Origin of the sequence: Thalassospira sp. MBR-102 (assembly GCF_040549275.1) — a bacterium.
Classification (GTDB): Bacteria; Pseudomonadota; Alphaproteobacteria; order Rhodospirillales; family Thalassospiraceae; genus Thalassospira; species Thalassospira xiamenensis.
The window spans coordinates 1-115,343 of record NZ_JBEPTC010000001.1 but is presented as its reverse complement, the minus strand read 5'-3'; the positions used below and the strand labels follow the sequence as shown (position 1 = coordinate 115,343).

Below are 115,343 nucleotides of genomic sequence, written 5' to 3'. Positions count from 1 at the left end.
CGACATTTCGCTTACAATCAAAAGTGGCTGGTCAAGCGAGCTGTTGCCGCTGATGCGGCGGGGCGAAATTGATGCCATGCTGTCGCTGGATGGTCCGCATGGCACAATTGGCGGCATTGATGTCCGCGATATTCCGCCAAGTCTGCGTGCCCAAAAACTTCTTGATGATCAAATCGTTGCCATCGGCCCCCGGTCAGCCAAACATCACCCGAAAAACATTGCCGAGCTGGCAGAACATCCCATGGTCCTGATGCCGGATGGCTGTACTTTCCGGGCACTTGGCAATGCATGGGCGCGCCAGAACGGGGTGCAGTTCAAATCCGTCCTTGAAGTTTCCGCTCTTGAATTGCAGATCGAAATGGTCGCCGCCGGGGCAGGATACGGCATCATGGCACGGCGGTTCTGCATGCACAGTCCGGCGGCAAACCGCATTCGCATCCTTGATATTCCCGGCATGAACTGGGATATGGGGATCATGCTGATCCGTCGTCAGTCCAACACCGATCTTGATGATATCATTGATACCGTTGGCAAAATTGTCGTCGAAGCCGGGGCTATGTCCGATCCGCTGCCAGATAATAATGCGCAAATGTTATCAGCATAATAATCCGAATGAATTGGACGCATTACACCATCGCGTTCAAAATCGGAACAATTATTGAAATCCGCTCCGGAGTAAACCGATGAGCCCCACTCTTCGCACCGCCAAGTGGTTTCCTTGGCTTGTTCTTGTCGCTGGCTGTCTTGTCCTGGCAGTCAATCTTGGCATTCGCCCGTCGCTTGGCCTGTTCATCCCCGATATGCTGACCGCCACGGGCTGGAGTGCCTCGACCTTTGGTCTGGCCTTTGCCATTCAGAACCTGATGTGGGGTGTTGCCGCTCCGATTGCCGGCGCCCTTGCTGATCGCTATGGCACCACGCGCACACTGATTGGCGGGGCGCTGTTTTATGCGCTGGGTCTGTATCTCATGGGGACTTCGACCTCGCCAATGGAACTGCATCTGACATCGGGATTCCTGATCGGAGCGGGGGTCGGCGCGACCAGCTTCCCGGTCATTCTGGCCGCTATCAGCCGCGCCTTTCCGCCGAACAAACGCAGCTTCGCACTTGGTTTGGCATCCGCCGGGGGATCGGTCGGCCAGTTTGTCATGGCCCCGACAACCCAGTTTCTTAATGACGGTTATGGCTATGTCACCGCCCTTGCAATTCTTGCCGTCATGTCGATGATCATCGTGCCCTTTGCCTTTGCGCTTACCGGCAAGGCCGAGGCCTATGGCCCCAATTCAGGTGGTGCCGATCTTGGACCGACCGGGCTGGTCGCGGCCTTTCACGAAGCCCGCAAGCATCGCGGTTTTCTGCTGCTCAATGCCGGGTTCTTTGTCTGCGGCTTCCATATCGCGGTGATCGCAACCCACCTGCCAACCTTTACCCAGCTTTGCGGCCTGCCCGGTTCGGTCGCGGCACAGGGCCTTGCCATTGTTGGCCTGTTTAACATCATCGGCACCCTGACCGCCGGTTGGGCTGGTGGGAAATGGCGTAAAAAATGGGGCCTGTCGTTTATTTACGGTATGCGAGCACTGGTCATTCTGCTGTTCATGCTTGCCCCCAAAACCGCCGAAACCATCTGGCTGTTTTCTGCCCTGATGGGAGCGCTTTGGCTGTCGACCGTGCCGCTAACCAGTGGCATCATCGTACAGGTTTTCGGCCCGCGCTATATGGCGACCCTGTTTGGCATTGTGATGCTGTCCCATCAGATCGGCGCATTCTTTGGCGCATGGATGGGCGGGATCATCTTTGATATGACCGGCAGTTTCGATGGCGTCTGGATCACGTCGATTGCGCTGGGCATCTTTGCAGCCCTTGTCCATATGCCGATTGACGACAAGGCCCTGCGCGTCGAAGCCAACGCCTGACCGTTGATCATCCAAACAAAACCGTGACACATATTTTCTGTGTCACGGCTTTCTCCTATCAGACCATCGTAGCAATGATCTTGCCGCGTGCCCGGCCCGATGATTGTCGGGCAAAGGCATCGGCAAACTGATCAAGCGGCACGGTCCGGTCGATCAGAACACGCACATTGTTCTCGGTCATCGCCGAAACGACCCGTGCCAGCCGATTCCCGTCAGACATGTGAAACACAAACTGCGCATTGACATTGTGGGCATGTGCCAAGGCCTCATCCGGCGGGGCAACAAGCGATAGCAGCCTGCCGCCGCTTCGCAGAACACCAAACGATTTTTGCTGTGTTTCACCGCCGATGGTGTCAATCACCAGATCGATATCCGAAAGCATTTCTGCAAAATCAGCGTGGCGATAATCGATCATCTGATCTGCACCCAATGTCCGCGCAATGTCGATCCCGTCCCCGGATGCGGTTGCAATCACGCGTGCACCTGCCGCGCGGGCGAACTGGATGGCAAAGCTACCCACCCCTCCTGCCCCGGCATGGATCAGAACCGTCTGCCCGACACCAAGACCACCCAGCTCAAACAACGCCTGCCACGCCGTTCCCGCAGCCGTCGGAATGCCTGCGGCGACTTCAAGCGGCATGTCTTCGGGCACCTTCACCAGATAATTCGCCGGAACACAGGCAAACCCGGCTAACGCCCCGCCCGCAACCGGATCAAGCCGGGCAATAACCTTGTCACCCTTGTGCCAGCCGATCACATTTGCCCCGACATCCTCGATCATCCCGGCAAGGTCGGATCCGACCGTGTATCGGAATTCCAGCGGGAAGTAGCCCTGCAACACGCCGCTTTGCAATTTAATATCAAGCGGATTAAGAGCTGCTGCTCCCACCCGGACCAGCACGTCCTCCGGGCCGATTTCCGGTGTGGCAATATCGCGGATGACAGGTGCGGTATTGTAATCATCAAGTCTAACGGCTTTCATTGCGCGGCCTCCTGATCAGTGATTGGCCATGCGCCCACCTGATACAACCAGCCAAGCCAGTCTTCCAGATGCCATGTATGGGTCACCTTGCCGTTTTCGACATAATGAAATTCGTGAATCGGCATGTGAAAAGCCCTGCCTGTCGGCGCAATCCCGAACCATTCGCCTGAATGCGTGCCGGTGATTTCGGCCCGCACGGCAACCCGGCCCGGTCCGCCAATCATTTCGTGGACGATGATTTTCACGTCTGGAAAGGCAGCCTGAAACGCCCTGATCAGGGGCTTCATGCCATCGCGTCCCGGTGCCTGCCCGGGGGCAAGCGGGATATCCTGCCAGTCGCTGCAAACCGCCTCATTCAAAAGGTCGGCACCTTCGCTAAAAGCCCGATAGAGTACCTCGATGGCCTTGCGATCCGGGTCTGATACCCCGGTAATCACAGGCTTATTGATTTGCTCCGTCATTTTCATTTCCCATTCAGGATTGTTGGATATGGGAAATGCTATCGATCCTCTCGACATACTTGAAATCGATATAAAATATATGACAACATCCATTTTATGGATTTACATGGTATCGACCTTAACCTTCTGGTGGCCTTCGACGCGCTGATGAAAGAACGCAGCGTCACGCGCGCGGGTATCCGCGTTGGCCGCACCCAACCGGCCATGAGTGCCGCACTATCGCGGCTGCGCGGATTGCTTAATGATGAACTTTTCATCCGAAGCCCTGCGGGCTTGCAGCCAACCCCGCGTGCCCTTGATCTTGCCGAACCAATTGGCCATGCGCTGGCCGAAATTCAGCGCACGCTTGAATTCACCCAGACGTTTGATCCGACGACGTCAACCGCGACTTTTTCCATAGCACTTTCGGATCATCCGACCTTCAAAGTCCTACCAGTGTTGCTTGATGCGCTGCGTCAGAAGGCACCGGGCATCACGCTGCGGATCGGGAACTTCACCGCGCGGGATGACGCCATTACCCTGCTTGACGCGGGGGAAGCCGACCTAACGATTGGCGTCTCCCCCACGGCAAGCGGGCGCATACTGACCCGACCGCTGTTTTCGGAAGACTTCGTTTGCGTTCTGCGCCGTGACCACCCAGCAACCAAGGCACCGCTGGATATTCCGGCTTTCCTTTCGCTATCGCATTTGCTGGTATCACCGGAAAATGACCGTTTTGGTCTGGTGGATGCGGCACTGGCAAAAATGGGCCATAAACGCCGCCTTGCCGTGACCCTGCCAACGATGTACGCCGCCCCGCTTGTGATTGCGCGCTCCGATCTGATCGCGACTCTGATGGCGGGCGTCATTCCAGCGTCTGGCCAGGCCGATGCTCTTGCCATCCGCCCGCTTCCCTTAGATCTTGATCCGATCGGCTTCACCATGTCCTGGCATCGCCGCAATGATGTCCATCCCGCACAACGCTGGCTGCGTGATTTTGTCGCGGGCCTGCCGCTTGATGGATAACAAGACGCCCGGTATCTGCTACACCGCCGACCCAAATCGCCTCTTTCCCGCGGCGCAGCGTTAAGCTAAAACCCGCTAATGGACAGACCGGTTTACATGACCCCCGAAGGGCTCGCAGCCCTTCGCACCGAACTTGATCACCTGTGGAAAAAGGAACGGCCCGAAACCGTTGCAGTGGTTTCATGGGCGGCAGGTAATGGCGACCGGTCGGAAAATGGCGATTACATCTATGGCAAGAAGCGCCTGCGCGAAATTGATCGCCGGGTGCGCTATCTGCGCAAACGGATCGAGGACGCGGTTGTTGTCGACCCGCACGAACAACCCGATCACAGCCGGGTTTTCTTTGGCGCCACGGTTACATATGTGAATGCGCGGGACGAAGAAGTCACCATCCGCATCGTTGGCGAGGACGAGGCCGAAAGCCTCAAAGGCAGAATAAGCTGGATTTCCCCTGTCGCCCGCGCCCTGATGAAGGCCGGTGTCGGCGACGTCGTCACGTTGCGCACCCCGGCGGGCGAGGACGAGCTTGAAGTCCTAAAAATCAGCTATCCGACTGCATAACCCGTCGGTTCTGTGACCGCAATTTTATACCCATCCGGATCACGGATAAAAAACTGATGCGTGCCGTCTTCAAGCTCTGTCACCGGCTCTGGCTTGAAACCTGCATCATTTAACGCGTCAAACATGACATCAACATCATTGCATTCCAAATACCAGACCAGCCCGGCAAAGGATGGCCGCATCCGGCGTTCTTCGTGCGAAACGCCGCCATGGGCGGCCAGCATCAAACGGATTTTGGCACCTGCATCACCCGCTTCCAGCATCGCCCAGACCGGCTCGTCATCCTGATCGGACAGGGTACGCGCCACCACCTCAAACCCTAGAAACCGGTAAAACCCGATACTGCGGTTGATCTCGGCAACGTTCAGAAGCGGTGTGGCGGCTGTGATCATCATGATCCTGTTAAACGCAAAATCGAGGCACGATTATGCCCGGCGGCATCAAACGCGTACAGCCCCGCCGCACGCGACCGGGCCTTATCCTTACATCCGGCTTTTAACCCGCCTGGTCGGTTCGGCCTGCAACGGGTCGTCGGGCCAGTAATGTTTGGGATAACGTCCCTTCATCTCGGCCTTGACCTGCGCATAGGAGCCGTTCCAGAACCCCACCAGATCAGACGTCACCTGAAGCGGCCTTTGCGCTGGCGACAGCAGATGCAACGTTACCGCCACCTTGCCACCGGCGATTTTCGGTGTTTCGGTCGCACCGAACATTTCCTGCAACCGGACCGGAAGGGCGGGTGTTTCACCGCTATAATCAATGCGGATATGGGATCCGGTCGGCACGGTCCAATGGGTCGGGGCCTGCCGGTCAATCTCTTGGCGCCTGTTCCAGTCAATGCCTGACATCAAAGCCTCCGCCAGATTGATCTGCCTGAGCTGGTTGCGCTTATTGATCCCGCCAAGATATGGCATCAGCCAATCCTCAAGCGATGCCAAAAGCGCATCGTCGCTCATGTCGGGCCAGTTTTTCGGATCAACCCGGTGCAGAAACGCGATCCGTTCGCGCAGTCCCTCGGCCGCCTTGTCCCAAGGCAGGCAATGCAGGCCAAGACGACGAATGCCTTCGATCATCGCGGCCGCAATGGCATCAGGTCCGGCTTCGTCACGGGTGGTCTTTTCGTCAAGCACCAGCGCCCCGATCCGCCGTTGCCAGCGCGCCTGCACCGCATCGCTTTGCGCATCCCAGAAGACCTCTGTCCCTTCGGAAATCTGATCGGCGAAATGGGTTTCAAGGCTCGCGCGCGATAACCGTGCGGCAAGGTAAATTCGTGCCTCTCGTGCCTGTCCGTCAAGCTCCGCCACCGCGACATAGGGTTCGCTCGCCAACCCATCATTGTTGGCCAGAATCCCGCCACGCCCGCCCGACAGGCGATAACGCGCATCCGTACCCTTGCGTCGCTCGCCAATCCGGTCGGGATAGGCAAAGGCCAGAAGCAGCCCGACCTGATCGGCATGATCAACAGGATCAGCGGGGTTCTGACTGCCCGTTTTGCTGGCCTCTTTCTTCGCGGCATTACCCAATCGCCGCGAAAGCTGCCTTGCGGCCTCGGTGATCATTTTCGGGGCCTTGCAGGCCAGAATCGCCTCGACCCTAAGCCGTAAATCCGCGCCGCGACCGCGCATGAAATCGCGATCCGATAACAATGCCGCCAGCGCACAGGCAACCTCGCCCAGTCCAAGGCGCGCCCCACGCAACATCATATGCGCCAAGCGTGGATGCACCGGCAATCCAGCCATCGCGGTGCCCATCGGCGTGATCCGGTTGGCATCGTCAATCGCCTCAAGCCGCCGTAACACATCACGCGCCTGATCGATCTTTGCCCCGTCGGGCTGATCCAGCCAAGGCAGGCTTGCCGGATCAGACACGCCCCACCGCGCGAGTTCCAGCGTCAGCGGCGCCAGATCGGCATCGGCAATTTCCGGCGCGGTAAAGGGCGGGCGGGCGCGATGTTCGGCCTCCGCCCATAGGCGATAACACACGCCGGGCTCTAACCGACCGGCACGGCCACGACGTTGTTCGGCACTGGCCTGCGATGATTTGACTGTCACCAGCCGCGTCATGCCCGATGCCGGGTCAAACCGTGGCAAACGCTGCAGTCCGCAATCCACCACCACCCGAATGCCATCTATCGTCAATGACGTTTCGGCAATCGCGGTTGCCAGCACCACCTTGCGCATACCATCGGGGGCGGGCTCAATCGCAATGTCCTGCGCCTTGCTTTCCATCGCACCATAAAGCGGTGCAATAATCACCGTTGGATCAAGCCCGTCTTTCAATGCCGCCTCAACCCGCGTGATTTCGCTCTGTCCCGGCAGAAAGGCCAGAATCGACCCGCTTTCCTCGCGAAGTGCCAATCGGATCGCCGCCGTCATTTCCCGGTCAATCCATGCATCGGGGCGGATTGGAACATATTTTGTTTCAACCGGAAAGGCACGGCCTTCGCTGGTGATCACCGGGCAGTCGCCCATCAGGGCCGCAATAGGACCGCCATCAAGGGTGGCCGACATCACAACAATACGCAAATCATCGCGAAGGGCGGTTTGCGTTTCCCGCGCCAAGGCCAAACCCAGATCGGCATCAAGCGACCGTTCGTGAAATTCATCAAAAATCACGCAACCAATGCCTGACAGTTCCGGGTCATCCTGGATCATGCGCACCAGAATACCCTCGGTCACGACCTCGATCCGGGTTCGAGCGGAAACCTTGCTGTCAAACCGCACGCGATAACCGACCGTCTCGCCCACGCTTTCGCCCAGCAACTGCGCCATCCGGCGCGCTGCCGCCCGCGCGGCCAGCCGCCGGGGTTCCAGCATCACGATCTTCTGATCATTCCGCCATGCCCTTTCCAGTAACGCCAAGGGCACCTTGGTCGTTTTCCCCGCCCCCGGCGGGGCCTGCAAAACCGCGTTGATGCCGGTTTCCAGCACGGTACAAAGGTCGGGCAGAACCGCATCAATCGGAAGGATGGGGAAGGCTTTGGGCATGAACTGGACTAACAACTACGGCAAGGGCCGGACATTACTGAAGGATTTCATCAAAAGCGCAACAAAATCAGACCAAACGTACCGGCCCCGCATATTTCGCGACCAGATCATCCGATGTCAGAAGCATTATCCCTTCCGATATCGCCTGAGCAACCAGAAGCCGATCAAACGGATCCTTGTGAATAGACGGTAAAGTATCGATCATAAGCGTATGTTCGCCAGTGATCGGCAATTCGGAGTATCCATTATCAATTAACCCTCGACGCAATAGCCGGGCATTCACCCGAAAATCATCTCGCCCCAGCCCGGACTTGATTGCGATTTCCCAAAGACTGGCCGCGCTGAAAAGCAATTCGCTCTCAGCGTTTTCGATCAGATCAACTGCGCCAGATGGAAGCTTTTCCGGTTCTCCTGCCGCCCAAAGGATCAAGTGTGTATCGAGCAAAAGCTTCATCAGCGCAGACCAAACATTTCTTCGATCTCGTCCGATCCCATTCTGTCGAAATCGTCCGGAACCAGAATTTCACCGCGAAGGAATCCCGTCCGTTTGGCAAGGGACTTCTCGGGATCAAACGCAGACATCTGAACGACCGGTTTTCCTGCCTTAGCAATCACAAGATCCTCGCCGTTCATTACCCTTGCAATCAACCGGGACAGGTGTGTTTTGGCCTCATGAATGTTAACGGTTCCCATCGCGCACCTCAAATATGACTAAGTTAACTTAGTCTATCTTATATTTATCGAATTCGCAGCAAAAAGCGAATTACTCCTGCTCGTGCAAGAATTGCACCGGCCTTGTCCTCAAAACAATCCCCCGCTCCCCACCAATCCGTTGCAGGGTTTTAAGCCCTCGCGTCAGGCGATAAAGCGCTTCCATATCCCCGCTTACCCGCATTTTCTGCGCTTCAATCCGGGTCACTTTAAACAGGTCGCGAAATGCACCCTCGGAAAGCGCACGAAGGGCTTCTTCCTTCTCCGACCGGGCCGGATCGGGATGTTCGAAAACCAAGGGTTGGGCAGGTTTGAGTGCTTCTGTCATCGCGGTCTTTTCTATCACAATCGACAATGCCCAGACCATCCATGCCTGTGTCCAGCGCATATAATTGCGCCGATCCACGCCAAACCGCCCAAGACCGGCATAAAAAACACCGCGCTTTGCATCAAACAATGCTTCACACGCCCAATCTGCAATCTTCTTTGCCGCTGCAAGCTCGCCAAACCGGCAAAGTGTCCCGATGGCTTGTGCCACCGCATGACAATCAACATACCCGTCCCGCCTGGCAAAGCTGCGCGGGCGGCCATTAGTGTCAAAACATTCCGCACGGTAAAATGCATAGCCACGCATGATCGCGTCATCCAACCCGACCATCCCCGATGCCCGGAACCGATCCAGCAGATCAAGGATGTAACCGGTATGAAAGCCATCAACAAAGCGATGATGCGACCGCGTGCCATATTCCCACGCCCCATCGGAACGCTGCGCGGCCAAAACCCGCGCAACCGCCTTCCGGCTTATTTCATTACCCGGATCAATGCGATGCAATGTCCAGGCGGTCCAAAGGCTGGCATTATGGATTTCCCCATCCCCCTGCCCGACATAGGCAAAATACCCATCCCGCCAAAGCCCACGCAAAAATCCCGCCGCCCGATGCAATATCGGGTCGCTTGGTGCCATACCGCCAGTCATCAACGCATCAACCGCAAAGCTTGTGACAATCGCATTGGACGCACCGCGCGGCACATAAAAGGCGCGTGCCTGCCACGCAAACGGATATCCCCAACCACCGTCCTCGTTTTGCATCCGGCAAAGCCTACCCGCTACATCACAAAGCCGTACCCCATCAGCCGCACCCAAAAGCAACGCCAACGTTTTCGGGTTTTGCAATACCAGGATGATCGCAATATGGCGTAATGCCCGTGGTCCACGCTTAATCGCCTGCAACCAAGTCAGCCGCGCCATCCGAAACCGCCCCAAGCCGCTTAAACGGAACACCCCGCTTTCGAGCCCGTCAAACGGATCGGCCCCGGCAAAGTCGGCGTGAACAATCCCCGCAAGAATACGGTCACGCACCGCAATCAGATCATTGCCTTGCATCGGTATTCTCCCGCATGGCAATCCCCGCCGCCATCCCGCAACAAATCAGGTAATGCCCGTATGACAATGTATTGTCCGTCACCATCGTCACCACGACTGATGCCAGAATACAGATCGCCAACCGCGATCCCCGCGCACACCAGATCAGCATCCCCCAGCTCATCAGCCAAAGGATTGCTCCGATCAATCCCGTCTCGAACAGGATGCGGAAATGATCATTATGCAGCGCGCCGAACGCCACCGCAGACGGCAAATCCTGCAAAATCGCCTCGACACTGCCCGCTCCAAAGCCGAGCCATTGCCGCGCGGCGGATGCCGTTTGCCAATCATCCCAGAACATCCGCCAGAATGCCAATCGCCCACTGCCATGCGTCATCAACAGTCGCGGCAGCCAGATCGTCATCATCACCCACACCGCAATCAAAGTCGGCAATCCGAAAAGCCACGTCATCGCTCGCGAAAACCGAACCCGCCCGACAAAGGCGATCATCAGCGCCAAAACCGCAATCCGCGTCTGGCTCAGGACCACGGCAACCGCCGCAACCCCGCCAATCCATCCGCGCGCATGCCCCCGCATCGCGCACGTCAATGCAAACAACCCCAGAAACAGAAACGGATGATTAAGCCGCCACCCTTCATGGGTGATCTGAAAAACACTTGCCATCGGCAGATACAAAATCAATGCCGGCACCATCACCCGCAAACAATCCCGCCCCAGCCATAGGCCGCATATCAGGCCAAGCGGCAGGATCAAAAGATTGCCGATCAGCCGGACTTTCTCATCCGTCCCACCATCGCCAAGCCCAACAACCCCGAGCAACACGCCCAGCAAAAGCACGGCGACCAATCCATCTCCCGTCAATCGCCCCCGCAAAATCGCAGGCCCAACCCAAATCCCCCAAAACCCGATCAGGATCAGCTTCGCCAGCATCCCGCCAAACCCGGTCAGCCAAAGCGATGCCAGCATTGCCACAATGCCCAGCAAAAGAACCGGCATGTTTGAGCCCGCCGTATCCCCGACCGTGTCCGGCTTTGCGTTCATTTCGGCCATGAATTGCCCCTGCAACACCCAGCCACACCTCGCGGCGGGACAAATCCGAAAAACTCCGCTATCGTGATCAGCTTGAAATCATGGATATTTTCGGAACGCTGATGCAGCGACTGGTGACATTTTGCCTGACATCCCAGATCGTTCTGGCCCCTATCATGCTGGGCGGCACACGACCTTGGGCGATAGCGGTTTTGACCATCCTGACCGGCATCGGGTTGCTGGTGGCGGGATGGTTCGGCCACGTGAAACTGACCCGACCGATCAAACAGGTTGGCATTGCCGGCGCACTCCTGTCTGTATGGCTGGTCGTGCAGGCCGCACCGATCTGGCCAACGCTGCCTGCCCCGTTCAACGCATCGCACCTTGCCCTTTACCCAACCGCCTTCCTGCCGATGATCGGCAGTGTTTTGTGGCTGGCCGGTATCTATGTGCTGGCCGCTGGATGCGCGCAAATGCGAGGTGATAAATTCACCCGAATAATCGCATGGGCCGTGATAATTGCGGCAATTCTGCAAGTCGCACTTGCCTGTCTTGCCGATATCTTCTCGTTTGAAAGCACCTATTGGTTTGCCAAGCAGGCCCATCTTGGTGACTGGACCGGAAGCTTTGCCAATCGCAACGCCTTTGGCAGCCTGATGACGATTGCGGCGATCTACGCCCTTTACCTTTTCTGCGCCAAGGGCACGGCCACAATCGGAAGCCGGATTGATCACGCGGCTGGCTGGATCGCACTTGCACTGATTTTCACATCCGCCCTGTTCGCCAGCCATTCGCGAAGTGCGGTTCTTGCACTGGCAATTGCCCTCATCACCTTTGCAATCATGCTTCGCCCAAAAGCAGACCGCCTGCTGCCGCGCATCACCTATCCCGTTATGGTCGTAGCCTGCGTTACAACTGCCCTGATCGTCATCGCCATGCTCATTCCCGATCTTGGCAATCGCTTTGCCGAACTGGCCCGCCCCGATCTGATCCAGCGCGATGACGCATGGCAGACTGCCATCATCGCCATATCCCATCGCCCATTTACCGGCTTTGGCCCGAACGCGATTGCGCTGGTGATGGATCATTTCGCAACCCTTGGCCTTAACCGCAAAGCCGCATGGTTCAGCAGCCATAATTTATGGCTTGATGCCGCCCTCATCTTTGGCATTCCCGCAACGCTGGCGATGGCTGGCTTTATCCTGTATCGGCTGACACGCACTTTCCGAGCAGCCGAAAACCGTCTGGATCGAACGCTTCTGATCAGCCTTGCGGCTCTGATCGGTATCATGTCCAGCATCGGCTGGGTCGCGTCGATGCCTGCACTCATTCTGCCCTTCCTGTCCCTTCTGGCCGCGCTTGAAGCAAGGCCGAAAGTACAAAGCCGCGCAGCATCACAATATCGGAACGGTCCCCGGCAATCCGTGCGGCCCGATCCAGTTCTTCGCCAATCGCCTGCGGATTAAAGTCTTGTTGCTGCGCCCGTGCCAAAGCCCGAAGCGACATCAAAACCGGATCAAACGGCGCATCTATAAGCTCCGCACTCGTCAATATCTCCAAAGCCATCCAATCGCCTGATTTAAAAGCTGCCGTGACCGCGTGCTGCTTTGCGTAATCGGCAACTCCATCCCCATCACGCAAAGCAGCTTCGATATCCGGCACATTCCGCAAGGCCGCCATCTCAGCCCCAAGGCGGCCCAAACCGATCCCGATCAAAACCAGCCCGGCAAATATAGGGGTCCGGCGAAAACGCATCAGGCGTTCTCCGCCCTGTCGGCATTGTCCCGACCATACGCCGGTCTGCCCCGTGTGGCAGCCAGGACAAGGCCATCGGGCACCAACCCGGCGGCGTTCAACTGACTGATGGCATCGCGCACATCACGGCGTTTGCTGTAACCACGGCGCAGCACCAGCAACCGTGCATCCGCCGCCCCCATCAGCAGTATCGCATCGGCCACTGATAAAACCGGCGGACTATCAATCACGATCCGGTCATAACGACCGCGCAGAAGATCCAGAACATCCCGTAATCCATTCTGAAGCAAGCCGGTCGCAAAACTTCCCGGTACGGATGCCCGCGCACCGATATAGTCAAAGGATTCACGATCTTCCCCGCTTTGAATGGCGTCCTCCAACGTCCCTTCACCGGCCAGAGCCGCCGTCAAATCCGACACGTTGCCGACACGCGCAAATCCCGCTGGGTGGCGCAGATCGCCATCAAGCAGAATCGTCTTCATCCCCGCAGTCGCAAAGCTTGTCGCAAGATCACGCGCCAGTCTGCTTTTGCCTTCGCCCGGCACAGCCGACCCGATGCAACTGACATGGGCGCGACCCGCATGTACGCGCGTTTTGGCAAGGATATTGACCAAAACCGCCAGATGGCCAACCGCTTCCTCCATCGAAACCGCACTGGCAAAGGGGTCATCAACTTGCGGAGTCCGGGCATAAAGCGGAATACCAAACCGGTCTTCCAACTTCCCGTCATCATGGATCGCCTGATCGAAATAGTGTCTTAGCATCCCCGCAACAACGGCGGCAAAAAGCGCGACCAGAACTGAAGCCATCCACAAATCGCGTCTGGTCGGAAACTCCGCCGTTTCAGGCAGGCTTGCGGCCTGCATCACCGTCACATCACTTTGAAATGCAGCCAATGCGATACGAAGTTCCTGCTCCGTTGTGCCAAGCGTGTCGGCTTCGCTGCGCATCAGTTCCACCGCGCGCAAAAGGGCGGCCTGCCCCTGTGCCTTTTCATGGCGGACAGTCAATTTTTCCTGCCAGTCATCACGCTGGCTTCTGATCACATCATATTGTTTTTGCGCATCTCGCAGATCAAGCGCGATCTTCTCTGCCGCCACCAACACGGCATCGCGCAGATGCCGCTGCACGGTTTCAAGTTCGCGATGAACAGCAATCATCGCCGGATGCTTGGGACCGTATCGCTGATCCAATGCCGCATGATTTCGACGTACCTCGTCATATTGCCCAGAAAGCCGTCGAACCGTTTCATTATTGGCAATCGGTGGCAGGACCAGAAGGGTATCAATCGACTGCGAATTCTTGCGTGCATCGGCCATCAGGCGTGCCCGTTCCAGATCACGGCGCGCAACCTCCAGCGCGCCATTCAATTGATAAATTCGGTCCAGTATCAAACGGCTTTCATCGGGTTCGATAAAGCCTGCCTGCTGCTGCCACACCGAAAGATCGGTTTCGGCCTGCGCCAGCTTTGCGTTCGCGGCCAAAAGCTGTTCGGACGTTTCCATCAACCTCGCGCGAAGTCCCTGTTTGCGTGTACTTTCGCGCTGCCAAAGGTAACTGTCGATAACGGCATTCAGGATTTTCTGGCTTTGCGCCGCATCATGATCGGTCACACTAACCTCGATCACGGACGCATTGCCAATGCGCACCACCTCGATCCGTGATCGCAGGGCACCAAGTACGCGGTTATCGCCTGCTTCATTTCCCTCACTTCCGTCAATCGCGGGCACGATCTGAACGCCCTCGCCGCGCAGGACCGAAAGTGCGGTTGCAAGTACTTCATTCCCGCGAAGCTCCGCCATTGCGGTTTCCAAATGCTGCGCGACCCCGCCCCCGTCTATCGGGGCATCTTCGCGATCGATCACAAAGGCAATTTCGGCCACCGAACGATAGGTTGGCATCAGTCGGGGAATAAGAGCCGCGGCCACCATCAACACCGCAACAAAAACAAGCATCACAATCCCGCGGCGCTGCCACAGCACCGCGAACAGATCGATCAACGTCAAGTCTGTATCCTTGTCGGTTTGCAGTTGATCCGAATGCCTCATCGCGGGCTGACCGATGGCTGTTCAATCCAGTCCGACTGATCGGTATCTGCCCTTTCTTCCGTAAGGCTCGTGTTCCAGCTTTGCGTCGCCGCGGGGTCCCATTGCCTGTAATACGTGCTGAAACGAATTGGCAAAAAGGGCTGGGGTGGCTTTGATATCGATCCGGGACTGGTATTGTCGGTTGTCTCTGACGCAACGGCTTGCGCGCGATATCCCGCATCAAAAAACCGCCTTGAGATTTCAGGCATCGTTCCTGCTGCCATCGCGTCACGCATCTTGGGTTCGGGATACATTGCCACCACCCGAAGCACCGCCTTCATAACGATCAATTCCATCAGAAAACTGCCTGTCCCACCGGGCATGAGCATCTGCGTCAATGCCAGAACCCGATCCAGAACCAGCAAGACCATCCTGAAATCCTCTGGCCTCAGATTGCCTTCGCTTGTCACCACATCCCGCCCCAACAATCTTGCAATCAGGGCATCGACCGTATCGTCAATTTCCACAGTGTCGTTTTCGGATAGCTGATCGGTCAGGAATTGCATGATCTGGCTTGCATTTGCCTCGGCCGCTTCGATTTCAGGTGGGGGTAAAACTACCTGTCCGTTTGCATCGGCGGGTGTCAACACAAGCCAGATCGCAAATCCGACAATCACGACCCAACCTGCCGCGTGGTAAAATCGTCCAGCCCATGCCCGCAAGATTGCCGGAATGACAGCCCCGGCAAACCGCCAAAGCCCGCGACCATATCGTGGCCCCATCGTGCGCGGCGCCATGGCAATGCGCCATGCAAATTCCAGCCCGCATCGCTGCATCATCGCTGGTGCCCGCCTGATATCACCGGCCAGCACATCAAAAGCCCCCCCAACCCCCATGATAAAACGGCATCCGGTTTTCGGCCCGTAATTCACCACAAACGCATCCTTGCGCGGACTGGGAAGGGCAACAAACACCACGTCCGCACCGCTGGCCCGAACCTTTTCGGCCAGTTTGGCATCATCGGGGTCGTAACCGTGATGGACCCCGGCAATGATCAGTTTGGGAAAATCGCGGCGAAGGCGTGCTTGCACGCGATGCAGAACATCATCGCGTGCGCCTAGCAAAAAGACCGAATATCCCGCCGCCTCAAACCTTGGCAAAAGGCTTTCCATCAAATCAATGCCTGTCACCCGTTCGGGCACCGCAAGGCCCAGCAATCGCGCCGCCCAGACAATCCCCATCCCATCCGCCGACAGGCAATCGGCCTGTGCCAAAACACGCCAAAGGCCGCCATCCCGACACGCTTGTGCGAATTTGACCGCATTTAACGACAAATGGCGGAAACAGCCTTCTTGATGGATATTGGAACAGATGTGATCGGCCAATGACGCCTGCCTGCGCAAATCAAGCGTCAGGCCGAAAAAGTCCCCCCGGTCGCTGGTCATCCCCGCCGATCTCTCCCCAATGTCCCTTTATATGATGGCTGCAATTGTTCGCACCCCGACAACCATCTGACAAAGCATTGAAATTCAAAGTAACTTATGATTGTTTTGTCATCAAGACAAACACCAAAGAGTGATGGCGCGTGAAGATCATTCTGCTTACGAATATCGTTCCGCCCTACCGGCAACGCGCCTATGGCATGTTGGCCAGCCTTGTTCATGCCTGCAACCCGGCCCGAAATCCAGATGGCGACTTCCACGTCATCTGCACCCAGCGTCAAGAACCCCAACGCGCGTGGCCGATGCTGACCGGCGATTTCGCCCAATCAATCCTGCCCGGCATCAAAATCCCGCTTGGTGAAAATCGCGTGATCCCGATTAATTTCGGCTTAATCCGCGCCCTTGACGCCGCCCGGCCTGATGTCCTGATCATTGCCGGTTTCGGACTGGCACAATGGCAGGCACATCTTTATGCCCGCCGACACAATATCCCAACCATTTTACAGTTTGATGGTTGGGCCGGATCGGACGCCACCTATCAAAACCGTCTTCGCGATTGCATCCGGAAAACGATGATCGCGCATGCCAAAATCTGCATTGCCGCCGGGGAAAATGGCCAAGACTGGTTTGTCAAATCCGGCAAGGTCAGAAATAATATCCTGATCGCCCCCATCCCGCCTTCCTTCAAGGCTCCCAATCATCTTCACGGCTTTGATGACCGTCCTGTCGATCTTTTATGGTGCGGAAGACCAACATTATCCAAGGGCTTCGAAACCTTCCTTGAAATTGCAGCCGGACTACACCGCCAAGGCCACGCAAAGCGTATACAAATCGTCGGGGCCTGCGACCAGAATGACCTTGCAAACCGGCTTGCGGGACTAGGTCTGAACAAGGCCACCGACCATATGCCCGAAATACCTCCGGCGAAATTGCCCCGCATCTATCAGCAGGCCAAACTCTGCCTCCTGCCCAGCCGCAATGATGCCTATGGCGTCACCGTGATCGAGGCCATTGCATGCGGCACCGTCGCCCTCGCAAGCAACCGGGTCGGCTGCGTTCCCGATATTCTCGGCACCGCCGAAATTCTGCCTTGCAACATCGTGCCCGCATGGATGACGGCCTGCGCGCGATTGCTAAGTGATCGCGCCGCATGGCAGAAAACCCAAGCCCGGCAGCATTCCCGCATCGCCAACAACACCCCCGCCCATCACGCCGAAACCATCTTGCGGGCTTGGAAGATGGCAAACAGCGCAGAGGTGCCTGATGCATAACCGCGTTTTGGTCCGTGATGCCCCGGTCTGGATGATTGGCCGCAATGACCAGCTCCGCATTCTCGCAGCCCATCTAGCACACCATAACCGGCTGGTCCGCTGGGACAGTTTCTGGCGTCATGACGGTAGCGGTTTTCTCACCCCGCCGGCCCGGCGGGTGGAACCACATCTTTCCACTGTTCCCGGCCGACACCTCTTGCCCGATATTATGGGAAAGCTCGCACAAAAGCTTCACCTTCCCGCGCGAAACCTCTATTCCGATCTGCCTCTGTCATGGCTGGCGCTTCTCCATATGCCCGATGCCCGTATCCTCCACGGTCAGGGAAATTACAGCCTTCCCGCCATGCAAGCTGCCCGTGCACATGGCATGACGATCATTTCGGATGTCACCGGCCAGCTTGCCCCGGTCCGCTATCGCCAGCTCGCCGACGAGTATCACCATCACGGTTTGCGTTATCGCGAGATATCAAACTTCCTTGCCCGCCGCCGCATCGCAGAAGCCCGATTTGCCGATGGCGTTTTTGCCCCCTCCGACGTGGTTGCCGCCGGACTTGAAGAATGCGGCATTGATCCGGCACGCATTCATCTGGTTCCCTTTGCGTCCGGCCTGTGTTCTCAATTGGTCAAGGCCGAACGACCAACACAAAATCCCGGCATCACCCGCCTTCTCTATGTCGGCAATATCTCGATTGCCAAGGGCATCCGAATTTTGATCGAAGCCTTCCGTGCGCTGCGCACCCGTCATGGGCCTTCCATCACGCTTGATCTGATCGGTGCGGCACAGCCCTGTGCGTTCGCCTATCTTTCCAAACTGCCGCAGGGTTGCGTCTGGCACGGTGCAATGCCACAGGCGAAGCTTGCCGAGCACTTGCTCTCCGACGATATATTCGTCTTCCCCAGCCTGTCCGAAGGCAGCAGTCTTGCCGTGCTTGAAGCCATGGCGGCTGGCTGTGCCGTGATCACGACCCCAGATGCCGGAAGCCCAATTACCCATCAAAAAAATGGGCTCCTGATCCGGCCCCGCGATAGCAACGCTCTGATTGACGCCATCCAGGCCCTGCATGCCGCACCGGCACGTGTTCAGGCACTTGGCGTCGCCGCCCGCGACCTGATCGCAACCAATATCACCATGGATTACGGCACCCGATCCGAAGCCGCCTATGAAAGGGTTCTTGCCCACCATGCATAGGTTCCGCACGTATATTTATCCGCTCTGGATGCTCTCAGCCAATCTGATCACACGCCTTGGCGGTATGATCATTCTACTTTTGATCGGCCATCATTTCGCCCCCGATCAGTTAGGGGCCTATTTCGCGGCCGTTGCCACCATCGGCCTTGCCGTAACCATCGCGCAGGCCGGATGCGGCCTGCTTCTGATCCGGCTCTATCAGGCAAACCAGCGCCGCGCCGCCTTCGCCCTTTGCTCGCTTCGCCCCACACTCGCTATCGCCGCAACCGCGTTTGTCGTCATCATGACAGACATCGCCCCATCGCCGATCCTTCTGATGCCCACGGTCGCGGCTCTCGCCCCGGACTGGATCATCACGGCACGCGGTCAACTTTCCAAAATCGCCCTGATCGCCGTTCTAGGACAAATCGCCGGAATCACCGTCGCTTTCGTTGCCATCGTCACCCAAAGCAATCTGGCCCTCTTTGCCATAGCACCAGCAATCTCACTGGCAAGCCTGATCGCGGGTGCCTTGCTTGCCCTTCGCGATCATGCCTCTCACCCAACTGCCATAACAAAAATCACCCACAGCCAGATGATCAATCTGATCGGCTTCACCCTGCTGGCTGGCTCACTCCCCAATCTTGATTTCGTGCTGCTCGGCCAAAATCTGCCCAACACAGCGCACGCCAATCTGATGCTGGCCCAACGCATCTTCCTGATCACGGCAGCGATCATCGCCAGCACTTCGGCGGCATTATTTGCCAAAAAGCAGGCCGGGCTGCTCCGCGATATCTGGCTGATCGCTCCACCACTTGCCATGACTGCAATACTTCTGATGCTGCCCGAAACGCTTGCCCTGCTTTTTTACAGCACTGTCAATGTCAACCTCGTCGCCTTGTTGCGCACAGGGGCCTTCTGGCCCGTGCTGCTTGCGATGGTCTCGCGTCAAATCCTGATATCACAGGAAACCGAAAACCAGTTCTTCCCCGGCTGGATTTGCCTTGCTCTTATGGTTGTCACAGGCGTGCTTCTTCCGGCTTCCCCTCATGAAACCGATGCTGTGATCATTATGCAGCTTCGCCTGAGCCTCTGCCTGCTCCTGATCGCGATATGTCACCGCAATCCCATTTTGCGGAACAAACCGGCATGAAGAAATTGCAGGCCGAAATCATCAGTAACCGCCTCATCACCGGCCAGTATGGTGATATCCGTTTTGGACCATGGGGTTTTGAATGCTCTGATCGGCACTCTTTCGTCACACTCAGCGATCAATGCCGCAACACACGCCAGGTTGGCGATCACTGGCAACTGGCCGAAGGCGACTGGGCACTTGATTACCAGACAAGCCGGATTGATCCCGCAACGCTTCGCATCCGTGCAACACTCTCCGCCCGCCGCGATGGGCTGTTACAGGATGCCGTCATCCGGCTGATCTTTGACAAACCCACCATTCAATCCGGCGAAATTGCCGGTCGCAAATATGACCACACCGACAGTGACAGATACCGCCTGCATCCCGTCCGCACCGTCCGACTGATGGGAACCGATGGCACAATCATTTCCGTCACGCTTGATCGTTATGACGGGGCCGGTCGCTTTACGCCTTACATTTATCTGCGTGATCGCGGCGATCACTGGATCATTCATGCCCGCCTGCTGCCAATCGATCCGGTTGATCACGTCTGGTTGCGCTGGGCCAACCGATTTTTCACCCTGTCCGCCCCGGATTGGCTGGCGCATCTGGTCTGGAATTTTCCGGGTGGTAAAGCTGCTTTCTGGCGCTTGCGCGAACGACTTGGCCGACGCTGTCCCGAAATACAGGCAGTCCCGCTTAACAGGCTGAAATCATGTCAGTCCCTGATGCTGGAGGTCACATGTCGCTTCGCTTAGTGCAATCTGATTTGCACGAACGCTGCCTTCGCCTTGCGCGTTTGATTGCCGATCAACTGGCCAATCAGCAGTTCGAAAATGGCGATTTCCCCCAGCACAGCTTTTACGCCAAGGCCTATGCCGTCGCCCTTTGGCAAAGCCTTAGTGACGATCACTACACTGCGAAAATTAGGGCGGCCGTCAATGCGCTGAAAACCGAAATCCAGGACCACAGTTATCATCGCGAATTCATCGAATACGCACTGGAAAACTGCCCGGACATAAACGCCGAAACCCGTAATGCCATCTTGCGAAACGCCCCATACCAATCGCCCAATGTCGCAAACTGGCACATCCTTGCAATGCGCATCCGCCAATCCGGTTCATGGCGGGATAAACTGCGTGCAAAACTGGACTGGCTTTATACTCGTACCCGCTTCTGGCGCGCACCAGTCTTCATGGACCGCCCCGGCTGTTTTTCCGCGCAATATCATGCCTTCTGCGCCGCCTTGCTGACCGATAGCCCTATGCCAGCCCAACGCAAAATTGCGGCGAAGGCCACTGATCTGATTGCCCGACTTTGCGCAACAACAGGCATCCCCAACCTTGTCGGGCGCGGTGCCGGACAGAGCTTTGGCGCAATGACCGCCCTTTATGCCCTACTCAAACACGGCTATTGGGCTGAGGCAGAAGCAATCCTGTTTCGCCTTGAACTGACCTTGCTGCAAACCGAAACACTGCCACTCAACCTGCTTGCCCCCAATCCTTTGCCAGATGATCCCGGCCCGGACAATAGACAAACACCGGGCTGGTACAGCTATAACCGGCATTACGATTATCTGGCTTTCACCGGCTTCTGGCTGCTGCGCGCAGCAATCGATAGCTCGCCCGAACGTGCACCAACAATTCGCACCAATGCCGATTTCCTGCTGATCCGCGACACCGACCATTATCACGCCCGCATGTGCCTGCGCGGAAAGTCGTCCTATGATATCACGACCGCGCCGGTGTTGATCACAAACGGTCATGTGTTCCTGCCTCCCACCGGCGGCGAAGAAGACTTTTCAAGCCTTTATGGCCCGGCATCACTGCCACTTCCAGCCTTTGCCGATCAACAGGCGTGCAGCACCTTCACATCCGGCACAATAAGTGATAGCACCGCAAAGATCTCATTCAGACTCGCAGGCCGCCGGGGCCAGCGCGACATCACATTCAACGAGAACGAAGTTGTCATCCATGATCATGTCGATACAGACAGCCTATCCGACCTGCATCTGTTCCGCCTGCTGATCCCCGCCGGTTTGGCCTTCGAAAAACCCGGCGAAAACCGGATTGATTTCCCCGATTTGAACCTCCACCTGATCGCGGACCATCCGCTCCATATCATCGATGATGGCTTGTTTTCCGTGACCGGCCCAGTCAGAACGATCTTTGTCCCGAACCAAAGCAACGCAACACTTCGCATCGTCTGGAGCCCCTCATGACCAAGGATGATGCGATCACCGTGATCACTACGGTTCGGGATGGCGATGCCTTTCTGGAACGCTATTTTGCCAATCTTTACAAAATTCTCCGCCCGCAGGATGGTGCCATCCTTGTCGATGATGGTTCGGTAAACCCGGTCATGCTTCCCGGCCAACCAACAAAGGTCAAACTGATCCGCTGCCCCCCGATTGGCAGGGGAGCCGCCCTTAATATTGCCATTTCCAATGCGACAACCCGCCTGATTGCCATTCAGGATATCGATGATACGTCTAACCCGGATCGCCTGTCGATACAGGCGGCCTTTCTCATGGATCGTCCAAACGCCCTTGCCTTCGCCGCAGGACAAGAAACAGCAACGCCAAACGCCCGCAACCCGTGGCAACAAATCCCGGCCACACGGCTTTATCGCAGCAACCCGCTGCATCACTCGTCATTGGCGTTTCATCGCGATATCTGGGAAATGGCCAGTGGCTATGATCCGGTACTGCCGTGCTGCATCGATCTTGATTTTTATCTGCGCGTCGCAAGCCTGCCCATGACCTCCATCTGGCAGTTTCGCCGACAATTGATTACGCGAAACACTAATCCCGAGACACGCCATTTTGCCTCCATCCCCGACTCTGTCTATCAAGAAACTTTGCGCATTGTTCTGGCCCGACATCGCCGGGCTATCGCGCCACCACATTGGATGCGCATTTTCGATCTGAAACGTTTGTCGGGGATTGGCCGATGACGAAACCACCGCGGATCATTGCCTTGGTGCAACTGCCCCCGCCGATGCACGGGGCGGCAACCATGAATGAACGGGCTTTGGTCGCGCTTCGCAAAATCTGTGATGTGACAGTGCTTGAAATGCGCTTTGCCAAAAATCCCCGCGATATTGCCAGGATGAGATTGGGTAAACTGGTTATGGCTCTGGGACTTTGGCTAAAACTATTGCTCGCACTCCGGCGAAAACCCGATGCACTTTATATCTGCTTTGCCCCAACTGGGGGCGCGTTTTATCGGGATTGTCTTTATGTGATGACAGCCAAAATCCTTGGCATCGCAACCATACTGCATCTGCATGGCCGTGGATTGCAAGCCGGGCGCGGCCACTGGTTAACCGCATTTTTGCAACGCCATGCATTTGCCGGGCAAACCGCCATTATTCTGGGCAAGGCGTTGCGCAATGAAATTGATGGTCTTCAATGCCGATCAAAAATCATCGCCAATTGCCTGCCCGATACGGCCTTCAAGATCAATCACGACCCGATCAGCACCACAACGCCGCGTCTGCTTTATCTATCAAACCTTTTTCGCAGCAAAGGTATCGATGATGTGCTGGCGGCCTGTGCAATTCTCAAACAGCGTAATATCGATTTCGCGCTTGATACCGCCGGCGCCGAAGGCGACCTCTCAACCTGCGAACTTTCACAATTGATCCACAATTTGAATCTTTCGGATCACTGCCATTATCACGGTCCGGTCGATGCGGATATCCGCACCAAACTTCTATCCAATGCCAACCTCTTTCTGTTTCCGTCAAGCTACCCGAACGAAGCACAACCTCTTGTCGTGCTCGAAGCCATGGCCGCAGGAGTTCCCATCGTCAGCTCCACCATCGGAACTTTGGTTGATATCGTTCACGATGGCGAAACCGGCCGCATCTGCCAGCCCGGCAATCCGGAAATGCTGGCAAATATTGTTTCAGATGCCCTGACCCAACCAACCGAAACCCACGAAATGGCGCGGGCTGCAAAGGCCTTTTGCAACCAGCACTTCCGGGCAGATCGGTTTGAGAAGGAACTTCAACAACTGATCAAGGAAATCATTTCTTGATCTCTTTAACCACGTCTGCCCAAATATCCTGCAAGCCTCAATCGTGAAAGATACCGTCATGACCCGCGATGAATTCAACGCATTTTGCCAATCGCTGCCCGTGACAACGCATGTCGTGCAATGGGGCGGGGCGGATGTCTGGAAAGTCGGCGGCAAGGTTTTTGCGATTGGCGGCTGGACCAAGGGCCATACGCTTGGCATTACCTTCAAGGTATCCGACATCGCCTACGAGGTTTTAAAGGAACAACCCGGTTTGCGCCCTGCCCCGTATCTTGCCTCGCGCGGGATGAAATGGATCCAGCATTATGACGCACCGGGACTTGATGATGCGAACCTGCGTGACCATTTGGCAGAATCCCACAAAATCGTCTCGCGCGGCCTGACCAAAAAGATGCAGCGCGAGCTTAATCTGTATCAGGAATAAACGGCGCGGCTTTTACAACCGCCAAAGGTCGATGCCTGCGGGCACGTCGTCACGCGGCAGAATGGCGCGCACATCGGCAACGAAGCCGGTGCCATCCTTCAAAAGCCCCTCCACTAGCGGCCAACCCTTGGCAACATATTCCCGGTGTGACACCGCCAGCACGACGGCATCCGCCGGTTTCAGGTCGGCATCACCACACAATTTCAGACCATCGAATTCATGCAGAACTTCCTCGGTATCGGCATGATGATCATGGACCTGAACATTTATCCCGGCATCTTCGAGCGAGCGGATGATATCGATCACGCGCGTATTTCGAATGTCGGGCACGTTTTCCTTAAAGGTCAGGCCAAGCACCGTCACAGTCGGGTTCTTGGTCGCTCCTTCGCGCAACAACGCCCGAATGACCTTATTTGCGACAACCTCGCCCATGCCGTCATTAACCCGACGACCGGCCAGAACCACCTGCGGGTAATAACCAAGTTCCTCTGATTTGTGGGTCAGGTAATAGGGATCAACCCCGATGCAATGCCCGCCGACAAGGCCGGGCGTAAAGCGCAGGAAGTTCCATTTGGTGCCCGCGGCATCCAGAACATCACGGGTATCGATACCCGCCCGATCAAAGATCAGCGACAGTTCGTTCATCAGCGCAATATTCAGATCGCGCTGGGTATTTTCAATCACCTTGGCGGCCTCCGCGGCCTTGATCGTCGGTGCCTTGTGGACCCCAGCCTTGACGACAGATCCATAAACCGCCGCAACGATTTCAAGCGTTTCGGGCGTCTGCCCCGACACAACCTTGGTTATGGTGGTAAAGCGATGTTCGCGGTCTCCAGGATTGATGCGTTCAGGCGAATAACCCACCGTGAAATCGATCCCCGCCTTCAACCCCGAAAGCTGCTCCAGGATCGGCACGCATTCTTCCTCGGTCGCGCCCGGATAAACCGTGCTTTCATAAACAACGATGTCGCCCTTCTTAAGGATTGCACCAACCGTTTTCGATGCAGATCGCAACGGCGACAGGTCAGGACGGTTTGATTTGTCAATCGGGGTCGGCACAGTCACGATATGGAAATCGGCCTGACGCAAATCTTCGGGATTATCACTCAGCAGCAAATCGGCGGCTGCCAGTTCAGGATCATCAACCTCGCCGGTTGCGTCATGCCCTGCCTTAAGCTGCGAAATGCGCGACTTGTTGATATCAAACGCGACTGTTCCGCCGATCTCCGTCCCGAAGGCCACCGCTACAGGCAAACCGACATATCCCAGACCGATAACCGAAATCTTGCGACCGTGGCTCATTGCTCAACCCTTGAAATTGAATTCTGCCTGACTTCTAGCCAGCACACATACAATCGTCAATAAAAGACGGAACAGCATCCGGTTTAGGCAATCAAAAAATATGTGCTACCCTGCAAGCATCCGAAATCAGACTGTTATCCATGCATAAAATCCCCTATCTGATTTGCCTTTTCCTGTTTTGTCTTGTTGCTGGAATGCCCGCCACAGGCCGGGCAGGAGCTGCGCGCATAAGCGTTGTAATGCCTTATATCCCGATGATGGCCGAAAGTCCGGCGCGTGGGACATTCATTCGCATGTATGAAGAAGTGGCCGCGCGAACCGGTCAGGAAATCATCATTGATATTCTACCACCCCGCCGAGCGGTACAGTCCTTTATTGTCGGCGAATACGATGCCTTGGGTGCCTTCCCGTCGCTTAGCGAATTACCGGTTTCGCTGGCATCCGTGCCGTATTACCTGCGCGAGAATCTGATTTTCTACAAACCGGGCCAATTTGGTCAGAACGCGATCACCTCACCCGACGGTCTGGCCGGATTGCGGGTCGGGCTTTCGGCCTATCATTATCCACCCGCCATCACCAATCGTCAGGATGTCGATTTCGAACGGGTTCCCAGCGACCATTCCTTACTGAGCATGATTGCCAACAACCGGCTTGATGCTGCCATCATCGAGAGGTCTTCGGGGTTTCACATTCGCGATCAGCTCGGACTTGCCGGGGTTATCGATACTCTCGACATCCCGCTCACAACGGAAAATGTCTTTTCCCTGTTTCAGGCCAACCGCGAAGGTATTGAAAATCGCGCCATATTTAACCGGGCTGTTTACGACATGCTGTGTGACGGAACGCTGGCGGGAATTTTCGGACGAAGCGACGTTTTACCCGATATTTCCGTGCTCGAACGTGATCTGCCACCTGAAAGCTGGCGTAACGACTGCCTCCCCTCACTTCCGGGTTCCACCCGCTAAACAGCCAACGATCCCCGCATGCCAAACGGGGTGCGCCATATCTGACGCACCCCGTTTCATCATCATTGTCGCTTAAGGCTGGGCTTACCCCTTGACCACGATATTGATCAGTTTCGGGGTTGGCTTGGCGATATAGATCACCTTGACGATCTGCATGCCTTCAAGATGGCGGGCGACATTTTCATCGGTCTTTGCCATTGCCTCGACCGTTGCCTGATCGGCATCCGCCGCCACCATGATCGAGCCGCGTTTTTTGCCATTGACCTGAACCGGGACTTCAAATTCGTCGTCCTTGGCCTTTTCTGTATCAAATACCGGCCAGTCAAACTTGATCACCGATTTTTTGGAACCAAATTCGGCCTCTGCCATACGGCTCATAAGCTCTTCGCCCAGATGCGGCGCAAAGGGCGCGACCATCAGGGCAAGCGCACGAACATGATCGTCATGCACCGCATTCTGGCGGGTCATGGCGTTGGTCAGTTCGATCAATGCCGCAATCGCAGTATTCAGCCGCAATTCAGCGATGTCGTTGGTCACCTTGGCGATGGTTTTATGCAAAAGCGTTTCGATTTTGCCATCGACGTCGCTTGTGCGCTCCATCTGGGTTGCGACCTTCCAGACGTTGGACAGGAAACGCATCATGCCAACAATCGCATCGGACTGCCACGGTTTGGAGCTGTCAAGCGGCCCCATATACATCTCGTACGTCCGGAAGGTATCAATCGTATACTGATCGCAAATTTCTTCCGGCGGGATGCCGTTTTTATAGCGCTTGCCCATCTTGCCCGGAACGGTGATCAGTGCCTCGTCCGTCTTGGCATTGAATGGCTGCTTTTTACCGTCAACATCGCGCATTTCAACATCATGGATGTCGACATAAACGCCGCGCGCGTCGGTATAGGCATCGGCCGTGATCATGCCCTGGTTGAACAGCTTCTGGAACGGTTCGGGTGTGGCGACGTAGCCAAGGTCAAAGAGCACCTTGTGCCAGAAACGCGAATACAAAAGATGCAGCACCGCATGTTCCGCCCCGCCGACATAAAGGTCGACCGCACCGGGCTTGGCATTACCATTCTCGTCGGTGGTGTTGGCCCAATAGGCCGCTGCCGCATCCGATGCAAAGGCCTGATCGTTCTTTGCATCGAAATAACGCAGATAATACCAGCACGAACCGGCCCAGTTCGGCATCGAGTTCGCATCACGACGGAACGAACGCACTTCGTAATCCGCACCGGCATGGCTGTGGGTCGACCCCACCGCGACATCCACCGGCAGGACCGAACCATCGGAAAGCACGATCCCGGTGACTTCCATCCATTCCTTGGCACGCGCCAGCGGCGGTTCTGGTTCGGAATTCGGGTCTTCGTTCGATTGCGGTTTGAAATCGGTCATTTCCGGCAGGACGACGGGCAGGGCTGCCTCGGCCACGCCATGCACCTGTCCGGTTTCCTGATCAAACAGTACGGGGAACGGTTCGCCCCAATAACGCTGGCGCGAGAACAGCCAGTCACGCAGTTTGTACTGCACCCGACCGCGGCCGATATTCTTGGCTTCCAGCCACTCAATGATTTTTGCCTTGGCATCCGGGGTCGAAAGCCCGTTCAGGCTGACCTCGTCATTGGCGGAATTGATCGTATCACCCACATCGGTCTGCGCGATTTTGAAATCGCCCGGTGCGGTTTCATAGCGCGCCAGCAAGGCCGCATCGTCAAGATCGGCCGCATCATCCGGTGCATTGGCCCGAAGCCAGCTTTCCGACGGCTTGGTGGTCGCGACAATCGGCAGGCCGAATTTATGGGCAAATTCGAAATCGCGCTGATCACCCGCCGGGACCGCCATGATCGCACCGGTGCCATATCCCATCAGGACATAGTCGGCAATCCAGACCGGGATCTGCTGCCCATTGGCCGGATTGGTCGCATAAGCCCCGATAAACACGCCGGTCTTTTCGCGGTTGGCTTCGTCCTTGGACGATACCGGACCGGCCAATTTGACCTTGGCGCGATAGGCAGCAACCGCATCCTTCTGATCGGCTGTCGTCAGTGCATCAACCAGCGGATGTTCGGGGGCGAGCACCATATAGGTCGCGCCGAAAATCGTATCGGGGCGTGTGGTATAGACCGCGATCTTGTCTTTTCCGCCATCGGCCAATGCCACCGGGAAATTGACCCGCGCGCCGACCGAACGACCGATCCAGCCTTTCTGCATCTCGACAACGCCATTGGGCCAGTCAAGCCCCTCAAGGTCGCCCACCAGCCGGTCGGCATAATCGGTAATCCGCAACATCCACTGTTTCAGTGGGCGCTTGTAAACCGGATAATCACCGCGTTCGGACTTGCCTTCGTTGGTGACTTCCTCGTTCGACAGGACCGTACCCAGCATCGGGCACCAGTTGACAGGAACCTCATCGACATAGGCCAGACGCCCGCGATCAATCGCGCGGTCGATCTCTTTGCCTTCTGCCTTCGTGCCCTCGCCAATCAGCGATTTCGGTTGCGGCACACCGTCCTCGTCCAACAGCCATTCCCCGCTTTCAAGCAACCCGCGAAGCTCGGCAATCGGGCGGGCACGGCCCGTGATGGTCTGCCCCTGCGGGCCTTTCCATTCGACGGTCGGATCATAGAAGCTGTTGAAAAGCTGAAGGAAAATCCACTGCGTCCATTTGTAATAATCGACATCGGTCGATGCAAAGCGACGATGTGGATCATGGCCAAGGCCGATCACCTGCAACTGGCGCAGCATGTTTTCGATATTGGCTTCGGTGGTGATGCGCGGATGCTGGCCGGTCTGGATCGCGAACTGTTCGGCCGGCAGGCCAAACGCATCAAATCCCATGGAATGCAGCACGTTAAAGCCGCGCATGCGCTCGAACCGCGCCTTGACGTCGGTGGCGATATAGCCCAGCGGATGACCGATATGAAGACCGACCCCGCTTGGATAGGGGAACATATCGAGGATGACTTTTTTCTTTTTGGCGGCGTCGAAATCGGCATCGCCCGGATTGGGGGTACGATAGGTATCGTTTTCCCGCCAGTAATCCTGCCAGCGCTTTTCAAATTCGCGCGCACTTTCCTGATAGTTCGCCACCGTCAAACAGCTCCTAAGCTCAAAATACCGGATGCGGAGTAAACCTCGACACGATCCGGATCATCAATTCTGATTAACCAAACCCTGTTCAATAATCGGGCTTGGCCCCTGTTGCAATATCAGAGTGCAGGATAACCGCCACAACCGGCCCGGATGCAAGCCCGAAAACCCGCGCATCACGCATGGCGGGTTTGCACATCGCCCAACCGAACCTATATAACTGGCTATGGCCTTTTCGCCCTGATTGTGCGATACTAACCGCACCTAAAGACTTCCGGCGCGCGATCCGTACCAAGAAGGTGCCCGAGCAGGCCATCAGGAAATCACCGTGTATCAAGCCCGATCAAGGACTTATACACCCACAACCCGCGTCCAGGGAGGACGGCATGGATATCACTATCGGCGGATTGACATCGCAGGCGACCAACGGCTCAAGCCGCAGCGCGCAGTCTTACCTGCCCGGTAATGACGACTCGAAATCCGGGTCAAACACGTCCGTTTCCCCGTTTGAGAACGCAACCTCGGTCTCGCTTTCCCCGCAATCGGCCAATCTTTTGTCCGCCGATCAGATCGTCTCGGCAATCAATGAAAGCCTGGCCTCGACCGGTCTTTCGGTCGAGGGTGTCGATCCCACCGATTACACCCCCGAAGCGGTTGCTGATCGCATTCTGGCCCGTGTCGGTGATCTGATCGCTTCGAACGCCAACAGCCCCGAAGAAGCCCGCGAGATTTTCGATCAGGCCAGCGAGGGCATCGCCAAGGGTCTGGAACAGGCCCGCGACTTCCTTGACGGCCTTGGCGCGCTCAATGACACGATCAATGGCAATATCAACGAAACCGAAGACCGCCTGAATGAAGGCCTGAAATCCATCGAAGCCCGCCTGACCGAACTGTTTGAAAGCAGCCCGGCCAAGGAAGCGGCCGATACAACGCCGGAACGCGATGAGCAGGTGCTCCAGTCGCAGATCACCCAGACCGCACAGGCAAGTCAGGCCTATGCCGAGGCCGGCACCAATGCGCAGCGTAACGCCCCGCGTTACGGCACTTCCGCGATCTGATCTTCGCGATCATAGCCTCACCCATCCAAACCGGCAGGCACATCCCCTGCCGGTTTTGTTTTGCGCCCTCACATCCCCGCCGCCCCCGGCCCGTCATCGCCGCCAACGCGAAACAGCTTCCGGCCAGCATCCTGTATCTTGTTAAACGCATCCTCGGCCATGAAGCCCGACACAAACGCCATGAAGGTCACGAGAAACGCGCTGATTTCGATATTGCCTGATCCGTCCGGGCCGCCTTGGGTCACCATCAGCATCCCGGCCTCGGTAAACAGGAAAATCGCGATGGCGGCCGCAATCCCCTCCCCCGTCATCACCATCAGGTGGCCTGCGGCGGCAAAGCCGGTTTCGGGTGCCACCACCGCCACCTCTGCTACCTCTGCCCCATCCTCATCCCTGTCCGCCACATCCGCCACCCCGACCCGGCGATAGCGACGCGTAAAGCTGACGACGGAGCCAAGGCCGCCTGCCGCCACCGTCACCAAAAGCGTAAGCACGATCCCAGGCATCTGAAGCAGAAGCGACAATACCCCGCCAAGCGGCTGCTGAAACAGGGCGACCAGCGACCGTCGCCCGCCCTCATCTGTCGCATCCTCGTCCGCCCAAAGGGCGGCATGTTCTTCTCTAAGGTCGGCAAGCTCTGCGCTCAGGCTGGCGCGCAGCCGGTCGGCCTGCGCCTGTTCGGCGGTGATATTGGCCCAGGCCACCTGGGCGCGCGCTGCCTTCTCGCCAAAGCTCATCACCGCATTTTTGATCGCCTCAATCCGGGTGCGGATATCGGTCGCAAAGCCCTCGTTTACCCCGGGGGCCAGCGCCATCTGCGACAGGGCATTATCCAGGTTGGCAATCACCTCCTTGCCCTCGTCGGTGCGCGCATTATCGGGCGATGGTCGCCCGTCCTCTGCACTGAAATCGCTTTGCGCCAGAAAGGCGAATGCCTGATTAAGCGCCCCAAGATAAGCCATGCGAAAGTCCGGGTCGAACCTGCCCGGTTGTTCGGCCACCACCGCCCCCAATCCGGCATAAAGATCAAACGCCGCCCGCCACGCGGCAATCGCCTCCTGCCGCAGGGCCAATCCGTGCCGGGCGGCAGCAAGGCCGCTTGCGTCAAGCATCCGGATTTCGGTGCGCATCGCATGGATGTCGCCCTTAAGCTGCGCCTCGTGATAGCCCTGAAACACCAGCCGCTCCAGATCACCGGGCGAGCTTAGCTCAAGCTCGCGGCTCAGAAGCTCGCGCTGGATATCGGCGGTAAATCCGGCGAACAGGGTCACGACAAACCCGACATACAGAACCACCACCAACCCGATCAGCATGACAGAGCCCAAAATCGCCGCCCCGCGAACATATAAAACCCGGCCAAACAGAGCACGCCGGATCAGATCTCCCAATCCTTTTGCGCCTACGCCGCTGCCAGATGCACCAGATAACGGCGGCCGTGCCGGAGCCCCCGAAGATTGCCGGTCATTCTCCTCTGCCATGGTCTGCGCCTGCACTCCGTCTGGTTATGCCGTGATACGGCGGCCCGCGCCGCCTCAAACCTGACGCTCCCAGACCCGCCCTTGTGACGGCGGCCTTTCCCTCATGCACTTGCCGTCGTCACAATCACTCCCGAACTCCCCGCTCCCCTTTCGTCACTCCCGCGAAGGCGGGAGTCCATGCCGCCCCGCGCTCCCACGCGGGATCGACCCCATCGTCCCACAAAATAGCCTCAAACCCCGCCAATACTCCGGCCGCAATTCAACCAACAGGTCAAAGATTTACGGAACAAAACCCGGTCCCACCGGTTTTACAAAGACAGGTTTTCAAAGAACGGCCAAACCTGCACCATGCCGCCCACTGACCCGCCCGCAACAGCAGAGGATTTCCCATGTTCCATCGCGAAAACATCTGCCGCTCCAAATCACGTACTGCCGCTATCCCCGCCGCAGCCACCGATGCCAGCGACACCCGCCGCACGGCACCGGCAACTGCGGCCACCACGGCGGCCCTGTTTGCCCTTGGTGCTGCGATGGCGCTTGTCCCCGGCCATGCCAAGGCGGGCGAGGAAACCCAATCAAACTTTATCAATACGGATGGTACGGAAATCGGGACGCTGACGGTCAATGGCGTGCCGGATGCCGCGATCCTGAAGATCGCACTTACCGACCTCCCGCCCGGTCAGTGGGTGGCGTTTCATATCCATGAAAACGGCGAATGCGATGCGCAGGGCGGCTTTAAATCCGCCGGCGGCCATTTCAACCCGATGAACAAATCCCACGGCCACGAATTCGCCGACGGCCCGCATGCGGGCGACATGATGAACCAGTATGTCAATGACAAGGGCGAACTTTACGCCCAGATTCTCAATAACGCCGTGCGCTTTGACGGCACCGGCGAAACCGACATTCACGGCAAGGCCGTCATCATCCATGCCGGCGCCGACGACTATAAATCCCAGCCCTCAGGCGATGCAGGGGACCGGATTGCTTGCGCGGTCATTAAATAGAAGACGAATCATGCGCCACTCAAACGTTGCTCCGCTTTTCAAAAGAAACTAGCTCCTAGTAAATCCAGACATCTTGCAACCATCTAGGTTTATATCCAATAGTTTCATCTCCTTAATTTTGAAGAGCATTTTAACGTGTGGCACCACTTATCATCAGACTGGCTGAACTGGGCTGATCAACTCGCCCCCGCAGCACAGAAGATCAACCGGCATCTGATCGACGCACTCGATCTGCCGACTTTGGCGCGTGCCGCCGACGAGCGTGGATTGACCGTGCTTGATCTGGCGTCCGGGGTTGGGGAACCGGCATTCGGGATTGCGCAGATGCTAGCCGATGCCGGAGATAATGGTGATGGTGATCCCGCCCTGCACTGCCAAGTGATCGCATCCGATATCGTGCCGAGCATGTGTGCCGGATTGGCGGAGCGCGCCGGGGCCGAGGGGATTGGCAATCTGTCGGTGGTTGCCGCTGACATGGAAAAACTGCCCTTTGGCACCGGCACAATGGATGCCATTTCGTGCCGGTTTGGCGTGATGTTCTGCCATGATCCCGATGCCGCCCTTGGCGAGGCCAGCCGGGTTTTGCGCAGTGGGGGCCGGGCGGCTTTCATGTTGTGGGCACCGCTAGTCGATAATCCGTTATTTGCCGCCATGGATGGGGTTCTGGGCAATATGCTGGGCACCGGGTTTGCCGATGCGGGGCTTGATCTGTTTGGCTTTGCCGATCCCACGTCCGCCACCGCGCGCATGGCACGCGCCGGGTTTGGCGACGTCACCCTCACCACCCATAATCCCGCCGGGCGCATCCCGGAACGCGCGGCATTCTGGAAGCCGCAGATGGAAATGCTGTTTGGTCCGCAATTGCGCAAAGCGTCGGATGCGGAACGCGGGGCGATTGATGCCGCGATGTTCGAAGCTCTCCGTCCTTATGTGACGGACGGGCATTTTCAGGTTCCGATTTGTTTTCATGTACTTGCCGGGGTGAAGGGGTAAGACCGCCCCCAAAAGCGGCGTTTTTCCCTTGATTTCCGCAAACCTTCGTGTCAAACCGCGCGCCTTGGAAGGGATGTTTCCTTCCCCTGTCGTAGCACCAGGTTAAAAACACGAAAGACATGACATATGAAGACGATTGTCGTCTGCTCTGGCGGGCTGGATTCCGTCACGCTGGCCCATAAGGTTGCGGCCGAGCACAACCTGCATTCCCTGATTTCGTTCGATTATGGCCAACGCCATAAAAAGGAACTTGATTACGCCGCGCGTGCCGCACGCGATCTTGGCGTCAAACATCACATTGTCGATCTGACGCCGGTTGGCGCATTGCTGACCGGGTCGTCATTGACATCTGATGATATCGATGTGCCCGACGGCCATTATGCCGAGGAAACCATGCGCATCACCGTGGTGCCCAACCGCAATGCCATCATGCTTGCGGTGGCGTTCGGGGCTGCGGCGTCGGCCGGGGCAGATGCGGTTGCCGCCGCGGTTCATGGCGGGGATCATTTCATCTATCCCGATTGCCGTCCCGACTTTATCAAATCGTTCCAGATCATGCAGAACCACGCCCTTGAAGGTGTGCGCGACGTGTCGCTTTATACGCCGTTCCTCCACGGGTCGAAGGCCGATATCGCCGCCGAGGCCGGGAGGCTTGGCGTGCCAATTGATCGCACATGGTCGTGTTACAAGGGTGGTGAAACCCATTGCGGGCGATGTGGCACCTGTGTGGAGCGGCGCGAGGCGCTTGAGCTTGCCCGTGTGCCCGATCCAACGGTTTATGTGGATCGCGATTACTGGAAACAGGCAAGGGCGGAGCATATGGCGCGCAGCCTTGGGGCTTCCGGGAACTAAGTGGATACCCGACTGTGCGTGAGACCATATCACCACACGCAACCGACCTAGCCAGACAAAACCAACCCGGTCGCAAGCCCTCCGCCATATCGCGGGCACGGGCGCGCCGTATCGAAAGCCATTATGATGTTTACCATTACCAAACAATTCGCCTTTTCCGCCAGCCACCAGTTGGCCGGGCTTGATGCCGATCACCCGTGTGCGCGCCTGCACGGGCATAATTACATTGTCGAAGTCGAGCTTCGCGGTGCGGAGCTTGATGCGCGGGGGTTCGTGCGCGATTACCGTGAACTCGGCCCGCTCAAGAAAATGATTGATGACGAATTTGATCACCGCCACCTGAACGAGGTCCTTGGCCACGATCACGCCACCGCCGAACGGCTTGCCCTGTTCTTTTACGAATGGGCGCATGACCGCTGGCCCGAAGTCAGTGCGGTACGGGTTTCCGAAACCCCAAAAACCTGGGCGGAATACCGGCCATGAGCGGGACGGAACTTGCGCCAGAACTTGAACCAGTGCTTGTGACGGATAAAATCCGCATATCGGAAATTTTCGGGCCGACCGTACAGGGCGAAGGTGCGCTGATCGGCATGCCGACGGTGTTTGTCCGCACCGGAGGATGTGATTTTCGCTGTTCATGGTGTGACACGCTTTACGCCGTCGATCAGGCCTTTCGCGCCGACTGGAAACCGAATACGGCGGCCGAGGTCATGGATCGGGTTCGCACCCTTTCGGGTGGCAAGCCGATCCTTGTCACCCTTTCGGGCGGCAACCCGGCGATCCAGCCCCTGGGCGGACTGATTGCGCTTGGCAAACGCGATGGTTTTACCTTTGCCATCGAAACCCAGGGCAGCATCGCACGCGACTGGTTTGCCGATCTTGATTACCTGACATTAAGCCCCAAACCGCCAAGCAGCAGCACCGACTTCGACCCCGATGCACTTGCGGCCTGCATTGAGGCAGCGCGCGCCAATGGTGTGTTTGACGGCCCGGCAATCACGCTTAAATTCCCGGTCCGCGACGATGCCGATCTGATGTTTGCCGACCATGTCCGCAAACGCCATCCCGATATCCCGGTCTGCCTGCAACCGGTCAACATCACCCCCGCCGAACCGCACCCGGACGGCCTTAACGGCGTTGATATAGACGGCCTTACGGAACGCTACCGCTGGCTGGTTGATCAGGTGTCAGAACGCGGCTGGTTTAACATCCGCGTCCTGCCGCAATGGCACGTCCATGTCTGGGGCAACCTGCGCGGAGTGTGATTCTCCGCTGCCCCTTGCACGGCAAAGCCCGCGCCACATTCGTTATGCGGGCATATATTCATGAAAAATAAACCATAAATTGAAAATAAATCATCCTGCAGACGACAAGCAATATCAGATAATTAGCCGGTTTTCCGAGGCGTTGCGACCGCCCGCGATTTGCTTTTGCGCGCCATTCTGACCATTTCTAATAGGGAGGTCTATTTTGCCCTCCTGAACAGAAAGCAGGACAAAATGTCTTTTCGCAGCTTTTCACTGAACCATGTGAAGTCCGGGAAGCAAAAGCCCGCAGAACCGCTGGAAGGCCGCCCGGTCGATACGCCGGTGGCCCAGCCGGAACATTCGCCGCTTGAAGGTCCGCCAACCGTCAAACAGGCAGAAAATCCGGTCGCTAACCCCGCGCCATCCGCGCCACCACAATAACCGGTTTCACAAACAGGCGGGGGGATTGCCCCCTCCGTCGGTTTTGGTTCCTGTGTCGAAGGCGCAAGGAGCTTGATCATGACCATCACCCGCAACACGCATCGGACCGTCACCTTTTTCCATCCGTTCCGGCTGGAAGGATATGACGAGCTGTTTCAGGCTGGCACTTACGAGGTCGAAACCCTTGAAGAACTTGATCTGATGGCCGCGACGCGCAGTTATAAAAAGGTTCAGAGCAATCTGCATGTCTGGTCACGCGATGGCAAAACGACCTTTGAACGCGTGCTGGTTCTTGATCCCGTCATTCTTGATAGCGCCCTGGTCCTGGATGCCGACCCCCTGCGCGAGGAAGAACGCGCCCGGATGATCGGTGCAACTGGCAAAGATGACGATCACGGCGACGCAGATGACGCAGGGGAAGACGATCACCCCGGCCACGCGACGACCGGTCCCGGCCCTGCCTTACGTCCCTCCCAGCCCGATCACAGGACGCCATGAAATCATGCAGATCAGGATCGAGTTTTTCCGCGTGCATGACGGCTCTGACGCCCGTGCACGGTTAAACCGGATCGATTGCGTTACCCCCGATATCGAGGCTGCGATTGCGCAGGCCGAAGACCTTTTGAAAGGGGCGGGCATGCCTCAAAAACCAGATGCCTTCGCCCTGTTTGATGATTTGGGGAACGAGCTTTATCAGGCCCGTTTCACCCCGACCAATCCGCGATAGCCCCTTTGATATCGCCTGATCTCGCGCCCCCAAAAAAGGAGCCATCAATGTCCTTCAAGATGATCGAGTTTATGAAAATGGCCGCCGGGTCGCTTTCATTTCTGACCGTGACGGTATTCCTGTTCTGGACCATTCTGGGCTAAGGTCCGGTCATCACCAGAAAAAGCATCATAAGGCCGCCGATCCGAAAGGTCCGCTTGCGGATACACTGCACATTCCGAAGGCCATCATCATGGCCATCGATGGCGTTTGTGACGATGCCCTTTCAGGCAACCGTGCTTCGGCCATTATTATTATCGCTGGGTTTGGTACTGGTATTATCGCTGGTCTTTGTGCTGGGCTTGAAAAGGTTTCTTTGATGGTTGCTTTGCTGGTTTCTGGGGCGGATCATGTCGGCAGGTTCCTGTTGTGAAATCCTGCCAACCCTGCACTATTGTGCGACGTCCGGCGTCCGGGCCTGCTCATCCGGCCCTGCCGGCCCAGCCGGTGTCACTCCGGACGGCCTGTTTTCTGCCGCTGCTCGCGCATTTGCCCGCACCGCACTTGGCGTATCCCCGGTCAGTTTCTTGAACGCCAGATTGAAGGTCGATTTCGAATTGAAACCAACACTGAGCGCCACATCAAGGATGGTCCGCTCCGGCTCGGCAATCAGCACCGCACGCGCCTCCTCAATCCTGGCCCCATTGACATAATCAAAGAAATTCTGCCCGACATGATGGTTTAAAACATAGGATAACTGATTGGGCGAAAGCCCCACCGCACGGGCGAGTTTTGGCAGCGAAACCAAAGGATCCAGCAGCAAGTCACCGCGTTTACGGATATCGTCAAGCCGCCTGAGCGCGGATGCCACACCGTCACCGTCAAGCAGCGGCCGCGAGATCGGCTCCGCGTCGGAACCCCTTGCAGAAGACGCAGCAGGAGCCACCGAAACAACAGCACTGTTTGCCGAACCTTGTACTGGCTGGGTCAGGTCCTCTTCATCCACCTCACCTTCGCCCGGCCAATCGGGCATGACAAACAAAACCGGCTGGGTCGCGATTTCATAACTGAGTGCGAACAGCAGCAGCACAAATGCCACCCCGGTTCCCGACATCGCCAGGTCTTCAACAAAGAAAAATGCGGCAATCTTACCGATCAGGGCCGTCAGGAAGATCAGGCTGACACCACCAAGAATGACGCCCATCCAGCGGCGCATCGCGTTGCGATCCACGCCGAGCTGTTCCTGTGCCTGACGGAAATACCGATGCGCCACCTTCCAGATCAGCAAAACATAAGTTCCCGCCTGCGCGAAAATCGCAAACCAGCAGAAACTGCTGATGGCGGCAGGAACAGTAAAACTATGTTGAAAATCATCGGAAATGGGCATGCCATTGGTGATCGACCATGCCATGAGATTCAGAACCACCCCAGCCAACACAAAATGCACCCAAGGCTGACGTGACGGCACGCCCGAAACTTCGCGGAAGTAAAGATAAACAGCAGGGGCAATCAGGAAATTGGCCGGAATGAATATCATTTCGACAACCTGATAGCCTTGCTGTGAAAAGAAAACCTCTGCGACATCTTCGAACAGGTTGAACGCCACAGCAGCAAGGAAAAGCATCATCCAGCGATTGGCGCGAAGCGCACGCGCACCTTCGGATCGCAACAGCAGACAAAGGAATGCTGCCTGCGCGATGCCAGCAACAGCCACAAACAGATCAAGATAGTCATATATATCGTTCATAAACGCGCTTTATCCCGTTTGATCGGTGCCCGGCATTGTCCCCTTACCGGGGTGAGTAAATGTCGTCCTATATCGTTTCAATATGCACGAACAAACACAATCGGCGTCCGACGATGCACAACCGGACGCCCGGCCGGACAAATTAAGCCAGTTTGTTTCAACGATAAGCGCGGTTAATCCCAACCAAATCAAAACACTCGCCAGGTTTTGTAACAAACTACCCTTATCAGTCGTCATTAAACCGAAACGTGCAATAAATTGACTATATCATTCCGATATATTAAGAATCGATATATATCGAAATGATATAGTTGTTCTGGCATCTTCCCTCGCCGGAACGATGATCGGATCGAGACGCATAACAGGATGGATACCGAACAGAATATGGATGTACGCACATTGTGCCTTGGCGCCCTGATGGGTGGTGAAGCAACCGGATACGAGATACGCAAAATGTTTGAAGATGGCACTTTCAGCCATTTCCAGATCGCGTCTCTGGGTTCGATCTATCCGGCACTGACCAAGCTGACCCAGGACGGGATGGTGACCTTTGTTGAACGCGAACAGGAAAATCGCCCCGACAAAAAGGTTTACCAACTGACCAGCGAAGGCCGCCGAACGTTTCTGCGCACATTGTTGCAAACCCGCCCGGGCGAGGATCGTTACCGGTCCGATATTCTGTTCATGTTGACCTTTGCCGAGGAACTGCCCATCGAGCTGACCGAGGCATTGATCGATGAATTCGCTGCCCGCCACGAAATGATGAAATTCGATATCGATCCGGACAATCCGCAAAAGGATAAATGTCCACTTACCCATGGACGCGATGAAGACGGGCAGCCGACCCCCGGTTGCCGTTTCGTCGCCGGACTTGGGCAGGCAATGTGCGAGGCGACACTGAAATTCATCCGCGAAAACAAATCAGGTTTGATCGAGGAATTGCGAACCCGCAAAGACAGTAAAGCCTGATCCGCCGACAACAATAACAACAGAACCAAGAATAACAAGAACCGCAAGGTTCACCACAAAGCGCCACTTTATCAAGTGCCACACGCATTCCGTTTGGGCATATCTGAGGGAATAGAACCATGAATGCTTCACGCCTTATCGCCATCGTACTTGCCGTCGGGGCGGTACTTTGGGTTGGGTCCGGATTACTGGGCGGGGACGATTCCGCCGAAACAGGGCCGACGTCAGTGGTCGAGAACGCAGACGGTGCGCAAGTCGCGAAAAATGATGATGCGCCTGTGCCGACCACGTCTCCTTCGGCCGGGCACGCCCCACATGCATCGGTCCGCGTCAGAACCAGCGAAGCAGTCGAACATGTCGATGTCCTGCGCATTTCCGGACGCACCGAAGCCGTGGTTTCCGTTGAAATCCGTGCCCAGGTCGATGCCATGGTCGAAGAAATCGGCGCAATCAAGGGCCAGCGCGTGAAAAAGGGTGATCTTCTGGTCAAGCTGGCGGTTGAAGACCGTGCTGCGCGCGTGGAAAAGGCGCGTGCCCTTGTAGCCCAGCGCGAACTTGAAAATAGTGCGGCCAAAAGCCTTGCCGAAAAGAATTACCGTTCGAAAACCGGTGTCGCAGAAACCAAGGCCCTGCTGGAAGAAGCGCGGGCGGACCTGAAACTGGCACAGATCGAACTGAACCATACCGAAATTCGCGCCCCGTTTGACGGCGTGGTGGAAAACCGCCCGGCTGAAATCGGTGATCTTCTGTCGGTAAACGATCCTGTCGCGACCCTGATCCAGGCCGACCCGATGCTGGTGGTTGCCCATGTCCCCGAACATTCGATCGGCAGCGTCCAGACCGGCCAGTTGGCGCATATCACCCTGTTTGATGGGCGCGAGGCCGATGGTGTCGTGCGCTATGTGTCGCAGGTATCGGACAATTCGACACGTACCTATCGGGTCGAAGTCGAAATAGATAATACCGACCTTGGCATCCCCGATGGCATGACATCCGAATTGCAAATTCCAATCGGCACCAAAATGGCGCATCGCGTTGCCCCGTCGGTCCTGACGCTGAATGACGAAGGTCAGGTCGGCGTGCGCGTCATTGTCGATGGCAACAAGGTTGCGTTTTACCCGATCGAACTTCAGGGCGGAAACCGAGATGGTATCTGGATTGGCGGCCTTCCGGAAAAGATCGACCTGATCGTGGTCGGCCATGACTGGGTCAAGGAAGGCGCAACGGTCGAAGTCAGCCGGATTGAAACCGGCGATACCCCCGAAGGTTTACAAAACATGGCCCCCGCCCCCAAGGAAACGGTCGCGCGTTAAGCGTGGCATTGAGGAACCGGAGACAGAAACATGTCCCTCATTGATATTGCGCTTGACCGTTCGCGCACCGTTATCCTGACCCTGATCCTGCTGTTGGCAGCCGGTTGGGTGGGTTACAACGCGATCCCCAAGGAAGCCGACCCGGATGTGCAGATCCCGGTCCTTTATGTGTCGATGCATCATGACGGCATTTCGCCCGAAGATGCCGAACGGCTTTTGCTACGTCCGATGGAACAGGAACTTCGCACCATCGAAGGTGTGAAGGAAATGACATCGCAATCCTATCAGGACGGCGCCTCGGTCACGCTTGAATTCTATTCCGATGTTGATATCGACGACGCCCTTGCCGATGTGCGCGAACGCGTCGACATTGCCAAGTCAGAATTGCCCACCGATACCGACGATCCCGAAGTTCACGAGGTCAACCTGTCGCTGTTTCCGGTTCTGGTTGTCACCCTTGCCGGTGATGTGCCTGAACGGACCTTGCTGCGTCTGGCACGCGACCTGAAAGACAATATCGAAGGTATACCTGCGGTTCTCGAAGCCAATCTTGCCGGTGACCGCGAAGAACTCGTCGAGTTTGTCATCGATCCGATGAAAGTGGAAAGCTATCGCCTGAACGGGGTTGATATCGTATCGCTGGTGCGCAATTCGAACGCGCTGGTGGCCGCGGGGGCCATCGATACCGGATCGGGCCGCTTCAACATCAAGGTTCCCGGCCTGTTTGAAACGGTCAATGACATCCTTGACATGCCGCTTATCGTTGACGGTGATTCGGTCATCCGTTTCCGCGATATCGGCGAAGTCCGCCGGACCTTCAAGGATGCCGAAAGCTTTGCCCGTCTGAACGGCCAATCGGCCATCGCGATCGAGGTTTCCAAACGTGTTGGCGAAAACATCATTGATGTGATTGACCACATAAAGTCGGTCACCGCCGAAGCGGCTCAATCCTTCCCACCCAATATCACGGTCAGCTATTCGCAAGATAAATCATCAGATATCCGCACCATGCTGACCGACCTTCAGAACAGTGTTATCCTTGCGATACTGCTAGTCATGGTGGTGGTGATCTGGTCGCTGGGCTGGCGGTCGGGGCTTCTGGTGGGCCTTGCCATTCCGGGTTCCTTCCTGACAGCAATCCTTGTGCTTTGGGCACTGGGCATGACGGTCAATATCGTGGTTCTGTTCAGTCTGATCCTGGCGGTCGGGATGCTGGTGGATGGCGCGATCGTGGTTACCGAATATGCCGATCGCAAGATGCTTGACGGATTGCCGCGCAAGCAGGCTTATCCGCTGGCAGCCAAACGCATGGCGATGCCGATCATTGCATCGACGGCAACAACCCTTGCCGCCTTCCTGCCGCTGGCATTCTGGCCCGATATCGTCGGCGAATTCATGAAATTCCTGCCGATCACGGTTCTGTTTACCCTGTCCGCGTCGCTTGTAATGGCGCTGATCTTTGTGCCCACGGTTGGCGCATGGTTTGGCAAGCCCGGCTCTGCCTCAAGCGAGGCATTGGACGCGGTTGCTGCGGGCCGGATGGATCGTTTGCGCGATCTTGAGGGCGGAACAGGTTTTTATGTCCGTCTGCTTAAAGGCTCGTTGCGGTTCCACTGGCTGGTCGTACCGATGGCATTTGTCATCCTGATCGGGGTTTGGGCGGCATTTGGTATGTTTGGTCGCGGGGTGGAGTTCTTCCCGGCAGTCGAGCCCGAAGTCGCCGCCGTTCAGGTCCGTGCGCGCGGCAATATGTCCTATTACGAACAGGATGCGTTGTTAAAGGAAGTTGAGGATCGCATTCTTGGCCTTGACGCCAAGCATGAAGGCGAACACTGGTTCGATACCGTCTATGCCCGTTCGGGCCGCAGTGCAAGCAGCGGCGGCAACGACACCCCCGAAGACGTGATCGGTGTCATCCAGCTTGAATATGCCGACTGGCAGAAACGCCCGAAGGCGACCGAGATCGAACATCGCATCCTTGAAGAAACCGCCGATCTGGCCGGCTTGCAGATCGAAATTCGTGCCGCCGAAGCAGGCCCTCCGCAAGGCAAGGATGTCCAGATTCAGTTGCGGTCGCTTTATCCCGATGCACTTGATGAAACCGCGACCAAAATCATGACCGGATTGCAGGAGATGGGCGGTCTTTACAATTTCGAAGACGGCAAATCGCCTCCGGGAATTGATTGGGAATACACGGTTGACCGTGCGCAGGCCTTGAAATTCGGGGCGGACATCAACCAGATCGGCAATGTGATCAAGCTGGTGACCAACGGGATCAATTTTTCAACCTATCGCCCGGATGATTCGACCGAGGAAATCGACATTGTCGGTCGTTACCCGGCCGAACACAGGTCCCTTGAAGAATTGCAAAGCCTTCAGATCGTGACCGACAAGGGGCTGGTGCCGCTGGCCAACTTCGTCAAACGCACCGCAAAACCCAAAACCGGGACATTGTCACGCGTTGACAGCCGCCGCGCCCTGACCGTCAAGGCCGACGTTGCCGAAGGCATCCTGGTCGACAGCAAGGTGCAGGAGGTCAAGGCATGGATGAAAAACCTTGATATCGATCCGCGCGTTTCGGTCGAATTCAAGGGGCAGGATGAAGAGCAGCAAAAGTCGGCGGACTTCCTGAAAAATGCCTTCTCGGTTGCGCTGTTCATCATGTTTGTCATTCTGGTCACCCAGTTCAACAGCATCTCAAGTTCGCTTCTGATCATGGTGGCAATCATCATGTCAACGGCGGGTGTTTTCCTGGGGCTGATGATCACGGGACAAGCGTTTTCCATCGTTATGAACGGGATCGGGGTTGTGGCACTGGCCGGGATCGTGGTGAACAACAATATCGTTCTGATCGATACTTTCGACCGGCTCAAACACAGTGCGGACAGTATCGAAACCGCGATTCTGCAAACCGGGGCACAGCGTTTGCGACCTGTGATGTTGACCACAGTTACCACGATCCTTGGTCTGGTACCGATGGTGTTACAGATCAATATCGACTTTGCCGAACGTTCCATGTCGATTGGTGCCCCTTCGACCCAGTGGTGGGTACAACTTTCGACATCCATCGCGTTTGGTCTGGCCTTTGCCACCGTGCTGACACTGGTCTTTACCCCCTGCGCACTGATGATGCGCCACAAGGCGGGGATCGGCTGGCGGAAGCTAAAGGCACGGATGGCGGATAGATTTGGCAAGGGCGGCACGCCACAATCTGCCGACCATAGGTCATAATCCAGACCACGCCAGACATAACAGTAAAAACCGCGCGACATTCCCCCCGACCCCGCCGCGCGGTTTGACCGGCCCCCAGCTACGCACCGGGGGCCGGTCGCTTTTTTTTTGGGGGGTACACCATAAAATCCAGAGCGTCAGGACATAGTTCGATGGAGCACTCACCGCATTTCACAACCGCCCCAAGTGATAGGATAAATCCTTCGTTCGGATAGGACTCCTTACATAATTTGATAATGAGTTGGGTACTATCCTGACGACAAAACAATAACGATCCTTGTAAACTCGGGAACTGAACATGGGATTGCGGATGAAGTTCCGGCTTGGATGTGGTGCAATTTCCGGCCTGACTGGGCTTTTAGCCCTGCCCTTTATGGCAGCAACGGCCAATGCCGATGTGCCAGACACACTGATCTGGACAGTGCCGCCATTTGCGCCCGCCTTCATCTCCGAAGATGGTAAACTGACGGGATATGCCGCAGATACCCAGAACTGGTTTATTGCGCGACTGGGGGATTATCAGCACAGAATTCAGGAAGTCCCCCTAGCACGGCTTCTGGCAGAAATGCGTGATAGCAGCAACCCGGAAAACGAGCACAACAATGCCCGATGCAGCACCACCCTGATCCCGAACGACGAACGCCGCAACTATATCAGCTTTGCCAAAACCATTCTTTTGCACTTGCCGATTTCAGTCGTTATCCGCGCCGGGGACGAGCAGAATTTCAAACCGTTCATGGATGAAGATGGTCATATTCAGCTTACACAGCTGATGGCAAACCGGGAGATGGCCACCGCCCTTCGGATCGGGCGCTCCTACGGGGCGCTGATTGACAATTATGTCGAACGATATCGCAAAGCCCCGCAAATCATGCCGGTGGCCGACGACAGCAAACTTCTAAAGTTGCTGGCAATGGGGCGGATCGACTGGATATTCTATTTTCCGTCCGAAGCTGAATTTTACCGCCGCGATGTCACACCACACCAGCAGATCAAATCATTGCCAATCCGCGGTAACACCAATCTGCTTGAAGCCACAATCGGTTGCGCCAAAACACCGGTCGGACAACAGGCCATCACCCGGATCAACCAGATTGTCGATGCCAATCCTGATATGCCCTGGACAAATTTCTATGCCGCGTGGCTTTCCCCCCAGGACCGCGAATGGTTCCTTTCGGCCCGCGCGCAATACATTGATCCCAAACAGTTCGAAGCGTTACTGCAACCAACCAAATAGCATCAGCGTCGCTTTAGCCGGTGACAGAATGCGCACACATCCTATCCTAAAGTGACTGACATGACATGAAGGGGGCTGGAAAAACCATGCACATTCCGATCATCAAAACCCCCAAAAAACCGGCAATTATTCCATAACAATGGGATTTATGGCGCAATTTTCTGTCGTGTGGCTATTGATCCTCACCACCAACCCACCACCTTTGGATAAGCACTAATCGAAACATCGAACCGCGCATCTTGGCGATCGGAAGAATTGGCATGGGCAGACGACTTTTCAGTTCTCTGATGATTGCAGCATTATTGGCATTGCTGGCCTTGAAGCCATCGGGCGTGATGGCGCAGGACGTGCGACCATCAGCCCCTGAAACCAAAACCGATATCCTTTGGGCGATTGATGCAGACATGCCGGGCTTCATCAAGGTCGAAAACCGCTTGAATGGTTATGGCGCGCAGATGCTGGACTGGTTTATCGTGCGTATGCCCGAATATCATCATTTGATGAAAATCCTGCCACGCCGCAGTGCATATGACGCCATGCGCATGACCGACGATACCGGCCAGACGGTCTGTATTCCCGGAACGCAAAATACCCCGGAAAGGGCGCGCGAATTCATCCTGAGCAACACCGTCGCCCCCTTTCTGCCGTTGTCGGTTGTCGTCCCCGACAGCGCGCTGGTGTCATTCAAGCCCTATATGTTCGGGGACGGCACGATTGACCTTGAAGCCCTGCTGGGAGACACGTCGCGCTATACCGCGCTGGCTAAATCGCGGTCTTATGGACCCGATATTGATCGCATCCTGGCAGAGGCGATTGATTCCCCCAATGTTCTGCGCACCGACAATCAATCAAGTTTTCCTCTGATGCTGGAAATGGGGAGGATCGACTGGATGCTGGCCTTTCCGGTGGAAATCGAGTTCCATCGCCGGGCACAGGGCAAAGTATCCGATACGGTTGCACTGCCTATCGGGGGAATGCCGCGATTGCTTGATCTTGCCATTGCGTGCAACCGGTCATCAACCGGGATCGGTGCGATCACCAAGATCAATGACATCCTTGCCAGCAATCCTGACATGCCGTGGCTTGAATATTATGTCGATTATCTCGGTCACGCCGACCGTGCCCGTTTCAAGGAAACACTGCGTGATTTCAAAACAAGGCGTGATGTCCCTGCATCCGCGATGCAATGACATCCGCAAAACAAAACAGGCACCGTAAAAACGGTGCCTGGGAAAGTCTTGATCGGGTGTGATCAGTTCTGGTGGACCCTGTTAAGTCCCTCGTCGGGATCGTCGTCGGGTTCACCGTCATCGTCTTCTTCCTCGGCTCGGACTTCTTCCTGCTGGTTTTCAACACCCATCCGGCGATAGGACCGATAGGACAGCGGGAAGGTTGCGAAATAGACCGCGGCAATCACCGACAGGGTCAACCAAGGCGAGGACACCAGAAACGCCACAGACGCCCCGAATGCCAGCATCAGTGGCAAAACCCACGCCCGCGGAATTTTGACCTTTTTGAAAGAAAAGGTCGGCATGCGCGAAACCATCAGTCCGGCAATCAGAACACCATATGGTGCGACGATATAGGGGCTGTCAAAAACGCCCCGCCCGAACTGGAAGGTCAGAACAATCGGCCACATCGCAAGGGCGGCTGCCGCCGGGGCCGGAACGCCGGTGAAAAAGCGATAAGCCCATGTCGGTAATTCCGGTTCACCCAGCATCTGGGTATTAAACCGTGCCAGACGCAATGCCATGCACACCGCAAACAGAAGCGACAAGGCCCAGCCGACCGGTCCGAATTCATGCAGCGACCAGAAATACAGCATCATCGCAGGCGCAACGCCAAAGCAGACAAAGTCCGAAAGACTGTCAAGTTCGGCCCCAAAACGGCTTGATGCGTTCAGCATCCGGGCCAGACGACCGTCAAGGCCATCAATGATCCCGGCGATCAGGATGGCGGCAACCGCGGCTTCCCATCGATCCTGCATCGCAAAACGGATCGAAGTCAGCCCCGCACACATCCCCATCAGGGTCGCGACATTCGGCGCCAGACGGCTGAGCGATAATGCCTTGAACCGACGGGGGCGATGATCTTGCCGGATGCCGCCTGCCATTAGCGAATCTCCCCGACGGCCGCTTCAACCCCCTTGGCCGCAATATCGGCAAGGATGGTTTCACCCGCAATCGTGGTCTGGCCAACGATGACCTTGGGTTCGACACCTTCGGGCAGATAAACGTCAACCCGCGATCCGAAACGGATCAGGCCGAAACGTTCACCCGCCTTAAGCTGCGAACCACGACCGACATCGCAAAGGATACGACGTGCTACCAGACCCGCGATCTGGACAACACCGAACTCGCGACCTTCCCTGTCACGCACCAGAAGGATCTGGCGTTCGTTGTTTTCCGATGCCTTGTCGAGTTCGGCATTAACGAATTTGCCGGGCACATAGGCCTCGCCAACGACTTCACCATTGACCGGGCAACGGTTCACATGAACGTTGAACACATTCATGAAAATCGAAACGCGGGTACGCGGCGTTTTGTCGTCCAGTTCAAGTTCCTTGGGCAGTGGTGCCTTGGAAATCATGCAGACGCGGCCATCCGCCGGGGAAATGACAAGATTTTCGTCAACCGGGGTAATACGGTCAGGGTCGCGGAAGAAATAAGCACACCAGAGTGTCAGGATCACACCGATCCAGCCCAGCGGTTCGGCAATCAGAAACAGAACCACGGTGATCGCTGCAAAAATCGCAACGAATTTCCAGCCTTCGGGATTGATCGGCACAAGAACGGATTTCAAAGTCTTTATTCCCTGGTTGCCATGGGTATGGGCATAACAATGACGGTATCGATACTACCGGTTGGTCGCGTTCTTAGCATCTAGTGATGACAAAGGGCAACGCAACCCGAAAGGCCCTGAATAAAAAAAGGGGCAAAACACCATTATCATGTGTTTTGCCCCTCGCAAAGAACAGCAATTACTGCTGAGCGGTTCCATTTTCCGGAAGCGCAAAAATCTGGCCCGGATAAATCAGGTCGGGATCACGGATCTGTTTGCGGTTCTGGTTGTAAATCACCCAGTATTGCAGGCCATCACCATAGGTCCGGCGCGCGATCCGCCACAGGCTGTTGCCCGGTTGAACGACATAACGTGTCCCCGGCTCCAGAATCTGATCCGGGCGGGCACGTTCAAACGGCAGTTCAACACGTGCCGTCACCTTGTCGGACGCATCAAGCTGATCGGCGCGCAACTGATACTGGCCCGGCTCAATCGGTTCGCCAATTGTCAGGGCCCAGTTGCCGTCATCCCCGGTCGAGGCACTGCCGACAAATTTGTTGTCAAGGTAAACGCGAATGCTGGTGTCGTCATCGGCCTTGCCAGACATGGCAACCCGGCCCTGTTCGTCATAATCGACAACATCAATCGACAGGCGCGGCATCGCTGCTGCGGGAACTTCCGACCCTTCCGGCATCGCCTGGGCCAGTTCGCGCGCGGTTTCTTCGCTCATATCTTCGGGGGCCGGGCCCTGCATGACGCTCGCGGCACCACCTTTCTTGGGGACGCGCATGGCGATGATCGGCTGTTCTGCCTTGTCATCGTCTTTTGCCGCGTCACCGGACTGTTCGACCGTTGTGGCTTCGCCTGATGCCGGTTTTTCAGGAATCAGAACCACGACATTGTCATCGCCCTTATAGACTTCGCCAGTGCTGTCTTCGGATTCAAGCGACAATTCCCGGTCACCACTTGACAGCGGCTTATCAGGCAAAACCACCCATTCCCCGCGTTCATCAGCGGTTGCCTGCCCGATGACTTCATCACCCTCGCGGATGCGCACGGTGCTGTTGGGGGCGGCGCGACCGGCAATCACGGCATTGCCATCCGGTCCGATGCGCACAACGTCAAAGCTCGGCGTGCGAACTTCGGGTGCGGCGTCGGTTTGTTCCGGCGCGACCTGCGGCGTATTTCCGGCATCCGGTGTCACGGCGGGCGGTGCTGTTGTTCTTGCCGGTGTATCGGCTTCATCTGCCGACTGTGTCAGCATATAATTCAACGAGATCGCAGCGACAATCAGCAGCACGCCAATGATGACGAGGATATAAGGTCTTTTCACCGGTAATATCCTTGAACGGTGGTTATGATTATTACGGGCGGCGTCGAAACCTTGTAACTATCAGTCATTAAGTCCCCCAAACGCCCCGCCCGACGCGTTAATTAGAACCTTGTACTACTTTCAGCACACAGTTTCCATAACGTAACAAACCGAGATTACAGTGCAACAGTTAGGCAAAGATGAATAGAATCAGCGCTGTTGGTCAAGCCTTGTGCCGAATTCCTTACGGAATGGCCTGCATTGTCGCCCCGATATAGGCCACAAGTGCCGCCACAAGCACTGGTAGCGCCAGAACGGATACCCGCACCAGCATCGCCAGAACCGCACCGCCCGCCCCGGCATTAGCGCCCATATCGGCCGGCAAATGGGCGGCAATCCGCGCCGCCCCCGACCCGGCAAACACCACCAGAACCAGAACCGCCATGGCAAATGTCGCCCCCGGCGCCGCCAGCATCACGCCCGATGCGCCTGCCATCAGGGCGGTACTGATCGCCAACCACAAGGCGGCGCGATATTGCGGGGCGGCCTTTTCGGAAATCAGCGCCACCAAAAGGGCCACCGAAAGACCGGCCTGAAACACCACATGATCGTGCAGACCAAACTGGGCGGCGATAATCCCCTGCCCGATGGCAAGCGCGACAAAGGTCGCAACCGGGGCCGGTTTCGCCGCATCCTCGTCGCTTGTAACAACAGATTTTGTCGATGTTTTGGCGGATTTTGCCGATTTGCCGTTCTTTTTGCCCCTGCCCTTGGTCACAGCCGGGTCTTCGTCCTCGTCAAAATTGGGGCGCGTCACCCACAAAAAGGACGCACCGATCAGGATATAGGTGATCCACACCAGCGTCACCAAGCCGCCCGGATGAGACAAAAGCCCGGTAACCGGGGCTGCCAGAACCAGCCAGCCGCCAAGCAGCATCAACAAAATGGCGACAATCGCGCAAGCGCGCGCACGCAAATGTGCGAAATCAAGGATAGCGCCGCAAACGCCGCCCAGCACCAGCATCAGAAGTGCTGCCCCCACACCACCCCGGGCGGTTGCAGGCAAACCGATGGCCGCCGGGACGGCAACCACCACCGCCGGAATAACCGCAGCCAGCACCATGCGCCGCGCAAGGGCCCGGTCAAGGCCCAGCCAAAGGGCAAGCATCAAGACCGTGGCAATAACACCGGACACCAGAATGGCGAGCCAAAAGGGACTGTCGACAAACACGTTGGGCGATCCTGCCTTCTTGTTGTTTCATTTCAACCTACGCGAACATGGCCTGCGCGCAGATGCGAATAGCCATCCCACAATCAGGTTCAGAACCTGTTAACCATCGGCGAAAAAATCACCTCGGCTTATCGCGCCCGATCATGGCGATTGCCAAGGCAAAAATGCGGCAAGAATCACATGATATCGATAACCCGATGTCACGGGAACTTCGCAAAGGAAACTATTGACCGGGTGACCACGCAATAGTCTATGCTCGGCAGATAGACGGGCCACGTCGCCAGACGACAAACGCACCATCCACATGGCGCGATGTTCAGGCGAGAGTTACCTGCGAGATAACAACAAAGAGGCAGGTTGCCATGACAAGAGTTAAATCGATCTGTGTTTTTTGCGGCGCTTCGAACGGCAAAAACCCCCAGCACATGGAAAACGCGATTGCGTTTGGCAAAATGATGGTCGAACGCGGCATAACACTGGTGTATGGTGGCGGCCGTATCGGATTGATGGGCGCAGTTGCCGATGCGGTCATGAAAAATGGCGGCAAGGTGGTCGGCATCATCCCGGCCCATCTGGATGACATCGAAGTCGGCCATAAGGGGCTTAGCGAACTGATCGTCTGCAAATCCATGTATGAACGCAAGGTCGAAATGTTCAAACGTTCGGATGCGTTCGTCACCCTTGCCGGTGGCCTTGGCAGCCTTGACGAAGCCTTCGAGGCGCTAACGCTGCGCCAGCTTGGCATCCATGACAAGCCGCTGGTGTTCATGAACGCCCTTGGATATTGGGACAAATGCCTTGATATGATTGATGGCATTATCGAAGACGGCTTTGCACGTGAAAGCAACCGCAATCTGTTTACGGTGGCCGAAACGCTGGATGAAGTGTTTGAACAGCTTGAAGCCGAACCCGCCCCAAAATTCGATCCGCGTGAAAAGCTTCTTTAAGCCCGATTAAACGGCCACGATATCCAATCCGCAAGATATCGATTCTTGCGGATTTTTCTTTGTAAAATTCCAATCAACATACTGATATTACATTTATTTTAGGCACTTGACATATATCATCGTGATTGCATTTGCCGCCTGTTTTACTTCCCGAACCACCATCATTTGGGAGAGAGCAAATGAAATCGTATCGTGGTCTGGTCGGCAGCCTTGTTTCCATTGCTGCCATGCTGGGGGTCGCCGGGAACGTCCTTGCAGCAGAACCACCATCACCTTCTGACTTGCGCAAGACGGCCCTTGAGCATTTCGAAGTCATTCCGTCAATGGTACCAGCCGTCAAAGGCAACGCGCTCACACGCGAAAAGGTCGAACTGGGCAAGATGCTGTTCTTTGATCCGCGTCTGTCGGCCAGTGCGCTGATTTCGTGCAATACATGCCACAATCTGGGCATGGGCGGGGATGACAACCTTGAAACATCCATCGGTCATGGCTGGCAGAAAGGCCCACGTAACGCCCCGACCGTTCTGAATGCCGTGTTTAACGAAGCACAGTTCTGGGACGGACGTGCGGAAGACCTGAAGGCACAGGCCAAGGGCCCGGTTCAGGCCGGAGTTGAAATGGCAAGCACCCCCGAACGCGTTGTCGAGGTACTGAAAAGCATGGGCGATTACGTCCAGAAATTCGTCCACGCCTTCCCGGGTGAAAGCGACCCGGTAACGTTTGACAACATGGCCAAGGCGATCGAGGCGTTCGAAGCAACCCTGATCACCCCGGCATCACGGTTTGACCAGTTCCTCGAAGGAAACGATGCCATCCTGACCAAAACCGAAATGGCCGGACTTGAACTGTTCATCGATACCGGTTGTGCATCCTGCCATAACGGGGTGAATGTCGGTGGCACCGGTTATTATCCGTTCGGTGTTGTCGAACAGCCGGGTGCGGAAATCCTGCCGCCCGATGACAAGGGCCGCTTTGCCGTGACCCAGACGGCAACGGATGACTATGTGTTCCGCGCCGGACCGCTCCGCAATATCGAACTGACCGCGCCCTATTTCCATTCCGGCAAGGTCTGGGACCTGGAGCAGGCGGTTGCGATCATGGGATCAAGCCAGCTTGGTGCTGAACTTGACAACAGCCAGATCAAGGCGATTACCGCCTTCCTCATGACCCTGACCGGGGAAGCGCCGCGGGTGGAATATCCAATCCTGCCGGTCAGCAGCAAAACCACACCCAAACCGGCCGCAATGGTCGCAAACTGATCCCACAGGGGTGTGGAAAAGCAGAAAGTAGCCGCAAAGGTGCGAACCCCGACACGCTCTTTGCGAACCTGCCGCCCGACACAACCCGGGCGGCACTTCTTTTGCCTATTTCAGTTCCATTCCCTCGCCGCCAGAGGCCCGTGCACCTGATAACTGCATCACCCGGCGTTTATACATATCGGCAACCCAGTTGGTCGCCTGCTTGATACCTTCGGCGGCCCGCAGATCGCGATGAACAATCAGCCAGATATCAGAATCCAGCGTCTCGATCGGGCGCGAAATCCGGGCCAGTGCCGGGTCGCTGTCGCCCAGAAAGCACGGCAAAATTCCCGCCCCGATCCCGGTGCGCAATGCATTTTGCAGCATCGCGGTATTGCCCGCGCGAAATAACGGTTTATTGCCGTCAATATGGGCCAGCAACCAGCGCTGGCTTTCATAAAGGTCGAATTCTTCCGAAAAACAGATCCACGGCGCATTGGCAAATACCCGATCCGGTCCCATACCCCGCATATCATACGCCAATCTTTCGGTCGCATAGATCGCACATGAAATCGTGCCAAGCCGCTTGGTAATGAAATCCCCGGTCAAAGGCAAACCATGCCGGACGGCAAAGTCCGCCTCGCGCTTGGTCAGCAATTGCGTATCATCGGATTGCCGGATTTCAAGGTAAAGCCCATCGGGTTTGCTATCAATCTGACCTGCCAGAAACAGGGCCGACCACGCACTGGCGGTCAGGCGGACCTGCCGGTCACGAATGCCCGATATCGCATCGCCCTGCCGGTGAAAGGCAAAGGCGGCTTCTTCCATCGCCTCGGCGCGCGGGCGTAAATCGCGCCCGGCTTCGGTCATGCGCAATCCTTCAGGCAGGCGATCAAACAGCACCACGCCGACGACATCTTCAAGGGCGGACAAATGCCGCCCCAATGTCGGCTGGCTGACGCCAAGCTCCTGAGAGGCCGCCCTGAGGCTGCCCGTGCGCGCAAGTGCAAGAAACACGCGTATATGATCCCAGTCCGGTTTTTTGGTTGTCATCGGGGGCCTCGGTTGGTGGTGGGGCGCGATACAGGATTGAATAACGGATCATCAAAAAATCCCGTTGTTATTCATTATTGGATCACCACCGATCCTGCAAGCCATGGTTGCGCGGGCACAGACATAGAGCCACAAGTATTTGCAAGGTATGGTTATTCGGTATCGCCGGACTGAGGCAGATGTTCAAAAATGCTGCCCGGTCCGGTCCATTTGCCATCGGGCTCGGTCGGCCAGCGCTGATCGACGTCAGTGGCAAGATCGGCCAGCGTGACCGACGCAAACCGTTCAAGCAAAAGTTTCTCGGCGGCGTCAAACGAACTGCCAAGGGCGGCATTTACCGCCTGTTCAACCAGACACTCGGGATGTTCGACCGCAACCCCCAAGGCAAAGATCGACGGATTGCCAAGCGCGTTATGGATATCAAGAAACGTGATTTCCGGAAGCGGACGAATAATCACCCATCCGCCGCCATGCCCCTTTTCGGATCGCACATAACCGGCATCGCGCAACCCTGCCATCGTGCGTCGAACCACAACCGGATTGGTATCAAGCATCCGGGCAATCATGTCGGACGTCATCGCCCCGCCAAACCGATCCATATGGATCAGGACGTGCAACATGCGGGAAAGGCGACTGTCACGGCGCATTGATGGTTTCCTTGGTCTGGCAATATTACGGCCAGACTATCGGGCTTTGGCGCATATTCGCAACACCAAAAGTTTCAAGACCCTTGACATTGCAAAATCACGATACTTATAAAGTTACATGATTCATTTTCAGTTACCTTACGGAGCCCCGATATGTCCGATACATCCGCACCCTCATCATCTGGCCATCCAGTTTCGATGCCGGACTCGCAAAAACTTTATGACGCGATCATCATCGGTGCCGGTTTTTCCGGTTTATCCGCTGCCATGCAGTTGGCCCGTGCCCGCAAAGAGATTTGCATCATTGATGCCGGATTGCCGCGCAACCGTTTCGCCGCGGCATCGCATGGCTTTTTCGGGATGGATGGCAAAAGCCCGGATGAAATTGCCCGTCTGGCGATGGGGCAAATTCGCGCCTATCCCACCGTCAGCATTGCGCATGGCATGGCAAAAACCGCGACCCGACTGGAACCGGATACCGCCGGAACCGGGGACGAAGACAGCAACCGTTTCAAGGTATCGCTGGAAGATGGCCGCCGCTTTCAGGCCCGCCGCCTGATCCTTGCTACCGGCGTGGTTGACACCCTGCCCGACATTCCCGGTCTGATGCCGCGTTGGGGCAAAACCGTGCTGCATTGTCCCTATTGCCATGGTTACGAAGTTCGTGACCGGGAACTTGGCGTGCTGGCAACCGGCCCGATGTCCACCCATCAGGCAATGATGATCCCGGACTGGGGCCCAACGACCTTCTTCACCCAAGGGAAATACGAACCGGAACCTGAAATCCGCACACAGATGGATACGCGCGGCATCACGATTGAACAAAGCCCGATAGTCGAACTGATCGGCACCGCCCCCGAACTTGACGCCGTTAAACTGGCCGACGGGCGCACCAAACCCATTCAGGCCCTGTTTGCCGGGCCAACTGTTTCAATGACCAATCCACTTGCGGAAATGCTGGGTTGCAGGTTCGAAGAAGGCCTTGCCGGACCGTTCATCAAGGTCGACGCATCACAGGAAACCAGCATCCCCGGCGTCTTTGCCGCTGGCGATGCCGCCACCGCGCGCCATAATGCCACACTGGCCTCGGCCGCGGGCGTTCTGGCCGGGGTTGGGGTGCATCAGTCGTTGATTTTTACATAGTTGAAACGCAATCACAGCAATCTCGCGACATGATTTTCACCCGGCCATCGGGGCATCCCGGTGGCCGCAATCATACTGGAAAAGGACCGAAAACAACATTCATACGAATGTCACTCTTCTGAAATCTTAGTGACAACGAAGCTCTCTATGATCGCAGTTATGTTCAAAACAACAAATCAAGCGATCAGATGAACATCTCAATCCGGCAACGCCATATTATCGATATTCTGCGCCGTGATGGCTTTGCATCCATTGATGCATTGGCGGACCAATTTGAAGTCACACCACAAACCGTGCGTCGCGACGTCAATATTTTAAGCGACGCCAATCTGGTGCGCCGACGCCATGGTGGGGCCGAATACGCCGGCGAGCCGGGCATGAACCTGTCATATGACAATCGCCAGGTGACCAACATTGCCGCCAAGCACGCCATTTCGCTGCATGTTGCCGGGAAAATTCCCGACGGGGCATCAATCCTGATCGGGATCGGCAGCACACTTGAATTGCTGGCGCTTAATCTGGCGGATCATCGCAACCTGACCGTCATTACCAACAATCTGAATGTCGCGATGGCGCTGGGCACAAATACCAGCAACCGGATCGTTATTCCTGGCGGCACTGTGCGTCTGCCTGATCGAGACCTGATCACACCGGACGCCGAAGAGATGTTCCATAACTACAAAGCTGATTTCGGTATTTTCGGTGTTGGCGGAATTGAAACCGACGGAACGTTGACCGACTTCGACCATCGCGAAGTTGCCTTGCGTCAGGCGATCATTGGAAACTGCCGAAATTCCATTCTGGTTGCCGATCAATCGAAATTCGGTCGCCCGGCCCCGGCCAAGGGCGGGCACCTCACCGATCCCGACATGATCGTCATTGATCAAAAACCCGGCGGTGATTTTAACGCCCTGTTCCAGCGCCAGGACATCCTCGACCGGCTGCAAATAGCAAAAGGCGAAACTCTCAAATGACGTCTCAGACCCCCGACTCCCAAAGACCCTTTATCAGGATCGAAAATGTTTCACGCATTTTTGACGGTGGAAACGGTGTTCATGACCTTTCCGTTGATATACCGCGCGGCAGCTTTGTCGTTCTGCTGGGGCCTTCCGGCTGCGGAAAGTCAACCACGCTGCGTCTGATTGCAGGTCTTGAAACCGCCGATCAGGGTCGCATTCTGATTGACGATCAGGACGTCACCGCAGTCCCGCCGTCAAAACGACAGCTATCCATGGTGTTTCAATCCTATGCGCTGTTTCCTCACCTTAGCGTCGCAGAAAACATTGTTTTTGGCCTGAAGGTTCGCAAATGCGCCAAGGCTGAAATGGCGAAACGCCTGGCCGATGCGCTCGGTGTGACCGGATTGGAAGGGTTGGAGAAACGCAAGCCTGCCGAACTTTCGGGCGGACAACGTCAACGGGTTGCACTGGCACGCGCCATCGTTGCCGGGCATCCGCTGTGCCTGATGGATGAACCACTATCCAATCTGGACGCAAAACTGAGGCATTCCGTGCGCAAGGATATTCGCGACCTGCAGCAACGCCTTGGCATCACGGTGGTGTATGTCACTCACGATCAAACCGAAGCGATGAGCATGGCAGATATCGTCATCCTGATGAAGAATGGCCGTATCGAGCAGGCAGGAACCCCGGCAGACCTTTATCTGAAACCCGCCACCGCCTTTGCCGCAAGCTTTGTCGGCAGCCCGCCAATGGGGCTATTGCCAGCAACCGCAATCCCGTCCGACGCCCTGCCAAGCGGTGCACGACCCGACAATCTGATTGTCGGCATCAGACCCGAAGACATCAAACTTGATACCGACCAGCAAAACAGTGCTTCGGGCCTCTCCGCGACGGTCATATCCAGCGAGTTCCTGGGACCGGAAACCTTTGTCTATCTGTCAATAGACGGAACCGACGGGACAACGGCCCGCCTGCCCGGTCGTGTGCATCTTTCGCCCGGGACACAAGTCTCGCTCAGTTGGGCTGGCGTTGCTGCCCACTGGTTTGATCGCGAACACGGTCATCGTCTTTCGGCGGCGATGAACGACCATGCAACGCAAAAATCTTTTGTTACGACGACCAATCACTCAGCAATTCCGACATCGTAAAAGGACAGAAACCGATGCGTAATTCCATTACCAGTGCCGCTTTTGCTGCCGGTCTGCTTGCTTCGGCGGCAACCCCGGCCTTTGCCGCAACCGAACTGACAATGTATTACCCCATCGCCGTTGGCGGTGCGTTGACCGAAGTAATCGACGGCATGATTGACGGTTTTGAAGCCGAACATCCCGACGTCAAGGTCAATGCGATTTATGCCGGAAACTATGACGACACCCGACTGCGTGCGGTTTCTGCAATCAAAAGCGGCGATCCGGCGCAGCTTTCGGTGATGTTTTCGATCGATGTCTATGACCTGATCGAACAGGATTTGATCATTCCGTTTGATGATGTTGTCAAAACCGCAGAAGACAAGAAATGGCTTAACGGCTTCTATCCGGCGCTGATGGCCAATGGCAAAGTCGACAACAAAACCTGGGGCATCCCGTTCCAGCGTTCAACCATCGTCATGTACTACAACAAGGACATGTTCCGCGAAGCCGGTCTTGATCCTGAAACTCCACCCCAGACCTGGGAAGAAATGGTTGCCGCGGGCAAGGCGCTTTCCAAAGACGGCAAATGGGGTCTAATGGTTCCGTCCACCGGATATCCTTATTGGATGTTCCAGTGCTTTGCCATTCAGAATGGCAAGGAACTGATGAATGCCGACGGAACGGAAACGTATTTCGATGATCCTGCCGTCATCGAGGCTCTTGAATACTGGCGCGGCCTCGCCACAAAAGAAAAGATCATGCCCGAGGGCACGATTGAGTGGGGCACACTTCGTCAGGCTTTCGTGCAGGGTCAGACCGGCATGATGTGGCATTCAACAGGCAACCTGTCTGCTGTCAAAAAAGAAGTCAAGTTTGACTTCGGTGTTGCCATGCTTCCGGCACATAAAAAGCCCGGTTCACCGACGGGGGGCGGCAACTTCTATATGTTCAAGGGTTCCAGCCCGGAACAGCAGGCCGCATCGCTTGACCTGATCAAATACATGACCGCGCCGGAACGTGCCGCAGAATGGTCAATTGCAACCGGTTATGTCGGCGTTACCCCGGCATCCTACGAAACCGACGCGCTGAAATCCTATGCCAGCGAATTCCCGCAGGCTGTGGTTGCCCGCGATCAGCTTAACGTCGCAATTCCGGAATTCTCGACCTATGAAACAGCCCGTGTTCGTGAATCTCTTAACAACGCCATTCAGGCGGCTCTGACCGGCGAAAAATCGCCGAAACAGGCCCTGATCGACGCCCAGGAAGATGCCAACCGTCTTCTTAAGGCGTTCAACTAAGCCGATCTGCTGCCGGGACGGTTTCCCCCCGTCCCGGCCCTTTTGCTTTCTTCATTTGAAATTCTTTTGAATTCAGGACGTGGCCTCGATGGGTGATCAGCCTCGAAACGATCTGGCAGCAATACAAAGACGCAAACTTGCTCTTTACGGTTGGATGCTGATGGCACCGTCGTTGGCGTTGCTTAGCCTGTTTGCATTTTACCCGGCCATCGCGACCTTCTTTGGCAGTCTGTTTACCCGTGGCACAACACGCCGCCCCAGCAGCTTTGCGGGATTTGAAAACTATCTTGATCTGTTTGCCGATCCGACATTCTGGACCGTGGCAGGCAACAATCTGATCTATGCCGGGGTTACAATTCCGGTTTCGATCATCTTTGCCCTGATCATGGCGCTTTGGGCCAACGCGCATATTCCCGCACGAAGCTTTGTGCGCAGCGCCTATTTCACGCCGACAATCCTGCCGATGATTGCCGCGGCGAATTTATGGTTGTTTTTCTATACCCCCGATCTTGGCATCATTGATCGTATTACCGGATTTTTCGGCGCGGAACCGACCAACTGGCTAGGGCAGCCCGAAACGGCACTGGCCGCGGTCATCATCGTGACGATCTGGAAAGAAGCCGGGTTCTTCATGATCTTCTATCTGGCAGCCCTTCAGACCATTCCGCCGGACCTCCGCGAAGCGGCCCGCATTGAAGGGGCCGGTCGCTGGACCTATACACGACGGGTGCTTTTGCCGCTTTTGATGCCAACCACGATATTCGTCTTTGTCAATGCGCTAATCAATTCGATCAAACTGATAGATCATCTGTTCATCCTCACCAAAGGCGGGCCGAACAATGCGTCAAAACTGATCCTTTACTGGATCTGGGAAATGGCATTCGCCTATTTCGACCGCCCGCATGCCGCGGCAATGACCATGATGGTTTTGCTAGTACTTGGTATCGTCGCAATCGTGCAATTCCGACTGGTTGAAAAACGGACCCATTACCGATGAACGTACATCTCGGCACCCGCCCATCACACATCGCCCAACCACATATTCGGTTCCCCGATCTTGCCAGGATTCTCGATACGCTGGGCGCATGGATTCTTGCTCTTGTCTGGATTGCGCCGCTGTTGTTTGCCCTTTGGGCGGCACTGCAACCGTCGGGCAGTGCACTGGAACTTGATTTCAGTGCACCACTGACCTTGCAGAATTTCATTGATGTCTGGAATGCCGTGCCTTGGATCGGCTATTTCGTCAATACGCTTACGCTTGTGTCCCTGATCCTGATGGGTCAGCTTGTTTTGTGCACATTGGCCGGTTTTGCCTTTGCCCGGTTTGCGTTCCGCGGCCGTGATGCCCTTTTCATTCTGGTGCTGTTGCAGTTGTTCATCCTGCCAGAAGTTCTGATTGTCGAAAACTATGCCATAGTTGCCAAACTGGGCCTGTTTGATACCGCCCTTGGCATCGGCCTGCCCTATATGGCCAGCGCATTTGGCATTTTCCTGCTGCGTCAGGCCTTCAAATCCGTACCGCTTGAACTTGAAGAAGCCGCACGTATAGAGGGATGCAGCTGGATGGGCGTTTTGTGGAAGGTTTATGTCCCTGCGGCCAAGCCGGTTTATCTGGCGTATGCGCTGGTGTCGGTGGCGACCCACTGGAACAATTTCCTGTGGCCGCTTATCGTGACAAATTCACCGGAAACCCGGCCCTTGACCGTGGGGCTTTCATTGTTTGGTGCGCCGGAAACCGGTGTTGATATTTCGGTTATCAGTGCTGCCACCATCCTGACCATTTTGCCGCTTCTGATCGCCTTCCTGATTTTCCAGCGCCAGTTCATTCAGGCATTTCTGCGTGCCGGGATCAGATGAACCGAAAGCTGTCCCGTTGACCCGGCGATACAAATTTGAATAACGCCACTTAAATATCGGGCATGGCTATTCATTCCTGAATCCAACAGACTGGCAGCGTTCATAACTTTTGAAGTTTTTTCATATGCCGGTTCTGATCCTGCTTGTCAGCACAACAGTCGTCTGGGCGATGCTTCTGGTGTGCAACCGGATTGCATTGACAGCGTTTGATGTCGATGTTTATGCCATGACCTGCTGGCAACTGGTTTTCGGCGGGCTGGCACTTGTGCTGATGGCACCAGGAAGGCTCATTCCGTGGCGGCAATTCACCTTGCCGATCAACTGGGCATATGGGGTTTTGCGCGTTCTGACCAGGGTCAGCTGGACCGCGGCACTGGTCTATATCAGCGCGCCTGAAAGCGGAATTTTATCACAAACCGGCATGCCGATGGCGGCCCTTGCCGCGGCCTTTATCCTTGGTCGCGCACCGGGCAAGGCGGAATGGTTCGGGCACACGATCCTGCTTGCCGGTGCCGGTTTTCTGGCGTGGCATCTGCCCGACGGCCTTGCCAACCCTGCGGTGTGGTTGATGCTGGCGTCCGAGGTTACGGCGATTTTATCATCCGTTCTGGCGGAAAAACACCCTGACAACCAGATCAAAGATGCGTGGTCGCATCTGCGATTTACCGGGGTTTTGTTGCTGATTACCGCATCGGTATTTTTGATCTTCCCGCCGCTGATCGGTTTTATCAGCCCGGTTCCGATCCCCTATACCTCGCTTGACGGGTTCTTCGGGATCGAGACCATATTGGCCGGTCTGATCCTTGGCACACTATTGCGCGGTCCTGCCATGGTCCTGACATTGCGGTCGATCAAGACAGCCGGGATGGAGAAATACATCCTTGCGACCAGTATCCTGCCTTTCATCCTTCTGGGCCTTGAAATGCTGGCCGCGCAATTTGAACTGACGCCAGCCCCCACCCATAACAGCGTTTTCTGGATTTCGGCCCTTCTGGTGATGCTGGGCATTATTCAGATCACCTATTCGAAACGTCTCCATTCCAGACGCCTGAAGGCGCTTGGTGCAACCACCCCGGCTGGGGCAGCCCCCACTGCCCCGGCCTGAGAGAACGAAAAGAACAATAAGCCCCCCTTGCGCCACCAATGCAGGGTCGCCCGGCGGTCAGGAGCCCCTTTCTTCTGACCGCATCCCCAAACGGCCAGCCTCCCAAAAAATTGGCCGTCCGACCCTGTTTCCATCCGGTGGTCTCCCTTCCGGATGGACCGAAACGCCCGGGTTACCCGCCCGGGCGTTTCCTGTTTAATGGCAACGGATACTTCCCGATAAGATTGCCCCAAACAAGCATCTGAAACTTGAAATTGATACCGTCGTAAATTGGCCTAAACTGTCTGCAACAAGACCGGGCAATAACGGGCCAAGCAAGCACCCGAAAAAAATGGGCGCAAACAGAGCGGGGATTTCCAATGGCAAGTCTGCAACAACCGGACAATTACGAAACACTCAAATCCAAAATCGATACAGCCGCCATCGTCGGCCATACCACCGACAACACGGCGAAAATCTGGGTAAGGGCCTATATGGCCGGGCGCTGGACACTGATTGTCAGTGCGCAAAAACTGCCCGAGGATGCCTATGATCTGTCAGGCAAAAGCCTTGCTGCTATGAAGGCCGCGAACAGCGATATCGTTTTTATGGAAGAACGCGAATTCACCCGCGAAACCGACCTGACCATGACGTTCGAGGTAGACAACCTTAAACCAGATACCCGCTATTACTATTACCTTGCATCGGACAAGCTTGATCTTGAGCGCTGCATCGAGATGGGCGGCGAACATGATTACTGGTTCCGGACATTGCCCAAAAACCCGCAGTCATTGCAGTTCGGGTTTTATTCCTGCCACGACCCGTTTAGTGTCAAACCTAACAGCGAAGGCGCATGGGACAAGTTTTATGATGTCCTTAACGAACGCCGTGCAGATTTTGTCATTGGCGGCGGCGATCAGGTTTATTGTGATACCAATCACGCATCGCGCATGCAGGACGTCTGGGTGTGGCTGAAGAATAACAAAAACGCCTTGCTGGCCGCCTATCGCACACCTGATGGCAACCTCGACGAACCCGCAATCATTGATTATTTCACCAAGCTTTATCGCACCTATTACCGAATTTACTGGCAGTTCGAACATCTGCTGTCTGTTTACCGGCGTTTCCCGCAATACATGATATGGGACGATCACGAGATCATGGACGGCTGGGGCTCGCTGACCGCGGATGAGCGCAAGGCCAAGCTCGCCAATTTCTTTCAGGATGATGACGAGGACGCCAATTACGCGCTTGTAATGCTGATGTTCAAGGCCGCAGCGCGGGCCTATCTTGAATATCAGCATGCGCATAACCCTGACAGCATGATCGTCAATGGCGATCCCGATGCCAGCCACTGGGATTATAAATTCGATCAGGGAGCCTATGGCTTTTACATGCTTGACGTGCGCGGCCATCACGATTGTGAATTACCCGACGGACAGCGATTATTGGGGGCGGAACAGTTCAAACGCTTCAAAAGCTGGATCAATTCGGCCGCAACCAAAAAGAAAAAGGCGATCTTTATCTGTTCGCCCGTGCCCGTCGTGCACTGGACGGAAAGTGCCGTAAACACGCTCGATTTTGGCGGTCAAAAGGATGATTTCATGGATGAATGGGGCCATGAAACCAACCACAAGGAACGAAATGCGATGCTTGAATTGCTGCTGGCGCGATCCGCTGAAAGCAGCATCCCGATTGTGATCCTGAGCGGGGATGTCCATTGCGCCAGCGCATTTCAGATCACGCATGGCAAAACCTATCCCGGGGCAAGGTTGTTCAATGTAACGTCAAGTGCGATTTCACGCAAACCGGCACCGGGCATTGCCACCGCCGCCATGCAAAAATCGGCCGATATAGACGGGTTCGATGGCGGTCGGTTTGAACAGATGTTCCGTTTTGCCGGGGAAAACAATTTCGCGCTGATCAATGCCGATTGCCGGGATGGTGACCTCAAAATAAGCGCCACCCTTTACTGGGCCGAACCCGGATCGGAAAGTGTCACACAGAAGGTGATTAAGCTGGTTGGCTAAAAAAAACCGGTCCCCGGGGGAACGGGGACCGGTCAGGCCGCACTCAAGCTTTCGCTTGCGGGGTCGGGGGAACGATGTGCGGCCTTTTCTGTCTGGTTGGGGAATATCCTGTTTTCAGTGTGCGTCGACGGATGGTTTTCCCGATCCTGCCGGACGTGCGAGCGGCAGAAGCAGCAAAGCCAGAATGAAAATGCCGGCCATGGCAAGCTGCACGTCGTTGAACGAAATCATACTGGCTTCGCGCGTGACGATATTGACGATGGATTTCATCGTACTAGCCTGCGGATCAGGAAGGCCCATCGAGCTATATCGTGCTGTCATGGTCTCCAGATAGTTCTGAAACGCCGTGCTTGATGTATTGATATGTTCGGCCAGATGGGCGAAATGCAGGTCGGTGCGTTTATCAAGCATGGTGTTGATCGCAGCCAAGCCAATTGCCCCGCCAAGGTTGCGCATCAGGTTATAAAGGCCGCTGGCGTTTTTGATCTTTTCCGGTGGCAAGGTGCCAAGTGCCAGATTGGTGATCGGCAGCATGCAGAACATCAGGGCAAAACCACGCACAGCCTGCGGCAGGATCAGTTCGTGAAACGATACCTGACTGTTCTGAAAACCGTTCAGGGCAACCCCCACCGCAAACAACGCCAGACCAAAGCCCAGCACGACACGCGCAGGCAATCTGGCCGTCAGTTTCCCGGCAATCGGGGCAGAAATGAACTGGCAAATGCCGGTGACCGCCATGATGGTGCCGATTTCCAGACTGTCATAGCCGCGCACACGGCTTAGCAACAACGGCAGGATATAGACACTGCCATAAAGCCCGATGCCAAGGGTGAAACTGAAGATGCAGCCCATGGCAAAGTTGCGATCCCTGAACGAGCGCAGATCGACAATCGGATGATCATAGGTGAACATCCGTCGGAAGAAGTAGAGTCCCGAAATCACGCAGATCACGGCACCATAAACAATGGCGCGTTCATCAAACCAGTCATCTTTTGGGCCCTCGTCCAGCACATATTCCAGACTGCCGAGAAAGGCTGCCATCGCAAGCAATCCGCGCAGATCAAAGCCACGGAGCAGCGACCGATCGCCACGATCAACATCAAGCGTTACCGCGACGACAAGCGCGATCAGCATGCCCGGCACAACATTGATCAGAAACAGCCAGTGCCACGAAAATGACTGCGTCAGATAACCGCCCAAAGTCGGCCCCACAGTCGGCGCCATAGTGGCAATCAGACCAATCATCACCGAGGCGGTATTCCGTTTATCCGCCGGGAAAATGATATAGGTCGTGGCAAACACGGTCGGGATCATCGCCCCGCCAAGGAAACCCTGCGCGGCACGGAACCAGATCATGCTTTCGATTGACCAGGCACAGGCCGAGGCGATGCTGAAAATCGTAAAACCGATTGCAGAGGCAACAAAAAGCCAGCGGGTTGAGATCAGGCGTGACAGGAAACCCGAAAGCGGGATCATGACGACTTCGGCAATCAGGTAACTGGTCTGGACCCAGCCGATTTCATCGGGGCTTGCTGACAGACCGGCCTGAATGTTTTCAAGCGAGCTTGCGACGATCTGGATGTCAAGGATCGCCAGAAACATGCCAACCACCATCGCAACCCAGCCAATAAACTTGGTGGTATCGACATGCTGCACCGGATCATCGGGAAAGGCTATGGAACCGGGGCTGGTGGCGGCACTGCTCATTTCAGTTGCGCTCCGAGAGTTCCGGGGTCGGCGTTACAACACTGGCAAGGCCGGAACCCGCCGCATGCTCAGCACCGTCACCATCACGCACATCGACATTCACAACAACCGACAGGCCCGGGCGCAGGGCCTTGGCAAGGTCACTGTTATCAAGGGCAATACGCACCGGGACACGCTGGGTGATTTTGGTGAAGTTGCCGGTGGCATTTTCGGGCGGCAGCAAACTGAACTGCGCGCCGGTGGCAGGGGCAAAGCTTTCGATCCGGCCGGTGATATCAGCATCGGGAAAGGCATCGACTTCTATCCGGACCTTCTGGCCCGGTGCCATATGGCCGATCTGGGTTTCCTTGAAATTGGCCACAACATAAACACCCGGAAGCGGCACAAGCACGAGCAACTGTTCGCCGGGCTGAACCAGCGCGCCGGTCTGAACCGACCGATTACCAATCACACCGTCAAAGGGTGCGTAGATGCGCGTGTCATCAAGGGCCTGCTGCGCGATATCGCGCGCGGCCTCTGCCTGTGATACGGCGCGTTCGGCTTCGACCTTCTGCGCACGCAGAACGCCGATCCGCCCCTGCTCGACCGCAAGGGTCGCATTGGCAGCAGCCACCTGTGCCTGTGCTGTTTGACGGTCGGCCTTGGCGTAATCGAATTTCTGGCGGCTGGCCGCCCCCTTTTTCACCAGATCCTCGTAACGCGTATAATCCTCGGACGTGCGATCAAGTTCGACCTTCGCAATGCGGACATTGGCCGCCGCCTGATCGATGGCGGCCATCTGAAGGGTGATCTGCTCGTCCATGGTCTGAACCGCGGCACGGCGCGCATCAAGGGCGGCCTCGGCCTGTTTCAGTTCGGCACGATAATCTTCGTCCTTGATGGACAACATCAGTTCGCCCTTGCGCACAGGCTGGTTTTCGGCAACCCGAAGGTCGCCGACATATCCCGAAACCTTTGGCGAAATCGCGACTTCGTCAGCCTGTAAATAGGCATTGTCGGTCGATTCGTGGTACTGACCTTCAGTCACCCAGTAGAACCCGTAATACCCACCGCCACCGATAATCGCCGCAGCGATCACGGGCAGTATGACTTTTTTTACACTCATCGTCCGTTTGATCCTTTTGGTATTGATCAGTACCATTTGAACCCTTATGGTACCAAACAGTACCAAACGTCAAGTGCAGAATTGGAACAGTTGCTTGTCCGAAATGCGAAATATCGACCCGAGAACCCTGAAACGTCGCGAAGCGCTGATTGATGCGGCCCGTGAACTTTTTTGCGAACATGGCCTTTCGGGCACGACACTTGAAATGATCACCGCCGAAGCTGGCGGCTCCCGGCGAACAATTTACGAATTGTTCGGCAACAAGGACGGCGTATTCGAAGCGGTGATTCGCAATTGCACGGGACGTGTGGTTGCTGTCATGGCCGATCTGGAATTGTCACAGATGCCGCTGCGTGCGGCCCTGATCCATTTTGGCGAAACGCTGATGACGCTTCTGACCACGCCGGAAACCATTCGCTATATGCGGCTGTTCCTGTCAGAAGTCCCGCGGTTCCCGCATCTGGGCAAGGTGTTTTATGAAAGCGGCTTGATGAGCGGCCGCCGGATCATCACATCCTACTTCGAACGTCAGATGGAAGAAGGCAACTTCCCCAAAAGCGATCCGAAACAGGCCGCCGTGTTTTTCACAAGCCTGCTTAAGGCCGATTACGATTTCCGACAGATGACCTATGTCGGCTGGGAACCGCACGCAAAGGATTTGCACGCCCATGTAATTGCGGCGGTCGATATGTTCCTGCGCGGATACGGAATAGACCCGGCCACGGTTGACCAGAAAACCCCGGCGCAGGCATAAGCCTGCGCACCGAACGACTTCCGGCTCAGAACATGACCAGCAGGCGATAGGCAATCGGCCCCATCATTGTGATCACCCCGATCCAGACAAGCGCAAGGCCCCATCCCCGGTCGCGGAAGCTGTATCCGACGCCCAAAAGGCAGAAGCCGACAATGCAGAGCGCGATGATGATGTTGGTTTCATAAGGCAGGTTCATGGAAGCCCCCATTTGGTTCCGGTTTGACGGTGCCGGAGTCTTCCCCCTGAACCCGACAAATGCGAGTTTGACCCATTCCATAACCTTTTTCTTTGATCAGGATCATATGCCGTCACATGCCATGTCCCCTGCCCGTGGGATGCGCACTAATTCAGGGAATGGTGTAAATATCGGGCAAACCAGCGTTTTCTAGGGCAGCATCAACATCGGCCAAGGCACAAAAACCCAGCAATTTCGGCCTTGCGCGAAAGTCTTAACAAGGATGTTGCGCCGCCCTCTTTGATTTTCTGATTTCATCCTGTATGTTGCGCTCTCCCGACGCGGCCAGGGCGCTCCCTCGCGCGCCGGATGAAATGTCAAATGGCAGCCGCGCTGTATCCTGGCCGCGGCCAGAAAGGGAGTATTCCATGAGCAAGATTCAAGTGAAGAATCCCGTCGTCGAGCTCGACGGCGACGAAATGACCCGGATCATCTGGGACTTCATTAAAACCAAACTTATCCTGCCGTATCTCGACATCGATCTTAAATATTACGATCTGTCGGTTCAGAAACGTGACGAAACCAACGACCAGATCACCATTGATGCAGCAAATGCCATCAAGGAACATCGTGTTGGCGTCAAATGCGCGACCATCACGCCTGACGAGCAGCGCGTCGAGGAATTCGGCCTGAAGAAAATGTGGAAGTCGCCGAACGGCACCATCCGCAACATCATCGGCGGTACAGTTTTCCGCCAGCCGATCATCTGCTCGAACGTTCCGCGTCTGGTTCCGGGCTGGACCCAGCCGATTGTTATCGGTCGTCATGCTTTTGGTGATCAGTACCGTGCGACCGACTTCAAGGTTCCGGGTGCAGGCAAACTGACCATCAAGTTCCAGCCGGCAGACGGCGGCGAGCCTATCGAACACGAAGTCTTCGACTTCCCGTCTTCGGGCGTTGCCATGTCGATGTACAACCTTGATGACAGCATCATCGGTTTCGCACGCGCCTGCATGAACTATGGTCTTGCTCTTGGCTGGCCGGTTTACCTGTCGACCAAGAACACGATCATGAAAGCCTATGACGGCCGCTTCAAGGATCTGTTCGAGGAAGTCTTCCAGAACGAATTTGCCGACAAATTCAAGGCTGCTGGCATCACCTATGAACACCGCCTGATCGATGACATGGTTGCATGCGCGATGAAGTGGAATGGTGGTTTCGTCTGGGCTTGTAAGAACTATGACGGCGACGTTCAGTCTGACACCGTCGCACAGGGCTTTGGCTCGCTTGGTCTGATGACCTCTGTTCTGATGACGCCGGATGGGCAGACCGTAGAAGCAGAAGCAGCACACGGCACCGTCACCCGCCACTATCGTCAGCACCAGCAGGGCAAAGAAACCTCGACCAACCCGATCGCGTCGATCTTTGCCTGGACGCAGGGCCTGAAATACCGTGGCGAGTTCGATGATACGCCGGAAGTCGTGAAATTTGCCGAAACCCTTGAAAAAGTCTGCGTCGACACCGTCGAAGCCGGCTTCATGACCAAGGATCTGGCGCTGCTGATCGGTCCGAACCAGAAATGGCTGACCACCACGCAGTTCCTCGACAAACTTGACGAAGGCCTGAAAGTTGCCATGGGCTGATTGCCCGGCATCTTACCAGAATGATGAAACCCCGTCGGTGCGAACTGGCGGGGTTTGTCGCATTTTATGGATGTTTTTTTTTCAGGAAGCCGCCGCCGCACGGACGAAACGGCCACGCTGATAATCGTCGAAGGCCTGCATCAGTTCCTGTTTGCTGCTCATGACGAACGGGCCATAGCGAACAACCGGTTCGTGCAGCGGACGGGCCGCAATCAGAAGCATTCGCCCGCCTTCGGGGCCGCCTTTAAGGGTGATGCTGTCACCGTCTTCAAGCACGGCCAGATGATGCGTGGTGATGGCTTTATCTGCAACAATCGCATCCCCGATAAAGACATAAACCATGGCCGCGTGGCCTTCAGGCACCGGCAGGGTCACCTCGCGACCAGCCGCCAGTTTGGCATCAATAAAGACCGGTTTGGTGGCAATCCCGTTAACCGGGCCGGTTTTGTCCATGAATTCACCCGCGACAAGGCGCAGATCAACACCGTCTTCGGGGCTGAATTCGGCAACGTCGCGGCCTTCAATATTCTGGTAACGCGGGGTAACCATCTTGTCCTTGGCCGGCAGATTGATCCAAAGCTGGAACCCCTGCAAAAGACCGTTTTCCTGTTCCGGGCTTTCGGAATGCAAAATCCCGCTGCCGGCGGTCATCCACTGCACACCACCCGAACGCAGAACACCTTCATTACCCATGCTGTCCTTATGACGCATGGCACCTTCGACCATATAGGTCACGGTTTCAAAACCACGATGCGGGTGTTCGGGGAAACCGGCAATATATTCGTCAGCATTGTCGGTTGAAATGGAATCGAGCATCAGAAACGGATCAAGCATATCAAGCTGCGGCGATCCAACCGACCGTTTAAGCGATACGCCTGCCCCGTCGGATGTGTCCATCGCGCGAAGTACGCGCGCAACACCACGCGGTTTTTTGCCCTGTTCAGACATCAGGTCCTCCTGTCAGCAGCCGGGAATCTATCGGGCTGCGATCTGTGAAACTTCATATCCCCCAATTTGGCAGAAAACTGTCGCGAAACAATGGCCAATCAAGCATCGAATTGTTTCCCATAACACCCCAATCAATCAAAAAGGCACGAACATCATAGCAAATGTTCGTGCCTCTAAATGTATCGGGGCCGCGCAGATAACCCGCACGGCCCTGATATCGAACGCAATCAATGATTATCCAGCCAGCTTTGCCGCCAGTTCAGCAACGTGTTTGCCCTGGAATTTTGCAATATCAAGCTCGTTGGTCGAAGGCGTGCGCGAACCATCCGCCCCGGCAAGCGTTCCTGCACCATAGGGCGAACCACCTGTAATTTCGTCCATATTGGTCAGCCCCGAACAGCTATAGGGCACACCGACAATCACCATGCCATGATGAAGCAACGTCGTATGGGTCGTGACAATCGTGGTTTCCTGACCGCCATGCTGGGTCCCGGTCGAAGTAAAGACCGAACCGATTTTGCCGATCAGTTTGCCTTTGGCCCACAAACCACCGGTCTGATCAAGGAAGGTGCGCATCTGGCCGGGCATATTACCAAACCGGGTCGGAACGCCAAAGATGATCGCATCATATTCCGGAAGATCGTCAACTTTCGCCACCGGAGCCACCTGGTCAAGCTTGGCACCAGCACCTTTGGCGACATCTTCGGGCATGGTTTCAGGAACGCGCATGACGTCAACATGCGTACCGGCAACACCACGTGCGCCTTCGGCCACGGCATTTGCCATGGTTTCGATATGTCCGTACATCGAATAATAAAGAACCAGAACCTTGGCCAATTTTGCCTCCTTGAGTTGAAAATCCGTCGCCATCAGCATGCGGCAACTGCCGCCTGACGGAAACAGTCAGATTGGAAACAGTCTATTTCGCTTAACCTACCCGGATCAGAACGCGCGCATTCCGGAACTGTTCCAGACCGCGACATACCAGCGTAGTCAGTCCTGCTGCGGTCGCACCGCCAGATATTCGACAACCTGATCGGGGAAATCGGTAAAGATGCCATCAATCCCGGCATCGTCAAAGATCGCCTTAAGCGCGATATCCATATCGCCCGCCCATTTCGGCAACTGGTCAGCCCGCAGGGTATAGGGATGGACTTTCAACTGCGCGCGCTGGGCTGCGATCAGGGTTGGTGTCATGATCGCCGTGCCATCGGCACTAAGCCCTTCGATGACCTGTGGCAACCAAGGGCCAATACCATCCACCACAGTTGCCATTTCGGCCACACCATCATCGGTTTTCAGATAATCGTAGTCCGTGCCTTCGGGCGCACCCCATTTGTTTTCGCCCAGCAACTGAACCAGCTTGCCCTGATATTTCAGATCATTCCGGATACGCTTGGTTTCGGCCCAGTCGAAGCTCTGAACAAAGGAATTGGATTCCGTCGTGCCATACCCCCAATGTTCCATGATCTTGATGACCGCAGCAGTCACATCCTGTCCTTCGGACTTGTGCCAGGCCGGGTCCTTGATTTCCGGATAGATGCCGACATCGCGCCCGGTTGATTTGTTAAGTCCCCGGATCATGGCGATTTCTTCTTCAAAGGTCGGGATTTTGAAGATGGCGTATTCGCCGGGGAAACGGTTGGGATAAACCTGATCACCGGTATCGGCTTTGAACCGTTCGGTAACGTTCAGACTTTTGAGTTCTTCCAGCGTGAAGTCGATGGCGTAGTACCGGCCATCTTCACGTTTGCGGTCGGGGAATTTCTTGGCAACGTCGGTCGTGGTATCGATATGGATGTCATGCAGGACAACCGGCACGCCGTCCTTGGACATCACCACATCCTGTTCGATGAAATCCGCCCCCATGCCATATGCCAGCGCCTTTGCCGGAAGGGTATGTTCAGGCAGATAGCCCGAAGCGCCGCGATGGGCGATCACAACCCTTTCAAGGGTACTGTCCTGTGCCATTGCCGGTGTAATCGACAATGGCAGAACGGCAAGTGCAGCTCCCAGAATGGCCGCGCGCGCAGATTTCATCAGCATCCCATAACTCCTTATTTCCGCATAAGTTTTGCCCAGCATAGTGACGAAACGATGCGGCAGGAACAAGGCAGAAGGCGATAGCGCAAAGTTTCACGCAACTGTTACGCTTGATTGCCTTCTGTGGATTGCTTTGCAACGGGTTGATCAGTCCAAAAGCTCGCCCGCGATTTCGGCAAGAAAATCGGGCAGCACATGATAGGCATAAGGCGCATAAAGCCGTTCATGACGTTGATGATATTCCCGGCCCCATGGGCCGATATTGACCACCGGATAGCTCAGTGCATTTGCAACCGGGCGATCCACCAGTTCGGCAATCGGGGTGCTGGCGGCAATGACTTCGGTATCGCCGGCATCGGTCGCATGACCGAAAAAGCTCATATCCGATATACCCATGAAATAACCGCGGTCACAAATTTGCGTTTCGTGACGGGCCTCTATCGTGGCGCGGGCACGGCTGATCGCATCCAGAAACTGCCGGTCCATATCCTTTGCGCGATCAACATGAACAGCCGGATAATGCAAACCGGCCATACCGGTTACCACGGCAGGGCCGCGCAGATGTGCCTCGGCCAGCATGGCACGGACCAGAATGCGGGTGCGGTTCAGCGGATTGTTATCCTGTGCCGTTTCAAGGGCCACCGCATCGATCCGGTCAAGCGCATCGCTGCCGCCGGATGCAAAGGCCATATCACGCAATTGGGCAACCGTTACCATGCGCAAGGGTGGTAAAGCTGCCGGGGCAGCCTGCCCGTTGGATTTGGCATAGCGGGCTGCGTTGCTGGCAAATCGTTCAAGTGCGCGTTTTCCGGCATCCTTTACGATGGAGGTGAAATCGCCCATCAGCTCGGCACAGCTTTTCCCCATCACCAGCCAGTTAAACGCCATCCAGACATGTTCAGGCGTGGTGACTTCGTAGATATCGCGCACATCCCGGGCCTCAAGACAGACCGGGGGTGGTGCGGTTTCACGCATACCACGATCACACAGTTCGCTGTTGGCTTCGATCGCCTGCATGATTTCCGATGCGATGGCATGGGCTGAAATGCCGTCAAACGGATAACCGACATGGGTTGGCAAACCGGCAACAAGGGCAAAGGGCAAAAGCTTTCCGACCGAGCCATGGAAAATCGCGCGCCCGGCCTCGCCATTTCCAGGGTCGCTGCTGGCATCCAGATTGACCCCGCCAACAATGTTAAGGTTCCAGCCCGCAATAAGGTCGGGCAACGCGTTACGCAGGCTGCGCATGCCGCATGAATTGCGTTCTTCATCAGGGGTCAGGAACAGGACGACATTGCCCTGCCGATCTGGTTGCTGGCTGAAATGTTCCAGAAACGCGATGCCCGCCGCATCGCCGCTTTTCATATCAAGCAACCCGCGCCCCGGGATGAAATCCCCGGTCTGAAAATCGCGAAGGGCAAGTGCCTCGGCATCGCTAAGATTTTCCCGGCTCGAAAGATCGTCAATCAGGGCCTCACACAGTGCATCAGGCTCAAAAGCCAGATGTTTCAGGTCGTGATAATTTTCAATCGAAACCACATCAAAATGCCCGGCCATTGCCATTGTCTTGCGCCCGGTTCCCCGCACCAGTGCGACAACGCTTTTGGCCATGCGGCTGCCACCCGCGACAAGGTGACTGTCTATCACCGCGATATTGTCGGGATTGTCCTGAAAATAGGGAATTTCACGCAGGATATCGACGATCAAGCCGGTGATATCGGCTTCCCCGGCACTGCCGGTGACACTGCCAAAACGGGTCAGACGGTCGGCGATTTCAGCAGTGCGGGCATAAGGGGCCCATCGATCTTCCGGCATGGTCATTTGTTTGCTCCCTGATGACATGGCAGCAGGATAAGCTTTGCCGAAATCAGTTAAAATCCCAGTTTGATACAATTTTCGATTGGAAATTGATGTTTTCATCAGGATAATTGACGAAATCGTCAAATCAGGATGAAATCATGGATGATCTTGACCGTCGCCTTCTTGCCGAACTGCGCGTCAATGCGCGTGCTTCCGTCCCGAAACTGGCACAACTTCTGGGGGTGGCGGCCGGGACGGTTAAAACCCGTATGGACCGCCTGATCGATCAGGGCGTGATTGCCGGGTTCACGGTACGCCTGCGTGATGACGCTGCCGATGGGACTATTCGGGGTGTGATGATGATCGAGCTATCGGGGAAGAATGTGAAAACGCTGGTCGCGAGCCTACGCAAGAACCTTGGCTTTGCCGCCCTGCACACCACCAATGGAGAATGGGACCTGATTGCAGAAATTCAGGTGCCTGCCCTTTCGGATTTTCATCAGGTGGTCACGACCGTGCGCGCCATGGAAGGCATTGCCAAAACCCAAAGCTATCTGTTTCTGGGTCCTGCATGAGAATACAAGTCGCAGTCTAGTTCGTTTTATAAAGAGACAATGTACGAATTAGATTTCGGCACGCTTTTAAATCATTAGAGAAACTCTTCTGGTAATGCTTCAACCCGTCTAGCCTAGCGGCTCTAGCGAGGTCGGCTTCGCCCTCAGAAGAGAGCAAACTAGCAATATACTGGGAAATTCGGGCGTTCTCTTGCATCATCCGATTATAGCCCTGTAAATCGTTTGCATCACCGAACATCCCGATACAATAGTCAGCCATTCCTGCAAGAGAGGACAAAGATTTCAAAACTTTGTCATTCTCTCCCGAGACAACGGGTTTTAAGAAAATAAAGTTGCTAACACACAATACAAAAACCAAAACAGGCTTCACCAATCAATGCTCCACGAGATGAATAAGTAACTCTTCTAGCGATTCAATTCCCCTGTCATCCGATCAAGCCCCTCAAGGGTTAGCGGATACATCCGACCATCCATCAGTTTGTGCATGATCTGGATCGAGCCGTGATATTGCCACCAGTTTTCCGCCTGCGGATTGATCCATGCGGCATGTTCGAAATGATCAAGCAAACGTTGCATCCAGACCGCCCCGGCTTCCTCGTTCCAATGTTCGACCGAACCACCGGGATAGGTGATTTCATAGGGGCTCATGGTGGCATCACCGACAATCACCAGCTTGTAATCCGCACCATAGGTCCGGATCACATCCCATGTTGAAACCTGATCGGTACGGCGGCGCGCATTGTCCTTCCAAAGCCCTTCATAGGGACAATTATGGAAGTAATAATATTCAAGATGTTTGAATTCGCTTTTGACCGCCGAAAACAGTTCCTCGCAGACCTTGATATGGTCATCCATCGACCCGCCAATATCAAACAGCATCAGGACCTTGACCGCATTATGCCGTTCGGGCCGCATTTGAACATCAAGCCAGCCCTGACGGGCAGTGGATGAAATGGTACCGGGCAGATCAAGCTCATCTGCCGCCCCGGTCCGGGCCCATTTGCGCAAACGCCGCAGGGCCACCTTGATATTGCGCGTGCCGATTTCAACACTGTCATCAAGATTTTTAAACTCGCGTTTGTCCCAAACCTTGACCGCACGCCGGTGGCGGGATTTATCCTGCCCGATCCGCACCCCTTCGGGGTTATAGCCATAGGCACCAAAGGGCGATGTCCCGGCGGTGCCGATCCATTTATTCCCACCCTGATGACGGCCTTTCTGTTCCTCAAGCCGCTGTTTAAGGGTTTCCATCAGTTTTTCCCAACCGCCAAGCGCCTCGATCTCGGCCTTTTCCGAGTCGGTCAGGAATTTTTCGGCAAGCTTGCGCAGCCATTCTTCGGGAATGTCAGCCTTGGCAACTTCGTCCATGCCGTCAGCCAGATCAACCACACCCTTGAAATGGGCGCCAAAGACCTGATCGAACCGATCAAGATGGCGTTCGTCTTTCACCAGTGCTGCGCGCGCCAGGTAATAGAAATCCTCGACCGCATAGTTCGCAATCCCCTTTTCGACGGCCTCCAGCAGCGTCAGATATTCGCGCAAACTGACCGGAACGCGGGCTTCTTTCAGCTTGTAGAAAAAGCCGGTGAACATGATCGTCTAACGCCCTTCACGCCGCGCCATGAAGGCAAGACGTTCAAACAGATGGACGTCCTGCTCGTTTTTCAAAAGCGCCCCATGAAGTGGCGGCACGGCTGTTTTGGCGTCCCTGGCCCGCAATGCTTCGGGCGGCAAATCCTCGGCCATCAGAAGTTTTAGCCAATCAAGCAGTTCCGAGGTAGACGGCTTTTTCTTAAGCCCACCAACATCGCGCATGTCGTAGAACAGGTTCAATGCCTCGGACACCAGACGTTTCTGGATATCGGGGAAATGGACAGCAACGATTTCGGCCATGGTTTCGGCATCCGGAAAACGGATATAATGGAAGAAACACCGGCGCAGGAACGCGTCGGGCAGTTCCTTTTCATTGTTCGATGTAATGATCACGATCGGGCGGTTTGTGGCCCGGATGGTTTCCTGTGTCTCGTAGACAAAGAATTCCATCCGGTCGAGTTCCTGAAGCAAGTCATTGGGGAACTCGATATCGGCCTTGTCGATTTCGTCAATCAGCAGAACCGGCGCGCTTTCATCCTCGAACGCTTCCCAAAGCTTGCCTTTGACGATGTAATTGGCAATGTCATGCACGCGCGCGTCACCAAGCTGGCTATCGCGCAGGCGCGAAACCGCATCATACTCATACAATCCCTGCTGGGCGCGTGTGGTTGATTTGATCGACCAGATAATCAGCTTCTTGCCAAGCGATTTTGCAATTTCCTCGGCCAGAACGGTTTTGCCGGTTCCCGGCTCGCCCTTGACCAGAAGCGGCCGTTGCAAAGTGATCGCGGCATTGACCGCCACCATCAGATCCTCGGTCGCGACGTAATTTTTCGTGCCCTGAAACTTCATTTTTGCCCTGCAACATAAGTTGACGTTTACGTTAACCTAGGGCGTTGCGAGCCGGGCGGCAAGGGACGAGTTTAACAACCCGCCAACTTCAACGTTCTTGTAGAGTTCAAGCCGATAGCCTAAGGTTAGTGAAAATCATACAAATTCCAGACTATTTTAAAGTCTTGGTGCCGGGGGAGTTACAAAGCTGCGCGATTGCGATTGTGCAATGCGTCTGGGGGAAGCTTGTGTGACGTATCTTCAGAATTATCAGGTTCTATCATCGCGTGATCTTTATGAAACCCGCGCTCTTCTGGCCGAACTGAATTCCATTGATACACTGGACCTGATCGAACGCCCCGCATCTTTCGATGTCTCGATCCATGGCGTTGCCTTGGGCGATTTGCAAGTTTTGCATTCGTCCTTTGGGGATTGTCGCGTTCAGCTTCGAACACCAGAAAGCGATAACGATGCCCTATTCATGATCATCCCGACCGAAGGGGGGGGATCGGTGCAGCATCAAGGGCAGAATTACACAATTTCGACCAAGCGCGGAATGATCCGCGACATGCGCGTTCCGCTTTTCGCTGACGAAGACCGGTTTGCCTGCTTGGGCGTCCGGTTGCCGAAAGACATCATCGCCAGACATTGCCGGACACTTTTGGGCAATGATATGCCGACCATGGATCCGGGGTTCGAAATCAGCCTTGATCTGGACACTGCGCCGGGTCGGCATGTCTGCAATACTCTGAATTACATCGCGCAAGCACTTGATGACCCGCTTCACAATCTCGACAATTCCATTGTTCTGAATAGTCTTCAGGATTTGCTTTTGACAAATATCCTGATGATGCTTCCGAATTCCTGTTCGGAACTTCTGCATGGGCAAACGAAATCCAACGCGGTTCCGCACTATGTGAAACGGGCACGCGATTACATTCATGCCTACGCCCATACAGCGATCACACTTGAAACCCTGGTACAACATGCGGGTTGCGGTTATCGGACATTACAAATGGCCTTTAACGCCGCTTATGGCATGTCGCCAATGGCGTATCTGAGATCGGTGCGCCTGAACAACGCCTATAACGACCTTCTTAATGACGCAGACGGAGCAGGCGTTGCCGAGATTGCCATGAAGTGGGGCTTTGCCCATGCCGGCCGGTTTGCCCGGATTTATTCAAAACAGTTCGGTGTTTTGCCTTCCGAAACCTTACGCAAACGACAATAATCTTTGACCATCACCTGTTGTCACGGGCAGGTTTCAATTTATGCAGATCGGGGGTGGAAATGATCGTACCACCGCCTATAATCCCATCGAAATTCGATAAATTTGATGTCCCGGGCAACGGGATGACCACAAGGTTGGGAGAATTTGCATGACCACTATGTCCTTTGCGGATATGGGTCTTGCCGCGCTTAAACGCCGCCAATATGACGCCGCGATCAATATGTTGCGTCAGGCACTTGGCGAGGATGAGGATAATCTTGAAGCACGGTTCGGACTGGCGCGTGCCCTTCATGAAAAAGGTTCGCTGACCGAAGCACTTGGCGAATATCGCACTGTGCTGCAATCTGATGAAGGCCACGAAGAATGCCTGCATCACATTGCACGCGCCCTGCTTGAAAATGGTGATGCCCGTTCGGCACTTAATCATGTCGATATCGTTTTGCGCCATCATCCGACCGACCCGGATTTGCTGGTACTGCGCGGGCAGGCATTGCTGGACCTTGAACAGCCCGAATATGCGCTGAGTGCTTTTCAGAACGCGGCCCACCACCGGCCGGGTGATACAAAAATACATCAGTTGATCGCCGCGGCACATCGCGCCAACGACGATCCGGAAGGTGAAAAACGCGCAATCGAGCAGCTTTTACGCATTGATCCAGCGTCACTTGCGGCAAAAAATGATCTGGGCGTTATCCATCTGCGCGAAGGTCATCTGATTTCGGCCTTCGAAGCGTTCGAACTGATCCTGAGCCAAGATGCCGAAAACCCCGAAGCCACCCTTAACCGGGCGATCATCCTGACGGTGATGGGCGGTATGGATGATCAGGCGATCTGGGATCGGGTGATGGAAATCAGTGCCGATCTCGACGGGATCGAAGAAACCCGCGCGCTTGCCGATGACCTTGCGAAACTGCCGGACAAGGACCGCAAAGACAGCGAAAAGGCGGCCAAACTGATTGCCTGCGCCGCCTATGCACCGGTTGATGTCTGAGTCTGTATTGCGAACTTATGCCGCCGGAACGTCCGCGGTTGTCTGACGGATGCGCAACCAGCCCAGAATACCAATTACGCATAGCATCGCCGCGATAAAGCCAAGGAAGAACGGCGCATAGCTGGCGATCCCGGCCAGAACCCCGCCGATCAGGACAGCGGTGGCTTCGGCCAGAACGTGGGCGGACCGATAAACGCCAAGCGCCTGCCCCTGTTCATGCGATCCGGCAGCGTTGGAAATAAACAGGCTGGTCGTGACCTCGCACCAGGCAATGCCAAACGCCGCCAGACACATCGGCACAAATATCCACACCAGCCCATCCGGGATCAGGAACGTGATCAGGCCGATGCCCAGAAACAGATGGCCAAGGGTCCCGACACCGATCAGGCCGCAAATCTTCTGCGCGCGATCAACCGTCAATCCGGCAAGGATCAGCGGGATCGAAATGATGGCCGAACACATGCCAAGGAAGCTGCTGGTGACGTCGTAATTCTGCACCAGATAGACCCCGAAAAAGGCAAAAAAGATATAAACCGCGATATAGCTGAAAAACGAAATCACATAAGCGGGCAGAAGGTCCGGATCCTTGATCGTTGCCCAAACCGTACGTGTAGCAGGTGCCACCATACCCTTTGGCGTGCCGCGACGACGTGCATATTCCGGGATATGCAGGATAACGAACACCACCAGCAGGTTAAAGGCATACATGCCCGCGGCAAAATAGAACGGCCAGGACACGTTAAAGGACGGATGAATGGTCGGGTCGGAGAAAAAGCCGCCCATCAGCGGGCCGATGATCCAGCCAACATTGATCGCAACCGTGATCAGGCCAAAATTGCGTACCTTGGTTTCAGGACGACTGATATCCGATGCAATCGATTGGGCGATGGCCATATTGCCCTCGCACAGGCCCGACACGAACCGGCCGACCAGAACCAGCGGAAGATTGGCATCAGCCACCCCATAGGCCGTCACAAGATAGCCAAGGACCGCTCCCAAAAGCGACGCCATCAGTACTGGACGACGACCAAGCTTGTCCGACACCCGCCCAAGCCACGGCGCGCCGATAAACTGCCCGATGGGATAAAGCGCCATGGCGACACCCAAAAGCATCGTGCGGTATTCCGTCGGTACCGATGGATCAAGAAACCCCAGTTCGGGTTTCAGAAACATCGGGCTGAAAACAGGATAAGGCAGGCTGAACCCGGCAAAACCGAACAGCACGGTCAAAAAGACCGCAGTCATGGTTTTGGTTTCCTGGGACATGGGGCGAATACTCCGTGGGCGTTTTTGGTGGCAGCGGTTTATGGAAATCGTGGGTGGCAGCTATGTCGCATCTCCGGACAGTTCGGCATAACGTGCGGCAAGGTCGCGCACGATCTGGCGGGCATCATCAACATGCCATCCTGCCCCGGCCAGAAGATCGGCCAGACTGTCACAGAAAATATCAATCGCATTGTTGCGAAGCTCCGCGCCGTAATGGCGGTCGGTAATTTCCGACATTGCAAGGGCATTCATGCCAAATGAAAGCCCCCAACTGCCAAGATTGAGGTTGCGTGTTCGCGCAATCACATCATGCGAAATGCCAAGTTCATCGGCCGCCGCCGACAGGAAGCTTTGGAACATTTCGGTAATCCGGCCAACCTCAGCCAACTGGCTTTGATGATGGGATGGTGTTGCGCGCGTCCAGATCGAAGGCGCCAGCGCAAGATATTCCGCCTCGAACCATTCGGGATGTTCAAGGGAAAAGCGGATATCGAGCAAACTGGCGACAATGAACTTCTCCATCGCACTGCCATCATGGGCGCGCGCATGACCAAAAAACCGCGCGCGTTTCTGCCCGGCTGTAATGGCAAGCCCCAGCAAAAGGTCTTCCTTGCTGGCGAAATGGGCATAAAGCGTACCGACCGAAATATCGCAGGCCTGTGCCAGATCGGACATTTTCAATTCGAAAAATCCGTATTGCGCAATCAGTTCACCCGCGCGCTGAACAATCAGTTCTTCGCGCTGCTGGCGCTTTTCTATGCGGTTCACCCGTGGCGTTACGGGTGGGTTTTCCGGGATGTCCTGCCGGGTCATGGCAATGCCTGTTTAATTAAATGACGCAAAATCGAATTTGGTTCATTTTTAAAAAACCGGCAACCGCGAAATTTGCATGGGTGACATCCAGCAGTGATGAAGGCGCTGAAATTCCCGTAATATGCTATGACATGAATTCCCGTCATCGGTCGGGAACCGGCTTTGTACGTCGGACGTTCATAAGATGATCGCTGTCCCGGTGCCGGCTTTGCCGACGGGCGGCATATGTCGCCACGCAAAGCACATGACAAGAACGGGGTTCCTTTAAAAATGTTTCATCGCTTTATCCGGCTCTGGGAAATGATAAGCCACAGCCTGTGGTTTACCCCGCTTCTGTATGCGATTGGCGGTGCTATTCTTGCCCTATTATCCATTCGGTTACCGGGCGAGGATTTGATCAAAAGCCTTCCGGATTTGTGGCCGCGTTTTGGCACGATTGAAACCGTGCAGGACCTGACATCGACACTGCTGGCAACATTGGTGACGATGACCACCTTTGCCCTTTCGGTGACCATGGTGGTTCTGACATTGGCTGCCGGGTCGCTTGGACCACGCACCATCCGCAATTTCATGGGGGACCCGAAAACCCAGAACTCACTTGGCAGTTTTGTCGGATCGATCCTGTTTCTGATCACCACCCTTGTCATCATGGGCGAACAGGGCGAAGGCGATCAGATACCCCAAATTGCCGCGATGGCGGGCATTACGCTTTTTGTCGTCAGCCTGTTTGTGTTGATCCTGTTTGTGCATCATCTTGGCCGATCCATCGTTGCCGATCAGGTGATCCACAATGTCGGCGCAAATCTGGAAACCACCATTTCCTCGTCGCTTGAGACCCTGAAATCCCCCATTGAACGGGCAGCAAAAATTAAATGCGCGCTACCCGACGCGGCTTCGATCCAATCCGAACGGATCATCCGGGCCACCAAATCGGGATATGTTCAGGGAATTGCCTATGACGATCTGCTTGAACTTGCCATCCTGGCCGACATCAAAATCGCCCTGACGATCCGCGCCGGGCAACATGTTATTGCCGGTGACATTATCGGTGAAATCAGCCCCTACCCGACGGCCCGCGACAGCAATATCGACACCGACAAACTCCGCGAAGACATTGACACCGAAATCATGATCGGCAATCAGCGCACGGCCCTGCTTGATATCGAATTCGCCCTGCGCCAGCTGGTCGAGATTGCCTTACGCGCCTTGTCGCCGGGGATCAACGACCCGTTTACCGCCATTGCGGTGATCTATCGTCTGGGCCGGGCGCTGCCACAGGCGATGCGCTTTCATTATCCACTTGGACTTTGGCAGGATGATCAGGGTAAGGAACGCATATGCGCCCATCTTTCGGATTTCGGTGGCATGCTGGACGCAGCATTCGATCAGATCCGCCAATCGGCTGCTGCCAAGCCCGATGTGCTTCTGCCAATGGCAGAAGTCCTTGAAAGCCTCGTCGGGCTTGCCCGCCACCCGGGACAGCAGGAAATCCTGCGCGAACATGCCCGTCTCATCGAACGCGCAGCTGCGCGCGATGTCCCCGATGCGACGGACCGCAGGGCGGTTGAACGCGCCGTTAACCGCGTCCTGCGACAGCAACAGGCCAAAGATGATTATTCAGCGGCCTGAACCTTGGCTGGGAACTGATCAAAACCAAGCCAGTCGATCATACAGCCGGATAATTCAGAACACGACGCCAGACGCAAAAAGGAGACCCGAAGGTCCCCTTTTCTCGTTTCCATATCCGAAACTACCGGATCAGGCAGCAACTGTTGCCTCAATCGCGGCAAGTGCCGCTTCGGCCTGATCGGCATCGGGCCCACCACCCTGTGCCATATCCGGGCGGCCACCGCCGCCTTTACCGCCGAGTTTTTCGACACCGACACGCACCAGATCGACCGCGCTGAATTTACCCGCAAGGTCCTCGGTCAGGCCGACAACGATGGACGCCTTGCCGCCGTCCGTCGAGATCAGGGCAACAATGCCCGATCCCATCTGATCGCGCAATTCGTCAACCATCCCTTTGAGTTCCTTGGCCGGGATACCGTCCAGAACACGCAGGGCCAGTTTGACACCGTTGGCTTCCTTGAACGCATCTGCACCCGATGCCCCGCCCGAACCGGCGGTCGCCAGTTTCTTGCGCAGGTCGGAAACCTCACGTTCAAGCTTGCGGCGCTCTTCCTGCAAGGCTTTGACACGCGCCGGAACATCCTCGGGAACGGCTTTCAGATCGGCCGAGATGGTTTGCAGAAGCTGATCGCGGGCCGCCATATAGCTTGCAGCATCCGAACCGGTCAGGGCTTCGATACGGCGGACACCGCTTGAAACCGCACCTTCGGATACGATCTTGAACATACCGATATCGCCGGTCCGTTTGACATGCGTACCACCGCAAAGTTCAAGCGAATAAGCATGTTCGTTCGCTTCGGGCAGGCCCATCGAAACAACGCGGACTTCATCACCGTATTTTTCGCCAAACAGCGCCATCGCACCCAGTTCAATCGCCTCGTCCGGGGTCATCAGACGGGTGGTGACTTCGCTGTTTTCGCGAATCAGACGGTTGACGTCGAATTCGATCACAGCGGCTTCTTCGGCGGTGATCGGCTTGGGATGCGATACGTCGAACCGCAGGCGATCCTTGGCCACCAGCGATCCCTTCTGGGTGACGTGATCGCCCAGATGCTTGCGCATGACCGCATGCAGAAGATGGGTCGCCGAATGGTTGGCGCGCAAGGCCGAACGGCGGGTATGATCGACGCGGAATTCGGCGGCATCGCCAACCGAAACATCACCTTCGACAACCTTGCCAAGATGCACATGCAATGCGCCAAGTTTCTTCTGGGTGTCGGTGATTTCAATCACGGCACCCTTTTCGGTTTTGATCACACCGGCATCGCCCTGCTGACCACCGGATTCCCCGAAGAACGGGGTCTGGTTGGCAACGATGGCAACGTTATCGCCCTTGGTCGCGGTTTTGGTTTCCGCACCATCCTTGATCAGGGCCGTGAGAACGCCTTCGGCATTTTCGGTTTCGTAGCCCAGGAATTCGGTCGCGCCATCGCGATCATTGATGTCAAACCAGACTTCCTCGGTCGCGGCTTCGCCCGACCCCGACCATGCGGCACGGGCCTTGGCTTTCTGTTCTTCCATGGCGGAGGTAAAACCGCTTTCATCGATACCGATCTTGCGTGGTTTAAGCGCATCCGCCGTCAGATCGAGCGGGAAGCCGTAGGTGTCATAAAGCTTGAAGGCAACATCACCCGAAAGGGTCGCGCCCTCGCCCATGCCATCGGTCGCGTCATCAAGCATCTTGAGACCGCGATCAAGCATGGTTTTAAAGCCCTGCTCTTCGAGCTTAAGGGTTTCTTCGATCAAGGCCTGCGCACGAACCAGTTCCGGGAAGGCACCGCCCATTTTGCGTACCAGTGCCGGAACCAGTTTATACATCACCGGGTCCTGAGTGCCGATCATGTGCAGATGGCGCATGGCGCGACGCATGATACGACGCAGAACGTTACCGCGACCGGCATTGGACGGCAGAACACCATCCGCAATCAGGAAGCTGGTCGAACGCAGATGGTCGGCAACCACGCGGTGCGACACATTATGCGGGCCATCGGGATCGGTGCTGGTGGCATCGGCCGATGCCTCGATCAGGGCACGCATCAGGTCGATGTCATAGTTATCGTGCTTGCCCTGAAGGACGGCTGCAATACGTTCAAGGCCCATGCCGGTATCAATCGACGGCTTTGGCAAATTCACGCGTTCACCATTTGCCATCTGCTCGTACTGCATGAAGACGAGGTTCCAGATTTCGATGAAACGGTCGCCGTCTTCTTCAGGGCTGCCGGGGGGACCGCCCCAGATTTTATCACCATGGTCAAAGAAGATTTCCGAACACGGACCACAAGGACCGGTATCACCCATCGACCAGAAGTTATCAGACGTCGGAATGCGAATGATGCGATCATCGGAAAGACCAGCGATCTTTTTCCATAGACCATGGGCCTCGTCATCGGTGTGATAGACGGTGACCAGCAGCTTGTCCGCCGGGAGGCCGTATTCCCTGGTGATCAGGTTCCAGGCGAATTCAATCGCGTTTTCCTTGAAATAGTCGCCAAACGAAAAGTTTCCGAGCATTTCAAAGAAGGTGTGGTGACGGGCAGTATGACCGACATTTTCAAGATCGTTATGCTTGCCGCCGGCACGCACGCATTTCTGCGAGGTGGTCGCGCGCGAATAATCGCGGTGTTCCTGACCGGTAAAAACGTTCTTGAACTGGACCATCCCTGCGTTGGTGAACATCAGGGTCGGGTCATTGCGCGGCACCAGCGGGCTGGAAGATACGACCTCGTGGCCGTTCTTGCGGAAGAATTCCAGAAACGTGGTGCGGATATCGTTAACGGTCTGCATCTCTCTCCAACCCGGAAAACGCGGAACAATCGCTGCCGCAAACGTGCGGCGCGACTGCCCTATTTAGCGGCTCGGCCCTGTGCTGTCCAGTCGGGGAAAGGCTTTGCGGTGTTTAAGTGACGATTTATGCATCCGGCACCGCACCGGCACGCCACAACGCCCTGATCAGATATGCCGCCCTAATCAAGAACCGGGCGCATGAAACTGCGTTCGTAACTGATGATGCTGCGGTTGCGTTTTTCAAGTTCGAGTGTTGCAACACATTCGTCATCATCGGCCATGCGATTGCGGTAATCTTCGTATGCCGCAAGGCTCGGGAAACTGAACAGGGCATAGGCGATGCTGCTGGCGCCTTCATGCGGCAGGAAATAGCCGTGATGCGTCCCGCCCATCCGATTGACGATGGGAATCCAGCGACGGGCATAATCCTCGAACTCAGGGATTTTATGCATGTCGATAACGTATTTCAGATAGCAGGTGATCACGGCGGGAACTTTCCGGAACTTGAGGATGGGTTACTTTTCGACGCCTTCCTGAATCTGTTCGCCCAGTTTTTCAACATCGCGACCAAATCCGGCGGCAGTTTCACACGCCGCAAGCGACATGCCAAAGCCCGCAATCAGGGCCAGTGCCAGAATACGTTTTACAAGAATAGCCATTGTTTGAATGCTCCTGCCTTTAACGACATGTTGATTTTGAAGGCGGCCGCGGCCTGCTTCTGACGCAAGGCATGTGGCTTCCGAAATCAGTCGCTATCTTGTCGGGGTCACGTGCTGCTGGCAACTCTTTCCTTCAGCGTGAATTCAAATGCCAAACAAAAAACGGGCATGCATTTACATACCCGTTCCCATTTACCCGCATCATGTGTTTTGACGACGATCAGATCGTCAGACCGCAACCGCGCAGTAGATCAACCTGCTCCTAGTCGGTCCCTTTCTGGATCGCTTCTCCGGCATCCTCGACATCACGGCCAAAGCCGTTTGCCGTCTCGCACGCCGCAATGCCAAATCCGATAAATGATATCAGGGCAATCGCAAAAATCTTCTTGCAGATGTCAGACATGGTCTTCTCCTGTTTGCTCAAACAAACGGGATCAATCGATCAACACGGTGCTGCGTGAACTGCCAGAAAGAAGCAGGGTTTTTCGGGCGGTTAATCAGGCCATCGCCAAAATCCGGACCGTTTTTGAGCAGCAAACATTAAACGCCCAAGATACCGGTTCGACCATAATTCAGATCAGTAAAACGCAAAAAAACAGGGCGTTCATGAAAGCCCTGTTTTAACAGTTTGTCGTGTTCGTCTCGGGTTACGGTGCTGTGGTTGGCTAAAACCCGGATCAAAAAGCGTTAGCGTACTTTGTCAGACCGGCGGGCGGCGGCCACGCAGCGCGTTGACCAGAAGCGAAACCACGAACAGGACGAGGAAGACGAAGAACAGGATCTTGGCGATCCCGACAAACGTCCCTGCCAAGCCGCCAAAACCAAGGACGGCGGCGACAAGCGCCAGAATGAGACAAAAGACTGCCCAACCCAACATGATGTTATCTCCTTATTTAGGCTTTAGCTGCTTGCGGGTGATGGAGTTGATCCAAAAGTCCCGTCAGCGAACGAAAAATCCGCGATGATGCCTTACTCGCTGGCTTCATCCTGGATGGCTTCACCGGCATTTTCCATATCCTGGCCAAACCCTTCGGCGGTTTCACACGCGGCAAGGCCAAGGCCCATGCCAGAAATCATCGCAACGGCGAAAATCTTTTTCAAAAAGTCGGACATTTCAGTTTCTCCTGTTTGCTCGACGAGATTTTCTTCACACCATCCATAACGGAGCCGGAAAGAAAAAGTTCCTTGCGCTACTGCCAAGCTGCTGATCTGACGCAATTAAGGCAGATCAAATGCCTTTATTTTTGCGGGTTGTAGCCAATCGTGATCATTTTTGGGCAAATTGAGAAAGAGGACGTTTCAGGCCCTCTTTTACCATTTCCTAAGCTTTATTCTCCGCTCAGGAACCGGACAAATTCAGGAATTCCGCAATCGCCGAAACAATCTTTTGATGAATCTGGGCGCGATCCGTACCGGGAGGGTCGGAGCAGATTGGCTCGCTGCCTTCTTCTTTAAGTATCTCGGCAGCCCCCGGCATACATTCGCCAAGAAACGTCAAATGATATGCTGGCGCAAACGTTGCTGAAGATGCGTTTTGGATCCGCGCGACGAGATTACTGCCGTTCGGCCCAAAATCAGCAGCTACCCATTTGTTTTCTTCGCCAAGGCCGATAAAGAGCATGGCAGAAGTTACCTCCGCCAGACTGGTTTGTGTCGCGGCAAACCCCATGCCTGGCTCTATCGCGACAGAGCGAACAATCCGGTCGTCCCGGCTGGAAGCAGCAAAGTCATCGGGAAGATGATCAGGATCAACACCCCCTTTGCGCAAAAAATCGCAATCCTGGGCCGCATTGCCGAATTTGTCGCAATATTGCGCATAAAGCGTTTGATCAAACCGTACCCCCGCAAGGTTTAAAACCGTCGTACCCCCCAATGAAAACCCGATCGCGGAAATATTCTGATGATCGATGTAAGGGGCAAAAGCCGTATTGGAGAGGACCTGATCAAGGGTGGCACTGATATCTGCGGCACGTTCGCCGATAAGCGGTGTACGTCGCGGTGACGAATCCCCCGATGTCGTACCGGGATGGTTGACCGCAACAACAATCGCCCCACGCAACGCCAGTTGCGAGGACAGCCAGCCAAGTCCATCCATATTGCCGCCCGAGCCATGGGAAAGAAGAACCAGCGGATGTTGCCCCGGCGCAATTGCCGCACCGACATACGCATCTGTTCCCTTCCAGATGATATTGCGGCCGACCGGCGCACGATAGATAAAGGTATCTGCCGGATACCAGACCGAGGCCGCGATTGGCATGGAACGATGGGCTGCGCGCACATCAAAACGGTCATATCCGGCATAATCGGTTTGCGGTTCCGCCAAGACGGGCGATGTCTTCAGGCCCGCGGCCAGAAAGAAGGCGACGGCAAGATATATCGGTTTCATCATCAGGATCCTTGTCATAAGTTAAGCGTGCCGGAACGTTTTCGCCCAAAACAGGATTTCCTGCGCCCTCAAACGGGTTTGTGAACGTCCCAAAACCGGTTTTGATACCTTTTGTCGGGAACTGACTGTCCGATGCTTGTCCTCCCCGTCCCAATTATAGTTGCCCTGGTTTTAGGCTTTCTCTTTGTCCGCGCGGTTGTGGGCGGAAGAACACCCAGGATGCTTATGGCGCTGCTGCTTGCCGCGGCCGGACAAAGCATTCTGGTCGGGATTGTTCAGTATTATGGCTTTGCCAGCCTGCGATGGCTTCAACCCATCACCGCATCCATTATCCCGGCTCTGGCCTGGATGGCCTTTTTGGAAGCAAGTCTTCGTGCGCGCCTGCAAATACGGGATTGGGTGCATTTCTCGGTACCAGCGATCGTCGCCCTATGCGTGTTTCTTTTACCGGCAATCATTGATGTTGTGCTTTGCAGCCTTTTTGTCGGATACGGGGCGGCAATTCTGGTGATGCTTCATCGTCAGGGCGGTGATTTTGCCCATATGCCTCTGACCGCGGGCCATATCCCGGCACTGGTTTGGCGCTTCATCGCCTTCGCCCTGATCGCGTCGGCCATCAGCGACATGCTGATCATCGTCGCCAAGATCGATGGAAACGATCAGATTGTCGGCCTGATCCTGAGCATCACATCATCCCTGGCACTCTTGACCATCGGCTTTCTGTCTCTGTCGCCCGACATTGCAATTGATGTTGATGCGGATGTCCAATCAGGGGAACAAAATCAGCCTTCCGATCACGTGCGGACAACACCCAGCACCCCGGAACATCGGACCATAATGGCCCAGCTTGAAGATTTGCAGATACGCGAACAGCTTTATCTTGACCCGGATCTGACGCTTGCACGCATATCCCGACGTATGGGCGTCCCGCTGAAACAGATTTCGACCGCGATCAACGCCACGACCGGTGAAAATGTCTCGCGCTTCATCAACAAATACCGGATTGAACATGCTTGCCGCGAACTGGACAAGGGCGAGACTGTCACAACGACCATGCTGACAAGCGGCTTTAACACCAAGTCGAATTTCAATCGGGAATTCTTAAGGATAACGGGCAAAACGCCCAGCCAATGGCAACAGGAAGCACAGCACCCCTGACTCCCGCTTCGCGCCATATCGCGAAATCCATACCTGCCTGCGTTACACACGCCGCCAACAAAACGGATCAGACACAAAAACGGGCGCCCAAAGCGCCCGTTTGATTATTCAGTCCGCTTTTAATTACGCGTCGTCATCGTTTGACGGTTCATCTTCGCTCATGCTGGTCATCGCCTCGGCGATCAGACCTGCACTTTCGCGGATGCTGCGTTCGATTTCGGCGGTCATTTCCTGATTTTCACGCAGGAAGGTTTTGGCATTCTCGCGGCCCTGACCGATACGTGTCGAATTATACGAGAACCAGGAACCGGATTTTTCAACGATGCCCGCCTTGACACCAAGATCAAGGATTTCACCCATCTTGGAAATGCCTTCGCCATACATGATGTCGAATTCGACCTGCTTGAACGGCGGGGCCATCTTGTTTTTGACGACCTTCACACGAGTCTGGTTGCCAACGACTTCGTCACGGTCCTTGATCTGACCGATCCGGCGAATATCAAGACGAACAGACGCATAGAATTTAAGCGCGTTACCACCCGTGGTGGTTTCCGGGCTGCCAAACATCACACCGATCTTCATACGGATCTGGTTGATGAAGATGACCATGCAGTTCGAACGCGAGACCGAGCTGGTCAGTTTACGCAATGCCTGGCTCATCAGGCGGGCCTGCAGGCCGACGTGGGTGTCACCCATTTCGCCTTCAAGTTCGGCACGTGGCACAAGGGCGGCAACCGAATCGACGACCAGCACATCAATCGCACCGGAACGCACCAGCGTATCGGCGATTTCAAGCGCCTGTTCACCCGCATCAGGCTGCGAAATCAGGAGTTCGTCGGTATTCACCCCGAGCTTGCGGGCATAACCCGGATCAAGCGCATGTTCGGCATCGACAAAGGCACAGGTCCCGCCAAGTTTCTGGGCCTCCGCAATGGTGTGCAAAGCCAGTGTGGTTTTACCCGAGCTTTCCGGCCCGTAAATTTCGACGATACGGCCACGCGGCAGGCCGCCAATCCCGAGCCCGATATCAAGCCCAAGCGACCCGGTCGAAATGGCTGAAATATCCACCGCACTATCGCGCTGGCCGAGCTTCATGATCGAGCCCTTGCCAAATGCGCGTTCGATCTGCCCAAGAGCGGCTTCGAGTGCCTTCTGCTTATCCATCGTATCTTTATCCACCAAATGCAGCGCGGTCTGAATCATTTTTCGAACTCTCTTATTCCACAGGGCCGGGTAGGATGCAACGCAGGCGGTTCCCCGGTCCTAAATGCGGAACGCCACCGCTAGGTGCCCCGCCGGATAACTGACATCACGCCAACCATTTTCCGGCAAACGCATTGAGAACATAATGTGAACACTTGCACAAAAAAATGGATGTTGCAAGTTTGTTCTCATTTTGGTGGGTAAGAATTCAAACCCGGATAAATAAAATTGTCGCCGGGCTTGTGCCGGGATTTTTAAAACAATTCGGAGAAGCCCGGTTCAGGTCGTGATTTTCAGATGTTCGTGCCGATGTGCATGTCCATGATCGTCATCGCCGTGATGATGGGTTTCGACATGCAATTCACCCGGAACCGAATAAAGCTGCCCATGGCGCACGCCAGGTTGTGCCAGAACCTGATCGGCGAATTTGCGAATATCGGAAAGCTTGCCGCGCAAGGTTACGCTTTCAAGGCACGTATCGTGATCAATATGGAAATGCACGGTCGAAACGGTCAGGTCATGATGTTCGTGCTGCGCACTCATCAGCCGTGATGCCAGCATGCGTTCTTCATGATCATAGACATAATTCAGAACCGCTATGCCAACGCCGCCGGTGTCTTCGTCGAGCTTGGTATTCTGGAGCTTTTCCCGGATCAGGTCACGAAAACCTTCTGACCGGTTGGTGTAGCCGCGATGCTCAAGGAAAGCATCGAACGCCTCCATCAAATCGTCTTCGATTGATACGGTCACGCGGGTCATACGAATTCCCTTTCATAATCATCAGCTTGACTCGTATGAACATTTTTGAAAAGTTCATACTGCCTTTCAACTTCCCTAATCTCCCAAAGGATAGCAGATGTTTCAATCAAAGTTCACAACCCCGCTTGCAATTGCCGCACTGGGGTGCCTGATCGGCTTTGGCGCAGTGGCCCATGAATTTGTCGCCAGCAGCAAAACCACCCCCGCGAATGGCAAGGACACTGCTGCCTTCATCCTCGATTCGACCCATGTTTTCGGCACCCCGGAAGAAGCCGAAGCGCCAAAGCATGTCCGTGCACAATTGATCACCCCCTCGGCCACCACCGAACTTGATGTCACTGAAAATGCGGATGCCCCCAATCTGACTGGCACATTCACCCTTTCCGAAGAAGAACCCGCATGGCTTGTCGGGCATCGCCTGCCGGTGATCTGGTCACAAACGCCCGATGGCTGGAAAGAAGGCGGGCCGGACGCACATCCCGATGCGGTTGCGTCATCCCGATTTGAAAAATTTTCCAAAAACCTGACTGGAGGCTCCCAAAACGCGGATTTTATTTCTTCCCCTCTGGGGCACAAACTTGAAATCGTGCCGCTTTCCGATCCGCGCATGACGGCAATCGGCCAAGACGTTGCGGTTCAAATCCTGCTGGACGGGCAACCTTATTCGACCAGTGTCCTGGCAACCTATGCCGGATTTACCGACACGCCATCGTCTTATGCCTATTACACCGAAACTTTCAGCGATGATCGTGGCAGCGGCATTGCCAAAATCCGGATTACGAAACCGGGTCTTTGGATAGTTCGGGTTGCGGCCGATGTCCCGGACTCTGATGCATCTGTCCGGGTACATAACCTGCGGGCAACCCTGACTTTCGATGTCAGCCAATAGGCCGCCACATGCTGCAATCGTTTGGACGTTTGATGATCGCGGCAATTGCCTGCGCGATCCTGCTTTATGCAGGATCGCTCCCGGCGATTGCCCACGGGGCGGGATGGCAGATTGACCAGAACCGGACCGCCACCATCTATCAGTTCGGCTATACAGATGGCACACCAATGATATTTGCCGAAGCCATGGTGACGTCACCGGACGGGAAAACCTGGCAAAAAGGAAGAACTGATCGTGACGGACGCCTTGCCGTCGTGGTTCCGGCATTACGCCCTGAAGATGATACCGATGCGCATTGGAAAATAATGGTATCAGACGGCATGGGTCATCAGGTTGTCCTGATCCACTCATCGGAAAAAATACCGCCACCGGGAACACAATCCTCGGCCCCAACCCCCGGATTGCAGGGAAACAGCGCCTTGCTTGACCTGCCGGTCTGGGCTGCAATCCTGTTCGGTTTCAGCCTGATAACCAATCTTGCATTTCTGCCGGGCTGGATCACCAGGATCAAAAGGCAGAGAAAATCGCACTTAATGCAGGAATAAAAGCGCAACCCCCCCAAAGGCCATGCAGGTCCCGACGATGGCCTGCAGGCCAACGGGGCGGCGCAGAACCACACCTTCATAGACAATCAGCAAAACCGGTGGCAACGCCATCAGCGTTGATGCGATACCGACATTGGCATTCTGAACCGCCACCATCGAAAGCCACACGCCAAGCGCCGGGCCGATAAAAGCCCCCAGGAACAGCCACCGCCCGACATCAGGTGCGCTGCACGCCACAATCGTGCGCCGAGCACGCCCCATGGCAATCGCAATTCCCCACATGATCACAACCGCGACAAAGGTTCTGATCCATGTGGCCGACAGCGCAGAATAACCGCTGATCAGTGCATATTTCGCCGTCACCAGATTCGCGACCTGACCAATGGCACCGCCAAGTCCAAACAAGATACCAACCAGATAATTGCGTCCTTCCAACCCGACAGGACGCCCCTTTTTCATCATGATGACCAAAAGAATGCCACCAATACCAAGCGCAATACCCGACATTTCCTGAAGGCTTAGGACTTCGTCAAACAGAAACCAGCCCAACACCGCCCCCATGATCGGCACGGTCGACATCATCAGCATCGATAACCGCGCCCCCAGGGTCACAAAGGCCTGAAACAGCATGGCATCGCCAATCACAAGGCCAAGAACCGACGACAGTGACAACCAGCCAAGCTGCTCCCACGTTACCGCGTTCGGCCAAGGCTGGCCTTCCAATAGCCAGTGCAACACCGTCAGACAGGTAATCGAGCAGGCCAGACGCCCGCGATTGACCGTCTGCGCGCCGACCTTGCCGCCAATGTTGGAAAAAATCATGCTCGACGTCGCCCAGGCCATCGCGGCAGTAAAGGCGGCTGCTTCACCGAAGAACGGGATCATGCGGGGCTCTTGCTTGGACGTTGTTGTTTTTTGGCTGCCGGATTGTGGCGCAACCGGACCGGGAACATAAACCCGCTTTGCCGCATTTTGGCAATCTGAATTTCCACCAGCAGATAACAGCCGGAACAGGATGGATTAAGCGATTAAATGAACCTTCAGCATTCGCCCCTACTCTTCGAATTTTACCCGTCCATAAGGATCGCGTTTTGAAACGTACCGGCCTGACTTTGCTTCTTGGTGTCTTGTTCGTTCCCCTCAATGCCACGGCGGAAACCACGACGGTTTGCACCCTGATTTCGGATGCAAAAACCGGCAAGACCATTATTCAGGAAGGCAAATGTGAAACCCGCGCAACGGCGGCCTCGACCTTCAAGATCGCCATCAGCCTGATGGGGTTCGATAGCGGAATCCTCACCGATGCCCATCATCCCGTATGGTCGTTCAAGGAAAGCTATCCCGACTGGCGCGCGGCATGGCGCAAGGATACTGATCCGCAATACTGGATCGAACAATCCGTGGTCTGGTATTCGCAGCAAATCAATATCAGGCTGGGAGAGGCAAAGTTTCGTGACTATGTCACGTCTTTTGATTACGGGAATGCCGATGTATCAGGGGACGTTGCAAAACAGAACGGCCTGATGCGATCATGGCTAAGCTCGTCCTTGCAAATCTCACCTGCCGAACAGATCGAATTCGTTTCAAAAATGATCCGGGGCGAATTGCCCGTTAGCAAACAAGCCCGCGAAATGGCAATGGGGCTGTTTGACATGGGTGTTCAGGCAAATGGCTGGCACGTGTTTGGTAAAACCGGCGCAGGCCTGTCGCAAAATGCCGATGGCCGCCCGATCAAGGGGCGACCGTGGGGCTGGTTCGTGGGCTGGGCAACACGCGGCGACCAGACTGTCGCCTTCGCCAGATTGACCCATGACAGCACGCGCCCGGCAAAATCGCCCGGTTTTGATGCGCGCGATGCTTTCATGGCCGAATATTTTGCAACAGACAGTGCCTTTTGACCGGGTAAATCCTTCTGTATCTTGCCAACTTCGGATCGCGGCCTATGTTGGACCGATTGCATAAAACAGGACAGACTGCATGAGCCGGAAAAACGACAGCACCGCGGAAAGCAAACCGTTCAAGGGCATTCGCCGCCATCTACATGACGGCGAGGTGGTCATCATGGATTTGCCGATTTCTCCTGTATCGATCCTTGTCCCCGGTCTCATCAAGATCATCTGGATTGCGGTGCTGATTTACGCATCCTACCACTGGCGCGCAATTTACGATTTTCTGATGCCACAGGCCCGCGCACTTCTGACTGGGCCAGAAGCCTTTGCCGCACTTGACCGGGTCTGGGAAGAATATGAATTCGTCTTTTCGATTGCCTTGTTTGGTGTGTTCATCGCGCTGATTTCGATTATCTGGAAGCTGTTGAAACGGGCCCTTGGCGTTTCAACGCGCGCGGCGCGCGACAGCATCCTTTTGCCCCTGACCGCCATTCGCGATCTGTTTTTCTTTGAACGCGTTATCACCAACAACCGCATCGTCACGCGAAGCGGTGTGTTGCGCAAGGATCAGGATGACCGCGGATTTGAGTCGATCAAAAGCACCCAGATCAGCAAAAGCGTAATCGGCAATATCTTTGATTATGGCGATCTGCATGTTACCGACCGGCTGGGGCACAGCTTTACACTGCGTCAGGTCACGTCACCGGAAACCGTTGCCAAGGAACTTTCCGATTTCTTTGGACGCGTTCGCCCCGATAACCGTCAGGGCGAGCCGATTGACATCACGCATCGCGCCCGCGAAGAAGCGATAGAACACTCAGAAAACAAACCGCTGGCACGCCCGGAAGGCGAAGTGTTTTAACTTTACACAATCATGGAACATGACAGCACCCGACGCGTCTTAAAGTTCAGGTAAAGCCGCCCCGATGCAAATGCGGCCAGATCCGAACAAAAGACGTTTTGATGCTGCCTGCAATTGCAACCCTTCCGCTTTGGTCCATTATCGGACTGTTTTCAATCTGTGCAGTGGTGATCGGCTTCGCCGGAACTCGGTTGGCAACGGTTGCCCTCAAACTCGCCGAACGGACCGGCATGGGACAAATCATAGCCGGTGCTGTTTTTGTCGGCATGTCGACCAGCCTGCCCGGAAGTGTGCTTTCGGTAACGACGGCGTGGCAAGGACACACCGATCTTGCCATCGGCAATGCGCTGGGTGGCATTGCGGCCCAGACGACCTTTCTGGCAATCGCTGATTTTCTGTATCGCAAGGGCAATCTGGAACATGCCGCCGCCAGCGCCACGGGATTGGCGCAGGCGACCCTTCTGGTCAGTATGCTTGCCCTGCCGCTTCTGGCCTATGGCGGACCGGACTGGATGGTGTTTCACATCCACCCGGTATCGATCCTGTTGTTCATTCTGTATGGCTTTGGCCTGTCATTGCTTGCCGAAATCCGCCATCAACCGATGTGGCGACCTCGCAGGACCGACCTGACCGACGAGGACGCCAAGGAAGACGATGCAGACTACCATCCCGAAAGCACACTTCGCCTTTGGACGGAGTTTCTTAGCTTTGCCGCGATAACAGCAATCGCGGGTTACACTATTGGTGAAAGCGGACTGGCAATCGTCGAGAAAACCGGCATCAGCGAAACCGCCGTGGGTACTTTCCTGACTGCGATAGCTACATCACTTCCCGAACTTGTTTCGGCAATTGCGGCTGTCCGCATGGGTGCGGTCAATCTGGCAGTTGGAGATATCATCGGCGGCAATGCGTTTGATGTTCTGTTTCTGGCGGCATCAGACTTTGCTTATCGCGACGGATCGATTTACGCAGCCTTCAACCCGCAACATCTGTTTACCATTGCCCTTGTCATCCTGATGACCGGTATCCTTCTGTTGGGCATGCTTAACCGCGAACGCAGGGGAATTGCCAATATCGGCTGGGAAAGCGTTTCAATCCTGTGCCTTTATGGCATGTCGATATTTTATCTTTCGGGATAGGCCAACGGATAATGTCCGCAGGTTATTTTCCCTTTTGGCGCCACTCGATGATCGTCTGTAAAAACAGTTCCGTGCCCTTATCAAAAGCTGGGAGCAAATCGGCATGGTCCGCAGCAAGCCAGCTGTAAACTGAAAGGCTCATGACAGGAACAGCCTGAAATCCGTCGGGGACACCGCCGGTGACCGACAACGAATAGTTATCAAGCAGAATGGCATCCAATCGCCCGTATCGCAGCATCTTCTGCATCATTTCGGGACCGCGCGGAACATGCACGACATTGGGATAATCAGCCAAAAGTGCGTTAGACCACTTCGCCCCCAGCCAAACACCAACGGTTTCATCCTTTAAATCGTCAATTCCCGATATCTTTCCCAACGGTACAACCAGCATTCCGTCCACCAAACCAACACGTATATTTCCCCTTAGGATCGGCCGGTCAACATTTTGCTGAAATCCCTCAAGCTCGGCAAAAACACCGTCGACTTCGCCATGGGACAAAGCCTGAGCAACCCGTGCAAGAGGCATGCGCGCCGGTTTGACACATAGCCCTCCCTGTTGCATGGCAGAACGATATGGCTCGATGCCATCCCCGGTCATCCGGACTTCGGGCATGGCAATCAACAGGCACGGTTCACCGGCGCGGACTAATGTCGAAAGGCTCAGGATCGAAATCAAAACCAAAACGGTCAGGCCGAATGAACCTGTCCTGAACTTTTCGTAAAACGTCATCGCCACTTTCCCAAAGCACCCCGGGACACCAATGGCGTCCAAATCAAACAGACCGGGCACCCAATAATACGGGCCCCGGCCTGTAATCATCATACTTACTTCAAATTCAGGGCGTGGGGGAATTCTAGATTGAGAAAAAGCACAAATCGTATTGGTTTCACCGCGCAGCGATCAGATGTTCAACCAACGGCTTGCCTTCCCCCTGATGCAGTTTGTTGACCTGTTCCTGAAGGACGCGATCAGTACCGGTTACCCGTTTGTGATGGCGAAGATGCTCGATCCATGAGCCTTCCGACCAGACCTCGGTAAACAGATCAGCCTGATTGCTGTCCTGATACAGGTTCCAGTGATAGGCACCATGACGCAGACGCGCCTTGCGCATGGCTTTCATCAGGTCACTAAAAATCCCGCGGTCCGTATCGGCAATGCGATAGGAAATGCGGATCATGACAGGACCGCGATCATGCCCGACATCCTCACCGATTATTGGCTCGGGCCAATGCATGGACGGCGCAAGATCAAGGTCTGCCCCCTGATTAAGGGCGAATCGCATGGTGACAAACATCATGACAATCGCCCCGGCCGCTGCACACAGCAAAGCCGTTTCAATCGAAAACTGTTCGGCAACCCAGCCCCAAAGAATACTGCCCCCCGACATCGCCCCGAAAAACAGTGTCAGAAAGACGGACAGGCCGCGTGCCCGAACCCAATCGGGCAATGCCGTTTGTGCAGAAACGTTGAAGGATGACAGAACCGCAATCCACGATGCCCCGGCAACAAAGGACGCAATCACGGCAACAACCGGTTGCTGGATCAGGGCAAAGACAACAAGAACCAATGCTGTGCCAATCGTTCCGACCATCACGGTTTTATCCGCGCCCAGACGGCCCTTGATCCTTGGCAACACAACAGCGCCGATAACCGCCCCAGCTCCGACACTGGCAAGCAAAATACCATAAAGCTGCGGGCCGCCTGCCAGTACCTCGCGCGCGATCAGTGGCAACATCGCCCAATAGGCACTGGCAAAGGCAAAGAACGCCACCGCCCGTACCAGCGTTGCAATTACCGGTGGGCTGTTGAACACATAACGAAGCCCGGCACGCATGGCCCCAAAGACCTTTTCGCGCGGCATGATCTGTTCGGTCTTTGTCGGTTTCCAGAAGAACAGAACAACAAGAATACCGACGAAACTGATCGCGTTAAGTGCAAAGGGCGCGACCAGCCCGACAGCAACAATCAGGAACCCGGCCAATGCCGGACCAATTGCGCGACTGACATTGATCCCCATCGAGTTGAGAGCAATCGCCGGTGCCAGACGGGACTTATCAACCAGAGACGGGACAATAGCCTGCCATGCGGGTGCCATCAGTGCCGCGCATGTCCCCATCATGAAGGTAAAGGCGATCAGGATCGACGGCGTTACCTGCTGGAGGTAAACAAGTGCCGACAAAGCTGCTGCCAGCCCTGCCATTACCAGATTGACGGCAAGCAGCAATTTGCGACGATCCATCAGATCCGCGACCGCCCCGGCAAAGATGGCAAACAGGAACACCGGCAGCGTAGTTGCGGCCTGTACTAGTGCCACGGACAATGGCGATGGCGAAAGTTCGGTCATCAGCCAACCGGCACCAACGTCATGCATCCATGTGCCAATATTGGAAACAACTGTTGCAACCCATAGGAAGGCAAAAGCACGATGGCGGAAAGGCGACCATGGGCCTGCTACGATTTTGGTCGCGGTCGCGTTTTCTGAATTTTGTGTGTTCATCTTATCCGTTCCCTATTGCCCAGCCAGAATGTGATCGGTGATCACAAATCCCGCCGTCATCGCCACAACCAAAAGTGCCCCGACAATTTTTGGGGGTGCTGGCAGCGGCAGATCAAGCCATCGACATCCGCCGCCAATCGCAAGCCCCAATCCAATACCCGTCAAAAGCTGTATCATGATCCTATTCTCCTGCTTTTGGAGTATGACCGGTCGGCCCGGCGCAATTTTTGCGGTTGTCACAGCGCCGATGCGGAAACCACCGATCCACCGCCAGATAGCCGATCGTCATGGCAAGCACCAGAAGGGCCCCTGTCATAGCCGGTGGTGCTGGAACCGGGATATGGATCACCCGGCACCCGATACCGATCAGGATTGCCAGTAAAAGTCCAAATACGATTTTCATGATTTTCAATCCGCTTCGGCATCCGTCCATCAACGGCTCTGCCGGTGGGAACCGGGCGAGTTATATTGTCCCGCCCGGTTCATGACGGCACTAGACTGCAAAGCAAGAGCAGCCAAGTGCTCCCCAGAACGATTTCGCGTCCGCGACAGGTACAGGATTATTCCAGGCAATCCCGTGATCATGTCCATGGACACCGCAGCCATGATTACAAGCGTCATGACATGCGCGCTCCTCGTGACGAGCATGGAATTCCGGGCGCTGACCGGGGCTTTCGTGATGCAAAACCGGGCTCCAGGAAGGAGATGCTGGTGGTATTTCCGGCGACAGGGACTGATAACCGTCTTCGCCATAGACTACGTCACCGCCCACCATGGTCAGGACCGAATTGATCCGGCGAATTTCTTCGGGCGGAACGCTCAGATAGTCAGCGGACAGGATTGCCAGATCGGCATATTGTCCGGGTGCAAGCGTTCCTTTGACATCCGCCTCGCCCGAGAACCATGCCGACCCCTTTGTCCACAGCATAAGTGCGGTTTCACGATCAAGGACATTGTCGTTGTCGTAAAGCGACATACCGCCAACCGTCTTGCCGGTGGTCAGCCAGTAAAGCCCGACCCAGGGATCATAGGATGCAACACGGGTCGCATCCGTTCCCGCCCCGACCGGAAGACCATATTCCAGCATTTTGCTGACCGGCGGGGTCGCCATGGCGGCATCCTTGCCGTAACGGTCGATGAAATATTCGCCCTGGAATGCCATGCGATGCTGGATCGCAATCCCCCCGCCCAGTGCCTTGATTCGTTCAATATTGCGTTCGGAAACGGTTTCGGCATGATCGATGATGAAGCGTGTCTTGAACGGCTGCTTGCCATTCACCCGTTCGAATACCCCAAGGAAACGGTCGATGGTTTCGTCATAGGTCGCATGAATACGGAACGGCCATGCCCGTTCGGCCAGCAATTCGACGATGGGTTCCAGTTCGCTTTCCATGACCGGCGCCAGATCGGGGCGCGGTTCAAGGAAGTTTTCAAAATCTGCTGCCGACCAGGCAAGGTTTTCACCGGCGCCGTTCATCCGCAACATATCATCGCCAGCACCCGGTTCGGTCATTCCGACCCAGCGTTCATAATCGCTAAGCTCGTTCCCGGCGTTTTGCGCAAACAGGTTATAGGCGATGCGGACGGTCATCTGCCCGTCATCATGCAGACGGCGAATGACATCGTAGTCTTCGGGATAATTCTGTCCGCCGCCGCCCGCATCAATGACGCTGGTGATGCCAAGCCGGTTCATTTCACGCATATAGTGACGGGTGGAATTGATCTGATCGTCGATCGGCAGCTTCGGTCCCTTGGCCAGCGTGGAGTAAAGGATCAGCGCGGATGGCTTGGCGACCAGGAGTCCGGTCGGATTGCCCTTGGCATCCTTTTCAATCACGCCACCGGGCGGGTTTGGCGTGTTCTTATCAAAACCAAGAACCTTGATGGCGGCCTGATTAAGCAGGGCCTGCCCATAAAGGTGCAGGATGAAAACCGGCGTATCTGGTGCGGCAGCATTGATTTCATCAAGGGTTGGCATCCGGCGTTCGGCAAACTGGAATTCCGACCAGCCGCCAACAACACGCACCCATTGCGGGGCTGGCGTGACAGCCGCCTGCGTTTTAAGCATGCGTAGCGCGTCAGCAACGGACGGCACGTTTTCCCAGCGCAATTCCATGTTGAAGTTAAGACCACCGCGAATAAGGTGGGTATGGCTGTCATTCAGCCCCGGAATGATGCGACGGCCGCCGCCATTGATCATTTTGGTTTTGCGATCGGCCAGTTTGCGTATCCCGGCTTCGTCACCGACCGCAAGAACCTTGCCATCGGCAATCGCGATGGCTTCTGCTTCCGGAGTCTTTGGGTCGAGTGTCGTGACCTTGGCGTTGTAAATGATGGTGTCGGCGGTGTCTTTCATTTGCTGGCTCCTGATCCCTGTAATCGGCAAAGTCGACAAGGCGGCCGTGGCGGCAACACCTTTCACGAAAGTCCGGCGTTTCATTGATTTGATCCCTGCAAAAAAGGCAGCCTGAGACAAGCGATTGACCGGTCCACTGCCAAAAAGAAGAGGCACGACGGAGATCCCCTTTCCGTCGTGCCCTCACATCAGGAAGCAGCCTGCGGTGCGAGGCGCGGACCGTGTTCGACACGTTCCGGTGCCTTGTGAACCATGGTGTAGGCATAATCGACGCCCATGCCATATGCGCCGGAATGTTCTTTCACGAGTGCCATTACATCGTTGTAGGTTTCACGGTGTGCCCAGTCGCGCTGCCATTCCAGCAGAACCTGCTGCCAGGTGACCGGTACGACACCGGCCTGCACCATACGATCCATCGCATAATTATGCGCATCGACCGACGTACCGCCGGATGCATCGGCGACCATATAGATTTCATAACCGCCTTCAAGCATTGCACAGAACGCGAAGGAGTTGTTACAGACTTCGGTCCACAGGCCGGAAACGATCACTTTTTTGCGGCCGTTTGCAGCCAGTGCATCGCGTACTTTCTGATCGTCCCAGGAATTCATTGAGGTACGTTCAAGAAGCGGATTTTCAGGAAATACTGCCAGAAGTTCCGGATAGGTATGGCCCGAAAAGCTCTCTGTTTCGACGGTCGTGATCGTGGTCGGGATGTTGAAAATCTTGGCAGCCTTCGCCAGACCAACGGTGTTGTTTTTCAGAACCTGGCGGTCAATCGACTGAACGCCGAATGCCATTTGCGGCTGATGATCGATGAAGATGATCTGCGAATTTTTCGGGGTAAGAAGTTCGAGCTGCGACATGATAATTCTCCTGTGAATGACGTAAGTCTTGTCTGTTGATCCCCACCCGTTTTCATCTGTGCTCGGGTGATGAGGAGATAATGACATCTTTCAAAAATGGAACAATTCTGCTATTTTGAGACAAATTATCCCAAATTTGAGACAAATTAACGATGGATCGTTTTGCTGAACTGCGCGCTTTTGTCGCAGTGGTTGAGAATTCCGGCTTTACCGCAGCGGCACGGGCATCACGCCTGCCCCGGTCTACGGTAAGCCGATTGGTCATGGGTCTTGAAGAAAGGTTGAATACACAGCTTCTTCAGCGATCGACGCGAAGCGTTGCAACCACCAGTACGGGGCAGGTTTATTATGAACGTGCCCGGCAGGTACTTGATGATCTTGACGAGATTGACCTTGCCGTTACGACAACGTCTTCGACACCGTCAGGACATTTGCGCATTAGTGCGCCCCTGCCCTTTCAGGGTATCAACTTCGCCCAAACCGTGGCGAATTTTGTAAAAGTCTATCCGGATATGACGGTTTCAATGGATTTGGAAACCCGACTGGTCGACCCGGTATCGGAAGGCTATGACCTGATCGTGCGAATCGCCCGCCCGGATGAAGAAACCAATCTTGTTGATCACCGCATTGCGACGCTGAAATATGTCACCTGTGCGGCGCCGATGTATGTTCGAAAATACGGAATGCCACAAACGCCAGCCGATCTGCGCAATCACAAGCTGATTGTCTACGCAAACCGCAATCGCATGCGGAACTGGGTCTATCAGACAGCCAATGGCCGGGTCGAAATCAAAGCAGAATCTGCGATGAAGACCAACAATATGGAAGCATTGATGGTCTGGGTCGAAAACGGTCTGGGCATATCCGTGCTTCCGGAATATGCCCTTCGCGAGGCTTTCAAATACAAAAGATTGGTCAAGCTGCTTGAGGATTACGAACTGCCGAAGCTTTGCCTGCAGGTCATCTATCCCCCTACCCGGCACCTTTCATCAAAAGTACGCCTGTTCACCGATATGGTCGCCGAGGAATACTCAGCTGTTCACTTCTGAGACCAAAAGACTGTGTAAACAAGCCAACGGAATATCGATTACAGGACTTCCTTGACCTTGGTCGCAAGATCCTTGAGCGAAAAGGGTTTGGGTAGGAAGTGAACACCGTTTTCTTCGTCAAGTTCGTCACGATAGGTATCTTCGGCATAGCCCGAAATAAAGATGACCCGCAAATCCGGACGCTTTTCGCGCAGCATCCGGATCAATGTCGGGCCATCGATCCCCGGCATCACCACATCGGAAATGACCAGATCAATGGTCTTGTCGGTTTTGGCCAGAACCTCAAGCGCGTTATCGCCATTATTAGCTTCAAGCACGTCATAGCCTTTGCCGCGAAGCGCACGCGCACCGAATGTCCGCACCGCGTCCTCGTCTTCGACCAGAAGAATCGCGCCGGTACCGGTCAGATCGCGTGAGGGGGCTTCTTCGGCCACCGCACGGGTTTCGGCCAGTTCTTCTTCGGTCGCCTCGTAATGCGGAAGATAGATCGTAAAGGTCGTGCCGACACCGGGCTCGGACTGGACGGCCACGAAACCACCGGTCTGTTTGACGATCCCGTAAACGGTCGACAGACCAAGGCCTGTGCCCTCGCCCCGCTGCTTGGTCGAGAAGAAGGGTTCGAAAATACGCGTCAGGTTATCCTTGGGAATGCCGATACCGGTATCGGAAACCTCGATCCGAATATAATCCCCCGGCGGGATCAGTTCGGTGCCTGTGTTGCGGGCTTCGTCAACAATCTCGGTGCCGGTCTGAACCGTCAGGGTCCCGCCATTGGCCGCCATGGCATCGCGCGCATTGACAACCAGATTGATGATCACCTGATCGAGCTGGCCCGGATCAACCTTCACCAGACCAATATCGCGACCATGGCTGACCTTCAGATCGATCTTTTCACCGATCAGACGACGCAGCAGGTTCGACATTTCCGCCAGCGCATCGGTGATATTGATGATTTTGGGCTGCAATGTCTGACGTCGCGAAAACGCCAGAAGCTGCCGGACAAGATTGGCCGCACGATTGGCATTCTGTTTGATCTGCATGATATCGGCGAAGCTTGGGTCACCCGGCCCATGGCGCGACAACAGCAGATCGCAGAAGCCGATCATCGCGGTCAGCAGGTTATTGAAATCATGCGCAACCCCACCCGCAAGCTGCCCGACCGCCTGCATTTTCTGCGACTGGGCAAATTGTTCCTCAAGGTTCTTTTGTTCGGTCGTATCAAGGAAGTTCAGCAGAAGCGCACCGGCTTCACCCGATCGTCCGGCCACACGTTGCAGGTAAATCTGCGCGGCAACGCCGCGTGAACCCTGCAAACGAGCCTCGATCTGCCCCCCCTTACCCATGCCCATGACCGCCTTGGACAGATAGCGCGCGACCTCGTCGCGGTCTTCCGGCAGGATCAGTTCAAGAATGGAACGACCAATCACCCGTTCATGACGTTGACCCGCCGTTTCGATAAAGGCACGGTTGGCGTCGGTAACCGTGCCCGACATATCAGCCAGAACAATCGAAAGCGGACTGTCATCAAAGAACCAGCGCACCCGACGTTCGGTTTCGGCAAGGGCATGTTCCCATTCATGGGCTGGCATCGGATCGGGGAATACGACAGCCTGGCTTCGAATCGGACCGGTGCCGGGCGCATTGATCGAATGAGTGACAAAGCATTTGATCGGCTCGCCACCTTTGACCTTAAGCTTGACTTCGCCATTCATGCCATCGCCGACAATAAGGTCCGCCAGTTCCAGCGTACCACTGGCAAAATCTTGCGGTTCACCGCCCAACCAGTTTGCCAGACGCCGGTTCAGGTAAAGAATACGACCTTCTTCATCAAGACCGCAAACCCCCACAGGCAGGCGCTCAATCATCTGATCAGCCTGCTCGCTTCCGGCACCATTTGCCATCCGCGAAGCCACCCCGCCGACGGTCATCTCATCATCGGAACCCGTCACAAACGCGCCAAAGGCAGCAGACTGTTCGGCAACGACAAGCGAACGTCCTGCTTCGGGCATGGCGGATGGATCGATACCGTCAACGGTCCAGAGCATCTGACCGGCGCGCGCATTTGCTGCTGTTACCGAAATCCGAAGGCAGGCCGTCCCCGCATCATAGGCCTCTTCAACAATGTTTTCTGCCGAAGCATCGTCGATCGCGGTATCATTGTTTCTTTCGGCATCATCTGCTGCGGTGTCGGAAGGTGCAGCAAGCGCAAGCTGTTCACGCTTTTTGGCTTGCGAAAAATCGACATAAATCTCGCCCGCTTCCCCCCGCATTGCACGTGTCCGCAAATCGGCCAGCTCGGAACTGCCGACGTCCAGATAACTTAAACGTGCCTCAAGGGCGGCAAGCATGTCTTCGCCCGGCTCAATACCAAGCTTGCGGGGGAACGCGGGGTTGGCATAAAGCGTGCGGCCATAGGCATCAATCAGGGCAACACCGATATCGGAATGCGACAGGCCACTTAACAGCGGGGCGAGATCACGATCAGCTGATGATCGCCAGCGCGCAGACAGGGATAGAGCGGCCACCGCGACGATCGCCACCCCAGTTACCATGGACCCGATGATCCACATGATACGCGCATCAAGACCAGCCTTTGCCATGACCTGTAACAGTACATAAACAAAAGCGACAAATGCGACACTTACAGCAAGGATAATTCCCCGAAACAGCACGCGACCGCCTTTAACGCCAATAACTTACAATATTGCTCTATACTTTTAGCTGCTATTGGCCTGACTGGCTACCGGCAAGTTTTACATTAGCTGGAACGCATCATGCACCCTGCGTGGGATCCCGCCCTAGCGCATGATCGCAGCGGCAATTTCCTGCCCCAGATCGGCAATCGCAGCGTTCCGCTCCTCCATTGAGGCCGAAGTCTGCGTGATATAGATCGCAACAATCACTGGTTTTCGTTCCGGCGGCCAGATCACCGCAACAATCGCACGCGATCCAAAGCCCCCCGCACCAGTGCGGTCCGCAATTTTCCAATCATCGGGTAAACCGGCCCTTAGCAACGGACCACCAACCTGATTTTCCGTCAACCAATCTTCCAAAAGTTGTCTGGATTCCAGAGACAGTGCATCACCAAACAACAAATAGGTAAGCGTGGCACGCATGGCGTTCGGTGTAGTCGTATCGCGCGCATCGCCGGGTGTTGCAGCATTCAAATCAGGTTCGATTCGATCAAGGCGCGTCACATCGTCACCGATATCACGCAAATAAGCCGTCAGCACATCAGGCCCGCCCAGCACATCCAGAACAAGGTTCGCCGCTGTATTATCGCTCAGATGCAATGCGGCTTCGCACAGCTCCCCAATCGTCATCCCGCTATCAACATGCTTTTCGGTAATCGGGGAATAAGTGACCAGATCATCTGAGCGGTAAGTAATCCGGCGATCAAGCGTTTCGCTTTCACGGTCTACCTTATTCAGCACCGCCGCACAGGCAAGCAGCTTGAAGGTACTGGTTAACGGAAAACGTTCATCGGCGCGATATTGCCATTCCCGTCCGTTTTCAACATTCAGAATACTGACACCAACCCGCGCATCAAGCCGGGTTTCAACCGTGTGAATGGCATCCAACAGTCGATCATTGGCCGATGCAGCCATTGATATCCCAAACGGAACCATAAAAAATAGAATGGCAGCAGTTGCCAGAACGGCACTTTTAAAGGCAGGCATGTTTTGTCGACTTCCCGGAAACAGAAACAAACAGATAGCGAAGCAGGCTGCTTGTCACCGGGATTAACGGCTGAATTTTGGCGCAATAATGTCGAAAGGCCGAATTTGCGATTGGCAGGAGGTCGCGCAGTCAGCCCAGCTTCTTGCCACGCTGGCGGAAAACGAACGAGATGATTTCGGCCACCGCCTTGTAATGTTCCGGCGGGATTTCCTGATCGACTTCCACTGTTGCAAACAGGGCGCGTGCAACTGGCGGGTTTTCCATAATGGTCACGTTGTTTTCTTCGGCTACTTCACGGATTTTAAGCGCGATATTGTCCTGACCTTTGGCCACACACATCGGAGCTTCCATCGCATTGATGTCGTATTTAAGCGCCACGGCATAGTGGGTCGGGTTGGTGATCACGACGTCGGCGGTCGGAACGTTCTGCATCATGCGTTGCTGGGCGCGCTGCATCCTGATCTGGCGGACCTTGGCCTTGATTTCCGGGCTGCCCTCAGTCTGTTTGTATTCGTCCTTGATCTCCTGCTTGGACATCTTCATCTGTTTATTGAATTCATACCGCTGATAGGCAAAATCCAGCCCGGCAATCACCGCTGTCAATGAAATGGCCGCGATCATCAGAATGACGATCATGTCGTAAAGCCGTTCCAGCATCAGTTCGACCGGGATCTGAGGATAAAGTTCGACATCCATCAATTCAGGAACGATAACAAACCCCAGCACGGCCCCGACCAAAACGATTTTGAAAACGTTCTTGACGAATTCGACCATGTTCTTCATCGAGAATAGGTTCTTTGCCCCATTCAGAGGGTTAAGTTTATCCGGTTTGGGAGAAATGCGTTCAGCCGCGATTACAAGACCGTTTTGCAGTAAATGCCCGGCGGCAGCAAAAAACACTAAAAGAACGAAGGGGATGCCCAGCACGTAAAGCATTCCCAACAGCACATCCTTCATCAGTACCGGCAAGCCTGCCTGACTGACATCATACATATGCGGATGTTCAATAAATCCTAAGGACAGGTCGCGAACAGATCGCGCCATATCGGGCGCCATCATGACCATCACCAGACCGCCACCAAACAGCAGCATGAAGCTACCGACTTCCTTGGAAACCGGCACTTGTCCCTTCTTTCGGGCATCTTCAAGCTTTTTACTTGTTGGGTCTTCTGTCTTTTGGCTGTCGTCTTCTTCGGCCATTCCCATACCATTCCGGGCTGCCCGGCATTATGCCGGAAGGTTGGCTATCCCTAGGGGTTGACGAAACTTTCCAACCCGTTTTCATAATATTCCAAAAATACCATCATCATCGTCGGCAATGCCAGTGCCAGCAGAACAAAAGCCAATCCGATCTGGATTGGCATCGCCACAAAGAACACCGGTAACTGGGGCATCAACTTGTTCAAAATACCCAACGCCACCTGAAGCACGATAGCAACGATCAGGAACGGGGCGGAGATTTTCATAGCGATGATAAAGCTTTCATTTATCGCTTGTGCGAAAAACTCGCTCATATCTCCGACCGGCAACACCCCGCCTGGCGGAAACAGGGAATAGCTTTCAAACACAGCCTGTATCATCAGGTGATCAAGACCGGTCGCAAAAATCAGTACCATGCCAATCTGCGTGATGAAATTGCCCGTGACGGCACTTTGTGCACCAGACAATGCATCACCGCTAAACGCGTTCGCCATCGACGAACTATAGGCAATGATCGATCCTGCCGTCTGCAGGCCGGCCATCATGACCTGCCCAAACAGGCCAAAAAACGCCCCAACGGTTATCTCATACGCCAAATGCAAAAAAAGCGTCGGCGCGTCGGCCGGTTGTTCGGGGATAAGTGGCCCGGCCAGCGGCGAAATCACCACGGCGACCCAAAAGGCAAAAACCAAGCGCGCACGCGCCGGTACAACTCGCGCCCCGATGCCCGGCATAAAGGCGAACGCCGCCCCGACCCTGGCGAAGCTCATCAGGACCACATAGACATTAAGCGTCAGAAGATCTTCGAGATTCATCTTCTTTCAGGATGTCCCGTTATTGGTTCGCTTTACTAGTTCGGCAGGCCGATAAAATGATCGACCATTCGTCCCATGAACTCGTTCATTTCCGTCATCATGAAAGGCAAAAGAACCAGAAGAGCTATAAAAATCACGAGGATTTTAGGTACAAAAGTCAGAGTCATTTCCTGGATTTGGGTCAAAGCCTGAAACAGCGCAATAACCAAACCCACCCCTAATGCTATCAGCATCAAGGGCGTACTGACCTTTAGAAGAGTCCATACGGCATCATAGGCCACGTCCATGATTTCCGCTTGATCCATAGGGTCTTCCTGCCTCGTCTTCCGTCACGTTACACCATTCATACAGGATAAGGCCGGTGATGGGCCATGATTTCCTGCAATTTCAATTTGATCGCCCCGAAAACAAAAAACCGCACGAAAATCGTGCGGCTTGTCCCAGGCATCCATCCGACAATTCAATCACCGTCAGATCGGCATGCTCAATACGCTTTGATAAGCTTCGACTGCCTTGTCACGGACACTGACCACGGTACGCAGCGTGACTTCGGCAGCCGAAACAGCGGTCACCACTTCATGCAGTTCCGCGTCACCAACGATGGCCTTCTGGGTCATCTGTTCGCTGTTCACCATGGTTGCACGGGCATCAATTGCCGCCCCCTTCACCATGTCGGCAAAACTTTCCCCCGGGTTGACGGTCTGACCGTTACCGCCAACACGCTCGGCCACGCTCGCGGTTTTACCGCTTGCAGCGTTACGGTAGGCAGAAATGGCATCGTTGAAACTGGCAACCATCGGTTCGTATCCTTAAAGCGGCGTTCGCAGACCTGATATTTTGTGACTTACTGCAGAATATCAAGGGTCTTGAGCAGCATGCTGCGCGAAGACTGTATCACATTGAGGTTGGCTTCATAACTTCTCTGTGCTTCACGCAAATCCATCATTTCGACCAGCGTTTCAACATTCGGGGTTTGAACATAACCCTGATCATTGGCGGCCGGATGGCTCGGTTCGTATTTCATACCAAAATCGGACTTGTCCGTCATGACTTTATTAACCTTGACCAGCTCGACGCCGATTTCGCGATCCATCACATTCTTGAAAGTCAGCAGCTTGCGGCGATACGGGTCCTGCCCCTGTGCGGTCGGAAGGCTGTCTGCGTTGGCAACGTTTTCAGCCGCGATACGAAGTCGGGTACCCTGTGCGCGCATGCCGGCAGCGGAAATTTTAAAAGCTTTGTAAAGTTCCATGATCGCTTATTCCTTCAACGCTGCTTATGCGCGGCCCAAAGCCGAAATCATCATTGACTTATGCTTGGCATAAAGTCGGGTCATGGTCTGATAATCGACCTGGTTTTCGTTCATCTTGACCATCTGCTCTTCAAGGATGACTGCGTTTTTGCCGGGCGCGACCTCATAGTTCTTGCGCACTTCCTCGTCCTTGAAGTTCTGCGGTTTGTGCAGGCCCTGGCTGTGACCCGGCGCGGTCGCCTGCATCGCCAGAATGAACTGGCGGTCGCGACCGATGGTCTTCGGGTCGAATTCTTTAAGGTCGTTGGCGCGGTAATTCGGCGTATCGGAGTTGGCAATATTCTGCGCGATGACTTCCTGACGCTGCGTCAGCCAGTCCATCTTTTCTTTCAGATTGGCGAACATGCCAAGTTTGCCGATATCCATTGCCTGCTCCTGTTATCGCGACCCCAGTATTAGGCGGGCCGGTAAAGTCGAAGTTAACGCCGTGCCCGGATCGGGCCCCGGATCTTGCGAAAGGTGATTTTTGCCGCCCGGCTCGATCCTGAAAACTACAGTGCATGAGGCGTGCCAAAAGCCGGAAAAGCGTTAAATTACAATGCCAGGCCGGGTTACTATCGGTGGCACTGGACCGCGACGGACAAAGCGGGCATATTGTGTCGCGTCTGGCGAATTTCTTTCGCCATCTATCGAAACCGGGACATTTCATGCTCTATCTCACACGAAAAGTTGGCGACTCCGTTGTTATTGACGACAACATCGAAGTTACCGTCGTTGAGGTTCGCGGCAAAACCGTGAAGCTGGGCTTCACCTTTCCCGAAGATGTGCAGGTCCTGCGGCGCGAACTTTATGATCGCATTCAGGAAGAAAACCGTTCGGCTGCGGCCAGTGCGGATCTTGTGCGTCAGTTGGGGCAGGTGGCCAATGCGGTTGCCGACAATATGAAAAACAGTCCTGACGCCGACAAAGACGACGGTAAAGACTGATTTTTCGGTCGCGCAATCACCGGCATGGGCCGGGGATGCAAGACCACCGACATACGACAGGTAATCTCGTCATCCTCCTGGCAGGTAGCCGGGATATTGACCCCATCTGTCGGATTTGCATGTGCCGGCCCCTACCTGCTCCGTTACAGCATCATCAACATTCTGACCGGTTGCAGGTGACGGCAACGATTTGTTGACCATCTTGTGGCTATGGTCGAGGCTTGTGAAGGGCAATAGAGCCGCACAAAACGCGGGAACTTGACGAGATGGGCAAGAATGACCGGTAACCGACCCAAGGTCGACATCACCGATCCGCGCGAAATCCGCACGGAAAATCTTGCCGCGCCCGGTTCGAACGACCAAAAAGCCGTGGCGTTAAGCTATGCCCATGGCCGGGATAACGCGCCGATATTAAGCGCGAAGGGCGAAGGCAGTGTTGCGGAACAGATATTGCAACTCGCTTTTGCCAACGGGATCAAAGTCCGCAAAGACAGCGATCTTGCAGAAATTCTGATGGCTGTGGACGTCGATAGTGAGATACCGCTCGAAGCGTTCGCTGCCGTCGCCGAGATTCTGAACTATATATACCGTATCAACCGGATTTACGGTGATCCGGCGAAGAAACGACCGACAACGTCGAATATCGACCAAGTGTCGGCAAACAGTTTTGCAGATCGCAACCGGGAAGATCCAAATGAGCCCTGAACAATTCAAACCCGATCAGTTCAAAAAAGATCTCAAGCGTGTTTTATCCCTGATCACGGCCAGTCAGCGATTTGTCGATGACGGCAAAGTGGTCGAGCTGAACACACTGGAAACCAAAATTTCCGATCTGTGTGTGCAGGCACGTGCAATGAATGGTGAACAGCGCCGCGAGGTCGCACCACTTCTGGCGGCTCTGACCGACGATCTGGCACGTCTCGAAACCACGATGCACAAGGAATATTCCGAACTGCAACGCCAGTTGCGCGGCCTTAGCAATAACGCACAGGCAACCAATGCCTATGCCAATGCTGCCCGCACCACCCGCTAAGCAACACAAGTTCCGCCGTTCCGTGACTTGCCATCTGATCGCGGAACTGCATGGTGACTTGCCTGCCGGGGCCGTGCACGGTAAACAGAACAGGTTCCGGTTGACTGAATCGGGCTATGCAACAGGTTCGTCGCGGGGAAGGTAACCTGATGGAATTTAGCGCTTATTTCCGATTTGTGGCTGCTCTGGTTTTTGTGCTGGGCATGATCGGGGTTTTGGCGCTGGTGGCACGGCGTTTTATCCCCGGTGCGCGCAACATAAACCGCCGCAGCAAGGAACGCCGACTTTCCATCGTGGAAGTCGTTCCTGTTGATACAAAAAGACGTCTGGTTCTTTTTAAACGCGACGACACGGAACATCTGGTACTGCTGGGGCCGTCCGGCGATTGCGTGATCGAACGCAATATCGGCACCCATTTTTCCGAAGTTCTCAGCGACGATATCCGCATTCACAGTGACGACGGCCTGCCGGATGCATCACCAATCGATACCCCGCCGACAAAGACCAACGGGAAACAACCCGCATGACCATCGCGCTCATTTCGCATTCCCGGCAGGATCAAACCAAACAGAAGCATCAAGCGCGTAACGGTTACGTGCCGCGCTGGCTGGTTCTGATCGCGATCTGGTCGCTGGTGCCATTGATTGCCATCGGATTTGGTGGTGATACCGTTCACGCGCAGACATTCAATTTCGACCTTGGGGATGGTCCGGGCGTAACGTCGTCTGGCCGGATGATCCAGCTTATCGGTCTGCTCACGGTGCTTAGCCTTGCACCCGCTATCCTGATGATGGTGACATCCTTTACCCGGATCGTGGTGGTTCTCAGCCTGCTGCGTACTGCCCTTGGCATTCAGCAATCGCCGCCCAATCAGGTCATGGTGAGTCTGGCGCTGTTTCTGACGTTATTCATCATGATGCCAACGATGGAGCGGGTCTGGGACGAAGGCCTGCAACCGATGATCAACGGCGATATCGACGAATTTGAAGGCATGGAAAGATCGGTGCGACCGGTTCATGACTTCATGATGACGCAGGTCCGCGACCGCGACCTTGAACTGTTCGTCAATCTTGCAAATGTCGAAGTCACCGGACCAGAAACCATTCCGCTGCGGGCTCTGATCCCGGCCTTCATGATCAGTGAACTGCGCCGTGCGTTTGAAATCGGCTTCCTGCTGTTTATCCCGTTCCTGATCATCGACATGGTGGTTGCCAGTATCCTGATGTCGATGGGTATGATGATGCTGCCGCCGGTCATCATCTCGTTACCCTTCAAGCTGATATTCTTTGTGATGGTCGATGGATGGTATCTGATATCGGGGTCACTGGTCGAAAGTTTCGGCGGGTAGCCAGCATTTACGAGAACACCAAAATAAAAGCCGCCTTGCAGAAGCAGGCGGCTCAGACCGCTGACAAACCCCGTCATATTTTGGCGGGGTTTTTCTTTTAGAGGTGTTTGAAAGCTGGCTTGAGTGTGCCGAGGGGATTATCCCTCGGCGATTGGCCCCTTGGGGCCCAAAGCCAGGGCTATTTTCTTGATATTTTGGGCGGCGGCGGCCAGCAGACATTGGCATTTGACATTGATC

Annotated in this window: 111 protein-coding genes and 1 pseudogene (1 of these 112 running past the window's edge); 57 read left to right on the top strand and 55 right to left on the bottom strand. The window is 55.4% G+C overall.

The window, feature by feature from the left end:
- Both ABIE64_RS00560 and ABIE64_RS00555 read left to right on the top strand, forming a co-directional pair.
- Positions 1–604: the 3' portion of a LysR family transcriptional regulator gene (locus tag ABIE64_RS00560; RefSeq protein WP_071240974.1), read on the top strand. It extends 350 nt beyond the left edge of the window; only the last 604 of its 954 coding nucleotides appear in the window; its start codon lies beyond the left edge, outside the window; the stop codon is at positions 602–604.
- 79 nt (positions 605–683) lie between these two features.
- Positions 684–1,913 carry an MFS transporter gene (locus tag ABIE64_RS00555; RefSeq protein WP_071240975.1) on the top strand — a complete coding sequence of 410 codons (1,230 nt, stop codon included), beginning with the start codon at positions 684–686 and terminating at the stop codon, positions 1,911–1,913.
- Between the two features lie 58 nt (positions 1,914–1,971).
- Here ABIE64_RS00555 and ABIE64_RS00550 read toward each other — a convergent pair whose 3' ends face one another.
- Both ABIE64_RS00550 and ABIE64_RS00545 read right to left on the bottom strand, forming a co-directional pair.
- Positions 1,972–2,895, bottom strand: coding sequence for an NADP-dependent oxidoreductase (locus tag ABIE64_RS00550; RefSeq protein WP_354376331.1), 924 nt, complete (start codon positions 2,893–2,895; stop codon positions 1,972–1,974).
- The gene (locus tag ABIE64_RS00545) at positions 2,892–3,356 is read right to left on the bottom strand and encodes an ester cyclase (RefSeq protein ID WP_114094654.1); all 465 of its coding nucleotides are present in this window, start codon (positions 3,354–3,356) and stop codon (positions 2,892–2,894) included. The genes ABIE64_RS00550 and ABIE64_RS00545 overlap by 4 nt, the downstream gene beginning before the upstream one ends.
- A 96-nt stretch (positions 3,357–3,452) precedes the next feature.
- On the opposite strand from ABIE64_RS00545, the gene ABIE64_RS00540 reads away from it, so the two are divergent.
- The gene (locus ABIE64_RS00540) at positions 3,453–4,361 is read left to right on the top strand and encodes a LysR family transcriptional regulator (RefSeq protein ID WP_114094593.1); all 909 of its coding nucleotides are present in this window, start codon (positions 3,453–3,455) and stop codon (positions 4,359–4,361) included.
- A gap of 78 nt (positions 4,362–4,439) precedes the next feature.
- Complete coding sequence (gene greB / locus ABIE64_RS00535; RefSeq protein ID WP_258548458.1) at positions 4,440–4,922, top strand: transcription elongation factor GreB; 483 nt, start codon at positions 4,440–4,442, stop codon at positions 4,920–4,922.
- On the opposite strand, the gene ABIE64_RS00530 is transcribed toward greB, so the two are convergent.
- From ABIE64_RS00530 to ABIE64_RS00505, 6 genes are all read right to left on the bottom strand, one after another.
- Complete coding sequence (locus ABIE64_RS00530; RefSeq protein ID WP_354376330.1) at positions 4,907–5,317, bottom strand: VOC family protein; 411 nt, start codon at positions 5,315–5,317, stop codon at positions 4,907–4,909. The two genes, greB and ABIE64_RS00530, sit on opposite strands and share 16 nt — an antisense overlap.
- 87 nt (positions 5,318–5,404) lie before the next feature.
- Entirely contained in the window at positions 5,405–7,909 is a 2,505-nt protein-coding gene (hrpB, locus tag ABIE64_RS00525; RefSeq protein ID WP_354376329.1) for an ATP-dependent helicase HrpB, read from the bottom strand.
- A gap of 67 nt (positions 7,910–7,976) precedes the next feature.
- Positions 7,977–8,363, bottom strand: a complete 387-nt coding sequence (locus ABIE64_RS00520; protein ID WP_037991809.1) for a type II toxin-antitoxin system VapC family toxin — start codon at positions 8,361–8,363, stop codon at positions 7,977–7,979.
- Positions 8,363–8,602 carry a type II toxin-antitoxin system Phd/YefM family antitoxin gene (locus ABIE64_RS00515; protein ID WP_037991808.1) on the bottom strand — a complete coding sequence of 80 codons (240 nt, stop codon included), beginning with the start codon at positions 8,600–8,602 and terminating at the stop codon, positions 8,363–8,365. Before ABIE64_RS00515 ends, ABIE64_RS00520 begins: the two co-directional genes overlap by 1 nt.
- A 70-nt stretch (positions 8,603–8,672) precedes the next feature.
- On the bottom strand, positions 8,673–10,004 hold the full coding sequence (locus ABIE64_RS00510; RefSeq protein WP_354376328.1) for a prenyltransferase/squalene oxidase repeat-containing protein: 1,332 nt from the start codon (positions 10,002–10,004) through the stop codon (positions 8,673–8,675).
- Positions 9,991–11,055 (bottom strand): O-antigen ligase family protein, encoded by a 1,065-nt coding sequence (locus ABIE64_RS00505; RefSeq protein ID WP_354376327.1) that lies wholly within the window; start codon positions 11,053–11,055, stop codon positions 9,991–9,993. The genes ABIE64_RS00510 and ABIE64_RS00505 overlap by 14 nt, the downstream gene beginning before the upstream one ends.
- Before the next feature lie 80 nt (positions 11,056–11,135).
- Here ABIE64_RS00505 and ABIE64_RS00500 point away from each other — a divergent pair, with 80 nt between their 5' ends.
- Positions 11,136–12,500, top strand: coding sequence for an O-antigen ligase family protein (locus ABIE64_RS00500; protein ID WP_354376326.1), 1,365 nt, complete (start codon positions 11,136–11,138; stop codon positions 12,498–12,500).
- Positions 12,501–12,788: 288 nt separating this feature from the next.
- Here ABIE64_RS00500 and ABIE64_RS00495 read toward each other — a convergent pair whose 3' ends face one another.
- Positions 12,789–14,795, bottom strand: coding sequence for a GumC family protein (locus ABIE64_RS00495; protein WP_354376325.1), 2,007 nt, complete (start codon positions 14,793–14,795; stop codon positions 12,789–12,791).
- A gap of 38 nt (positions 14,796–14,833) precedes the next feature.
- Entirely contained in the window at positions 14,834–16,261 is a 1,428-nt protein-coding gene (locus tag ABIE64_RS00490; RefSeq protein ID WP_354376324.1) for a WecB/TagA/CpsF family glycosyltransferase, read from the bottom strand.
- A 140-nt stretch (positions 16,262–16,401) separates the two neighbouring features.
- On the opposite strand from ABIE64_RS00490, the gene ABIE64_RS00485 reads away from it, so the two are divergent.
- From ABIE64_RS00485 to ABIE64_RS00450, 8 genes are read left to right on the top strand one after another with little or no spacing between them, the layout of a single operon-like run.
- Positions 16,402–17,529 (top strand): glycosyltransferase family 4 protein, encoded by a 1,128-nt coding sequence (locus ABIE64_RS00485; protein WP_354376323.1) that lies wholly within the window; start codon positions 16,402–16,404, stop codon positions 17,527–17,529.
- Positions 17,522–18,718: a glycosyltransferase family 4 protein gene (locus ABIE64_RS00480; protein ID WP_354376322.1), complete on the top strand. Its 1,197-nt coding sequence runs from the start codon at positions 17,522–17,524 to the stop codon at positions 18,716–18,718. The genes ABIE64_RS00485 and ABIE64_RS00480 overlap by 8 nt, the downstream gene beginning before the upstream one ends.
- Positions 18,711–19,850 carry an MATE family efflux transporter gene (locus tag ABIE64_RS00475; RefSeq protein ID WP_071240991.1) on the top strand — a complete coding sequence of 380 codons (1,140 nt, stop codon included), beginning with the start codon at positions 18,711–18,713 and terminating at the stop codon, positions 19,848–19,850. Before ABIE64_RS00480 ends, ABIE64_RS00475 begins: the two co-directional genes overlap by 8 nt.
- Positions 19,847–20,590, top strand: a complete 744-nt coding sequence (locus tag ABIE64_RS00470; protein ID WP_071240992.1) for a hypothetical protein — start codon at positions 19,847–19,849, stop codon at positions 20,588–20,590. Before ABIE64_RS00475 ends, ABIE64_RS00470 begins: the two co-directional genes overlap by 4 nt.
- On the top strand, positions 20,575–22,053 hold the full coding sequence (locus tag ABIE64_RS00465; protein WP_354376321.1) for a hypothetical protein: 1,479 nt from the start codon (positions 20,575–20,577) through the stop codon (positions 22,051–22,053). The genes ABIE64_RS00470 and ABIE64_RS00465 overlap by 16 nt, the downstream gene beginning before the upstream one ends.
- Positions 22,050–22,787, top strand: a complete 738-nt coding sequence (locus ABIE64_RS00460) for a glycosyltransferase family A protein (protein ID WP_354376320.1) — start codon at positions 22,050–22,052, stop codon at positions 22,785–22,787. Before ABIE64_RS00465 ends, ABIE64_RS00460 begins: the two co-directional genes overlap by 4 nt.
- The gene (locus ABIE64_RS00455) at positions 22,784–23,875 is read left to right on the top strand and encodes a glycosyltransferase family 4 protein (protein WP_071240995.1); all 1,092 of its coding nucleotides are present in this window, start codon (positions 22,784–22,786) and stop codon (positions 23,873–23,875) included. Before ABIE64_RS00460 ends, ABIE64_RS00455 begins: the two co-directional genes overlap by 4 nt.
- 58 nt (positions 23,876–23,933) lie before the next feature.
- Positions 23,934–24,299 carry an MmcQ/YjbR family DNA-binding protein gene (locus tag ABIE64_RS00450; protein WP_071240996.1) on the top strand — a complete coding sequence of 122 codons (366 nt, stop codon included), beginning with the start codon at positions 23,934–23,936 and terminating at the stop codon, positions 24,297–24,299.
- 12 nt (positions 24,300–24,311) lie between these two features.
- Here the strand turns inward: ABIE64_RS00450 and ABIE64_RS00445 are convergent, their stop codons facing one another.
- Complete coding sequence (locus ABIE64_RS00445) at positions 24,312–25,601, bottom strand: nucleotide sugar dehydrogenase (RefSeq protein ID WP_071240997.1); 1,290 nt, start codon at positions 25,599–25,601, stop codon at positions 24,312–24,314.
- A 239-nt stretch (positions 25,602–25,840) separates the two neighbouring features.
- Between ABIE64_RS00445 and ABIE64_RS00440 the strand changes: the two genes are divergently transcribed.
- Positions 25,841–26,566, top strand: a complete 726-nt coding sequence (locus tag ABIE64_RS00440; RefSeq protein WP_071240998.1) for a substrate-binding periplasmic protein — start codon at positions 25,841–25,843, stop codon at positions 26,564–26,566.
- 84 nt (positions 26,567–26,650) lie between these two features.
- On the opposite strand, the gene ABIE64_RS00435 is transcribed toward ABIE64_RS00440, so the two are convergent.
- Positions 26,651–29,653 carry a leucine--tRNA ligase gene (locus tag ABIE64_RS00435; RefSeq protein ID WP_354376319.1) on the bottom strand — a complete coding sequence of 1,001 codons (3,003 nt, stop codon included), beginning with the start codon at positions 29,651–29,653 and terminating at the stop codon, positions 26,651–26,653.
- A 386-nt stretch (positions 29,654–30,039) separates the two neighbouring features.
- Between ABIE64_RS00435 and ABIE64_RS00430 the strand changes: the two genes are divergently transcribed.
- Positions 30,040–30,711 (top strand): DUF5610 domain-containing protein, encoded by a 672-nt coding sequence (locus ABIE64_RS00430; protein WP_354376318.1) that lies wholly within the window; start codon positions 30,040–30,042, stop codon positions 30,709–30,711.
- A 68-nt stretch (positions 30,712–30,779) separates the two neighbouring features.
- Here ABIE64_RS00430 and ABIE64_RS00425 read toward each other — a convergent pair whose 3' ends face one another.
- Entirely contained in the window at positions 30,780–32,189 is a 1,410-nt protein-coding gene (locus tag ABIE64_RS00425) for a hypothetical protein (protein ID WP_354376317.1), read from the bottom strand.
- Positions 32,190–32,578: 389 nt separating this feature from the next.
- Here ABIE64_RS00425 and ABIE64_RS00420 point away from each other — a divergent pair, with 389 nt between their 5' ends.
- The 9 genes from ABIE64_RS00420 (at position 32,579) to ABIE64_RS00380 (ending at position 37,868) form a co-directional block, all read left to right on the top strand.
- Positions 32,579–33,196, top strand: a complete 618-nt coding sequence (locus tag ABIE64_RS00420) for a superoxide dismutase family protein (RefSeq protein WP_354376316.1) — start codon at positions 32,579–32,581, stop codon at positions 33,194–33,196.
- 135 nt (positions 33,197–33,331) lie between these two features.
- Entirely contained in the window at positions 33,332–34,189 is an 858-nt protein-coding gene (locus tag ABIE64_RS00415; RefSeq protein WP_354376315.1) for a class I SAM-dependent methyltransferase, read from the top strand.
- 126 nt (positions 34,190–34,315) lie between these two features.
- Entirely contained in the window at positions 34,316–35,041 is a 726-nt protein-coding gene (gene queC, locus ABIE64_RS00410) for a 7-cyano-7-deazaguanine synthase QueC (protein WP_354376314.1), read from the top strand.
- Between the two features lie 123 nt (positions 35,042–35,164).
- On the top strand, positions 35,165–35,524 hold the full coding sequence (gene queD, locus ABIE64_RS00405; RefSeq protein WP_231858329.1) for a 6-carboxytetrahydropterin synthase QueD: 360 nt from the start codon (positions 35,165–35,167) through the stop codon (positions 35,522–35,524).
- Positions 35,521–36,306 carry a 7-carboxy-7-deazaguanine synthase QueE gene (queE, locus tag ABIE64_RS00400; protein ID WP_354376313.1) on the top strand — a complete coding sequence of 262 codons (786 nt, stop codon included), beginning with the start codon at positions 35,521–35,523 and terminating at the stop codon, positions 36,304–36,306. The genes queD and queE overlap by 4 nt, the downstream gene beginning before the upstream one ends.
- Before the next feature lie 234 nt (positions 36,307–36,540).
- Positions 36,541–36,729 carry a hypothetical protein gene (locus ABIE64_RS00395; RefSeq protein WP_354376312.1) on the top strand — a complete coding sequence of 63 codons (189 nt, stop codon included), beginning with the start codon at positions 36,541–36,543 and terminating at the stop codon, positions 36,727–36,729.
- A 78-nt stretch (positions 36,730–36,807) separates the two neighbouring features.
- A complete protein-coding gene (locus ABIE64_RS00390; protein ID WP_354376311.1) occupies positions 36,808–37,227 on the top strand; it encodes a hypothetical protein in 420 nt (139 codons plus the stop codon).
- A 4-nt stretch (positions 37,228–37,231) separates the two neighbouring features.
- Positions 37,232–37,456 (top strand): hypothetical protein, encoded by a 225-nt coding sequence (locus tag ABIE64_RS00385; protein WP_007090508.1) that lies wholly within the window; start codon positions 37,232–37,234, stop codon positions 37,454–37,456.
- Between the two features lie 232 nt (positions 37,457–37,688).
- On the top strand, positions 37,689–37,868 hold the full coding sequence (locus ABIE64_RS00380) for a hypothetical protein (protein WP_354376310.1): 180 nt from the start codon (positions 37,689–37,691) through the stop codon (positions 37,866–37,868).
- A gap of 18 nt (positions 37,869–37,886) precedes the next feature.
- Here the strand turns inward: ABIE64_RS00380 and ABIE64_RS00375 are convergent, their stop codons facing one another.
- Positions 37,887–39,182 (bottom strand): helix-turn-helix domain-containing protein, encoded by a 1,296-nt coding sequence (locus ABIE64_RS00375; RefSeq protein ID WP_071241009.1) that lies wholly within the window; start codon positions 39,180–39,182, stop codon positions 37,887–37,889.
- A 366-nt stretch (positions 39,183–39,548) separates the two neighbouring features.
- On the opposite strand from ABIE64_RS00375, the gene ABIE64_RS00370 reads away from it, so the two are divergent.
- From ABIE64_RS00370 to ABIE64_RS00350, 5 genes are all read left to right on the top strand, one after another.
- Entirely contained in the window at positions 39,549–40,151 is a 603-nt protein-coding gene (locus ABIE64_RS00370) for a PadR family transcriptional regulator (protein WP_354376309.1), read from the top strand.
- A 119-nt stretch (positions 40,152–40,270) separates the two neighbouring features.
- Positions 40,271–41,464 (top strand): efflux RND transporter periplasmic adaptor subunit, encoded by a 1,194-nt coding sequence (locus ABIE64_RS00365; protein ID WP_354376308.1) that lies wholly within the window; start codon positions 40,271–40,273, stop codon positions 41,462–41,464.
- A gap of 30 nt (positions 41,465–41,494) precedes the next feature.
- Entirely contained in the window at positions 41,495–44,695 is a 3,201-nt protein-coding gene (locus ABIE64_RS00360; protein ID WP_354376307.1) for an efflux RND transporter permease subunit, read from the top strand.
- 298 nt (positions 44,696–44,993) lie between these two features.
- Entirely contained in the window at positions 44,994–45,932 is a 939-nt protein-coding gene (locus ABIE64_RS00355) for a transporter substrate-binding domain-containing protein (protein WP_354376306.1), read from the top strand.
- A 260-nt stretch (positions 45,933–46,192) separates the two neighbouring features.
- Complete coding sequence (locus ABIE64_RS00350) at positions 46,193–47,122, top strand: hypothetical protein (RefSeq protein ID WP_354376305.1); 930 nt, start codon at positions 46,193–46,195, stop codon at positions 47,120–47,122.
- A 62-nt stretch (positions 47,123–47,184) separates the two neighbouring features.
- Here the strand turns inward: ABIE64_RS00350 and pssA are convergent, their stop codons facing one another.
- The 4 genes and pseudogenes from pssA to ABIE64_RS00330 form a co-directional block, all read right to left on the bottom strand.
- Entirely contained in the window at positions 47,185–48,045 is an 861-nt protein-coding gene (pssA, locus tag ABIE64_RS00345) for a CDP-diacylglycerol--serine O-phosphatidyltransferase (protein ID WP_007090516.1), read from the bottom strand.
- Positions 48,045–48,749: pseudogene (locus ABIE64_RS00340) on the bottom strand (phosphatidylserine decarboxylase); the annotation flags it as partial. The gene pssA and the pseudogene ABIE64_RS00340, both read right to left, overlap by 1 nt.
- A 163-nt stretch (positions 48,750–48,912) precedes the next feature.
- Positions 48,913–50,046, bottom strand: coding sequence for an Ig-like domain-containing protein (locus ABIE64_RS00335; protein ID WP_354376304.1), 1,134 nt, complete (start codon positions 50,044–50,046; stop codon positions 48,913–48,915).
- A 223-nt stretch (positions 50,047–50,269) separates the two neighbouring features.
- Positions 50,270–51,256 (bottom strand): hypothetical protein, encoded by a 987-nt coding sequence (locus ABIE64_RS00330; RefSeq protein WP_354376303.1) that lies wholly within the window; start codon positions 51,254–51,256, stop codon positions 50,270–50,272.
- Between the two features lie 362 nt (positions 51,257–51,618).
- Between ABIE64_RS00330 and ABIE64_RS00325 the strand changes: the two genes are divergently transcribed.
- Together ABIE64_RS00325 and ABIE64_RS00320 are read left to right on the top strand one after the other, a co-directional pair.
- Positions 51,619–52,203 (top strand): LOG family protein, encoded by a 585-nt coding sequence (locus ABIE64_RS00325; RefSeq protein ID WP_354376302.1) that lies wholly within the window; start codon positions 51,619–51,621, stop codon positions 52,201–52,203.
- A 179-nt stretch (positions 52,204–52,382) separates the two neighbouring features.
- Positions 52,383–53,462, top strand: a complete 1,080-nt coding sequence (locus tag ABIE64_RS00320; protein WP_354376301.1) for a cytochrome-c peroxidase — start codon at positions 52,383–52,385, stop codon at positions 53,460–53,462.
- 105 nt (positions 53,463–53,567) lie between these two features.
- On the opposite strand, the gene ABIE64_RS00315 is transcribed toward ABIE64_RS00320, so the two are convergent.
- Positions 53,568–54,494, bottom strand: coding sequence for a LysR family transcriptional regulator (locus tag ABIE64_RS00315; RefSeq protein ID WP_354376300.1), 927 nt, complete (start codon positions 54,492–54,494; stop codon positions 53,568–53,570).
- A gap of 152 nt (positions 54,495–54,646) precedes the next feature.
- Positions 54,647–55,141, bottom strand: coding sequence for an Rrf2 family transcriptional regulator (locus ABIE64_RS00310; RefSeq protein WP_354376299.1), 495 nt, complete (start codon positions 55,139–55,141; stop codon positions 54,647–54,649).
- A gap of 153 nt (positions 55,142–55,294) precedes the next feature.
- Here ABIE64_RS00310 and ABIE64_RS00305 point away from each other — a divergent pair, with 153 nt between their 5' ends.
- From ABIE64_RS00305 to ABIE64_RS00270, 8 genes are all read left to right on the top strand, one after another.
- Positions 55,295–56,284, top strand: coding sequence for an NAD(P)/FAD-dependent oxidoreductase (locus ABIE64_RS00305; RefSeq protein ID WP_354376298.1), 990 nt, complete (start codon positions 55,295–55,297; stop codon positions 56,282–56,284).
- Positions 56,285–56,472: 188 nt separating this feature from the next.
- Positions 56,473–57,258, top strand: coding sequence for a DeoR/GlpR family DNA-binding transcription regulator (locus tag ABIE64_RS00300; protein WP_007090525.1), 786 nt, complete (start codon positions 56,473–56,475; stop codon positions 57,256–57,258).
- Positions 57,255–58,394 (top strand): ABC transporter ATP-binding protein, encoded by a 1,140-nt coding sequence (locus tag ABIE64_RS00295; protein WP_354376297.1) that lies wholly within the window; start codon positions 57,255–57,257, stop codon positions 58,392–58,394. The genes ABIE64_RS00300 and ABIE64_RS00295 overlap by 4 nt, the downstream gene beginning before the upstream one ends.
- 14 nt (positions 58,395–58,408) lie before the next feature.
- Positions 58,409–59,674: an ABC transporter substrate-binding protein gene (locus ABIE64_RS00290; RefSeq protein WP_354376296.1), complete on the top strand. Its 1,266-nt coding sequence runs from the start codon at positions 58,409–58,411 to the stop codon at positions 59,672–59,674.
- Between the two features lie 88 nt (positions 59,675–59,762).
- On the top strand, positions 59,763–60,671 hold the full coding sequence (locus ABIE64_RS00285; RefSeq protein WP_007090528.1) for a carbohydrate ABC transporter permease: 909 nt from the start codon (positions 59,763–59,765) through the stop codon (positions 60,669–60,671).
- Entirely contained in the window at positions 60,668–61,531 is an 864-nt protein-coding gene (locus tag ABIE64_RS00280; RefSeq protein WP_354376295.1) for a carbohydrate ABC transporter permease, read from the top strand. Before ABIE64_RS00285 ends, ABIE64_RS00280 begins: the two co-directional genes overlap by 4 nt.
- A gap of 124 nt (positions 61,532–61,655) precedes the next feature.
- Positions 61,656–62,636, top strand: coding sequence for an EamA family transporter (locus ABIE64_RS00275; protein ID WP_354376294.1), 981 nt, complete (start codon positions 61,656–61,658; stop codon positions 62,634–62,636).
- 359 nt (positions 62,637–62,995) lie between these two features.
- Positions 62,996–64,645: an alkaline phosphatase D family protein gene (locus ABIE64_RS00270; protein WP_354376293.1), complete on the top strand. Its 1,650-nt coding sequence runs from the start codon at positions 62,996–62,998 to the stop codon at positions 64,643–64,645.
- A 114-nt stretch (positions 64,646–64,759) separates the two neighbouring features.
- On the opposite strand, the gene ABIE64_RS00265 is transcribed toward ABIE64_RS00270, so the two are convergent.
- Both ABIE64_RS00265 and ABIE64_RS00260 read right to left on the bottom strand, forming a co-directional pair.
- On the bottom strand, positions 64,760–66,352 hold the full coding sequence (locus ABIE64_RS00265) for a DHA2 family efflux MFS transporter permease subunit (RefSeq protein ID WP_354376292.1): 1,593 nt from the start codon (positions 66,350–66,352) through the stop codon (positions 64,760–64,762).
- 1 nt (position 66,353) lies between these two features.
- On the bottom strand, positions 66,354–67,457 hold the full coding sequence (locus ABIE64_RS00260; RefSeq protein ID WP_354376291.1) for an HlyD family secretion protein: 1,104 nt from the start codon (positions 67,455–67,457) through the stop codon (positions 66,354–66,356).
- 103 nt (positions 67,458–67,560) lie between these two features.
- Here ABIE64_RS00260 and ABIE64_RS00255 point away from each other — a divergent pair, with 103 nt between their 5' ends.
- On the top strand, positions 67,561–68,211 hold the full coding sequence (locus ABIE64_RS00255) for a TetR/AcrR family transcriptional regulator (protein WP_354376641.1): 651 nt from the start codon (positions 67,561–67,563) through the stop codon (positions 68,209–68,211).
- 25 nt (positions 68,212–68,236) lie between these two features.
- On the opposite strand, the gene ABIE64_RS00250 is transcribed toward ABIE64_RS00255, so the two are convergent.
- Positions 68,237–68,407: a hypothetical protein gene (locus tag ABIE64_RS00250; RefSeq protein ID WP_167710548.1), complete on the bottom strand. Its 171-nt coding sequence runs from the start codon at positions 68,405–68,407 to the stop codon at positions 68,237–68,239.
- Positions 68,408–68,814: 407 nt separating this feature from the next.
- On the opposite strand from ABIE64_RS00250, the gene ABIE64_RS00245 reads away from it, so the two are divergent.
- Positions 68,815–70,029 carry an NADP-dependent isocitrate dehydrogenase gene (locus ABIE64_RS00245; protein ID WP_071241026.1) on the top strand — a complete coding sequence of 405 codons (1,215 nt, stop codon included), beginning with the start codon at positions 68,815–68,817 and terminating at the stop codon, positions 70,027–70,029.
- Positions 70,030–70,110: 81 nt separating this feature from the next.
- Here ABIE64_RS00245 and ABIE64_RS00240 read toward each other — a convergent pair whose 3' ends face one another.
- The 4 genes from ABIE64_RS00240 to ABIE64_RS00225 all read right to left on the bottom strand — a co-directional run bounded on the left by ABIE64_RS00240 (position 70,111) and on the right by ABIE64_RS00225 (position 74,841).
- A complete protein-coding gene (locus tag ABIE64_RS00240; protein ID WP_037990255.1) occupies positions 70,111–70,977 on the bottom strand; it encodes a pirin family protein in 867 nt (288 codons plus the stop codon).
- 234 nt (positions 70,978–71,211) lie between these two features.
- On the bottom strand, positions 71,212–71,814 hold the full coding sequence (gene wrbA / locus ABIE64_RS00235; protein WP_007090544.1) for an NAD(P)H:quinone oxidoreductase: 603 nt from the start codon (positions 71,812–71,814) through the stop codon (positions 71,212–71,214).
- A gap of 156 nt (positions 71,815–71,970) precedes the next feature.
- Positions 71,971–73,023, bottom strand: coding sequence for a glycerophosphodiester phosphodiesterase (glpQ, locus tag ABIE64_RS00230; protein WP_354376290.1), 1,053 nt, complete (start codon positions 73,021–73,023; stop codon positions 71,971–71,973).
- Positions 73,024–73,167: 144 nt separating this feature from the next.
- Positions 73,168–74,841: a M20/M25/M40 family metallo-hydrolase gene (locus ABIE64_RS00225; RefSeq protein ID WP_354376289.1), complete on the bottom strand. Its 1,674-nt coding sequence runs from the start codon at positions 74,839–74,841 to the stop codon at positions 73,168–73,170.
- Positions 74,842–74,978: 137 nt separating this feature from the next.
- Between ABIE64_RS00225 and ABIE64_RS00220 the strand changes: the two genes are divergently transcribed.
- Positions 74,979–75,395: an Lrp/AsnC family transcriptional regulator gene (locus ABIE64_RS00220; protein ID WP_354376288.1), complete on the top strand. Its 417-nt coding sequence runs from the start codon at positions 74,979–74,981 to the stop codon at positions 75,393–75,395.
- 405 nt (positions 75,396–75,800) lie between these two features.
- Here the strand turns inward: ABIE64_RS00220 and ABIE64_RS00215 are convergent, their stop codons facing one another.
- Both ABIE64_RS00215 and ABIE64_RS00210 read right to left on the bottom strand, forming a co-directional pair.
- The gene (locus ABIE64_RS00215) at positions 75,801–76,988 is read right to left on the bottom strand and encodes a vWA domain-containing protein (protein WP_354376287.1); all 1,188 of its coding nucleotides are present in this window, start codon (positions 76,986–76,988) and stop codon (positions 75,801–75,803) included.
- A gap of 6 nt (positions 76,989–76,994) precedes the next feature.
- A complete protein-coding gene (locus tag ABIE64_RS00210; protein ID WP_007090550.1) occupies positions 76,995–77,840 on the bottom strand; it encodes an AAA family ATPase in 846 nt (281 codons plus the stop codon).
- A gap of 229 nt (positions 77,841–78,069) precedes the next feature.
- Between ABIE64_RS00210 and ABIE64_RS00205 the strand changes: the two genes are divergently transcribed.
- Entirely contained in the window at positions 78,070–79,050 is a 981-nt protein-coding gene (locus ABIE64_RS00205; protein ID WP_354376286.1) for a helix-turn-helix transcriptional regulator, read from the top strand.
- Positions 79,051–79,198: 148 nt separating this feature from the next.
- The gene (locus ABIE64_RS00200) at positions 79,199–80,041 is read left to right on the top strand and encodes a tetratricopeptide repeat protein (protein ID WP_354376285.1); all 843 of its coding nucleotides are present in this window, start codon (positions 79,199–79,201) and stop codon (positions 80,039–80,041) included.
- 15 nt (positions 80,042–80,056) lie between these two features.
- On the opposite strand, the gene ABIE64_RS00195 is transcribed toward ABIE64_RS00200, so the two are convergent.
- Positions 80,057–81,307, bottom strand: coding sequence for an MFS transporter (locus ABIE64_RS00195; protein ID WP_354376284.1), 1,251 nt, complete (start codon positions 81,305–81,307; stop codon positions 80,057–80,059).
- Between the two features lie 60 nt (positions 81,308–81,367).
- Positions 81,368–82,120, bottom strand: coding sequence for a TetR/AcrR family transcriptional regulator (locus ABIE64_RS00190; RefSeq protein ID WP_354376283.1), 753 nt, complete (start codon positions 82,118–82,120; stop codon positions 81,368–81,370).
- A gap of 270 nt (positions 82,121–82,390) precedes the next feature.
- On the opposite strand from ABIE64_RS00190, the gene ABIE64_RS00185 reads away from it, so the two are divergent.
- On the top strand, positions 82,391–83,749 hold the full coding sequence (locus tag ABIE64_RS00185; protein ID WP_354376282.1) for a DUF2254 domain-containing protein: 1,359 nt from the start codon (positions 82,391–82,393) through the stop codon (positions 83,747–83,749).
- 129 nt (positions 83,750–83,878) lie between these two features.
- Here ABIE64_RS00185 and alaS read toward each other — a convergent pair whose 3' ends face one another.
- From alaS to ABIE64_RS00150, 7 genes are all read right to left on the bottom strand, one after another.
- Positions 83,879–86,533, bottom strand: coding sequence for an alanine--tRNA ligase (gene alaS / locus ABIE64_RS00180; RefSeq protein ID WP_354376281.1), 2,655 nt, complete (start codon positions 86,531–86,533; stop codon positions 83,879–83,881).
- Positions 86,534–86,712: 179 nt separating this feature from the next.
- Entirely contained in the window at positions 86,713–87,018 is a 306-nt protein-coding gene (locus ABIE64_RS00175) for an NIPSNAP family protein (protein ID WP_007090558.1), read from the bottom strand.
- 30 nt (positions 87,019–87,048) lie between these two features.
- On the bottom strand, positions 87,049–87,192 hold the full coding sequence (locus ABIE64_RS00170; RefSeq protein ID WP_007090559.1) for a hypothetical protein: 144 nt from the start codon (positions 87,190–87,192) through the stop codon (positions 87,049–87,051).
- A gap of 262 nt (positions 87,193–87,454) precedes the next feature.
- Positions 87,455–87,595, bottom strand: coding sequence for an entericidin A/B family lipoprotein (locus ABIE64_RS00165; RefSeq protein ID WP_007090560.1), 141 nt, complete (start codon positions 87,593–87,595; stop codon positions 87,455–87,457).
- A gap of 297 nt (positions 87,596–87,892) precedes the next feature.
- Positions 87,893–88,069 carry a DUF1328 domain-containing protein gene (locus tag ABIE64_RS00160; RefSeq protein ID WP_007090561.1) on the bottom strand — a complete coding sequence of 59 codons (177 nt, stop codon included), beginning with the start codon at positions 88,067–88,069 and terminating at the stop codon, positions 87,893–87,895.
- Between the two features lie 92 nt (positions 88,070–88,161).
- Positions 88,162–88,305 (bottom strand): entericidin A/B family lipoprotein, encoded by a 144-nt coding sequence (locus ABIE64_RS00155; RefSeq protein WP_007090562.1) that lies wholly within the window; start codon positions 88,303–88,305, stop codon positions 88,162–88,164.
- A 226-nt stretch (positions 88,306–88,531) separates the two neighbouring features.
- On the bottom strand, positions 88,532–89,578 hold the full coding sequence (locus ABIE64_RS00150) for an alpha/beta hydrolase family protein (RefSeq protein WP_354376280.1): 1,047 nt from the start codon (positions 89,576–89,578) through the stop codon (positions 88,532–88,534).
- Positions 89,579–89,803: 225 nt separating this feature from the next.
- Between ABIE64_RS00150 and ABIE64_RS00145 the strand changes: the two genes are divergently transcribed.
- Entirely contained in the window at positions 89,804–90,736 is a 933-nt protein-coding gene (locus ABIE64_RS00145) for a helix-turn-helix domain-containing protein (RefSeq protein ID WP_354376279.1), read from the top strand.
- Positions 90,737–90,859: 123 nt separating this feature from the next.
- On the opposite strand, the gene recA is transcribed toward ABIE64_RS00145, so the two are convergent.
- Positions 90,860–91,939 (bottom strand): recombinase RecA, encoded by a 1,080-nt coding sequence (gene recA, locus ABIE64_RS00140; RefSeq protein ID WP_007090565.1) that lies wholly within the window; start codon positions 91,937–91,939, stop codon positions 90,860–90,862.
- A 279-nt stretch (positions 91,940–92,218) separates the two neighbouring features.
- The gene (gene nikR, locus ABIE64_RS00135; protein WP_007090566.1) at positions 92,219–92,698 is read right to left on the bottom strand and encodes a nickel-responsive transcriptional regulator NikR; all 480 of its coding nucleotides are present in this window, start codon (positions 92,696–92,698) and stop codon (positions 92,219–92,221) included.
- Between the two features lie 97 nt (positions 92,699–92,795).
- On the opposite strand from nikR, the gene ABIE64_RS00130 reads away from it, so the two are divergent.
- Positions 92,796–93,587: a DUF4198 domain-containing protein gene (locus tag ABIE64_RS00130; RefSeq protein ID WP_071241038.1), complete on the top strand. Its 792-nt coding sequence runs from the start codon at positions 92,796–92,798 to the stop codon at positions 93,585–93,587.
- An 8-nt stretch (positions 93,588–93,595) separates the two neighbouring features.
- Positions 93,596–94,132: a hypothetical protein gene (locus ABIE64_RS00125; RefSeq protein WP_071241039.1), complete on the top strand. Its 537-nt coding sequence runs from the start codon at positions 93,596–93,598 to the stop codon at positions 94,130–94,132.
- Here ABIE64_RS00125 and ABIE64_RS00120 read toward each other — a convergent pair.
- Complete coding sequence (locus ABIE64_RS00120; protein WP_071241040.1) at positions 94,118–95,017, bottom strand: DMT family transporter; 900 nt, start codon at positions 95,015–95,017, stop codon at positions 94,118–94,120. The genes ABIE64_RS00125 and ABIE64_RS00120 overlap by 15 nt on opposite strands.
- Positions 95,018–95,223: 206 nt before the next feature.
- On the opposite strand from ABIE64_RS00120, the gene blaOXA reads away from it, so the two are divergent.
- From blaOXA to ABIE64_RS00105, 3 genes are all read left to right on the top strand, one after another.
- A complete protein-coding gene (blaOXA, locus tag ABIE64_RS00115; protein ID WP_071241041.1) occupies positions 95,224–96,030 on the top strand; it encodes a class D beta-lactamase in 807 nt (268 codons plus the stop codon).
- Positions 96,031–96,109: 79 nt separating this feature from the next.
- A complete protein-coding gene (locus ABIE64_RS00110; protein WP_071241042.1) occupies positions 96,110–96,883 on the top strand; it encodes a PH domain-containing protein in 774 nt (257 codons plus the stop codon).
- Between the two features lie 101 nt (positions 96,884–96,984).
- Complete coding sequence (locus tag ABIE64_RS00105; protein WP_071241043.1) at positions 96,985–98,022, top strand: sodium:calcium antiporter; 1,038 nt, start codon at positions 96,985–96,987, stop codon at positions 98,020–98,022.
- 22 nt (positions 98,023–98,044) lie between these two features.
- Here the strand turns inward: ABIE64_RS00105 and ABIE64_RS00100 are convergent, their stop codons facing one another.
- The 6 genes from ABIE64_RS00100 to ABIE64_RS00075 form a co-directional block, all read right to left on the bottom strand.
- A complete protein-coding gene (locus ABIE64_RS00100; RefSeq protein WP_139192153.1) occupies positions 98,045–98,752 on the bottom strand; it encodes a transporter substrate-binding domain-containing protein in 708 nt (235 codons plus the stop codon).
- Positions 98,753–98,909: 157 nt separating this feature from the next.
- Complete coding sequence (locus tag ABIE64_RS00095) at positions 98,910–100,520, bottom strand: MFS transporter (RefSeq protein ID WP_354376278.1); 1,611 nt, start codon at positions 100,518–100,520, stop codon at positions 98,910–98,912.
- Between the two features lie 12 nt (positions 100,521–100,532).
- Positions 100,533–100,697: a DUF1427 family protein gene (locus ABIE64_RS00090; protein ID WP_071241046.1), complete on the bottom strand. Its 165-nt coding sequence runs from the start codon at positions 100,695–100,697 to the stop codon at positions 100,533–100,535.
- 4 nt (positions 100,698–100,701) lie between these two features.
- Complete coding sequence (locus ABIE64_RS00085; protein WP_071241127.1) at positions 100,702–100,923, bottom strand: DUF1427 family protein; 222 nt, start codon at positions 100,921–100,923, stop codon at positions 100,702–100,704.
- 90 nt (positions 100,924–101,013) lie between these two features.
- Positions 101,014–102,876 (bottom strand): amidohydrolase, encoded by a 1,863-nt coding sequence (locus ABIE64_RS00080; RefSeq protein WP_354376277.1) that lies wholly within the window; start codon positions 102,874–102,876, stop codon positions 101,014–101,016.
- A gap of 188 nt (positions 102,877–103,064) precedes the next feature.
- Entirely contained in the window at positions 103,065–103,742 is a 678-nt protein-coding gene (locus tag ABIE64_RS00075) for a hydrolase (protein WP_071241048.1), read from the bottom strand.
- A gap of 152 nt (positions 103,743–103,894) precedes the next feature.
- On the opposite strand from ABIE64_RS00075, the gene ABIE64_RS00070 reads away from it, so the two are divergent.
- Positions 103,895–104,791, top strand: a complete 897-nt coding sequence (locus ABIE64_RS00070; RefSeq protein WP_071241049.1) for a LysR family transcriptional regulator — start codon at positions 103,895–103,897, stop codon at positions 104,789–104,791.
- A gap of 38 nt (positions 104,792–104,829) precedes the next feature.
- Here the strand turns inward: ABIE64_RS00070 and ABIE64_RS00065 are convergent, their stop codons facing one another.
- From ABIE64_RS00065 to flgB, 8 genes are all read right to left on the bottom strand, one after another.
- On the bottom strand, positions 104,830–107,463 hold the full coding sequence (locus ABIE64_RS00065) for a hybrid sensor histidine kinase/response regulator (RefSeq protein ID WP_354376276.1): 2,634 nt from the start codon (positions 107,461–107,463) through the stop codon (positions 104,830–104,832).
- Positions 107,464–107,589: 126 nt separating this feature from the next.
- On the bottom strand, positions 107,590–108,420 hold the full coding sequence (gene bla, locus ABIE64_RS00060; protein ID WP_354376640.1) for a class A beta-lactamase: 831 nt from the start codon (positions 108,418–108,420) through the stop codon (positions 107,590–107,592).
- A gap of 181 nt (positions 108,421–108,601) precedes the next feature.
- The gene (flhB, locus tag ABIE64_RS00055; protein ID WP_063092741.1) at positions 108,602–109,672 is read right to left on the bottom strand and encodes a flagellar biosynthesis protein FlhB; all 1,071 of its coding nucleotides are present in this window, start codon (positions 109,670–109,672) and stop codon (positions 108,602–108,604) included.
- Between the two features lie 50 nt (positions 109,673–109,722).
- Positions 109,723–110,487 (bottom strand): flagellar biosynthetic protein FliR, encoded by a 765-nt coding sequence (fliR, locus tag ABIE64_RS00050; protein WP_354376275.1) that lies wholly within the window; start codon positions 110,485–110,487, stop codon positions 109,723–109,725.
- A 35-nt stretch (positions 110,488–110,522) separates the two neighbouring features.
- Positions 110,523–110,792, bottom strand: a complete 270-nt coding sequence (gene fliQ, locus ABIE64_RS00045; RefSeq protein ID WP_063092739.1) for a flagellar biosynthesis protein FliQ — start codon at positions 110,790–110,792, stop codon at positions 110,523–110,525.
- 165 nt (positions 110,793–110,957) lie between these two features.
- Complete coding sequence (fliE, locus tag ABIE64_RS00040) at positions 110,958–111,284, bottom strand: flagellar hook-basal body complex protein FliE (protein WP_062952871.1); 327 nt, start codon at positions 111,282–111,284, stop codon at positions 110,958–110,960.
- A gap of 47 nt (positions 111,285–111,331) precedes the next feature.
- Positions 111,332–111,739 (bottom strand): flagellar basal body rod protein FlgC, encoded by a 408-nt coding sequence (gene flgC / locus ABIE64_RS00035; RefSeq protein WP_062952872.1) that lies wholly within the window; start codon positions 111,737–111,739, stop codon positions 111,332–111,334.
- Between the two features lie 24 nt (positions 111,740–111,763).
- The gene (gene flgB, locus ABIE64_RS00030; protein WP_062952873.1) at positions 111,764–112,165 is read right to left on the bottom strand and encodes a flagellar basal body rod protein FlgB; all 402 of its coding nucleotides are present in this window, start codon (positions 112,163–112,165) and stop codon (positions 111,764–111,766) included.
- 281 nt (positions 112,166–112,446) lie between these two features.
- Between flgB and csrA the strand changes: the two genes are divergently transcribed.
- The 5 genes from csrA (at position 112,447) to fliP (ending at position 115,106) form a co-directional block, all read left to right on the top strand.
- Positions 112,447–112,725 (top strand): carbon storage regulator CsrA, encoded by a 279-nt coding sequence (csrA, locus tag ABIE64_RS00025; RefSeq protein ID WP_062953011.1) that lies wholly within the window; start codon positions 112,447–112,449, stop codon positions 112,723–112,725.
- Between the two features lie 276 nt (positions 112,726–113,001).
- Positions 113,002–113,430, top strand: a complete 429-nt coding sequence (locus ABIE64_RS00020) for an EscU/YscU/HrcU family type III secretion system export apparatus switch protein (protein WP_062952874.1) — start codon at positions 113,002–113,004, stop codon at positions 113,428–113,430.
- Entirely contained in the window at positions 113,420–113,758 is a 339-nt protein-coding gene (locus ABIE64_RS00015; RefSeq protein ID WP_354376274.1) for a hypothetical protein, read from the top strand. The genes ABIE64_RS00020 and ABIE64_RS00015 overlap by 11 nt, the downstream gene beginning before the upstream one ends.
- A 149-nt stretch (positions 113,759–113,907) precedes the next feature.
- Positions 113,908–114,285 carry a FliO/MopB family protein gene (locus ABIE64_RS00010; protein WP_037990338.1) on the top strand — a complete coding sequence of 126 codons (378 nt, stop codon included), beginning with the start codon at positions 113,908–113,910 and terminating at the stop codon, positions 114,283–114,285.
- Positions 114,282–115,106 carry a flagellar type III secretion system pore protein FliP gene (gene fliP, locus ABIE64_RS00005; protein WP_063092737.1) on the top strand — a complete coding sequence of 275 codons (825 nt, stop codon included), beginning with the start codon at positions 114,282–114,284 and terminating at the stop codon, positions 115,104–115,106. The genes ABIE64_RS00010 and fliP overlap by 4 nt, the downstream gene beginning before the upstream one ends.
- The last annotated feature ends 237 nt before the right edge of the window (positions 115,107–115,343 follow it).

Bases quoted from the DNA above. Each gene is read 5' to 3' on its own strand.
- ABIE64_RS00555 (WP_071240975.1), top strand. From the start codon at position 684: ATGAGCCCCACTCTTCGCACCGCCAAGTGGTTTCCTTGGCTTGTTCTT.
- ABIE64_RS00550 (WP_354376331.1), bottom strand. From the start codon at position 2,895: ATGAAAGCCGTTAGACTTGATGATTACAATACCGCACCTGTCATCCGC.
- ABIE64_RS00545 (WP_114094654.1), bottom strand. From the start codon at position 3,356: ATGACGGAGCAAATCAATAAGCCTGTGATTACCGGGGTATCAGACCCG.
- ABIE64_RS00540 (WP_114094593.1), top strand. From the start codon at position 3,453: ATGGATTTACATGGTATCGACCTTAACCTTCTGGTGGCCTTCGACGCG.
- greB (WP_258548458.1), top strand. From the start codon at position 4,440: ATGGACAGACCGGTTTACATGACCCCCGAAGGGCTCGCAGCCCTTCGC.
- ABIE64_RS00530 (WP_354376330.1), bottom strand. From the start codon at position 5,317: ATGATGATCACAGCCGCCACACCGCTTCTGAACGTTGCCGAGATCAAC.
- hrpB (WP_354376329.1), bottom strand. From the start codon at position 7,909: ATGCCCAAAGCCTTCCCCATCCTTCCGATTGATGCGGTTCTGCCCGAC.
- ABIE64_RS00520 (WP_037991809.1), bottom strand. From the start codon at position 8,363: ATGAAGCTTTTGCTCGATACACACTTGATCCTTTGGGCGGCAGGAGAA.
- ABIE64_RS00515 (WP_037991808.1), bottom strand. From the start codon at position 8,602: ATGGGAACCGTTAACATTCATGAGGCCAAAACACACCTGTCCCGGTTG.
- ABIE64_RS00510 (WP_354376328.1), bottom strand. From the start codon at position 10,004: ATGCAAGGCAATGATCTGATTGCGGTGCGTGACCGTATTCTTGCGGGG.
- ABIE64_RS00505 (WP_354376327.1), bottom strand. From the start codon at position 11,055: ATGGCCGAAATGAACGCAAAGCCGGACACGGTCGGGGATACGGCGGGC.
- ABIE64_RS00500 (WP_354376326.1), top strand. From the start codon at position 11,136: ATGGATATTTTCGGAACGCTGATGCAGCGACTGGTGACATTTTGCCTG.
- ABIE64_RS00490 (WP_354376324.1), bottom strand. From the start codon at position 16,261: ATGACCAGCGACCGGGGGGACTTTTTCGGCCTGACGCTTGATTTGCGC.
- ABIE64_RS00480 (WP_354376322.1), top strand. From the start codon at position 17,522: ATGCATAACCGCGTTTTGGTCCGTGATGCCCCGGTCTGGATGATTGGC.
- ABIE64_RS00475 (WP_071240991.1), top strand. From the start codon at position 18,711: ATGCATAGGTTCCGCACGTATATTTATCCGCTCTGGATGCTCTCAGCC.
- ABIE64_RS00470 (WP_071240992.1), top strand. From the start codon at position 19,847: ATGAAGAAATTGCAGGCCGAAATCATCAGTAACCGCCTCATCACCGGC.
- ABIE64_RS00465 (WP_354376321.1), top strand. From the start codon at position 20,575: ATGTCGCTTCGCTTAGTGCAATCTGATTTGCACGAACGCTGCCTTCGC.
- ABIE64_RS00460 (WP_354376320.1), top strand. From the start codon at position 22,050: ATGACCAAGGATGATGCGATCACCGTGATCACTACGGTTCGGGATGGC.
- ABIE64_RS00455 (WP_071240995.1), top strand. From the start codon at position 22,784: ATGACGAAACCACCGCGGATCATTGCCTTGGTGCAACTGCCCCCGCCG.
- ABIE64_RS00450 (WP_071240996.1), top strand. From the start codon at position 23,934: ATGACCCGCGATGAATTCAACGCATTTTGCCAATCGCTGCCCGTGACA.
- ABIE64_RS00445 (WP_071240997.1), bottom strand. From the start codon at position 25,601: ATGAGCCACGGTCGCAAGATTTCGGTTATCGGTCTGGGATATGTCGGT.
- ABIE64_RS00440 (WP_071240998.1), top strand. From the start codon at position 25,841: ATGCCTTATATCCCGATGATGGCCGAAAGTCCGGCGCGTGGGACATTC.
- ABIE64_RS00430 (WP_354376318.1), top strand. From the start codon at position 30,040: ATGGATATCACTATCGGCGGATTGACATCGCAGGCGACCAACGGCTCA.
- ABIE64_RS00425 (WP_354376317.1), bottom strand. From the start codon at position 32,189: ATGGCAGAGGAGAATGACCGGCAATCTTCGGGGGCTCCGGCACGGCCG.
- ABIE64_RS00420 (WP_354376316.1), top strand. From the start codon at position 32,579: ATGTTCCATCGCGAAAACATCTGCCGCTCCAAATCACGTACTGCCGCT.
- queC (WP_354376314.1), top strand. From the start codon at position 34,316: ATGAAGACGATTGTCGTCTGCTCTGGCGGGCTGGATTCCGTCACGCTG.
- queD (WP_231858329.1), top strand. From the start codon at position 35,165: ATGATGTTTACCATTACCAAACAATTCGCCTTTTCCGCCAGCCACCAG.
- queE (WP_354376313.1), top strand. From the start codon at position 35,521: ATGAGCGGGACGGAACTTGCGCCAGAACTTGAACCAGTGCTTGTGACG.
- ABIE64_RS00395 (WP_354376312.1), top strand. From the start codon at position 36,541: ATGTCTTTTCGCAGCTTTTCACTGAACCATGTGAAGTCCGGGAAGCAA.
- ABIE64_RS00390 (WP_354376311.1), top strand. From the start codon at position 36,808: ATGACCATCACCCGCAACACGCATCGGACCGTCACCTTTTTCCATCCG.
- ABIE64_RS00385 (WP_007090508.1), top strand. From the start codon at position 37,232: ATGCAGATCAGGATCGAGTTTTTCCGCGTGCATGACGGCTCTGACGCC.
- ABIE64_RS00380 (WP_354376310.1), top strand. From the start codon at position 37,689: ATGGCCATCGATGGCGTTTGTGACGATGCCCTTTCAGGCAACCGTGCT.
- ABIE64_RS00375 (WP_071241009.1), bottom strand. From the start codon at position 39,182: ATGAACGATATATATGACTATCTTGATCTGTTTGTGGCTGTTGCTGGC.
- ABIE64_RS00370 (WP_354376309.1), top strand. From the start codon at position 39,549: ATGGATACCGAACAGAATATGGATGTACGCACATTGTGCCTTGGCGCC.
- ABIE64_RS00365 (WP_354376308.1), top strand. From the start codon at position 40,271: ATGAATGCTTCACGCCTTATCGCCATCGTACTTGCCGTCGGGGCGGTA.
- ABIE64_RS00360 (WP_354376307.1), top strand. From the start codon at position 41,495: ATGTCCCTCATTGATATTGCGCTTGACCGTTCGCGCACCGTTATCCTG.
- ABIE64_RS00355 (WP_354376306.1), top strand. From the start codon at position 44,994: ATGGGATTGCGGATGAAGTTCCGGCTTGGATGTGGTGCAATTTCCGGC.
- ABIE64_RS00350 (WP_354376305.1), top strand. From the start codon at position 46,193: ATGGGCAGACGACTTTTCAGTTCTCTGATGATTGCAGCATTATTGGCA.
- pssA (WP_007090516.1), bottom strand. From the start codon at position 48,045: ATGGCAGGCGGCATCCGGCAAGATCATCGCCCCCGTCGGTTCAAGGCA.
- ABIE64_RS00325 (WP_354376302.1), top strand. From the start codon at position 51,619: ATGACAAGAGTTAAATCGATCTGTGTTTTTTGCGGCGCTTCGAACGGC.
- ABIE64_RS00320 (WP_354376301.1), top strand. From the start codon at position 52,383: ATGAAATCGTATCGTGGTCTGGTCGGCAGCCTTGTTTCCATTGCTGCC.
- ABIE64_RS00315 (WP_354376300.1), bottom strand. From the start codon at position 54,494: ATGACAACCAAAAAACCGGACTGGGATCATATACGCGTGTTTCTTGCA.
- ABIE64_RS00310 (WP_354376299.1), bottom strand. From the start codon at position 55,141: ATGCGCCGTGACAGTCGCCTTTCCCGCATGTTGCACGTCCTGATCCAT.
- ABIE64_RS00305 (WP_354376298.1), top strand. From the start codon at position 55,295: ATGTCCGATACATCCGCACCCTCATCATCTGGCCATCCAGTTTCGATG.
- ABIE64_RS00300 (WP_007090525.1), top strand. From the start codon at position 56,473: ATGAACATCTCAATCCGGCAACGCCATATTATCGATATTCTGCGCCGT.
- ABIE64_RS00295 (WP_354376297.1), top strand. From the start codon at position 57,255: ATGACGTCTCAGACCCCCGACTCCCAAAGACCCTTTATCAGGATCGAA.
- ABIE64_RS00290 (WP_354376296.1), top strand. From the start codon at position 58,409: ATGCGTAATTCCATTACCAGTGCCGCTTTTGCTGCCGGTCTGCTTGCT.
- ABIE64_RS00285 (WP_007090528.1), top strand. From the start codon at position 59,763: ATGGGTGATCAGCCTCGAAACGATCTGGCAGCAATACAAAGACGCAAA.
- ABIE64_RS00280 (WP_354376295.1), top strand. From the start codon at position 60,668: ATGAACGTACATCTCGGCACCCGCCCATCACACATCGCCCAACCACAT.
- ABIE64_RS00275 (WP_354376294.1), top strand. From the start codon at position 61,656: ATGCCGGTTCTGATCCTGCTTGTCAGCACAACAGTCGTCTGGGCGATG.
- ABIE64_RS00270 (WP_354376293.1), top strand. From the start codon at position 62,996: ATGGCAAGTCTGCAACAACCGGACAATTACGAAACACTCAAATCCAAA.
- ABIE64_RS00265 (WP_354376292.1), bottom strand. From the start codon at position 66,352: ATGAGCAGTGCCGCCACCAGCCCCGGTTCCATAGCCTTTCCCGATGAT.
- ABIE64_RS00260 (WP_354376291.1), bottom strand. From the start codon at position 67,457: ATGAGTGTAAAAAAAGTCATACTGCCCGTGATCGCTGCGGCGATTATC.
- ABIE64_RS00255 (WP_354376641.1), top strand. From the start codon at position 67,561: ATGCGAAATATCGACCCGAGAACCCTGAAACGTCGCGAAGCGCTGATT.
- ABIE64_RS00250 (WP_167710548.1), bottom strand. From the start codon at position 68,407: ATGAACCTGCCTTATGAAACCAACATCATCATCGCGCTCTGCATTGTC.
- ABIE64_RS00245 (WP_071241026.1), top strand. From the start codon at position 68,815: ATGAGCAAGATTCAAGTGAAGAATCCCGTCGTCGAGCTCGACGGCGAC.
- ABIE64_RS00240 (WP_037990255.1), bottom strand. From the start codon at position 70,977: ATGTCTGAACAGGGCAAAAAACCGCGTGGTGTTGCGCGCGTACTTCGC.
- glpQ (WP_354376290.1), bottom strand. From the start codon at position 73,023: ATGCTGATGAAATCTGCGCGCGCGGCCATTCTGGGAGCTGCACTTGCC.
- ABIE64_RS00225 (WP_354376289.1), bottom strand. From the start codon at position 74,841: ATGACCATGCCGGAAGATCGATGGGCCCCTTATGCCCGCACTGCTGAA.
- ABIE64_RS00220 (WP_354376288.1), top strand. From the start codon at position 74,979: ATGGATGATCTTGACCGTCGCCTTCTTGCCGAACTGCGCGTCAATGCG.
- ABIE64_RS00215 (WP_354376287.1), bottom strand. From the start codon at position 76,988: ATGTTCACCGGCTTTTTCTACAAGCTGAAAGAAGCCCGCGTTCCGGTC.
- ABIE64_RS00210 (WP_007090550.1), bottom strand. From the start codon at position 77,840: ATGAAGTTTCAGGGCACGAAAAATTACGTCGCGACCGAGGATCTGATG.
- ABIE64_RS00200 (WP_354376285.1), top strand. From the start codon at position 79,199: ATGACCACTATGTCCTTTGCGGATATGGGTCTTGCCGCGCTTAAACGC.
- ABIE64_RS00195 (WP_354376284.1), bottom strand. From the start codon at position 81,307: ATGTCCCAGGAAACCAAAACCATGACTGCGGTCTTTTTGACCGTGCTG.
- ABIE64_RS00190 (WP_354376283.1), bottom strand. From the start codon at position 82,120: ATGACCCGGCAGGACATCCCGGAAAACCCACCCGTAACGCCACGGGTG.
- ABIE64_RS00185 (WP_354376282.1), top strand. From the start codon at position 82,391: ATGTTTCATCGCTTTATCCGGCTCTGGGAAATGATAAGCCACAGCCTG.
- alaS (WP_354376281.1), bottom strand. From the start codon at position 86,533: ATGCAGACCGTTAACGATATCCGCACCACGTTTCTGGAATTCTTCCGC.
- ABIE64_RS00170 (WP_007090559.1), bottom strand. From the start codon at position 87,192: ATGGCTATTCTTGTAAAACGTATTCTGGCACTGGCCCTGATTGCGGGC.
- ABIE64_RS00165 (WP_007090560.1), bottom strand. From the start codon at position 87,595: ATGTCTGACATCTGCAAGAAGATTTTTGCGATTGCCCTGATATCATTT.
- ABIE64_RS00160 (WP_007090561.1), bottom strand. From the start codon at position 88,069: ATGTTGGGTTGGGCAGTCTTTTGTCTCATTCTGGCGCTTGTCGCCGCC.
- ABIE64_RS00155 (WP_007090562.1), bottom strand. From the start codon at position 88,305: ATGTCCGACTTTTTGAAAAAGATTTTCGCCGTTGCGATGATTTCTGGC.
- ABIE64_RS00150 (WP_354376280.1), bottom strand. From the start codon at position 89,578: ATGAAACCGATATATCTTGCCGTCGCCTTCTTTCTGGCCGCGGGCCTG.
- ABIE64_RS00145 (WP_354376279.1), top strand. From the start codon at position 89,804: ATGGCGCTGCTGCTTGCCGCGGCCGGACAAAGCATTCTGGTCGGGATT.
- recA (WP_007090565.1), bottom strand. From the start codon at position 91,939: ATGATTCAGACCGCGCTGCATTTGGTGGATAAAGATACGATGGATAAG.
- nikR (WP_007090566.1), bottom strand. From the start codon at position 92,698: ATGACCCGCGTGACCGTATCAATCGAAGACGATTTGATGGAGGCGTTC.
- ABIE64_RS00130 (WP_071241038.1), top strand. From the start codon at position 92,796: ATGTTTCAATCAAAGTTCACAACCCCGCTTGCAATTGCCGCACTGGGG.
- ABIE64_RS00125 (WP_071241039.1), top strand. From the start codon at position 93,596: ATGCTGCAATCGTTTGGACGTTTGATGATCGCGGCAATTGCCTGCGCG.
- ABIE64_RS00120 (WP_071241040.1), bottom strand. From the start codon at position 95,017: ATGATCCCGTTCTTCGGTGAAGCAGCCGCCTTTACTGCCGCGATGGCC.
- ABIE64_RS00110 (WP_071241042.1), top strand. From the start codon at position 96,110: ATGAGCCGGAAAAACGACAGCACCGCGGAAAGCAAACCGTTCAAGGGC.
- ABIE64_RS00105 (WP_071241043.1), top strand. From the start codon at position 96,985: ATGCTGCCTGCAATTGCAACCCTTCCGCTTTGGTCCATTATCGGACTG.
- ABIE64_RS00100 (WP_139192153.1), bottom strand. From the start codon at position 98,752: ATGACGTTTTACGAAAAGTTCAGGACAGGTTCATTCGGCCTGACCGTT.
- ABIE64_RS00095 (WP_354376278.1), bottom strand. From the start codon at position 100,520: ATGAACACACAAAATTCAGAAAACGCGACCGCGACCAAAATCGTAGCA.
- ABIE64_RS00090 (WP_071241046.1), bottom strand. From the start codon at position 100,697: ATGATACAGCTTTTGACGGGTATTGGATTGGGGCTTGCGATTGGCGGC.
- ABIE64_RS00085 (WP_071241127.1), bottom strand. From the start codon at position 100,923: ATGAAAATCGTATTTGGACTTTTACTGGCAATCCTGATCGGTATCGGG.
- ABIE64_RS00080 (WP_354376277.1), bottom strand. From the start codon at position 102,876: ATGAAAGACACCGCCGACACCATCATTTACAACGCCAAGGTCACGACA.
- ABIE64_RS00075 (WP_071241048.1), bottom strand. From the start codon at position 103,742: ATGTCGCAGCTCGAACTTCTTACCCCGAAAAATTCGCAGATCATCTTC.
- ABIE64_RS00070 (WP_071241049.1), top strand. From the start codon at position 103,895: ATGGATCGTTTTGCTGAACTGCGCGCTTTTGTCGCAGTGGTTGAGAAT.
- bla (WP_354376640.1), bottom strand. From the start codon at position 108,420: ATGGTTCCGTTTGGGATATCAATGGCTGCATCGGCCAATGATCGACTG.
- flhB (WP_063092741.1), bottom strand. From the start codon at position 109,672: ATGGCCGAAGAAGACGACAGCCAAAAGACAGAAGACCCAACAAGTAAA.
- fliR (WP_354376275.1), bottom strand. From the start codon at position 110,487: ATGAATCTCGAAGATCTTCTGACGCTTAATGTCTATGTGGTCCTGATG.
- fliQ (WP_063092739.1), bottom strand. From the start codon at position 110,792: ATGGATCAAGCGGAAATCATGGACGTGGCCTATGATGCCGTATGGACT.
- fliE (WP_062952871.1), bottom strand. From the start codon at position 111,284: ATGGTTGCCAGTTTCAACGATGCCATTTCTGCCTACCGTAACGCTGCA.
- flgC (WP_062952872.1), bottom strand. From the start codon at position 111,739: ATGGAACTTTACAAAGCTTTTAAAATTTCCGCTGCCGGCATGCGCGCA.
- flgB (WP_062952873.1), bottom strand. From the start codon at position 112,165: ATGGATATCGGCAAACTTGGCATGTTCGCCAATCTGAAAGAAAAGATG.
- csrA (WP_062953011.1), top strand. From the start codon at position 112,447: ATGCTCTATCTCACACGAAAAGTTGGCGACTCCGTTGTTATTGACGAC.
- ABIE64_RS00020 (WP_062952874.1), top strand. From the start codon at position 113,002: ATGACCGGTAACCGACCCAAGGTCGACATCACCGATCCGCGCGAAATC.
- ABIE64_RS00015 (WP_354376274.1), top strand. From the start codon at position 113,420: ATGAGCCCTGAACAATTCAAACCCGATCAGTTCAAAAAAGATCTCAAG.
- ABIE64_RS00010 (WP_037990338.1), top strand. From the start codon at position 113,908: ATGGAATTTAGCGCTTATTTCCGATTTGTGGCTGCTCTGGTTTTTGTG.
- fliP (WP_063092737.1), top strand. From the start codon at position 114,282: ATGACCATCGCGCTCATTTCGCATTCCCGGCAGGATCAAACCAAACAG.